Annotated in this window: 47 protein-coding genes and 1 tRNA gene; 39 read left to right on the top strand and 9 right to left on the bottom strand. The window is 35.4% G+C overall.

Translation table 11 applies throughout. The features are described from left to right. The coding region (locus IJL02_RS06860) for a transposase (RefSeq protein ID WP_292813741.1) at positions 1 to 549 on the top strand (549 nt) is incomplete at its 5' end. Position 550: 1 nt separating this feature from the next. Here IJL02_RS06860 and IJL02_RS06855 read toward each other — a convergent pair. Beyond that, positions 551 to 793: a hypothetical protein gene (locus IJL02_RS06855; RefSeq protein ID WP_292813738.1), complete on the bottom strand. Its 243-nt coding sequence runs from the start codon at positions 791 to 793 to the stop codon at positions 551 to 553. Between the two features lie 77 nt (positions 794 to 870). Between IJL02_RS06855 and IJL02_RS06850 the strand changes: the two genes are divergently transcribed. Then, positions 871 to 1,599 carry a class I SAM-dependent methyltransferase gene (locus tag IJL02_RS06850; protein ID WP_292813735.1) on the top strand — a complete coding sequence of 243 codons (729 nt, stop codon included), beginning with the start codon at positions 871 to 873 and terminating at the stop codon, positions 1,597 to 1,599. 1 nt (position 1,600) lies between these two features. Then, positions 1,601 to 2,641: an aldo/keto reductase gene (locus IJL02_RS06845; protein WP_292813732.1), complete on the top strand. Its 1,041-nt coding sequence runs from the start codon at positions 1,601 to 1,603 to the stop codon at positions 2,639 to 2,641. On the opposite strand, the gene IJL02_RS06840 is transcribed toward IJL02_RS06845, so the two are convergent. From IJL02_RS06840 to IJL02_RS06825, 4 genes are all read right to left on the bottom strand, one after another. After that, complete coding sequence (locus tag IJL02_RS06840) at positions 2,638 to 3,204, bottom strand: DUF6434 domain-containing protein (RefSeq protein ID WP_292813729.1); 567 nt, start codon at positions 3,202 to 3,204, stop codon at positions 2,638 to 2,640. The two genes, IJL02_RS06845 and IJL02_RS06840, sit on opposite strands and share 4 nt — an antisense overlap. Position 3,205: 1 nt before the next feature. Beyond that, a complete protein-coding gene (gene cobQ, locus IJL02_RS06835; protein ID WP_292813724.1) occupies positions 3,206 to 4,732 on the bottom strand; it encodes a cobyric acid synthase CobQ in 1,527 nt (508 codons plus the stop codon). A 379-nt stretch (positions 4,733 to 5,111) separates the two neighbouring features. Next, positions 5,112 to 7,064 carry a phage holin family protein gene (locus tag IJL02_RS06830; RefSeq protein WP_292813720.1) on the bottom strand — a complete coding sequence of 651 codons (1,953 nt, stop codon included), beginning with the start codon at positions 7,062 to 7,064 and terminating at the stop codon, positions 5,112 to 5,114. A gap of 29 nt (positions 7,065 to 7,093) precedes the next feature. Continuing rightward, a complete protein-coding gene (locus IJL02_RS06825) occupies positions 7,094 to 7,792 on the bottom strand; it encodes a hypothetical protein (RefSeq protein WP_292813715.1) in 699 nt (232 codons plus the stop codon). 422 nt (positions 7,793 to 8,214) lie between these two features. Here IJL02_RS06825 and lonB point away from each other — a divergent pair, with 422 nt between their 5' ends. Both lonB and IJL02_RS06815 read left to right on the top strand, forming a co-directional pair. Beyond that, the gene (lonB, locus tag IJL02_RS06820; protein ID WP_292813749.1) at positions 8,215 to 10,095 is read left to right on the top strand and encodes an ATP-dependent protease LonB; all 1,881 of its coding nucleotides are present in this window, start codon (positions 8,215 to 8,217) and stop codon (positions 10,093 to 10,095) included. A gap of 320 nt (positions 10,096 to 10,415) precedes the next feature. After that, positions 10,416 to 11,843 (top strand): Mur ligase family protein, encoded by a 1,428-nt coding sequence (locus IJL02_RS06815; RefSeq protein WP_292813712.1) that lies wholly within the window; start codon positions 10,416 to 10,418, stop codon positions 11,841 to 11,843. Here IJL02_RS06815 and IJL02_RS06810 read toward each other — a convergent pair. Both IJL02_RS06810 and IJL02_RS06805 read right to left on the bottom strand, forming a co-directional pair. Next, positions 11,833 to 12,315, bottom strand: a complete 483-nt coding sequence (locus IJL02_RS06810) for a hypothetical protein (RefSeq protein ID WP_292813709.1) — start codon at positions 12,313 to 12,315, stop codon at positions 11,833 to 11,835. The two genes, IJL02_RS06815 and IJL02_RS06810, sit on opposite strands and share 11 nt — an antisense overlap. Continuing rightward, on the bottom strand, positions 12,305 to 13,207 hold the full coding sequence (locus tag IJL02_RS06805; RefSeq protein ID WP_292813706.1) for an ADP-ribosylglycohydrolase family protein: 903 nt from the start codon (positions 13,205 to 13,207) through the stop codon (positions 12,305 to 12,307). The genes IJL02_RS06810 and IJL02_RS06805 overlap by 11 nt, the downstream gene beginning before the upstream one ends. A gap of 78 nt (positions 13,208 to 13,285) precedes the next feature. Between IJL02_RS06805 and IJL02_RS06800 the strand changes: the two genes are divergently transcribed. Both IJL02_RS06800 and IJL02_RS06795 read left to right on the top strand, forming a co-directional pair. Continuing rightward, complete coding sequence (locus IJL02_RS06800; protein ID WP_292813700.1) at positions 13,286 to 13,795, top strand: GNAT family N-acetyltransferase; 510 nt, start codon at positions 13,286 to 13,288, stop codon at positions 13,793 to 13,795. Positions 13,796 to 13,823: 28 nt separating this feature from the next. After that, positions 13,824 to 14,198, top strand: a complete 375-nt coding sequence (locus IJL02_RS06795) for a zinc ribbon domain-containing protein (RefSeq protein ID WP_292813697.1) — start codon at positions 13,824 to 13,826, stop codon at positions 14,196 to 14,198. A 13-nt stretch (positions 14,199 to 14,211) separates the two neighbouring features. On the opposite strand, the gene IJL02_RS06790 is transcribed toward IJL02_RS06795, so the two are convergent. Continuing rightward, the gene (locus IJL02_RS06790; RefSeq protein ID WP_292813694.1) at positions 14,212 to 14,730 is read right to left on the bottom strand and encodes a hypothetical protein; all 519 of its coding nucleotides are present in this window, start codon (positions 14,728 to 14,730) and stop codon (positions 14,212 to 14,214) included. A 93-nt stretch (positions 14,731 to 14,823) separates the two neighbouring features. Here IJL02_RS06790 and IJL02_RS06785 point away from each other — a divergent pair, with 93 nt between their 5' ends. The 12 genes from IJL02_RS06785 to IJL02_RS06730 all read left to right on the top strand — a co-directional run bounded on the left by IJL02_RS06785 (position 14,824) and on the right by IJL02_RS06730 (position 30,318). Beyond that, positions 14,824 to 15,738 carry a ribose-phosphate diphosphokinase gene (locus tag IJL02_RS06785; RefSeq protein WP_292813690.1) on the top strand — a complete coding sequence of 305 codons (915 nt, stop codon included), beginning with the start codon at positions 14,824 to 14,826 and terminating at the stop codon, positions 15,736 to 15,738. Between the two features lies 1 nt (position 15,739). Next, complete coding sequence (locus IJL02_RS06780) at positions 15,740 to 16,030, top strand: hypothetical protein (protein WP_292813685.1); 291 nt, start codon at positions 15,740 to 15,742, stop codon at positions 16,028 to 16,030. A 5-nt stretch (positions 16,031 to 16,035) separates the two neighbouring features. Further along, complete coding sequence (gene uvrB, locus IJL02_RS06775; RefSeq protein WP_292813681.1) at positions 16,036 to 18,000, top strand: excinuclease ABC subunit UvrB; 1,965 nt, start codon at positions 16,036 to 16,038, stop codon at positions 17,998 to 18,000. Positions 18,001 to 18,209: 209 nt separating this feature from the next. Beyond that, entirely contained in the window at positions 18,210 to 21,089 is a 2,880-nt protein-coding gene (gene uvrA / locus IJL02_RS06770; RefSeq protein WP_292813677.1) for an excinuclease ABC subunit UvrA, read from the top strand. A 223-nt stretch (positions 21,090 to 21,312) separates the two neighbouring features. After that, positions 21,313 to 22,812, top strand: coding sequence for a DUF2193 domain-containing protein (locus tag IJL02_RS06765; protein ID WP_292813674.1), 1,500 nt, complete (start codon positions 21,313 to 21,315; stop codon positions 22,810 to 22,812). Between the two features lie 9 nt (positions 22,813 to 22,821). Next, the gene (locus tag IJL02_RS06760) at positions 22,822 to 23,595 is read left to right on the top strand and encodes an MIP/aquaporin family protein (protein WP_292813669.1); all 774 of its coding nucleotides are present in this window, start codon (positions 22,822 to 22,824) and stop codon (positions 23,593 to 23,595) included. Between the two features lie 188 nt (positions 23,596 to 23,783). Then, positions 23,784 to 24,170, top strand: coding sequence for a hypothetical protein (locus IJL02_RS06755; RefSeq protein WP_292813664.1), 387 nt, complete (start codon positions 23,784 to 23,786; stop codon positions 24,168 to 24,170). A gap of 94 nt (positions 24,171 to 24,264) precedes the next feature. Continuing rightward, the gene (locus tag IJL02_RS06750; protein ID WP_292813661.1) at positions 24,265 to 24,654 is read left to right on the top strand and encodes a hypothetical protein; all 390 of its coding nucleotides are present in this window, start codon (positions 24,265 to 24,267) and stop codon (positions 24,652 to 24,654) included. Positions 24,655 to 24,757: 103 nt separating this feature from the next. Then, entirely contained in the window at positions 24,758 to 25,576 is an 819-nt protein-coding gene (locus tag IJL02_RS06745) for a DUF368 domain-containing protein (RefSeq protein ID WP_292813744.1), read from the top strand. A 45-nt stretch (positions 25,577 to 25,621) separates the two neighbouring features. After that, entirely contained in the window at positions 25,622 to 28,213 is a 2,592-nt protein-coding gene (locus IJL02_RS06740) for a DEAD/DEAH box helicase (protein WP_292813658.1), read from the top strand. 6 nt (positions 28,214 to 28,219) lie between these two features. Then, positions 28,220 to 29,818: a helicase HerA-like domain-containing protein gene (locus tag IJL02_RS06735; protein ID WP_292813655.1), complete on the top strand. Its 1,599-nt coding sequence runs from the start codon at positions 28,220 to 28,222 to the stop codon at positions 29,816 to 29,818. 8 nt (positions 29,819 to 29,826) lie between these two features. Then, the gene (locus IJL02_RS06730) at positions 29,827 to 30,318 is read left to right on the top strand and encodes a hypothetical protein (RefSeq protein ID WP_292813650.1); all 492 of its coding nucleotides are present in this window, start codon (positions 29,827 to 29,829) and stop codon (positions 30,316 to 30,318) included. Here IJL02_RS06730 and IJL02_RS06725 read toward each other — a convergent pair. Further along, entirely contained in the window at positions 30,308 to 30,727 is a 420-nt protein-coding gene (locus IJL02_RS06725) for a DUF123 domain-containing protein (protein ID WP_292813647.1), read from the bottom strand. The genes IJL02_RS06730 and IJL02_RS06725 overlap by 11 nt on opposite strands. 85 nt (positions 30,728 to 30,812) lie before the next feature. On the opposite strand from IJL02_RS06725, the gene IJL02_RS06720 reads away from it, so the two are divergent. The 20 genes from IJL02_RS06720 (at position 30,813) to IJL02_RS06625 (ending at position 83,083) form a co-directional block, all read left to right on the top strand. Beyond that, entirely contained in the window at positions 30,813 to 35,435 is a 4,623-nt protein-coding gene (locus tag IJL02_RS06720) for a C1 family peptidase (RefSeq protein ID WP_292813643.1), read from the top strand. Positions 35,436 to 35,806: 371 nt separating this feature from the next. Further along, positions 35,807 to 42,187: an Ig-like domain repeat protein gene (locus IJL02_RS06715; protein ID WP_292813638.1), complete on the top strand. Its 6,381-nt coding sequence runs from the start codon at positions 35,807 to 35,809 to the stop codon at positions 42,185 to 42,187. A gap of 224 nt (positions 42,188 to 42,411) precedes the next feature. Next, positions 42,412 to 50,586 (top strand): Ig-like domain-containing protein, encoded by an 8,175-nt coding sequence (locus IJL02_RS06710; RefSeq protein WP_292813634.1) that lies wholly within the window; start codon positions 42,412 to 42,414, stop codon positions 50,584 to 50,586. 180 nt (positions 50,587 to 50,766) lie between these two features. Further along, on the top strand, positions 50,767 to 52,944 hold the full coding sequence (locus IJL02_RS06705; protein ID WP_292813631.1) for a right-handed parallel beta-helix repeat-containing protein: 2,178 nt from the start codon (positions 50,767 to 50,769) through the stop codon (positions 52,942 to 52,944). Between the two features lie 147 nt (positions 52,945 to 53,091). After that, positions 53,092 to 58,275: an Ig-like domain-containing protein gene (locus IJL02_RS06700; RefSeq protein WP_292813627.1), complete on the top strand. Its 5,184-nt coding sequence runs from the start codon at positions 53,092 to 53,094 to the stop codon at positions 58,273 to 58,275. A gap of 205 nt (positions 58,276 to 58,480) precedes the next feature. Further along, entirely contained in the window at positions 58,481 to 58,894 is a 414-nt protein-coding gene (locus IJL02_RS06695; protein ID WP_292813624.1) for a DUF371 domain-containing protein, read from the top strand. A gap of 58 nt (positions 58,895 to 58,952) precedes the next feature. Beyond that, positions 58,953 to 59,036, top strand: a tRNA-Leu gene (locus IJL02_RS06690). A 956-nt stretch (positions 59,037 to 59,992) separates the two neighbouring features. After that, on the top strand, positions 59,993 to 60,421 hold the full coding sequence (locus IJL02_RS06685; protein WP_292813621.1) for a hypothetical protein: 429 nt from the start codon (positions 59,993 to 59,995) through the stop codon (positions 60,419 to 60,421). A gap of 195 nt (positions 60,422 to 60,616) precedes the next feature. After that, on the top strand, positions 60,617 to 61,471 hold the full coding sequence (gene galU / locus IJL02_RS06680; RefSeq protein WP_292813618.1) for a UTP--glucose-1-phosphate uridylyltransferase GalU: 855 nt from the start codon (positions 60,617 to 60,619) through the stop codon (positions 61,469 to 61,471). 41 nt (positions 61,472 to 61,512) lie between these two features. After that, the gene (locus IJL02_RS06675) at positions 61,513 to 62,736 is read left to right on the top strand and encodes an aldo/keto reductase (protein WP_292813615.1); all 1,224 of its coding nucleotides are present in this window, start codon (positions 61,513 to 61,515) and stop codon (positions 62,734 to 62,736) included. Between the two features lie 48 nt (positions 62,737 to 62,784). After that, positions 62,785 to 63,204, top strand: coding sequence for a hypothetical protein (locus IJL02_RS06670; protein WP_292813610.1), 420 nt, complete (start codon positions 62,785 to 62,787; stop codon positions 63,202 to 63,204). A gap of 9 nt (positions 63,205 to 63,213) precedes the next feature. Further along, complete coding sequence (locus IJL02_RS06665) at positions 63,214 to 65,013, top strand: hypothetical protein (protein ID WP_292813605.1); 1,800 nt, start codon at positions 63,214 to 63,216, stop codon at positions 65,011 to 65,013. 70 nt (positions 65,014 to 65,083) lie between these two features. Next, positions 65,084 to 67,339, top strand: a complete 2,256-nt coding sequence (locus IJL02_RS06660; protein ID WP_292813602.1) for a RyR domain-containing protein — start codon at positions 65,084 to 65,086, stop codon at positions 67,337 to 67,339. Positions 67,340 to 67,456: 117 nt separating this feature from the next. Next, positions 67,457 to 69,793, top strand: a complete 2,337-nt coding sequence (locus IJL02_RS06655) for a RyR domain-containing protein (RefSeq protein WP_292813599.1) — start codon at positions 67,457 to 67,459, stop codon at positions 69,791 to 69,793. 93 nt (positions 69,794 to 69,886) lie between these two features. Further along, entirely contained in the window at positions 69,887 to 71,242 is a 1,356-nt protein-coding gene (locus IJL02_RS06650; protein WP_292813594.1) for an MATE family efflux transporter, read from the top strand. Between the two features lie 86 nt (positions 71,243 to 71,328). Next, positions 71,329 to 75,957, top strand: a complete 4,629-nt coding sequence (locus IJL02_RS06645; RefSeq protein ID WP_292813590.1) for a C1 family peptidase — start codon at positions 71,329 to 71,331, stop codon at positions 75,955 to 75,957. A 304-nt stretch (positions 75,958 to 76,261) separates the two neighbouring features. Continuing rightward, positions 76,262 to 81,328: a cobaltochelatase subunit CobN gene (locus IJL02_RS06640; protein ID WP_292813585.1), complete on the top strand. Its 5,067-nt coding sequence runs from the start codon at positions 76,262 to 76,264 to the stop codon at positions 81,326 to 81,328. Between the two features lie 40 nt (positions 81,329 to 81,368). Continuing rightward, positions 81,369 to 82,076, top strand: a complete 708-nt coding sequence (locus IJL02_RS06635; protein ID WP_292813581.1) for a DUF2162 domain-containing protein — start codon at positions 81,369 to 81,371, stop codon at positions 82,074 to 82,076. A 12-nt stretch (positions 82,077 to 82,088) separates the two neighbouring features. Then, on the top strand, positions 82,089 to 82,733 hold the full coding sequence (locus IJL02_RS06630) for a MotA/TolQ/ExbB proton channel family protein (protein WP_292813578.1): 645 nt from the start codon (positions 82,089 to 82,091) through the stop codon (positions 82,731 to 82,733). Between the two features lie 14 nt (positions 82,734 to 82,747). Continuing rightward, the gene (locus tag IJL02_RS06625; RefSeq protein ID WP_292813575.1) at positions 82,748 to 83,083 is read left to right on the top strand and encodes a DUF2149 domain-containing protein; all 336 of its coding nucleotides are present in this window, start codon (positions 82,748 to 82,750) and stop codon (positions 83,081 to 83,083) included. Positions 83,084 to 83,101: the final 18 nt, after the last annotated feature.

Below are 83,101 nucleotides of genomic sequence, written 5' to 3'. Positions count from 1 at the left end.
TCCCGAAAAAAATACATGAGCAAAAGATACCAAAAGACCCTTCGAACATACTGGAAATGGCAAGATAAAAAAACAAACAAAATCAAAGACACATACCACAAAATAAGCCACGACCTAGTGCAAACTTATGATTTAATATGTATGGAAAATCTAAACATTAAAAGCATGTTCAAAAATAAATACTGGAGCACTAAGCTTCAAAGAATAGCATTATACTCGCTGGTGGAAAAAATCCGCTACAAAGCACAATGGCACAACAAAGAATTCATTCAAATCAGCCGATGGTATCCATCAAGTAAAAATTGCCACCACTGCGGATACTACAACAAGGACTTGGAATATGAAAAAGAATGGACTTGTCCACAATGCGGAAAACATCATAACAGGGATATTAACGCCAGCAAAAACATACTGCATGAAGGAATAAGGATTCTTCAAGAAAAAATAATAAAGAACCTCCGGGACGGAGGGGATAGCACGGTAAATCTAGATGCATTAGCATCTACAGCCCGTGAAGTAAGAATCCTCGAGCTCCACAGTTCGAGGTAGTTCAATCTGCGGTAATTTCAGTTACAAAAGTCATGTTTTCAATGACTTCAGTTTCACCAGCTTTAATGGTGTAAAGTGGAGAACCAAGTAAGATTAAACCGTTATTAACTTCTCTGATTTTGTTATCAGCTACTTCTTGCATGTGGGTTCCTTCGTAGGTAAAACCTGCATCTGCGTTACCTTCTAAGGCAAATGAAATTACTTCACCGGATTTTTTATTAGTTGCTTTTACATTTACAATCATATTTTAATCTCCAAATAAATTGATATTATAATTTATGTTTGTTAACATTTTTAAATGATACGGTTTAAATTTAAATTATGGATATACCATTGTATTTTTTCTTAGCTTACAAAGATTTGGACAGATTATCGCCGGGCAGTGAGGACACTACCCTTGAGGTATTGGACAAAATTGAACGTGACAATATTTCAAATGTTTTGGATATCGGCTGTGGAGTTGGCCAGTCAACAATACTTCTTGCAAATTACTTTGAGGATGCAACAGTTGAAGCTATCGACTTATTTAAGCATTATTTAACTGTTTTAGATGAAAACATTAAAGAAAACAATCTTCATGATAGGGTTTTCACCTATGAGATGGATATGAGAGATTTGGATTTTGCAAATGAGGAATTTGATTTGGTATTTTGTGAATCTTCAATCGAAATAATTGGTTTTAAAGAAGGTTTAAAAGAATGGAGGAGATTATTGAAGCCAAACGGTTACATGGTTGTCTCTGATGTGTCATGGATTTCAAAACCGTCAGCAGAATCAAAAAAATTCTGGAAAAATACATATGATGATGTCGATACAATTGAAAATAAGATTTCACAAATAAACGACGAAGGTTTCAGATTCATTGACTATGTCATTGTTTCCAAAAATGACTGGAAAGACTATTATAACAAACTGGAAATGAATCTAAATGAACTGAAAACTGATAAATCAGCAAAAAATTTTGTTGGGCAGTTAAAAAAAGAAATTAAAGTTTATAGACAAAACAGCGATGATTATTCTTATGTATTTTACATTATGAAGAGGTGTTAATGTGAGGTATACAAAATTGGGAAATTCAGATTTAAATGTTAGTCGAATATGTATGGGATGTATGGGGTTTGGAGATCCTGCAGATGGGATGCATACATGGACATTGCCTGAAAAGGAATCCATAGAAATAATTACAAATGGTTTGGATAATGGAATTAACTTTTTTGATACGGCCATAGGCTATCAGAATGGGACCTCAGAGCAGTATCTTGGCCGTGCAATAAGGGAAAATGCCACAAGAGAAGATGTAGTTGTAGCAACTAAGTTTCTTCCAAGGTCTGAAGATGAAATCAAAAATAATATTTCAGGTCAAAAGCACATTCACGATTTTGTTGAAAAAAGCCTTACCAATCTTGGTTTGGATTATATAGATTTGTATATCTATCACATGTGGGACTATAACACTCCATTATATGATATTTTGGAAGGTTTAAATGAAGTAATTGAAGAGGATAAAGTGAAATATATTGGTATTTCAAATTGTTTTGCTTGGCAGCTTGCAAAAGCTAATGCACTGGCTGAAGCGGAAGGTTTTAAGAAATTCGTATCAATTCAGGGTCATTACAATCTGATTTTCAGAGAAGAGGAACGTGAAATGATTCCTCTTTGTAAAGCGGATAATATTGCAACAACTCCTTACAGTTCACTTGCTTCAGGAAGACTGTCAAGAATGCCGGGTGAGGATTCAAAAAGAATGAACGAAGACTTCTATGCTAAATTGAAATACCAGTCAAGCGAAGCGCAGGATTTTGAGATTATCAAAAGAGTTAATGAACTTGCCCTAAATTATGATGTTTCAATGACTGAAGTTTCATTGGCTTGGCTTTTAGAAAAGGTCACATCTCCAATTGTTGGTGCTACAAAGATGCATCACGTTGAAGGGGCAGTTAACGCAGCTGATTTAAAATTAAGTGATGATGATATTAGCTATTTGGAAGAGCCGTATGTTGCTCATGACCTAGTTGGTGTAATGGCCGATAATCAGGCGTCTGCATCTGATGATGATAAGGTTTGGCAAAAACATACAAAAGATAAGATTTAGTTCAATATTTCTAAATCTTTTTTTTCATATTTGTTGTGTCCTTTAAGGCTTTTTTTGTATTTCCAGCATGCAATGGCATCATCTAAAGATTTATCATCATTATTTTCAAAGAAATCTCTAATATATTGATTATATTCAAACTGTTTTCCGATTGCAGTTTTTTCTTTTGAGTTTTGAATTTCATAATATGCATTAATTGCATCCTGATATGTTTTGGTCGGATTTGCTTTTAGCCATTTCTGGAATTTGACTTTGAATTTGAAACTTTTTCCGATTTCCTTTTCAAAGAATTTTCGTTTATCTTCACTGCATTTGAAGTTTTCACCAATCTCAGATTCAAGTGTAATTTCTTCGCTGCTGTCTTTCACATCAACGATTTCATTTTTTTCTTTTAACTCTTCACCAGTATCCAAATAATATATGATTCGTTTTTCCAGTTCAGATTTGCCGCCGCTGACTTTTAAGCCTTCAGACCTTAAAAAATCTTTCAGTTCTTCTTTTAAAAAATAGTACTCTTTAAACTCTTCACTAGTTAAATTTGTTGTAAGGGATGGTCTTGTCATTTCAATCAAATATTAATTTGTCGATAATGTCCATATCAAGGTTTTCTTCAACGATTTCAGCCAATCTGTTTAATGAATAATCCTTTTGGGTTTCGTATGGATCTTCTTCATACTTTGCTTCAAAACCTTTTTTAATACGTATATAGTTTAAAAATTCACGTCTGAAGTTGTAGTTGTGGAATATTCCATGGAAGTAGGTTCCAAAGATGTTATTCTGTGAAGCTCCATCAATTTTACCGTCTTCATTATTTCCCTGACCTTTTTTAATGTTTAATAATGCATTGCAGGTTTTAAGTTCGGTTGTTCCTTCATGGATTTCGTAACCTGTAACTTCCTCACCAATTATATTTTTAAATATTTCGCCTGCTAGTCCATCAAGATTTTCAGGAATTGTTGCAACTGATTGTGTTACAATCTTTTCGCTTCTCGAAAAGCTTGATTCAATATCCAATAATCCTAAACCGTCAATAGTTCCATGTTTTGATTCGCGTTTTTCTTCATCATGGATTACATTGCCTAAAATCTGCAGACCTCCGCAGATTCCAACGATTGGAATTTCAGAGGATTTTGCTATAATTTTGTCTGCCAGACCACTTTCTTTTAGGGCAAACATATCTTCTGTTGAATTACGTGTTCCGGGAATTAAAATGGCATCAACGTCACCTATATCATCATTAATGCCAATCATCTTAAGAGCAACGTCTTCTTCGTATTCAAATGGATCTATATCTGTGAAATTAGCTATTTTAGGAAGTCTGATAACTCCAATTGTAATGTCCTTATCTTCTGCAAAGACATGTGTAGTTAGTGATGCTGAATCCTCTTCTGGAAGTCTTAAAGTTTCATCATATGGAAGAACTCCCAAAACCGGTTCTCCGGTAATCTCTTCAATTCTGTCAAGACCTGGCTTTAATATATCAAGGTTACCTCTGAACTTGTTGATAACGGTTGCCTTTAGGCGGGAGCGGTCATAATCATCAAGCAGTACGTATGTTCCGGCAATAGCTGCAAAAACACCACCCATTTCAATATCTGCTATTAGTATTACATTGGCATCTGCCATATGGGCTATTTCCATGTTTGCTATATCCTGGTCTCTCATATTTATTTCTGCAGGTGATCCGGCTCCTTCAATGAAAATAATATCATATTTCTCGGATAAGATTTTAAAACTTTCTTTCATTGCATTAAATGCTGTATCATGGTATTTATGCTGGTAATCGTAAAAGTTCATGTCTCCAATGGATTTTCCCTGGATAATTACATTGGATGTAAAATCCCCTTTAGGTTTTAGTAGAACAGGATTCATATGTATGCTTGGTTCAATCATTGCCGCTTCGGCCTGTAACATCTGAGCTATTCCAATTTCACCGTTTTCCTTAGTGGTATATGAGTTTAAGGACATATTCTGGGACTTGAAAGGAGCCACATTATATCCTCGATTTTTATATATTCTACAGAGCGCTGCTACAAGCATGCTTTTTCCGGCATTTGAGGAGGTTCCTTGAACCATGATACATTTTGTCATGTATAGAATATATTTAGTTAATCTTATAAATAATTTAAAAATCAGTCAATCTCATTTGATGAATTTAACATTTTTGTGCAAGAATGCTCCGGTTCTTAAATTGGGAGGTTCAACAGATTATGTCGTTGCAATTCTTATTTGCATAATATTTGATGTTGAGGTTAATTAAAACAAAAGTATTTCTTTAACTATTATTTTAATGAATGTCATTTCACATTAACGTCAAGGATGTTAAAAAGCAATCGTCATTCAAACTTTCAGTATATCAACCAATATTTTCTGTTTGTATATTAATCATTTGTTAAAAGATTATACTATATGAGTTATAAATTATGGTCATGGTAAGATATGTTTAATTCCCATTTTAATTTAATCGATATTATTTTTTCAATTCAGCTAAATTCTCTTTTAGCAGTTTATAAATGTTTTCCGCACCAATAATTTCATCATCACTGACATTCCAACTTGAAGGGTACAATATGAATGGTTTTGACTGGTCTCCTCCAGCTCCGCCATGACTTCCGACCAATTCTTCAAAAGCACACACTTCATCAGCTTGCCTGTCATAAAAACTGTTAACCAGGATGTCAGGGGTATGTTCAAATGAGCTTGTTCTTTTTAAATGTCTGACGATATTGTTTCCAAATCCTTCAAGAGGGTTTTCACCTTCAATTTCACCGCTGTCCAGATAGTAAGTTCCATTTTTACCTATAGCTAAATCACCATGTTCTTTGGATTTAACTAAAATAAAACCAACATATTCATTATTTATAATGCCGTCTATCAGTTCAGGGAAATAGTTATTAAGTTCCTCATAGGTTAATCTCCGACTCCATTGGGTCAGATAAATCATTGCAAGATTGCCTGATGCCAACACGATGACTTCAGAGTCACTTAATTCTTTTTCTTTTTTTATTTTTTTATTCTTTCTTGAAAATGGCGTATAATCTCCGGCAAAATGGTCTTCATTCGAATTCATTTTTGCAAACACTGTCATGTCATCGGGAAGTAATGACTTGACAAATTCCTCAAATGTTTCACCATACCTTTGGGTAAATGTAGCACCGTTTGTTTGGCCGTGATCTGACTGAATGACAAACTGATAATCCCTAGGGCAGTATTTATTTGCATCAGTTAAACGTTTGATTTGTTTGTCCATTTCTCTTAAAGCGAACCATGCATCATTATCCCTAACTCCGGAGTGGTGAGCTATCTCATCATAACCTAAATATGTTGAATATGCAACGTCAACGTCTCCAACCATCATATCTCCAATCAGTGTTGAAGTATTTATTTCTCTCATGAATACATTTGTGGCAGCTCTTGTTGGAATGTATACTATTCCACGTTTTATTCTTGGTCTGATGTTTTTTAGTGAATGAATGATTTGTGAGTATATTTCACGTATAATGTCTGCAAGAAACAAAGCAATTATACGTGCAAAATAACTTGGATTGGAAAATACTGAATACCATGCCTTATTGTATAATTTTTTAAAGTCCATAATCTTACTGAATGTAAATATTACGTTGTCTGTATCGCCTGAAAATAAATTTGATCTGCTTGCTCCATTGTCAACAAGCAATCCGTTTCCATCTGAAATTCTATGTTCTAATTCCGGGACTTTGGTGATTCCTGAACATTGCATCATCTGATTGCCATTGCTCTTTTCAATCCATCTGAATGCAACAATGCCTTCATTATTTCCATGAAGAATTCCTGCCTGGCTTGCGCCGGTTTGGGAAGACAGGTCGGTTTCCCACATTCTAAGAGTGTAATCATCACCCTCAATCATTTCTTTAACGGTAGGCATGTCTCCTCTTTCGACAGCTTCACATAAAACTTCATATGCAAGTCCGTCAATTTCAACAATTATTACTCCTGGATACTCTTTAATTTCAGTTTTTCTTTTCTTTTCAGCATCTCTTAAAACAGCCCTGTAATATGAACTGTCATCTTCAATTGTTATTAATGAAGAAATTACAGTTGTAACGGCGGCCATGGCTAATGGGACAAGTATTATTGCTGCGCCCTGAATTTCTATATTAAATGCCGGTGCAAAAATTTGAAGCAGGAGTCCGTTTAATATTAATGTTCCCAACCCAAAGGTCAAAACTAAAAAGGGCATAGCTATTTTTGTCAAGATGGGCCAGAGAATTGCATTAAATAAACTGATGAATATTACTAAAAGTAATATGTCATCGAATTGACTGACTTTCACTCCAAGTCCTAAAAAACTTATCAGATATATCCCCAGGACGTTTCCGATAAATACAATCAGACTTCTTTTTAAACTTCTTTTTGGGATTTGTTTTTCATTAATAATTTTCATAGTATTCACTGTTTATTTATTGGGGAGAATTAAATAGGTAACTTTCCGGTATATTGCTCTATTGTGTTTTTAGCATTATCTAAATCAAATCCTGTTTCTTCCTCTACTGTGGATTTGATTTTACTTAAATTGGTATTGTTCAAATAATTATTTGATCGCAAATCGTCGGTTATGTTTTTTACAGTGGAAATGGTATTTTCCAAATCAGTATTTTCAGGATAAATATTTTTGTACTCTACTGATTTGGCCATATGGGCTGCCATGTCCTTGTCTTTGCAGCAGATTATGATATTGTCGTGAGAGGTTTCATTAGATAAAGGAATGCAATAAAATTTGCCGTTATAATTTACTTTAATGATATCAAATATGTGAATTTCCAATAAGTCATCAGCATTTATCACATAACATGTAAAATTGTCAATGTTTTGCTTTTCTCCATTTTTTATTATTTCATTCAGTGTGTTGAATCCTAATTCAGTCACTTTGATAAAACTTGGATCCTCGTGACTGTTGTATGTAACTAATATTCCCTTATCCCAATTCCAAATTTTTGCACCTTCAACATTTCCGTCATATTTGGTTTGATTGGCGGGAACTTCAATGGTTGTTCCGTTTGGAGTAATATCAATTCTTTCATAATTTACTGAGGTTAGCATTACTAGAATAACTCCGGCTATTATGATTAAAAGTATTATGCCAATTATAATTATTATTTTTTTGTTATCCATTGTTCATACCTTCATTGTTTTTAATGAGTTATGTTAATTAAAGTTTGTATTTCTTGATATATTAATGAAATGTAAAAAATATTTTGAATCATAGGTGTTTTACACTCATGATTCTGTGTAGAATAGTTATCAATATTTTTTAATGTTTGCTGTTTGAAAAATAATGATTGAAATGTACATATAAGTACATGAGGTTGAAATGTAAATTCTTTTAGTTACTTTTATTTACTAAAATAGAAACCTTTTTATATACCCTAAATTAAATAAATACTTAAATAGTATATGAAACTTAACTTTTTATGAGAATTTATTTGATGAAGTGAGGTTATTTTATGAAGTTTGAAGAAAACGAATCAGTGGATGATTCTTCACAAGATATAGTTATTGAACCGGAAATAAGTTCTGGTGAGGAAACTAAACATATGTTAGATTATGATAACATAAAAAGCTCACAAGATATTGAAGTTCCACCTTTATTAATTGATCAGGTTATAGGACATGAAGAGTCCATCGAAACAATTAAAAAAGCAGCAAAACAAAGAAGGAACGTTTTACTTATTGGAGATCCGGGTGTAGGTAAATCAATGCTTGCAAAAGGTATGGCACAGATTTTACCTCATGAAACTCTGCAGGACGTATTGGTTTATCCGAATATGGAAGACAACAACCACCCATTGGTAAGAACTGTGCCTGCTGGAGAAGGTAAAAAAATAGTAAAGGCCACTAAAGGATCTGTTAAAGGCCATGAAGAGAGAAAAACTATTATTACTATGTTTGCTATTGGTGGAGTTTTAGTAATTGGATTCATGTATGGAAGATTATTGGAATCCATTATTGCGGCTGCTTTAATTTTACTTATCTCAATCCAAATTAAACCTAAAAATAATACTATGTCTCCAAAATTATTGGTGAATAATGAAGAATCAAGATTTGCTCCATTTATGGATGCAACCGGTGCTCATGCAGGAGCATTACTTGGAGATGTTCGCCACGACCCATACCAATCAGGCGGTCTTGGTACTCCTGCACATGAACGTGTAGAAGCAGGAATGATTCACAAAGCAAACCGTGGAGTTTTATACATTGACGAAATCGGTACAATGAGTATGAAAACCCAGCAGGAATTATTGTCTGCAATGCAGGAAAAACAGTATGCAATCACAGGTCAAAGTGAAAACTCAAGTGGTGCAATGGTAAGATCCCAGGCTGTACCATGTGACTTTGTACTTGTAGCTTCAGGAAACCTTCAGGTTTTAGAAGGAATGCATATTGCAATGAGATCAAGAATCAGAGGATACGGTTACGAAGTGTTCATGAAAGATTATATGGATGATACAACTGAAAACAGGGAAAAACTTGTCCAGTTTGTAGCTCAGGAAGTTAAAAACGATGGAAGAATTCCGCACTTCGCACCTGATGCATTGGATGAAATTATCATGGAAGCAAAAAGAAGATCAGGCAAACAGAACGCCTTAACATTAAGATTAAGGGATTTAGGTGGACTTGTCAGATCTGCTGGTGATGTGGCTATTGAAAAAGGTGAAAATCTGGTAACTGCAGCACATGTTGTTGAAGCTAAAAAATTCGCAAGAACTTTAGAGCAGCAAATAGCTGACAGATCAATCATTCAAAGAAAAGACTACAGTATGGTATCTGCCGAAGGTGGAAGAGTCGGTCTTGTAAATGGTCTTGCAGTAATTGGAGACAGAAGCGGAATCGTCTCACCAATTGCAGCTGAAGCCGCTCCGACACAATCCAAAAACGGTGGTCAAATTATCGCAACAGGTAAATTGGGTGAAATCGCTCAGGAATCTGTACAGAACGTCAGTGCATTAATTAAAAAATACACTAACAAGAATATTTCAGACTATGACATTCACGTTCAGTTTATCCAGACTTACGATGGTGTTGAAGGTGATTCAGCTAGTGTAAGTATTGCAACTGCTGTAATATCTGCTGTTGAAGATATTCCGATTGACCAGACCGTAGCATTGACCGGTTCATTAAATGTCCGTGGAGATGTTATGCCTATCGGTGGAGCGACTGCAAAAATCGAAGCTGCAGCTGAAGCAGGAATGAAAAAAGTATTGATTCCAAAATCTAACTTGAAAGATGTTATGATTGAGAAGAAATACGAAGAGATGATTGAAATCATTCCAACTGAAACCTTAAGTGATGTTTTGGAAAATATTTTAATAAGCGGTTCCAAAAAGGATAACCTCATTGAAAAAATGAAAAACATCGGTTCAAAAGTTGTTGAAAAAGTTCCACAAACAACTATTAATAATCCAACTACTAACTAGTTGGGTTAGTTTTTTTTCTTTTTTTTAATAATTACTTTCTGTGTGTAAAAAAGAAAGCTATGAAATACATATTAAAAATATAAATTTTTATTTGATTGTATTTAATTGTTTTAATGGTTAAATATTGTTTTTTAGTTATAATAAGGTTAATAATAACTTTTATATATGAAAAAGCTCATAATATTATATTAACATCTTAATGATGTGGGCTGTCAAAGAACGGCCTGAGATCATGTATTTTGAGTAAGGATTTCAAAGATTAATCCTTATTCAATTTTCAATAACTATTTTTATATATTATTTATTTCCAATATTTAATCATGGTTGGAATTGTTAAATTTAATATGGCAAAATTATCTGGAAAAGCTGCATGTCAGCTTGCTAAGTATGGTCCGGGAAGTGGAGGAACATATCCTGGCCATGTTTTTACAAAGATTGGCGGTCAGGAATCTATTCCTAAACTTGCCGATGATTTAAAATTGGGTTCTGTTCTCATAACCGGAACCAATGGTAAGACTACTACAACTACTCTTTTAATTAAACTGATGTCAAAGGATATTCAGATTAGAAGAAGTTACGAAAACAATATTTTAAACTCAATTGTAACTGCTCTTTTAAGTCAGAAAGGTGATTTGGGAATTTTTGAATATGGTATTCGTGATTTGTCACATGGAATTCCTGATACAGTTCAAAAATTGATTAATCCTATCGGTGTTGTATATACTACAATTTCCCAGGAGCACACTCAGGTTGCAGGTGTTAAAAATCCTTTTGAAGATTATTACAAAGCTAAAAAGTTACTTTCCGAAGGCATGAAAAAAGGAACTGTTGTAACTAACTGCGATGATCCTAGAACTGCTTTGATTGGTTTGAACAAACAAAGTGATGTTAAAGTCAACTATTATGGCATAGAAACTGATGTTATTGAAGATATTGGAGATAACTCAATTGAATGTCCTAAATGCGGTAAAAAGCTGGATTATTCTCATTTTTACTTAAATCACAGAGGAGTCTATACCTGCGGATGCGGGTTTAAAAGACCTGATGCCAATGTAAAGCTGACAGATATTGAATTTGGTTCCAATTCATGGAATTTGACCATTGAAGGAGATTTGTTTAACTATACTGTTTCAAAAAATATTAAATTTAACATAAAACTGACAGTTCCACCTTTCGGATTCCACAACATTTACAATACTTTAGCATCCATTACTGCTTATGCAACATTCACTCCTAAGGTCGAAAACATAGAAACAACTATCAAGGACGTCTTTAACAATCTGGACATGTCATTCATTCCTCCTGGAAGATTTGAAGTTGTTGACATCGGCGGTAAGTTCGTCGGTTTAGGTCAGGGCGATAACGGTGATGCTTTAAAAATCAATGCAATGTTCATGAAACAGTTTGTAAAGGATGAGCCTCTTGAGTTTATTTACACAACTCCTGATGAAAACGAGGAGGAAATCTTTGAAGACCATTATGAAGTTGTCAAAAGCATGAACCCGGCTCATGTAATTGTGGTTCCTGGAAGAAGATCTATAGAAAAGGCAGAAGAATATTATAATATTATAAAAGAGGATTTCCCTGACGCTGAATTTTATCCGCTGAGTTATGATGAGATGAAAGTCAGAATTGAAAAGCTTAATGAACTTGCAAGAAATTCTGAATATAAATATGTCATTATGACCGGTTGTGGTGAAGAACAGGCCATGTGGGAAGAAATTAAAAAGAAAATGATTAGTAGATAACTTTATTATCCACTATTTCTTCTATTTTTTTAAAAAAGTCAAAATTTGATGGTTCAATCTCTTTAAATGAAGCATCGATACTGCATCCGCACAAATCACAGCTTCCGATTAAATAATCTTCTGAGTCCTTTTTAAGTAAAATACCGAATACTCTTTCTTTTTCATTTGCATATTTGTCGAACTCCTCCTGAGTGAGCTTCAAATTGAAATCCTCGGTTGAGTAGATATCGCATTCGTTAATGACAGGAATGAATGCATACATTCCAAGATTCAAAAAGATATTTTCATGTTTTAAGATTTTTAGAATCCTTTCTTCAAAGCTATCGTCCTTTTCGATGTCAAATTGGTCAAATTCATATATGTTGTTTGAGCCCATGAAATAATTGTCATGAATTACTGTTGCCACCAAATCAGGGTCCACATAATTGTCGCAGGAAGCCCTAATATTTTCGATAGTTTCTTTAATTTTCATTAAATAATGCCTCGTATTTTTCACATAATGAGATTACTTTATCAATGTATTCAATTGTGTTAACCCAATATATAGGTATTTCATCAAAACCGTAATAAATTCCAGCAAGTCCGCCGCAGATTGCTGCAGTGGTATCTGTATCTCCACCTAAATTAACTGCTTTTAGGACTGCATCTTTGTAGTTGTCGGTTGTCTTCAAACAGTAGATTGTACTTTCAAGTGAGTCTATTACATATCCTCCGCTTCTTATCTCGCCGGTCCAGTCATCATCAAATATTCTTTGGAAATGTTCAATTTCCTCATTTTCTTTATAATATTCTTTGATTTTATCACAGGAATTTTTAATATGTTCATCAATTGTCAAATCATTTTTAATCATGGATTTTGCAATTTCAATATATAAAACGCATGCTATTTTGGACCTGTAATGGGCGTGTGTGAGTCCTGAAACGTTTTCAACTGTTTCATAATCGATATCCGGAATAAAAGCAAGAGGCAGAATTCTCATTAAAGATCCGTTTCCGTTGTCTCTTGGCTGATTGCCTCCGCATTTTATGGCTTCCTCACCATCCAGATATCTTAATAAACCGTTGCTGGTTGTATTTCCAATATCAAAAGTTTTGTGCTGGCTGTATTTGTCGTTTTCCCACCACTGGATGAACTCTTTCATTATGTCATCATAATCAACAGCCTGTTTATTTATGATACTAGACATTGTAGCTATTGTCATTGAAGAGTCATCTGACCAGGTTCCGGCAGGTTTACTGTAGGTTCCATATTCTCTCATGCCGGTGACAGGGTCTTCTTCAAGTTCTTCTCTTGAGTAAAACTCAACAGGAACGCCTAAAGCATCCCCGACAACTAAACCAATTATTCCATCTTTGACTTTCATAATTAATCATATGTTTTTTTGTGTATTAATAATATGTGTTGAAAAGGTTTTTTAATTATCCAAATCAATATTTAATTGATGATTTTTAAAACTGCAAATCTGAAGTTAAGGCCTTGGGAGGATTCGGATGCGGAATGTCTGTATCATTTTGCAAAAAATCCAAATATCGGTCCAATTGCAGGATGGCCGCCTCACAAAAGTGTAGATGATAGTTTAAATATAATTAAAACAGTTTTCTCTAAACGGGAAACTTATGCTGTTGTCAAAGGTGATATTCCAATCGGCTGTGTGGGGCTTTTGTTTCATCCGGATACAAACCACTGGTGGGGAGATGGTTCGGCTGAGCTTGGATACTGGATTGGTGAGGAGTATTGGGGCAGAGGCTATGCTTTTGAGGCATCTTCTGTGCTGGCGAAAAGGGCTTTTGATGAGTTGGATGTAAAACAGATTTATGCCACATATCGTGTTGAAAACACCCAATCAAAGAGGGTTCTTGAGAAATTGGGCTTCAGGTATTATGCCGAGCTATCAAATACCAACTATGAAAATGAACAGTTTAAAGAAATTGCAATGGTTTTAGAAAAATAATTTATATTAAGAGATATTAATTTTATTCATGGTAAGGTTATGTAAGAATTGCGGATTTGAAAATCAGGATGATTATGATTTCTGTGCAAAATGCGGCACTCCACTGGTTGAAGGACTAAAACCTGCACAGGTTTATGTTTATCAAAGGCAGGAAATGCCTGAACTTAACCGCAAAGCCGTAATATTATCATATATTGTAACTATTTTTCTGTCATGGAGTGGATTTATATTTGGATTGATTTTTAAAAACACAACCTTTGCAACATTCACATTTTTCGGATTTTTCATGCCGTTTTATCTGGTGCAGTCAAAGCATCCGTCAATCAAAAAACACGGAATCATCCAGATGGTTATATCTTTAGTTGGTGTGGCACTCTCATTTTATATAATGTTTAGAAAATAGGAAAAAAGGGAAATTAAACGAAATGGAACTGAATATTTCCCATTAAAACCTGTAACGGAATTTCAAAGAAATTTATATTTGCATTGCTCATCGCTGTACCTAATGCATCTCCTCTTGACATTGTTCCCTGAACATTCGCACTGCCTGCATAACCGTTGTATGCGTCGTTTGCACGGGTATTGTCAATAATGTCTCCACCAAAAATCGCTTCTGCTCCAGCATTATTGACTCCAATTATAATGTGTGGGGAGTAATGATAGGTATATTCCATAATGTCTTTTGCAGCGCCGTAAGGATTATCCGGATCAATCAAGTGAATATTATGCAATGTTTCTCCATTTGCATTATATGAACTTCCGGGATAAACCCACTGAAAACCGCCCAGCATACTAAATGAGGCCGCCATATCAACACCAGGGGTTCCTTCTTCAGCATCTTCAGCAATTATTAAAACAGGACTAACAATTGTAGATGCTAAAGCTGCAACAATTATTAAAACAATCACTAAAAGAACGGCAGTTAATTTATTCATGATTAACTTTTTTTGTCAATTGTAATATTAATACTTAACTTTTTTAATTATCACTGACATATATAATTTTAATATAAATTATTTGGTGATATTGTGATTATTGGCGGTTCAGCTTCTCAAGATTTGGCAGCACACGTGGCACGTGAACTCGGCGAAGAATTATGTTATGTAGAAACTAAAAAGTTTCCAGATGGTGAAAGGTATTTAAGAATCGACGGCGAACTTTCAGATGAGGTTACTGTAATTCAGTCCACAGGTTATCCTCAGGATGAAAACCTGATGGAATTACTGTTCATTATAGCTAATCTTAAAGATTTGGGAGTTAAAAAGGTTCGTGCTGTGGTTCCGTATATGGGATATGCAAGACAGGAAAAACGTTTCAATCCTGGTGAAACCATTTCCGCTAAAATCATCTGCGAATTGATTCAATCAGCAGGTGCTGATGAGTTTTTCACATTCAATATTCATGAGGAATGTGTGCTAAATTTCTTTGACATTCCGGCCCACAACATTTCAGCTATGCCTGCCATTGCAGAGTATCTGGATAAAAAATTCTTCAGAAAAACAGATGAAAAGCCATTAATCATCGCTCCTGATAAAGGTGCTTATGGATTTGCACAGGAAATATCTAAAATTATTGGCTGTGACTGCACTTATTTAACTAAGGTACGTTTAGGACCTGATAAGGTAGAAACTAAAATAGTTGATGTTAGATGTGATAGTGAAAGCGAAAATACTGTAAATGTTGACTCTGTTAAAGGTATGCATGCTGTCATTGTTGATGATATCATAGCTACTGGGGGAACTATTGTAAATGCAATAAATATCTTAAAGCAATATGGTGCTTCTTCAGTTGATGTCTGCTGTGTACATCCAATATTGACCAATAATGGTGCAACAAGAATTTATGCTGCAGGAGCAAATAAGATTATTGGTACAAACAGCTTATCTTCAGACACTTCACGTGTATCTCTTGCAAAATCTATTGCAGATGCACTGAGGGATTAGTATGGATAAAGAACAGCTAAAAAAGGAAATGACAGAAAAGTCGAATAATATTTTGGAAAAATATTGCGAAAAGGATGTTATGGATACTGTGTCTGTAATGAACATGTCTGCAAAAACAGTGTTTTTGGGTTCCCTTAAAGTTTATAATACTGAAGTTGTTCCAAATATCATTAAGGATTTGGAAAAGGAACTGAAAGGATATGGAGTTTTAACAATAAGGGACCAGAGGGTCACTCCGTGCTGCGCTCCAAGTTACATACACATTAGTTTCAATGTTACAATTACAAACTAGATATCATGAAAGAATTCAAGCTTAAATCACCTTACAAACCATTAGGTGATCAACCAAAAGCCATTAACTCGCTAGCTGAGGGCATAAAAAATGGAGTTAAAGAACAGACTCTTTTAGGAGTAACAGGTTCCGGTAAGACTTTTACAATGGCAAATGTCATTGAAAAAGTTCAAAAACCAACTCTTGTAATTTCCCACAACAAAACCCTGGCAGCACAATTGTATGAGGAATTTAAGGAATTTTTCCCGGACAACGCTGTAGAATACTTTGTCAGCTATTATGATTATTATCAGCCTGAAGCCTACGTTCCAAGAACAGACACTTTTATAGATAAGGAGGCTTCAATCAATGAGGACATTGATATGATGAGGCATTCCGCAACACAGTCACTTCTCTCAAGAGATGATGTTATTGTTGTTAGTAGCGTAAGCTGTATCTACGGTATCGGTTCGCCTGAAGACTATGGGGAATTCGCTTTTGGAATAGCTGTCGGCGATATTTATGACAGATCTGAAATACTTAAAAGACTTGTTTTCATGCAGTATGAGCGCAACGACATTGAATTTGACAGAGGTCATTTCAGAGTAAGGGGAGATGTCATTGAAATCAATCCGGTTCATGGAACACCACCAATTCGAATTGAACTTTTCGGCGATGAGATTGATGCAATAAGCATAATCGATAAGGTTACAGGTAAAAAGCAGGAATCACTTCAGCGATACATGATTTTCCCTGCAAAGCACTTTGTGGTCGGTCAGGATAAGATGGACACAGCTATTGCAAACATCACTCAGGAGCTTGATGAGAGATTAAACGAATTGAATTTAACCGGCAAACTTTTAGAAGCCCAAAGACTGGAGCAGAGAACTCGTTTTGATATAGAAATGCTTAGGGAAATGGGATACTGTCCGGGTGTAGAAAACTATTCAATGCATCTGTCAGGCAGGCAATGGGGAGAAAAGCCCTACTCACTTTTAAAATATTTCCCGGAAGACTTCCTGACCATCATTGACGAGTCACACGTTACCGTTCCGCAAATCAGGGGAATGTATAATGGGGACCGTGCACGTAAGGAAACACTGGTTGAATACGGATTCAGATTGCCTTCCGCTAAGGAAAACCGTCCTTTAAGGTTTGATGAGTTTGAATCATCAGTAAATCAGGTGATTTATGTATCTGCAACACCTGCCCAATATGAGCTTGCAAAATCAAGAAATGTAGTCGAACAGATTATCAGACCGACAGGTCTTGTTGATCCTGAAGTTATAATCAGACCGGTAACAGGTCAGGTTGAGGATTTGCTAGAAGAGGTTAGAACAACAGCTGAGAAAGACGAAAGGGTTCTTGTAACCACATTAACTAAAAGAATGGCTGAAGATTTAACAGATTACTATGCAAGAATAGGCGTTAAAGTAAGGTATATGCACTCTGAAATCGATACGTTGGAGAGAATTGATATCGTTGATGATTTAAGGAGAGGTAAGTTCGATGTCCTTGTCGGTGTAAACCTGCTTCGTGAAGGTCTTGATTTGCCTGAAGTATCACTGGTAGCTATTTTGGATGCTGATAAGGAAGGATTTTTGAGAAATGAAACCTCTTTAATACAGACAATCGGCCGTGCTGCAAGAAACGTCAATGGTCGAGTAATAATGTATGTGGATGACATGACTGATTCCGTTCAAAATGCATATGACATTACGCTTAAAAGGCGTAAACTGCAGATGAAATACAATGAGGTTCATGGAATAACTCCAAAATCCACTCAAAGAACATTAAAAGAAAAACTTGCGGAAGAAGATGAAAAATACAAGGGTATTGGAACTGACGTTAGTAAAATGCCAAAAGATGAACTTCGCCTGCTTATAAAAGATTTGGAAAGGGACATGAAGGATGCTGCTTCAAGGCTTGACTTTGAAAGGGCTGCAGATTTAAGAAATAAACTCTATGCACTGAAAGGATTTGAAAAATAATTTCTTTAGGGTGTGCTTTTTCATATTGTCGCACTTCAAAAATTATTAAAAATTATTTTTTACAAAATGAGTATTTGTCTGTGTTAAACTTTACATAAATTTTTTTTATGATGCATAAAAATTATTACAAATTACTTTCCAAATGCTCTCTCAAATAATATATAAACTATTTTGTTCTAATATAATATAACTAAATCAAGGAGAATACTATGGAGTCTAAAAAACAGATTGTCATCAAGGGCGCACGTGAGCACAATTTACAGAATATTGATGTCAGTGTTCCCCGTGATGAATTTATTGTAATTACTGGTCTTAGTGGTTCCGGTAAGTCTTCACTGGCGTTCGATACAATCTATGCTGAAGGACAGCGCAGATATGTTGAATCACTTTCTGCCTATGCAAGACAGTTTTTGGGTCAGATGAAAAAGCCTGAAATGGAATCAATCGAAGGATTGTCTCCGGCTATTTCAATAGACCAGAAAACCACAAGGGAAAACCCAAGATCAACAGTAGGAACAATTACAGAAATTTATGATTACTTAAGATTATTGTATGCAAGAATTGGAATTCCCCACTGTCCTAACTGTGGAAAGGAAGTCTCACAGCAAACAATTGGTCAAATCGGTGATGCAATCATTGAAGAGGGTGAAGGAATTAAAATCCAAATTCTATCTCCAATTGTTCGTGATAAGAAAGGCCAATTCAAGGATGTTCTGGATGATTTGAGAAACAACGGATTTGTCCGTGCACGTATTGACGGTGAGATAAGGGATTTGGATGAGGACATTGAACTTGCAAAGACTTACCGCCACAGTATTGATGTTGTAGTGGACAGGCTTAAAATCAGACATGATGTTGACTTTAAAAGGAGATTGGTGGACTCTCTTGAAACCGCTTCCGAGTTTTCCGAAGGGCTCATCACAGTTTTGTTTGATGACGGTGAGGAATATGAGAAAAAATATTCAGAGCACTTTGCCTGTGTTGACTGCGGAATAAACTTCGAGGAGCTTACTCCAAGGATGTTTTCTTTCAACGCACCTCAGGGAGCCTGTCCTGAATGTAACGGTATCGGTTCCAAAATGGAGATTGACCCTGATTTAATCGTTCCCGATAAGACATTAACATTAAACGAAGGGGCAATTGCTCCATGGTCAAAGTCATCTAAAAGGGAAAATTACTATTATCAGATGCTTGAAGCCGTATCAAAACACTTCAATTTCAGTATGGATGTTCCGTTCAATGAACTGGATAAGGAATATCAAAATACAATTTTATACGGCTGCAATGACAAGATTCCATTTACATTTAAGAGAAGAAACAAATCCTACATGGTAAACCGCAAGTTTGAAGGTGTTATTCCAAGAATGGAAAGGTTATACATTGAAACCAAATCAAACTATTCAAGAAAATACCTCTCAAAATTCATGAGCGACAGAAAATGTCATGTATGTGACGGAAAAAGGTTAAGGCCTGAAGTGCTGGCGGTAACCGTTGGAGGCAAATCAATCATTGACGTGTGTGATTTGGCCATTAAGGATTCATATCAGTTCTTCCAGGACTTGGAACTTACTGAAAGGGAAAATTTCATCGCAAAAGAAGTTCTAAAAGAGATTAAAGAACGTTTAAGCTTTTTGGTTGAAGTCGGACTTGACTATCTGTCAATGTCAAGGTCTTCAGGTACTCTTTCAGGTGGTGAAGCTCAAAGAATCCGTCTGGCAACCCAGATAGGTTCCGGACTGGTTGGCGTATTATACATTCTAGACGAACCGAGTATTGGACTTCACCAAAGAGATAACATTAAACTCATTGAAGCATTAAAAAGACTTAAGGATTTGGGTAATACTTTGGTTGTCGTTGAGCATGACGAAGAAACAATCTTATCAGCGGACCATGTTGTAGACATAGGTCCAGGCGCAGGTGAGCACGGAGGTAAGGTTGTAGCTCAGGGAACTCCACTGGATATCATGTCAAATCCCGACTCAATTACCGGCCAGTACATTTCAAGAGTTAAAAAAATCGATATCCCGGAGGAACGCCGTGAAGGTAATGGACTGTTTATCCAGATAAAAGGCGCTGCTCAAAATAACCTGAAACATATTGATGTTGAAGTTCCCTTAGGTAAATTCACCTGCGTTACTGGTGTCAGCGGATCGGGTAAAAGCAGTCTGATTAATGAAATATTATACAAGGGTGCCAAAGGCCAGCTTTCCAACAAATTCACCTTTGCAGGCAAATACGATAAAATAGAAGGGCTTGAAAATATTGACAAGGTAATTGCAATTGACCAGAAACCTATCGGCAGAACTCCAAGGTCAAATCCAGCAACATATACTGGTGTATTTACCGACATCAGGGATTTGTTTGCTAACACCCCAGAGTCAAAAGCAAGAGGATACAAGCCTGGAAGATTCTCATTCAACGTTAAGGGAGGAAGATGTGAAGCATGTTCCGGTGACGGTATCGTTCAGATTGAAATGCACTTTTTGGCTGACGTTTATGTTCCATGTGAAGTCTGTGGCGGTAAAAGGTACAATGAAGAGACTTTGGATGTAAGATATAAAGGTAAAAATATCTATGAAGTCCTTGAAATGACTGTAGAAGAAGCTTTAGAGTTCTTTGAAAACATTCCAAAAATTACCAAAAAGCTTCAGACATTATATGATGTGGGATTGGGTTATATGAAAATAGGCCAGCCTGCAACAACATTGTCCGGTGGGGAAGCTCAAAGAATTAAACTGGCCAAAGAGCTTTCAAGAACAAGTACTGGTAAAACATTATACATTTTGGATGAACCGACAACAGGTCTTCACTTTGCAGATATCAAAAGACTTCTTGAAGTGCTTGCAAGACTGACTGACGCAGGCAATTCAGTTGTTGTTATTGAGCACAATTTGGATGTTATTAAAACTGCAGACCATATCATTGATTTGGGTCCTGAAGGCGGTGACGGCGGCGGTCAGGTTATAGCTACCGGAACACCTGAGGAAATTGCAAAATCAGGCACCTATACAGGCGACTTTTTGGAGAAGATGCTTGATGAAAACATAACTCCGTATGCAAAAGAATTGGTTCAGGATATAGGAAAATAATTTTTTCTTATATCATTCTACTATTTTTTTAGTTTTAATTTTGCTTGATTATTCTACTTTTTTTAAAATATCTAAACATTTTTCTTTAATATTCTCTTTTTGATGGAAATATTTAACTAAATTTAAATATTATTTTGATGAATCTATAATTATAGGATTTAGATAAGTATAAATACTATAAATTATACTTTTCCTAATACAATTATCATTTCAGGTGATAACAATGAGAGAGTTATATGAAAAAATGATTAACGAGTCAATGGCTGCTCAAAAGGCAGACATTGCGGTTATATCCGAAAACAGATACAATGACTTTAAGATAGCTGATGCAAAACCATACGCTGATGCTGTAGCAAACATGACTGCACTTGACAATCAGGCAGAATCTGTAATTAATTTACATAAGGACTCTGTTAAAAACCATTTTGAGATTTTATCTTCCATTACAGACACTTTAAAATGTGAAGATGATCCGTTTATTGAACACTTCCAGACTCCGCCTGTACTGGAAATATTATGCGAAGAGGATGGTGAATTTGCTGACAGTTTGGATAAATTTATCCAAGCCATTGCAGATAACGAAGCTATTGTCGCTAAAGAATCCATTAGGAGATATGGCGGATTTTACGGACCGACATGTGTAGTGGACTTTGCTTTAATGCCTGGAAGTACAAGTAATGTTGTAAATCAGATACTTCAAAAAACAGATATTCCTGCAGCTCACAAGCAGGCAATACTGTCTGCAAAATCATGGGGTATGAACACTTCTTACGGTATTGGAGATGCATTTGCAAATGCAATCGAAGCCGGTGCAACCGCAAGTGAAGCAACAGAAAAGGAAATTGCAACACTGCAGAACATCTACAAAAACCCTATTGAAGCTCAAGGCGAGCTGATGGATGATGCGGACCACACATCATTTGATGTAAGGGACTACATGAACAAATACAAAAAGGCAATGGCTGCTACAGTTAAAGCCGCAATGGATGATGGAGTGCATTACGGAAACATTGTAACTGTGCCTGCTTACTGTGTTGGAGATATCGGCCACCATATTGGCCAGTCCACATACAACATGTGTAAGGATGATGTAACTTTAGCTATTGTTCAGGCAACTGCTGAGGTAATCGGTTCAACATTAACATCCAACCTGGACAATTACAAATCTGAATTCGATGTTCTAAAATTGGCTACAGGTTCATCTGCATGTGCAACTGAATTCATATTGGAGTTAGACGGATTCAACGCACCTATGGTTGTTGACCTATTCTCAAAAAGATTCCACAATTTCGTACAGCAATATCCAACAAGAGGAGCTGCTGCCGAGTTGCACAACTGTGACTTCATGGACATGATTTACAGAGGATTCAATGCAATCAGCGGAGCAAGAAAGCTCAGAGCAGGAACCGGAGGAGAATTGGTTCCTAAAATCAACGGATTTGACGTTGACTTAAGTCCGATTTTAGCAAACGAAACAGTAATGAATCCGCAAAGATACACTTATCCTGCATGTGCAATAACAGTAAGATTCTCATCTCTGATGAGACTTGCAGACTACCCATGTCTTTTAACTTCAGAACCTATTACAGCAACAATGATGACAAACATCATTGCACTTAACAAAGGCGCACCTGGATCTCCTGTAAGAGGATGTAAAAACTGTGCTGCAGCATCTTTAGTTGACAACAAACACGAATACTGTCAATGGAGAGAATCCGTATAGGTGAGTTAGATGACTTGCAATATAAGAAAAAAATTCTTTGCAGAACTTCTGGGAACATTTTTCCTGGTGTTATTCGGTACAGGATCTGCAGTTGCAACACTTCTGATTTCAGACAGCATCGATCCGGGTAATGCTGGAATAGGAATTCTTGGCGGTTTGGGTGACTGGATTGCCATTGCTCTGGTATTTGGTCTAACTGTAATGGTATGTATTTATGTATTCGGTAAGATATCCGGTGCACATTTAAATCCTGCTGTAACTATTGGACTGCTTGTAACCAAAAACATTGCTTTAATTGACAGTATCTATTATATAGTTGCACAGGTTATTGGAGCATGTCTCGGAAGTTTGGCACTATACCTATTTATGGGTGCTTCAGCAGTTACAATCGGAGGACTTGGTGCAACAGCTCCTGGTGCAGGTGTAGGTTACCTTCAGGCAATGTTTGCAGAGTTTTTAGGAACATTCTTCCTCATGATGGTTGTAATGGGTGTTGCAGTTGACAAAAAGGCAGAACCTGGTTTTGCAGGCATATCAATAGGTATGACTGTAGCTGCTGTGATTGCAGTTTTAGGAGCATTTACCGGTGCATCAATCAATCCTGCACGTACATTCGGACCATACCTGATGGACATGATTCTTGGAGGCCAAAACCTTTGGGGATTCTTCCCGATATATCTGGTCGGACCGATTCTCGGTGCAATATGTGCGGCATTCGCATACGCATATCTTGCAAAAGACAGTGGGGTCTGTGAACTTCCGCAACCTTTTAATGATGAATAATTCTATTTGAATTATTCACTTTCTATTTTTTTATTCTCTTGTAAATTCTTTAAACAAGTATAAATTTTTTAATATACTTTAAAATTTATATATTCAAGTAAATATTTATTTAAATTAAAAACAAAAGATTTATATCCTTTTAATTATAAATTAAATGTTAATTAATAATTTTAAGGAGATTCAATTTCATGAAATTTCATGAGGATGTAATTTTCAAAATTCAGGGTCATGAATATGGACAAAAATTAATAGAAATTATAGATATTCCTGGAAAAATTGTAGAAGTTCATCCAACGGAATATAGTGTAATTAATCCAAAAATGTACAAACCAGATTTAGTTTTTGAACTTGAAGACAAAATAATAATACTTGAATTTCAAAGCTCTTATGTCGATATAAACGATAAACGGAGATTTAGATTTTACAGTGCTTTGATTGATAATGTTTTTGTTAAATCAAAAAAACCAATTGAAGTGCACGTTTTAAGCACAATTGAAATGGGGAAAACTAAATGTTATAAGGTTAATTCTCAGTCTAGATTTCCAATTTACATTCATTCTCTAAAAAAAATATGATGCAAATGAGTTTTTAAATAATATGAATTCCAAAATAGAAAATAAGAAAAAATTTTCCAAAAAGGAATTATTATTGATAAGTTTACTTTGTTTTATGAAATCGGAAATTAAAACAGATCAATTGATACTGGACTCTGCTATAATGATAACTAATATTCCTGATTTGAATTCAGAGATTGGGCAATTTGTAAAAGGAGTAATATTATTATTATGCGATAAATTTGTTAAAAATGAATCATTGAATAAAGTAATTTCAAATTTGGTTGGTGGAAACATGAAAATTGTTGAAGATTATGCTCAAAGAAAAGTGGATGAAGCAAATTTAGAATTTCAAAAGGTATTGCGAGCAAAGGATGATGAATTAATTAAATCAAAACGAAATATTGTAATTAACTTGGATAATGAGGGTTTTACAATTTCGGATATTGCAAAAATTGCTGATGTCAGTCTGGACTTTGTTAATGAAACATTATCCAAACAATAATCTATTTATTAACTATTGACCAATATTATAATAATTACTTTTAGGTGATAATTTGAATTTTAATCTTAAAGAATCTATTTTAATATTTATACGTGGACTGTTAATGGGGTCTGCTGATATTGTTCCTGGAGTTTCCGGAGGAACAATAGCATTAATTACAGGAATTTACGGTCATTTAATTGAAGCTATCAGTAAAATCAAATTTGGATTTGTAAAACCTCTTTTTAAAGGGGACATCCGTGGATTTATAGATGGATTGTTTGATGAAATAGAGTTCAGGTTTTTCATACCTCTTGTTTTAGGTATTGGGGTTGCATTTTTAACACTTGCTAAAGTTGTGACCTTTTGTATGGAAGTATATCCTGCCTGGACGTATTCATTTTTCTTAGGTCTGATTATAGCTTCAGCAGTAATTCTGTTTAAAAAACTGGACAAGATAAGCTTAAAAACTGTTTTATTTGCAGTAATAGGTTTAATTTTAACTTATGTATTTGTAAGTCTAAATCCGATTGCTGCTAATCATTCCCTGCCAATTTTATTTATTTCAGGCATGATAGCTATCTGTGCAATGATTTTGCCTGGAATTTCAGGATCATTTTTATTGTTGCTTTTAGGCCAATATAAATACATGTTAAATGCTCTTCACACATTAAACTTTGTTGAAATCATTGTTTTTGTTGTTGGTGCATTAATCGGAATTTTAGGATTTTCAAAAATCCTGAATTACCTGCTTAAAAACCACGAAGAGATAACAATGGCGTTTCTCATTGGTGTGATGCTTGGGTCACTTAAGGTTCCGGGCGTTGAGATTATCAATTCCGTAAGCGTTAACTTTGCAGGTCTGTTCCCATGCGTTCTTGTTGCAGTGGTTGGTTTTGCTTTAATAATTATTTTGGAAACTAGATTCGACTACATGGAGTAGTCGGATTTAAAAACTTATTAACAACTAATAATATAATTAAAAACAATGCTAGTTTTAAAAAAGGTAAAAAAACAGTGGAGATTATATCCGATAGGTTCGCCGAAAGGTGCGCTAAATCACAAAAGGGTTCCTGAGTTTGTTGGAAACATTAAATTCAGCCATGAGGGAGACTCACTTTCTATTTCCAGATTTATTGCGGATTATAATTTCAATGACAACTCCACTTTAAATGAAAAACTGCTTCCTCCTTCTGAAGTTATCAAACTGCTGCGCTCACAGGCAGTATTTCTGGCAACAAAGGATGAAAAAGTTGAAAGATTTCTAAAATCCCTAAACATTAAGGTCAGACACACTCAGGTTTGTGACTTCTGTGCATTTGAGGGAAATATTACTATTGTAAATTCATCTTATTCATATAAACACAACAATCAGTTAATATGTAAGGATTGCGCTCACGATACGATAAGAGAGGAGCTGAAGCTTCAGGGATTTGACACGGCAATTTTCAGAAACCTTGAAAAGACACTGGAGAAAACCGGAAGCTTGGAGGAGACATTATCAATATTATCTCCTCACTTTGATCCGTTAAAAAACAGAAACCTTACATTATTTGATAAAACCAAAAAATCAAAGCATATCATCCCGCCAATTGATATGAAACGTTTAAAGATAAATAAGGACTTTAAAAAGGTGCTTCTTGATTCGGGAAACACCAAACTTCTGCCGGTTCAGTATCTGGCCATTAAGGAAGGCCTTCTGAAAGGTGAAGACCTGCTGGTTGTAAGTGCAACAGGATCTGGAAAAACTTTAGTTGGTGAGCTTGCAGGTATCACGGAAGCTCTTAAAGGCAAAAAATTTGTCTTTTTAACCCCTCTTGTGGCACTGGCCAACCAGAAATATCGGGATTTTAAAAGGAAATACTCAAAACTTGGTTTGAAAGTCGCAATTAAAGTCGGAAGAAATCGTGTAAAGGCAAAAGGCGAACTCAATCTGCCTGACAGTGATGTTTCAAAATCAGATATTGTCGTTGCAACATATGAGGGAATCGACTATCTTTTAAGAAACGGCAATTCATCATCACTTTCAAACTTGGGTGTTGTTTTAATAGATGAAATTCACATGATTGATGATGAGGACCGTGGAACACGCCTTAACGGTTTGATAAAACGTTTAAAGTTATTATATCCCAAAACTCAAATTATAGGACTGTCAGCAACTGTCAAAAACCCCGAATTTTTAGCATCTGAATTCAACATGAAGCTTGTTAAGTATGATGAGCGTCCGGTTCCTTTGGAAAGGCATCTTGTTTATGTCAGAAACGAGTCACAAAAACGCCACATCATGCAGAAGCTGGTTCAAAGGGAATTCAATACAAAGTCCAAAAAGGGCTTCAGGGGCCAAACCATAATATTTACGAATTCCAGACGTAAAACCCATCAGATTGCCAATTTTTTAACTAATAAAAGGGTCAATGCTCGAGCTTATCATGCAGGTCTTTCATATTATAAAAAGGAAAAGATAGAAAAGGACTTTGATAAGGGTAAGATTTCCTGTGTCGTTACAACCGCAGCTCTTGCAGCAGGTGTTGATTTTCCTGCTTCTCAGGTAATATTTGACTCTCTGGTGATGGGAAACAAATGGATCAATCCCAATGAGTTTTCACAAATGCTCGGCCGTGCTGGAAGGCCTTCATATCATGACAGAGGTATTGTTTATCTTCTTCCTGAAGTTGGAAATGATTTTGTAGGAGAGTCCGAAGAGGCAATGGCACTGGACCTTCTTGAAAGCAACAGCGAAGATGTATATATTGAATATGATGAGGAATCCGCATATGAACAGATTCTTGCAGATATTTCATCAACTGCGGTTAACTCAACAGATGAGCTTAATAGATTTTATAAAAACATTGATGTGCCAGTAAGTATAAAGATAGCTATTGATGAGATGTGCGATTTGGACCTGATTGATAAAAGTCCAAACAACAGACTTGAAGTTACAAGGTATGGCAGGGCAACATCAGTGTCATTTTTATCAATTGAAGATGCCGAGTTCATTAAAAATACTTTAAATGACTATAACTATCTTAAAAGGTATGTTGGACTTTCTCCAATGTATAAGAAAAAGGATAAGTATGACAAGCTCAAAGTATTGATTTTGGCAATGGGGCTTGATTTGGAGATGTTTGAAAATGCATATCTTTCAAGCGTAATTCACAATCAGATTGCAAATGCCTTAAAGATTAAGTTCTCAACAAGGCTTTTTGCAGAATCCACTTTGGATATCATCTCTTCCGGGGAAGCAATAGAAAAGGTTGACAAGAAATTCCAGGATGCACTGATTGCACTTCAAAGCGATTTCATGCAGTGCAGATGCCAGGACAGGCCGTTTTGTGCATGCATGCAGAGAGGAATATCCGAAGTGATTATCCATGAGCGACTGAAGGGACGTGATCCTCAGGACATATCAAATAAACTGTTTAGAAAGTATCAGATTCAAGTCTATCCTGGAGATATATTTTCCTGGCTGGACAATTTCGTAAAAAACTTGGATGCAATCAAAAGAATTGCAAAAGCTTACAGACGACAGAATATTGTCAAAAAAACTAACTGGTTAATTAAAAAAATAGAAAACGGGTGAAAAACAATGTATGCAGAAGATAAAATACTGATTGGATGTAATGAAAATGAGAACGTGTTCCTGCTTCCTAAATTGGCTAACCGTCACGGTTTAATAGCAGGTGCAACAGGAACCGGTAAGACAATAACACTTAAAACATTGGCAGAATCCTTTTCGGATTTGGGAGTTCCTGTATTTTTGGCTGATATGAAAGGAGACATTTCTGGTCTTGCAAAAGTAGGTTCTGAAAATGAAAAAATCAAAACCAATGTTGAAAAATACGGTCTTTTGGAAAAAGGATTCAAATATCAGGCATATCCTGTTGAATTCTGGGATCTGTTCGGTCAGAAAGGATTGCCTATAAGAGTTACATTATCTGAAATGGGTCCGGTTTTACTTTCAAAAATTTTAAACCTGTCCGAAGCACAGCAAGGCGTATTAAATATTGTATTTAGAGTCGCCGATGAAGAATCACTTTTGATTATTGACTTAAAAGACTTAAAATCAATGATTAATCATGTGGTTGAAAATAAGGATAAATATGAAAGTCAATATGGTGCAATTGCCGAGAAATCAGCAAATACAATCCTAAGAAACCTGCTTACATTGGAAGATCAGGGTGGAAACGACTTTTTCGGAGAACCTGCACTTGATTTAAATGACTTCATGAAAGTAGATGATAACGGAAAAGGAATCATTAACATTTTGGATGCTCAAAAATTATCCCTTTCACCTGAATTATACTCCACATTCCTGCTTTGGATGCTTTCCGAGCTATTTGAAAACCTGCCTGAAGTAGGAGACATGGACAAACCTAAATTCGTATTCTTCTTTGACGAGGCACATTTATTGTTTGATGACATGCCTGCAGAATTCGGCAAAAAAATTGAACAGATTGTTCGTCTGATAAGATCAAAAGGAGTAGGACTTTATTTCATCTCACAGTCACCTGCCGATATTCCTGATGAAATTTTAGCCCAGCTTGGAAACAGAATCCAGCATGCGCTTCATGCATACACTCCTAAAGATCAAAAGGCAGTAAAAGTGGCTGCAGAAACGTTCCGTCCAAACCCTAACTTCAACACTTCCGATGTAATATCAGAACTCGGAATAGGACAGGCTTTGGTTTCTGTTTTGGATGAACAGGGTGTTCCGGGAATTGTCGAAAAGGTAGACATCGTTCCGCCACAAAGTTATATTGGAGCTATTGATGATTCAATGAGGTCTGAGCTGATTAATTTATCAGAGCTCAAGTCAAAATACTGGGATGCTGTAGATCCGTTATCTGCTTATGAAATGCTACTTGAAAAAATAGAATCAAATCCTAATATTGAAAGTGAAGTGCCTCATGAGGATATTGAAATCATAGAGGAAGTCAAGGCTCAGGAATCTCAGGCAGAACCTGTCAGTGAAGAGCCTCAGCAGGCTCCAGCACAAGGTGCAGAATCTGTTTTGGGCGATATTTTAGGAACAGTTTTAGGTGGAGGTCAGACTGCAGGCGGTAAAAAGGCTAAAAAATCAGATGCTCAAAAAATGGCTGAAAAGGCAGCTACACAGGCAATGAACACTGCTGCACGTGAAGTTACAAAAGGAATCATGAGAGGAATCTTCGGACAGATGAAATAGGTGGTATAATGGCTCATCCGCATGTAAATGCAATAGAAAATATGAATGCCTCCTCCTTAATCAAGGTCATTGAAGAGTCAAAAATGACTTATGTAAGAGAAAACTTAAGCATTTTCCTTCATGAGTCTCAAATCAAACTCCTGAAACAGGTCAAAAAGCATGAGAAACCTCATCACAAAAGGATTCGCATTAAGCAGTTTGAAAAAGCCGAAAAGAATGACCTGTTTAACCTTCATTTGGATTTATATTTAAAAAAATATCAGAAACTGGCTAGAAAAGGACTAATCGTAATCGATGAGTCTCCCGAAAACGGTCTTGCCTATGACTGCAGCTTAACCGATGAGGGTATTTCTGTTTTAGATGAAATTTCCAAATTGGAGAGCGAATGGGAAAGTGTTGTTGGAATCTGTGATGATGATTTGAATGTCTTGAAAAATCTGGCTTTAAATTCATTTGAAATTTCATATAAGCACAAGAAAAAACAGGGATTCATTTTCTAAAGAATTCATAATCCATAGCTATTGAATCATATGCATTTTCAACGCATTCAATAGCTTCATTTTTTGTTTTAAAATAATAAAGGTGGCTTTCACAATCACAGTCAGAGCACCCGAAGTCCCTGATGCCCTCTGCTTGAGTGGATAAGTATTGTGACAGCTCACATTCTACCTTTTTGTTTTTGTTATAGATTATTTCTGTAATTTTCCCTTTTTTTAATAGGTAATCAATATGCCAATGCAGCTTTTTTTCGTCACTTAAATGTCTGTTTAATCTTGATTCAAGTGAATTCATGGCTGAGCCCACATAAACATAATAACCTTTTTTGAAATTGATTTTGCCTAATCTTTTACCAATCTTTATCTCGTTTGCTTGATTCAAATGGATTATCAGACAGTAACAGCCTTTCATGATATGAACTTCTTTTAGTGTTTACTTAATTTTTTATATAATTTAATACATAAATATACATTATTAAAACTTTTGAGGGATAAAATTGTCAAAAATAGTTAACAAATTCATTTTATTCTTTTCACTGGTTGTCCTATTGATGATTATTCCGGCATCCTTTGCTTCTGGTGGTGATGCAGGACTATCTCTAGACCAATCATCAGATATTGACAATTCTGCAATTTCTGTAAGTGAAAATGATATTTTAAAGCAGTCAGTTGATATTTATTTTGATGCATCAGTTGAAAATGATGGTATTGGGACTTTAGACAGTCCATATAAGTATTTAAAAAAAGAAAGAATATTGAATAATTCAAATATTCACCTTGCAAATGGTGAATACGAACTGAAAGATACATCAATAGTTGATGGCGTAAATATTATAGGTGATATGGATAGTACGATAGTTTCATATCATGATGTAGGATTTGTATTTAATAAAACCGTAACAATTAAGAATGTCACTTTCATTGATTGTTCAATTGTTAATCGTGGATCCCTTACAGCAACCAATTCTGTTTTTTCAGGTGGTACTGCTGTACCTGATGGATATGGTGATTATTGGGGTGGAGCAATTTTCAGTGATATGGATTCTGCTTTAACTATTGACGGGTGTATGTTTATTGACAATAATGCAACATGGGGCGGTGCCATTTATATGGTCTATGGTAATCTGGATGTCTATGATTCAATTTTCATTGCAAACACTGCATACAGTTATGGTGGTGCCATTGCATGTGATTATAATTGTAAGGTAAAAATTTCAAAATCCAAGTTTTATAACTCCACATCCATTGATGATGCGGGTGGTGCAATTTATTTAAAATCCTGCGAGTTTACAGGCAGTGATTTGGAAATAATAAATTCCGCTGCAACTTTTGGAGGAGCAATAACTACCCTAAACTCTACAGTTAGTTTAAGCAATATTGAATGTGTCGATAGTGCTGCAAAATGGGATGGCGGAGCAATCTATCATATGTACGGTGATTTTACCCTTAAAGGTTCTACATTTACTGGTAATCAGGCATTAAATGGCGGATCACTGTTTATTGTCAATTCTCAATCCCTCACAATTGAAAACAATTATTTCAATGATAATAATGCGTCATGTGCAGGAGCGGTTTACAGCCTTTTAAATTCATTAAATGCACCTCTGGAAAACAATAAGTATTTGGGAAATACAGCCAGAATATATGATGATTTTTACATAACTGATGAGTTTAATCTAAACATTGGAAACGGAAATTATACAATGTTTAAAGTTGCTCCAGTTGTTGTTGATAAGTTGCCAAGCAGATACAGTTTGGTTGATGAAGGATATGTCACCAGTGTTAAAGACCAGAAAAAAGGAGGTAACTGTTGGGCATTTGCGGCAATGGCTGCTTTGGAGTCATGTATTTTGAAGGCAGCCAATGTTACATATGACTTTTCTGAAGAAAATCTGAAAAATCTGATGTGTTTATACTCCAATTATGGATGGGCTGAGGATACCAACGATGGGGGATATCCTTATATGTCATGGGGATACCTTTCAAGCTGGTTAGGTCCTGTAAATGATGCTGATGATGAATACAATTCTATGTCCACTTTATCCCCTGTATTTAACAGCATTGTTCATGTCCAAAACATATTGGTTCTGGATTGTGAAAGCTTAACTTTACATGATGAAATAAAGCAAGCTTTAATGAAATATGGTGCAGTTGTATCTTCAATGTTTTGGGATTGGGGTGAGGATTATTATAATAAGGAAACACATGCATTTTATTGTGATTATGATTATAATACGACTAATCATGCCATAACCATTGTCGGATGGGATGACACTTACAGTAAAAATAACTTTAATAGCACTCCTGAAGGTGATGGTGCATGGATTATAAAAAACAGTTGGGGTACAGATGAAGAGGACGACGGTTTTTTCTATATTTCATATTATGATAAATGTTTTGCATTTGACCTTGAAAGGACTTATACCTTCATTTTAAATGATACAGTTAGATTTGATAAGAATTATCAGTATGATATTGCAGGTAAAACAGTTGATATCTGCTATCCGGATTTATCTAATGTGATGTATAAAAATGTATTCACATCAACAGACAATGAATTTTTGGCTGCAGTTTCAACATACTTTTATACATTAACAAACTGGACAGTTGCCATTAATGTCAATAATGAATTTAAAGCTTTTAAATCAGGAACTTCCAATCCAGGTTATTATACTATTAATTTGGATGATTGGGTACCAATTAAAAAAGGAGATGTTTTTGAAGTAATTTTTAACATTACATGTGATGGTGATGCATATTTTCCGATTTCTGAAAGTTATGAATTAAATAATGACATTTATTCTCCTGGAATGTCATATTCAAGTTGGGATGGTGGTGAAACATGGGATGATTTATATGATAGTGATTTATCCGATGAATATGAGATGGTTCTTTCAGTTGCTTGCATTAAAGCTTTCACTATCTTAGATTCTATTGGAACTTCTTTAATCCTGAATATTCAGCATGATTTCAAAAATACTATTAATATCACTGCCACTGTAACTGATGAGGATGGCAATTTAGTGGAACATGGACAGGTTACATTTAATTTGGATGGCATAAATTATGTCCTGGATATTACAGATGGTAATGCAGGCATGCAATATTCGTTTAAAGGTGATTCCAGATATGTTTCCGCTTCTTTCAACGGTCAGGGTTATTCTTCATCATTTGCCGAAACAATAGTTGATTTTTCAAAAACAAAAGTTGATTTTGATTTAGAAATATCTCAGGCATTGTATGATGCCACTTTAGACATAACATGTTCAAACAAGATAAATGAAACAGTGATAATCAGCATAAACGGCAATCCTTCACAATACAGACTGGTAAACGGTAAAGCTAATTATAAATTATCCGGTCTTTCAAACGGCCTTTACAATGTCAGAATTGCACTTCCTGCAAGTTCAATTTATCAAAGCGATGGAGTAACTGACTCTTTTGTTGTTGATGTCAGCAAAACACAAATCATTGCATCTGATTTGACCTTCTTTGATAAGGATGGGGGAATGCTGAATATCACATTGATTGACAGCAATAAAAATCCTTTAGCAGGTTCATTGGTTAATGTTGATGTGGGAGGTTATTCATTCAGCGGTTTCAGTGATGAGAATGGTCAGTATGTCATTCCGATTTTCCTAACTGCAGGAGACTATGTCTGCAGTATCACATATGACGGCGACAATAATCATATAAAATCAGATGCAAAGGTAAATGTCAATGTTAAGAAATTCGAAAAAATGAATTCAACTGTATTGCTTAATATAGGTGATGCCAAACTTGGTGAGGATTTAACAATCGATATCAGCGTTTTAAATGCAACCGGTCAGGTGCTTTTCATGTTTGACGGGTTTAGCGCATATCTGGATTTGGAAGACGGTCAAACAGGCTGCATTATTGAAGAGATTTCTTCAGGCATTCATATTGTTGATGTTGTTTATCTGGGTGATGATTACTATAAACCTTCACACAATAACGCATCATTTGAAGTCCTTAAAAAGGCAAATCATATTGATATAATCGTTAGCGAACCTAAAATTGGTGTAAATACTCGCATTGATGTTGAAATTCCTGATGCAACCGGTGAAGTATCCATTTTTGTTGATAATATCTGTTATAAAAAAGAACTTGATGGCGGTAAGGCTAGTTTAAATGTGGAAAGTCTTGCAGTTGGAGACCATGACGTTATTGTTGTCTATATGGGCGATGAAAATTATTATTCTGCTTATGCAACCAAACATATTCCCGCCACTGCGTTGAATAGTGTATTTACAGACATAACAGTTTCAGGTGTTGGAGTCATTACTGCTACCTTAAAAGACAGCAATAAAAAGCCGATTGCCAATGCGGATATAAAATACAGCGTAAACGGCAAGGTGTCTTACACAAAATCTGATAAAAATGGTGTTGTAACCATTAATGCAGATTCCAATACTGTTGTTGTGATTGATTATGAGGGTAGCGATGTGGCATTGCCAACAGAATCTGTAATTACCTTAAAAGATCTCATCAAGCCTAGAGCTGCAACAGCAATCAACGCTCAGGACTACTATTCCTATTCCATTGACTACCATGCAGGTGAACGTGGAGGATACTTTGAAGTCAAATTGGTTGATGCTTCAGGTAAAGCCATTTCGGCAAAACCGGTTAAAATAGGATTCAACGGTGTTGTATATAATACCACAACTGATAGTGCAGGTTGGGCAAGACTGCAGATTAACCTGGCAAATGAGGGAACATACACTTTTGCAGTCGCATTTTTAGGCGATGACGACTATCAGGGTGCATTTACAGTTAAAAAAATCATCGTAACCAAGAAAACAACCAGTATAAGTGCCCCTGCCAAATCATTCAAGGCATCTGCAAAAACCAAATCTTATACTGTAACTTTAAAAACCATTCCGGGGTCATCCATTGACGGTAAAACCTATCTCAAGAATGGTAAAACAGTTAAAATTACAGTAAATGGTAAAACATACTCCGCTAAAACAAATGCCAACGGACAGGCTACCTTCAATTTAAACATCAATAAAAAAGGTACCTACACAGCAACCGTAAACTTTGCAGGTGACAATTCCTACAAGGCTTCAAAAGCAACAACAAAAATAACAATCAACTAGGGAGATTAATTCTCTCTAACTTTTTTTATTTAATTTTTTTCAAATTAACTTGAAAAGTTTATATAATTTGATTCATATAAATACTTAACATGTTTTTATATTTTATCTAAATGATGCAAGAATGCCATGACCTCTTAAAGGTCGTGGATGAATTGCATGAATGGGATTGAGATTAGTTTGCAAATGCTCTCTCTTTAAATTAAAATATTATTGTAATTTAATTACTATATAACAATCACATAATGATTGTTGAACCGATGGTTCCGCGGGGATTGCCTAGAAAAGACTCAATTAACCTATTGAGTAAAAAACAAAATCTAGGAATCCTCACTTTCTACAAGGTGAGGTTGTTCAACAAATAGGTTGGTATTATGAAGTCAAATGAAAAATTTATAATATTTTTGGCATTTTTAATATTTATAATAAGTATTGGAAGTGCATATGCTAATGATTTGGATAATGCGAATGCTACAGTTAGTGTTGATAAATCATTAGATATTGAATTGGATGATATAAGTGAACAGTCAAATGAAATAACTGTTGAAAATTGGGATGATTTACAGTATTATTGTTCATTAAACGATAAAGATTATGTATTGAAATTAAAAGAGAATACAAGTTTCTATCCTACAGATCCAAAAGATAACTCTTATAAAATTCAAGTTAACAACAATGTAACTATTTTGGGTAGTTCTGGTGCTTATTTTGGAGATGTATCTCCCAATGCCCGACCAATTAGTTATCTTGCCATAAATGTTCCTGAAAATTCAGGCATAGGCATAACCCTTAAGGGAATTACATTTAAATGGATTTCAACAGAGTACCAACCTAATGCATTATTTTTGGTGATGGGTGGAAATGCAAACAATCTAATTGAAAACTGTTACTTTACAAATTCCACTTTAGACGGAGGCCATTCATCTCTTGTTCAAATTATGAGAGGAAAAGCTAGTGTTGTAAACTGTACATTTACAAACATCACATCTGATTTTGGATGTTTAAGTGTATATGATCCAAAAGATGACCCTACCAAAACATGTACGGGTGCTTCAATGGAAGTAGTTGATTCATACTTTGAAGGTAACTATGCAAGAACTGAACCTGGATGTATTAACAACTGCGGCATACTTGTAGTTAGAAATTCAACATTCTATAAAAATTCAGCATTCTGGTGGGCAGGTGCAATACATACTCATGGAGGTGCCAATACCACTATATATGATTCCAATTTCACAGATAATCTTGCCGGTTGGAATGGTGGTGCACTATATACCTATAGTTACCTGCAGATTTATAATACAATATTTAAAGGCAATAACTGTACAACAAATAATGGTGGTGGTGCAATAGGTGCAACCAAATATTTGCATGCTCCATACATATATGTTAAAGATTCTCTGTTTGAGGATAATGAGAACTTATGTTGGGATTTATCTGAACTGTCAACTACTGGTACTGGTAGGGGTGGTGCAATATCTCTTATGGATGAAGGTGGTCTTACTGTATTGAATACTACTTTCATTAAAAACAGCGCTTCTATAGGTACTGCAATTTGTGCTATTGCTCAGGGTTCTTATGGTTCTCCTGATGTGAATATTATAGGTAACAGGTTTATTAACCATACTCGGGCAGGTGATGTTTTAGTAGTCAATTTGGCTTATGGTTCTAAATGTGTAATTGAAGACAATTATTATTTGGGCAATTCAATAGAATTTTCAAAACTCAGACTTTCTGCTGATGAACGTGTAGGTGATGAGGTAACATTACATATTGATGCCAGTTTAAAAAATCCTGACTACTATGATTCTGACATTTTAGAGAAATCTTCCTATGATGTTTACCTTGACGGAGCATATTTCAAGACAGTAAATTCAACTGATTTTGCACTAAATTTAAAAAACATTGAAAAAGCCCAAGTTTATGTAGTTCCATCTATATCAATCAGTAAAAGTAATGAGGTTTCTGTTGGTTTACCTAAAGAGTATATTTATGTCTCACAAAAATATGGTAATGACAGCAATGACGGTCGCTCCAGACAGGCTCCGGTGTCAACTTTAACCAAGGCATGCCAAATTGCAAGGACATCTCAAAATATTTTAATAATGGACGGGAAATTTTCAGATGTGGGCATCAACATTGATTATAACTTGACAATTGTCGGTGAAGACAATGCAGTCATTTCATCAAAAGGCAATATATTTAATGTTACGGGTGCAGATTTTATTTTGAAAAATTTAACTTTTGAAGAAAATGTGATGTCTTCAACTTCCAATGGGCTCATCAAACAGAGCGGTGGAATTTTAGAAATTGAGAAATGTATTTTCAAAAGCAATTCCTTAGATGCCCTCATTGAGTCAGATAATATTGAAGTTAAAGAGTCAGTCTTTGCTGATAATACTGGAGTTTTAATAAATTCCAATAAATATTTAATTGAATCATCAACATTTGACGGCAATACCGCTAATCTGGGTACAAATGTGGGGTCTCTTATCACTTCAAATGAGGCTTTAAGTTCTAAAGTCTATAATTCAACATTTTCAAATAATGTTATAAAAGACGGATGTATTCAGTATAACGTTAAAAAGGGAAATCAGATTATTCTAACAGTTCTTGAGTGCAGTTTTGTAAATAACACTGCAAGCTATTCACAGGTATCTCAGATTTCATCTGCATGTATTTATATGCCTAAAGAAGGATTGCTTGATGTTAAATCAACATTATTTGTAAACAATTCCGGTAGAGGCACATATTCTTCTGTTATTCTGACAGCCGCTGAGACACATGTGTCAGATTCAGTATTTTTAGGAAATTCATTTGGAAATTCAAACAGGGCATTGATTAATGCAAAATCAAGTTCTGCTTTAAAGAGAATTTACTGCAGTGGGAACTGGTGGGGAAATAATCAGGACAACTATAATGTGGCTCCACAAATCCATTCATCTTCAAATTGTGATAACTGGATATTTTTAAACGCCTCTGCAAATACCACTTCTCTTTTACAGGATGAAAAAGCATTGGTAAGCTTTAATTTAAATAATGCTTATACAAAATCAGGAGAGGTAACCTATTGGAATGTGGGTAATTTACCGGATATTGCTCTTGATATTTCTGCTGTTGGAGGAACATCCTCTGATAAAAAGCTGGTTTTAGTTAATGGAATGGCTCAAAGCGTATTTACACTAAAAGACATCGAAGGTCAGATGATTGCATCATGTTATAATGTAGATGACATTATTAATTTCAAGGAAGCTAAAATCAAACCTGATATGAAAGTTTCAGTCAATAATATTTCAGTTGAGGATGATGAGATAATTACTGTCATTTTACCTGACAATGCAACAGGTGATTTAATTTTAAATTTAACTTCCGGTAATATAACAATAAATAAGAAAGTAAACAGTTCAAATACAATCTTTACTTTACCTGATTTGCCTGCTGATAACTATTGTGGATTTGTAGAATATTCTGGTGATGACAACTATTTTGCATCCAAACAGAATATACAATTTGAGGTAAATAAGTACAATTCAACTACCAAAATATCTGTTGGCCAAATTGAACTTGGAGATGATGTTGTATTAACAATCAATGTTTTACCTGCCGTTACAGGAAATATTACATTGATAATCAATAATAAACCTGAAAACATAAATCTCACAGAATCTAAAGCAAATTATACAATTAATGCAATTTCAAAAGGAGATTATGAGATTGAAGCTATTTATAATGGAAATTACAAATACCTTTCAAGCCGTGATACTCTTAAATTTGATGTCGGAAAAATTGATTCAAACATCTCTGCAAGCGTAAAAAACATTGTCTATGGTCAGGATGCTATAATTGAAGTTAGCTTGGATGAGCGTGCAAAAGGTAATGTTACCGCAAGAGTCGATGGAAAAAATAAAACTTCAAGTGTTAATAATGGAAAAGCCATAATTAACATTTCCATGCTGAATGCAGGTGAAAAGGAAGTCTACATTGACTATAGTGGGGATGATAATTTCAATCCGAATAACTGCACAACATCATTTAATGTATCCAAAGCCGGCACAACATTAATCATTAATGTAAATGATATAATGATCGGTCAGGATGAAAACGTTGAAATAAGCGTTTTAAGTGGTGTTGATGGAACTATAACCATTGACTGGGATGGTAAAATTACTTTAAAATCAATTCCCCGTACCGGTAAGGTCACTTTGATATTATCTGACCTGTCTGTTGGCAAACATAATGTTTCAGCTATTCTCAACAGTACTAATTATGAAACCATTGATAATTCTACAAACTTCATTGTTTCAGATTATAAAACTCCAGTCTGGCCAAATGAAGGTTATGATATTCAAAACAGAGGAAAATCACCGTATGATGTAGATTCAAACGGAGTTATTTTATGGAATTATGCAGCAGACGGAAAAATCATTGGAAATCTCGCAATCGATTGTGATGGTAATATTTATCTAATTACTGGTGAGGGAGTATATTCTATAGACAGTAATGGAAAATACAGATGGAACTATAGCAATTCAGGTAACGGCAATATTTCGGGTATTGCAATAAGTCGTGATTTGATTATAGCTCCTGAATCCGGAAATGCCATTTATTTCATTAATCAAAGTTCTGGAATTAAATTCGGAAAATCAAATATTTATCAGGGATCAAGCTTATTTGCGCCAATTGTTGATTTGAATGCAAATATTTATGTTTCAAGTGAATTCCAGTATCAAAGTGAAGATTATAAACTGGTTTTAATTCCGTATAAACTTTGGGAAAATGGTGGAAATCCAACCTTAATCAGTTTAGGCGATTCTGAACCGGTATCTTCACCGGTTATTGTAAATGAAAACATGGCTGTAGTTCCATGCGAAAATGGTTTAAAGATAATTGATTTAAAAAATAAGGTGATGTTATCCAGTATTAACGGAGACACTCATGGCATTAAGCCTATTGTTGGTTCTGGTAATATGATTTATGCAGTTTTGGATGATTCAATTGCCGAGCTCACTCCTAATGGAAATATTATATGGAAAACTAAAATCACAGGTGGTGCCGGCAACTATATGGCTTTGGATGATGAAATGGGAGTATATCTAATCAATTCCCTGGGAAATCTTTATAGATATGATTTAGCCAATGGGGATGAGTCCTTAGTTTCAAATTTAAACTTCACTTCAGGTATTCTAATCGGAAATGACGGCAATGTTTATGTTGGTTTAAAAGATGCGTTTTACGCATTTACCGGTGATGGAAATCTTCTGTGGAAAACTAATATTGGTGGGGAAGTGATTGGAAGTCCGATTGCGGGTAATGATGGAATTATTTATTTAACCACTCAAAATAATGTTTATGCTTTATCTAAAGGTGATTTAAAAGATGTTAATTTAACCATATCAGTTAAAGATATTAATTGTGGTGATATTGAAATAATTAATATTACAATCGATAATGATGCTACAGGCAATATTACTGTTGAGGTTACATCAGGCTCTTATAAAAACATATCAACTTTAAATGGAAGTGATGTTTCTGTTCCTCTTTATAATTTGGGTGCTGGAAATTACACTGTTAAGGTTAGCTATTTCGGGGATTTAAGATATAAATCCGCTAATAAGACTTCATATTTCAATGTCAATAAGAATAGTGTTGTGATTAATTTATCATGTGTGGATATGGGACAAACAGCTAATGTTACTGTTAATCTGCCATCTGATGCCCGTGGAAATGTACTTGTTAGGTATGGGGATAATAATATTACATTGCCTTTGGATGATAACGGCAGTGTGAGTTTTATTGTTGAAAAAACAGGCAGAAGCATGAGGGTAGATGTAATTTATCCTGGTGATGATAAGTATGATTCAGCCAATGAAACAATATTCATTAACTCTACAGCTAAAAAAAGTGAATTTGGAAATTTAATTGTTTCAGGTACTGGTTTGATTACAGCATCTCTCTTTGACAGTGATAAAAAACCTATTTCAAATGCAAATATCACCTATAAAGTAAATGGTGTTGATTTTAAAACAAATACTGATGAATACGGTAAACTTAGTGTCAATGGTAGTTCAAATTCTGTTGTAAGCATATTCTACTTGGGAAATGAAGACATATTGCCGACCAACACAACTTTAACTTTAAAAGACCTTAGAAAACCTAGAGTCACAACAGTTATCAATGCTGAGGATTATAACACTTATGCAATTGACTATAATGGCGGTGAACGTGGAGGATACTTTGAAGTGATTTTGACCGATGGATCTAAACCTATTTCAAATAAACCGGTTAAAATAGGGTTCAACGGTAAAGTATATAATACTACAACTGATGAAAAAGGTTTAGCCAGACTGCAGATTAACCTGGCCAATGCGGGAACATACACTTTTGCCGTTGCATTTTTAGGTGACGATGACTATGTAGGGGCATTTGCGGTTCAAAAAATTACAGTAACCAAAAAAACAACCAGCATTTCTGCACCTGCTAAGACATTCAAGGCATCTGCAAAGACAAAATCATATACTGTGACTTTAAAAACCATTCCAGGTTCATCCATTGATGGCAAAACATACCTCAAGGAAGGCAAAAAGGTTACTATAACTGTTGGCGGTAAAACATATTCAGCAAAAACAAATGCTAAAGGAGAAGCTACTTTCAAGTTAAGCATAACTAAAAAAGGCACTTACACCGCAACAGTGAACTTTGCAGGCGATAACACTTACCAATCCTCAAAAGCAACTGCTAAAATTAAAATTAACTAGAGAAGATCTTTTCTTCTCTTAAAATTCTTTTATTATATCTTTTTTTTCAATTTTCTAATGGTAATTAATTATTAAATATATTTATTAATTTTATATTTTATTAATTTTAATTTATTTTTTATCAATTAAACATTATTTTATATAGTAGTTTTGATATAAATTATTTCGTAAAGTTAAATTTTATTTTAATATTATAACTTTATAACATTGAATCGAGTGATTGAATGAAGAACAATAAAAATATTTTTATTTGCGCGATTTTAGTCGTATTGATGCTTTTCTGTGTCAGTGCGGTTAGCGCAACAGATTCAAACTTAGACGTAGCTACTGGTGTAGCTTTAAATGATGTAACGGAGGGTGATGCTCTTTCTGCTACAGAAGGGGGTAGTAACTCTGGAGATGATTTATTGGCAGTAGATAATCCTACTGTTACCAATGACACATTCTTCAAGTATTTTGATAAGAATGGTGTCATTAACAAAAGTATTTCATCTAGTGAATTAACCTTTAATGGAAACTTTTCAGGATTAGGAATTGATACAATTACTATCGATACTCCTAAAACAATTTTAGGTGACGATGCTTTATTTAAAAACATCGGATTTAAAATTTTATCTGAAAATGTAACCTTAAAAGGAATAGCTATTGACACTGCACGTGACGGTGCTGCTATTGATGTTCATGCAAACGATGTAACTGTCGACGGTGTGACTGTTGATGTGGCTAATGCAGGTGAAATGGATAGTTATGGAGTTTATGCTTTTGAAAGTGATAATTTCAATTTGGTCAACTCTGTAATTAACTTCAATGCAACTGGAACTACTGTAATTCAACATGTTGTTGAAATCCGTAATTCCAATAATGTTAAAGTTAAAAAGAATGAAATCAATGCAAACTTGCCTGCATTAGATGTTGATTATTACAGTGGAGCAAGTGGTATTGATATGGATTTACCTTTAGCAATCGGTATTCAGGATGGGGAAAATATCACCATTGATGAAAACATTGTAACTGTTGATGTTACCAAAGCTGTTGGATATTTCCCAACTCTTGATTCATTAATGGCTAACGGCCCTAAAAACCTTGTAATTTCCAATAACGCATTTACCCAAACTGACTTTTCCGGTGAAGGTAAAGCAGGTTATTCCAATGTTGTAGATTTATACTCTTTCGATGGTGCTAAAGTTTCAGGAAATACTATTTTGGTAAATACCACAACAGGTACTGAAGGTGCAGGTACTGCATATGCTGTTCAGGCAACAGGTCCTTACGCTGCTCTTGTAGTTGACGGCAATAAATTAACTGCTCAAGGTAAAGGTCCTGCTTTAGGAGTATACTCACAAAATTATCTTGGTGGAACCGATATTACTGTTACCAATAATGTAATTGATGTGCAAGGTTTTGCTACTAACGATCCATGGGCATTGGTTTCAGGTATGGAACTTCAGGATGACAAAGCAGTTGTAAGCGGAAACACAATAAATGTAAATGCAATCAACAACTATTCAGATTCCAATAACTTATATGGTATTAGTTATGCTCAACCATTAGGTGCTTCTCACACTTATAACATAACCAATAACACAGTTTATTCTGACAGTTTATATGCAATTTATATTTCTAATGCAGTAAACTCTACTGTAAAAGATAATACATTAATTGCACATAACGTAACAGGTAACAAAGCAGCAAACATTCTCGGTGAAGACAATGTAGTTGAAAAGAACGTACCACCAACAAAAGCTGAAATCATAATTGATGCTCCGGCTGTTTGGACTGGAAGTGACGCTACAATTACAGTAAATGTCACTGATGCTACCGGAAACGTTTCAATTAGAGTCGGTAATAAAATATACCCTGACTTAAAGTTAGTCAACAGCACTGTTTCACAAGCAATTGACGCAAGTGATTTGACTTTAGGTGCTAATGACATTCAGGTAACCTACAATGGTGATGATAATTACGCAAAAACTACTGCTGACGGTAACTTACAAGTTATTGATGGTGTAATTACTGCTGATACATTCAAATACTACTTTGATAAAAACAATGACAATTATTTATCAGTCAATGTTCCTGAAGGTGCAACCTTAGACTTCCAGGGAACATTTGTTCATAATATTACAAAAGGTAATAACTACACTTTAAACATCAACAAACCTGTAAATGTAATTTCTTCAACTAATGATGCTGTATTTGAAAATTATGAAGATTTTGGTAAAGGTGAAACTGGTAACAAAGCAAAATGTTTCAAATTCAATGTTAGACAAGGAGCTAACTACACTAACATAACTGGAATTACCATTATTAATGGTGATTTATTCGTTGAAGCTCCACATGTGACTGTAGATGGTATTACTGCAATTGCAAATATGACTAGTATTGGTGCGTCTACCGGATTTATAGTATTTAGAACTGATGCGGCATATGGTACTATTAAAAATTCCTACTTGGAAAATGGCGGTACCGGTTCAAGTATCATTGTTTACGGTTACGGTGCTCCATATGGAACCATTGACAACAATGTCATTAATGTAACAGGAAGCAGCGGAAACTTGGTTGGTGCTAACGCTTATGTCGGTACTGGTGTAACTCCAGGAAACATGATTGTTACAAACAATCAAATATATAATGAACAAGCAAGTACTTCAACATCCTTTGGTATTACTCTCATGGGTTCATATAACGTTGTTGAAAACAATACTCTCAGACACAAAGGTTCAGGTATTCTATCTGCAAACGTTCAGTGGGCTAGTGGACCAAAAGACCCTAGTGAGAACAACACATACAGAAATAATGTTCTTATAGGATGCGGTATCTCCGCTACAAAAGGATCCCTTGTAGAAAACAATACCATGACTGCTGCTTTATCATTAGGTGGTGCAGATATGGTTGTTATTGGCAATACTGCAGGTTCAATGACTGTAGGTACAACTTCCGCTGGTGGAAATATAACTGTTGATAACAACACAATCAATGGTGCTGTAACTATTAACAAAGCAGCTACCGGCACTATTTTCACTAACAACCTTGTAAAAGATGCTGTAACTGTCAATTCAAATGAAAACACTATTGAATATAACCAAATTTCAACTGAAAAAGCTTATGCTATTGATTTAAAAACCTCAGCAAATAACACTGTAAGATTTAATGTATTGTCCAGTAAAGATAAAATGGGTGATGATGCAGTCAACTCTGCTGATAATAAAGGTAATACAGTTAAAAATAATGGAATGAACGCTATTATTGAAATTGAAGCAGCAAATTCATGGAGTGGTGATAATAACACAATCAACATAACTGTTGTTAACGCTACCGGTACTGTAAACGTTAATATTAACGGCAATGAATACAAAAATATTCCTTTAGTAGATAATAAGGCTAGTTTTGCAATCCCTGCAAACAATATTGAAGTGGGTTTAAACGATTTAACTGTAACCTACAACGGTAACAAAGTTATCAGTTCAGACAGTAAAACCACACAATTCTACGGATTGGATAATGTAGTATTTACTGAAGTATTCTTCGATTTCTTCGATAAAAACGGTTTGTTAAAAGACAGTGTTCCATACAATGATTTGATCTTTAAAGGAGCATTTGCTAAAGCTAAGACTGTTCAATATATTGTTCTCGACAAACCTGTATCCATTTCAAGTGATGGCGCATCATTAAGTTTAATGGGTATTGTAATTGCATGTGACAATGTAACAATTGATGGATTGAAATTAACAGCAACTGTCAACAGTGCATCTTCTGCATTAGGTGATTTAATTACTGTAAATGCAAACAATGTAACTTTATCTAATTTGGATATTAACTACAGGGTTACCAACGGTAATTATGATGCAATAGCTATAAACGCTTTCGATGCTGATAATTTAACCATTATCAACAACAAAATTGTCTTTGCTAGTGTAATTAAAACTGGTGAGTATACTGCTATTGCAATTAATTTAAATGGTGTAACTAATGCTTTAGTTGACAATAACACTATAACTTCTACATTGCCTGCTTTAACTGTAGACTATGATATGTGGTTTATTGATGACTTTGAATATTACATGATGGGACACGATTATATTAATCCACTTAGAGTTAGAGAAAGTGATAATATTACAATCACCAACAACAATCTGGATACTAGCATAAACAATTTAGCTAAAACCACTCCAACTGTTCAATCTGTTTTAATCATTGGTTCAAATAATATTTTATTTGATTCAAATACCATTAAAATGATTGATACTAAATCAAAAGTTGGAGATGTAACTTTCCTTTATGCATTAAACTTCGGATATAATGATAATTTAACAGTTTCAAACAATATATTGGAGTTATCCACAAAATCTGGTGCGGATTCATCTGGTGCCGCTTACGGTATTCAAGGTGTTGAATCCAACATTACTGTAATTGGAAATAGTATTACAACTGTTTCAAACGGCCCTAACTTAGGTTACTATGTATCAAGTATGTGGGGAGGTTCATCTAATTCCTACGTTGCAAATAACTTCTTTAATGTAACTGGTAATGCAACTTCCGGTGATGCATGGGCATTAGTGTCAGGTATCGAAATCACCAATGGTGCTGCTGTAATTAACAATAACACAATTTACACCTACAATAAGGCAGGTTACGTTGAAAAAGCTCCTGTACATGGTGTAAGTTATGCTCAATTCATGTACGGTGTTCGTGATATTGTTGTTGAAAATAACACTATATTCACTCAGGGTAAATACACAGTATCCTTATTGGATGGAACTCCAGCTAATGTAACCTATAACACATTATACGCTGAAGAATTGTTCGGTGACGATTCTGTTGCTCCAGGTATAGTTGGTATTGTTGAAAACAACACTCCTCCATTCGACCCAGAAATAATCATTGAAGGTCAACCTGTATGGATTGGATCCAACTCTACTGTAACTGTAACTGTTCCTAATGCAACAGGTAATGTAACTATTGTAATTGGAAACAAAGTCTACAAAGAAGTCCCATTAGTTAACGGTACTGTAACTGTACCTGTTGATGCTGCCGACTTAGTTGGCGGTGCAAATGATGTAAATGTAACCTACAATGGTGATTTATACCTTAAAGTAGCTGACTCTGTCGGTAACTTACAGGTATTGGATGGTGTAATTACAAATTCAACCTATGAATACTACTTCGATGCAAAAGGTAATATGGTCTCACTTGTTCCAAATGGTACCACATTAGACTTCCAAGGATTATTCTTAGGTAAATACCCTGTATACATTGACAGACCTGTAAATGTTATTTCATCTACTGGTGATGCTTTATTTGATGCTGGTGCCACTTATGCTGGAAATGCTGTAAATTCATTTAATTTCATTGCTGGTGCAGACAATTCTAACATGACCGGATTGAAATTCATTAACAATTGTTTATACATTAAAGGTGCTTCAAACATAACTGTTGACAGTATCAGTATTGTTGCTAACAAACGCGGTGTCGGTTCCGGTACAGGATTCTTATGTATCCACACTGGTGCTTATAACACTCTCGTTAAAAACGGTTACTTTGAAAACGGCGGAACAGGTTCCAGTTTACTTGTTTTAGGTAAAGGTGGAGCTTACGCAACATTTGACCACAATGTATTCAACATTACCGGTTCAAGTGGAAACATCCTTTCTGCTAACCAATTTACAGGTAGCGGTGCTGCTCCTGAACATGTTTCATACACAAACAACGTTCTCTACAACAGCCAACGTGGTAGTGCGTTCTGTTATGCTATGACTGTTATGGGTTCAGGCAACCTTGTTGAAAACAACACCATCTATCACAACGGTAGTGGAATCTTAAACCAATACGGTGCCACATCCACAGGCAACGTTTACAGAAACAACACACTTTACGGTAATACCAACTTCAATCCTAGTGCAAACAGTCTTGTTGAAAACAATAAGATTTACGCAACTACAAATATTGCAGCAAACACTACTGCTGTAGGCAATACTTTCATGAATGTTGCTATTTCAGGAACTGAAACTGTATTTGTGGGCAACGATGTATATGGTACTGTAACCGTAAGCGGCAATGAAAACGCTATTGTAGACAATATCATTATGACTACTGGCGATTATGCTGTTGACTTAAAGACTACTTCAAACAACACTGTAACTGACAACATTTTATACGCTAAAGATTTAGTCGGTGATAGTGCAGTCAAATTTGAAGAAGACAAAGATAATGTTGTTGAAGACAACTTCCCAATTGACCCTGTTTTAGTTGTTGAAGTTGAAAACATTAAAGTAGGTGAAAATGCAACCATTAATGTTTCATTTGCTGAAAACATAACTGATTACGTTGAAGTTATTATTGACGGTAAAAAATACGGCATTCCTGTATCTGAAGGTAAAGGCCAATTAAACGTTTCAGATTTAGTATCTAGCAAATACACCGTAGGTGTCTATTACTTCGGTGATTTATTATACCTCGAAACTTATAATTCAACTACATTTATAGTGGAAAAACTTGCTACTAACATTACTATGAATATCAGTGATGCTGATGTTGGTGATGATGTAAATGTAACAGTCGACATTCCTGGTGTTGACGGAGTTGTATCTATAGTTGTTGATTACGGAAATGAAACTTTTGTTCCTGTAGTTGACGGTAAAGGAAACTTCACTATTGAAAACATTGATGCTGGAGTTCATGTTATAATTGCTGTCTTTGAAGGTAATGATAAATATGCTCCTATGGTATTTTCAGAAGCATTCTTTGTTACTAAAGAAGAAAGTGAAATAAACATAACTATTGGTGATGCTAAAGCTGGTAAAGATACCAATGTTACTGTTTCCATCCCTGGTGCTACCGGTAATGTTTCTGTTATTGTTGACGGTAAAGAGAATATTGTGCCTTTAGATGAAAACGGTGTTGCTAATTATGTTATTCCTGCAGTTGAAGCTGGTGAACATGGTGTTGTTGTACTTTATAATGGTGACGATGCTCACTATGCTGCTTATGAGAATACATCATTCAGTGCTGCTAAAGAAGCTAGCGCTGCTAATGTGACTATTGGTGATGCTAAAGTTGGTAAAGATACCAATGTTGCTGTTTCCATCCCTGGTGCTACTGGTAATGTTTCTGTTATTGTTGATGGTAAAGAGAATATTGTGCCTTTAGATGAAAATGGTGTTGCTAATTATGTTATTCCTGCTGTTGAAGCTGGTGATCATAGTGTTGTTGTAGTTTACAGTGGTGACGATGCTCACGATGCTGCTTATGACGCTAAAGCATTCAGTGTTGCTAAAGAAACCAGTGAAGCTAACGTAACTATAGGCGACATTGAAGTTGGTAAAGATACCAATGTATCTGTTTCCATCCCTGGTGCTACTGGTAATGTTTCTGTTATTGTTGACGGTAAAGAGAATATTGTGCCTTTAGATGAAAACGGATCTGCTACTGTTCCTGTTTCCGGCCTTGCAGTCGGTGACCACAGTGTTGTTGTAATCTACAGCGGTGACGATGCTCACGATGCTGCTTATGTTGCTAAAGAAATTAAATCATCTGTAAGTGAATCCAAATTCACTAACATCTCCGTAACTGGTGAAGGTGTTATTTCAGTTGTTTTAGTTGATGAAGCTGGCAGCCCTATTGCTAATGCTAATGTAACTTACTCTGTAAATGGAAATGCTACTGCTGCTACTACCGGTAGTGACGGTTCTATTGTAATTCCTGCTGCATCCAATAGTGTTGTTTTAATTAACTTTGACGGTAACGATAAAGTTTTACCTGTAAACACTACTATTACATTGAAAGATGTGGCTAAACTCAGAGCTAACACAACAATCATTGGCGATGACTACGAAACCTATGCTATAGACTACTATGCTGGTGAAAGAGGCGGATACTTTAAAGTTAAACTTGTTGATGACGCTGGAAATATCTTAGCTAACAAATCCGTAAAAATCGGATTCAACGGTAAAGTATACAATACCACTACCGACAGTGAAGGTATTGCTAAATTGCAAATCAACTTGGCAAAAGCTGGAACCTACACATTTGCTGTAGCATTCTTAGGAGACAAAGACTATAACGCTTCATTTACAGTTAAATCAATTACTGTAAACCTTAAGAAAACTTCCTTAAACGCTCCTGCCAAATCATACAAAGCATCTGCTAAAACAAAATCCTACACAGTAACCTTAAAAACAGACAAAGGATCATCCATTGACGGAAAAACATACATGGGATCCGGTAAAACTGTTAAACTTACTGTAAACGGAAAAACCTACACAGCAAAAACCGATGCTAAAGGTCAGGCTACCTTCAAACTTGACATCAGCAAGAAAGGTACCTACAACGCTAATGTAAACTTCGCAGGTGACAACACCTACAAGTCTTGCAAAGCAACTACAAAAATAACAATTAACTAGAAGGGATTAAATTCTCTTCTACCTTTTTCTTTTTTTAAATATATCTGGATTAATCTCTAAAGATAACTTTATAAGGTATTCTTTACATAATATCTACTATCTTTTAGCAGTTATCGTTATAATTGCCATTAGAAAAAGTTAATCTAAGGAGGTGGATATATAAGAATTAGTCTAAAACTATTGATTGGAATAGTTCTAGTCTGTTTTATTGTATCAGTTTCTTCTGTTTCAGCAATTGATTTGGATTCATCTGATTTGAGTAAAAATATCACTGATCATTCTAACGTTATCTCAATTAACGAGATTGCATATTCGGATGATGAAATTCCGGATGAACCTGATTTGATTTTGAACGATACAATCTATATTGATTCAGACAATTTTGATGATTATTTCACTGATAATACATTAAAATCAAAGTTTTCGGATAAGACATTAATATTTAACCAGGATTTTAAAAATCTGGGTAAATTATGCATCAATGCCAATAATGTGACAATAAAAGGCATTGGATATAATCTGAAAAATACAGTATTCCAGATTGAAGCAGACCACGTGACGCTCAAAGACATAAAAATGGATTTGGACAGCGAATATGCAGACAATGACGGTGCGGGCATAGAGGTTTTATCTGATTACGTTAGCTTAATCAATGTGAGTATTAATTACATAGTTCCCAAAAATGTTGAAGCTTATGGTATTTATGCAATTGGATATCCTGATAATCCTTTAAGGAATTTAAAGATTTTGAATTCTTACATTAACTTTGAAGGGCATAATGATGATGTAAACGTTTACAATTGTGCACTTAAGGTTGTGGATTGTGACGATGCTTTAATTAAAAACAATACGATTATTTCCGCATTGCCTCTCAAGGATATTGTATTCGGCATTAACGGTGCTGAACTTGCATCTGATTTGGTTTTAACTGTGGGAATAGAAGGATGTAATAATATTTCATTTATGGAAAATAGTCTTTTTTCACAAGTAAATAAAAGGCCTGAAAACTTATATCCTTCTCTTGATTGCATGCTGATAAGTAAATCTGACGGCGCTTTGATATGCAACAATTCAATATTCATGACAGACTTTATGACTTATCCGGGTACAGACAATTATCTTTATGGTTTAGACATTTACAACTTGAATAACTTGACTGCATGCCACAATAACATACGCATTATCACTACCGGTGGTAAAATGGCTGCAGGTACTGCGTATCCTATTCAGATTACAGGTCCGATTTCCAATGTGAATATTACGGAAAACGATTTGTATTCCTTTTCAAACGGCCCTAACATTGGTGTTTATTCTCAAAACTTCTATGGAGAAACATTATTGTCAATTACAAACAATAAAATCAATGTAACAGGACTTGCAGGAACTCATGAATGGGCACTGGTTGCCGGAATTGAATCACAGGACACACATTCAACTATACGCAACAATACAATTGAAGTTCACAGTGTAGGGGATGTATCAATTGACGACAATATCTACGGAGTCAGTTATCGTCAAAAGACAAACGGCGATCATCAGTTTGACATTCAAAACAATACTGTTATCAGTGACGGATTTTATGCAGTAAATGTTTTATCTTCAGTCGATTCAAAAATACTTAATAATCTTCTGATTTCATATAATTCCAAGGCACAAACCGGTAATTCCGGATTGAAATATTGGGATATAAATTCACATGAAAACCTCGAATTCTATAACAATCAGGTTATTAGGGCATATGAATATTTCGCAGCACATAACGATGTTGACAATGGGGATAAAAACGATTATTCAACTCCAAAAAACAATAAGGATATTTCAAATGAAATTGACGGTTCCAAACTTTCAAGCAGTGAAGAAGAAAGCAGATATTCATTTAATCCTTTGATTCCAGGTTCTTCAAAACAGAATGGAGTTCCTGATGATGGAGACCAACAATCCAACAATAATCAAAAGGATGATTCCCAAAATCAGGGAAATTCACCTGCTGGAAGTACTAATGGGGACTCATCAAAAGAGGGTATGTCATTAAAAGATTATTTGATTAATTTCATAAACTCAAATACTGAAGGAGGCTCAGTCAATACAACTTCATACAACGGTAAAAATGTAAATGAAGTTTCAAATAATACTGATGCAACTCCATCTACTGAAGGTGAAAGCAGCGCTGCAAGTCAGTCAAAATCTTCCCAAGGTTTGGATTCAGGTCTTGCCGGCGATTCCGACAGTGTCAGTAAAAAGGTTTTCGAAATTGAGCAGAAAGATAAGGACGGATTCATTCCATCAATATTTTTCATAATCCCTGTGATGATTTTATTCTTCATTGGAGTAAAACGCAGAAAATCAAAATTCGAATAAATTAGTTATTTTTTTAAACTAATTTTCTTTTTTTTAATTTTTACAACATATTCAGATACTTTTATATATTCTTTTTTTCAAAACTAATCATATCATTGACAGATGATTTTTATTAAAGTACAATTAATTTATAATTGGTGTATCAAGTTGAAATCAAATAAAGTATTGTTTATCCTAATCATTATCCTGATGGCATTATCTGTTTCTGCTGTCAGCGCTTCAAATGTTGATGGAAATGCAACTGATATCGGCATTACGGATGATGGTAATCTGGCAGATGGCTTAAATGGAATTTATGTAGACCCTAACGGTAAAAATTCATATGACGGATCTCAGGACAGTCCGGTCATGACAATAAAACATGCCATGTCAATTGCTCGCGATAACGATACAATATACCTTTCAGATGGGGAATTTAGGGGTGATGAAAACACTAAACTGACTGTTGACAAATCCCTGACATTTATCGGTTCAGATAATACTGTAATAAACGGACAAAAATCATCCTATATTTTCAACATTCCTGATGGAGTTACAGTCGCATTTAAAAATATCAAGTTTATAAACGCATATAAATCTCCGGCATCTTATTCCACATCATATAATGATACTGTCTGTGGAGCATGTCTTGACATTAAAAATGCGACAGTTAAAATAGATAACTGTGAATTTAAAGACAGTGTGCTTTTTTATGGGGATATAAACAAGCCTGTTTACGGCGGTGCAATCAGCAATTTCGGTGATTTGACTATCACAAATTCTAATTTCACAAACAATACTGCATTATCAACCTCAGGGCTGTTCTCTTATGGAGGTTCATTATACAATAAAGGTAAAGCAAGTATTATTAACACATCATTTGCCGATTCTACCGGTTCAAACTATGGAAATGGTATTGGAATAGCTAATGATGGTGAAATAATAATGCAGGACAGCACTCTTTCAAACTTAAATGCAGTCCACGAGTCCAAAGGATCAGCAATATATAACACCGGAAAGCTCATGATGATAAATTCAATAATTGAAAACAATTATATTGAAAGAGCAAATTTCAATTATATCTATGGTGCCGTTTACAACTCAGGAAAATTAACAGCTCAGGGATGTATCTTTAGAAATAACACCGGTTATTATGAAGCGCCGAATCGTGAATATAAGGGTTCTCCTAACATCTACAATGTCGGCGATTTGAATATAACATACTCCGCATTCATCGACAATACCAATTTCGAGGGCATTTCATCTGATGTATTCTTCAATGGTGGAGAAATAATAAGTCTGGACAATAACTGGTGGAACACAAACGAAAATCCATACAAATTAAAATCTAAAGTTAATGTGGACAGAATTAACTCATGGCTGATTTTTAACCTGACTCCGGACTATTCAAAGTTAAATATCTCAGATGAGCTAACAGTTACTGCATTATGGACAAACAATATCAATCTAATATCTAAAATAGGTCTGTTTCCTGTATTTAATGTCACATTCAAAACCTCAATTGACGGTAGGGAGATTATCATAACAAAACCGTTGGCTGACGGTAAATGTGATTTCATATTTAATTATACTCAAAACAAAGGATCATATGAACTGATAACTAATATTTATTCTTTTAATCAGAAAGCTATTGTTGATGTCGGAAAAGCCAATTCATACGTTAAATTCAATGTTACTGAGAGCATTTCCTATTTGGATACACTTGTTTTGAATGTTGAAGTAACAGACGCTGACAATTCTCATCTGGATGGTACCGTCAGCGTCAAACTTGCAGACAATACCTATAATTCCACTCTGGCTAACGGAAAAGCCAAATTCGAAATTTCAGACCTTATGCCTAAAAATTATACATTAAATATCATTTATGAAGGAAATGACAATTATTTCAAGGCATTTAACAGTACTTCTGTTAACATTAAAAAAGAGGATGTGGTCTTGAATATCAGCATTGCAGAAATAAAAGTGGGCCAGAAGGGATTGGCTGTTGTAACATTGACTCCGGACAATCTTCAGGGTCAGGCAGTTCTATATGTTGACGGTGAAAGCAAAAAAACCATCTACATATTTGACGGTTCTGCTGAAATAGCTTTAAACAATTTTGCCGAAGGCGAATACAACATCACTTTGGAGTTTGCGGAAACTGAATACTATAACTCAGCAAAAGTCAGCGGCATTTTAAAGGTCACAAGATATGATTCATCAATTAACATTTCATCATCAGACATTAACGTCGGTGAAAACGCAACAATAACAGTTAAGGTCAGCCCTGAAAGCATAAGAGGCGAAGCTACTTTAATAATCAACGGCGTAAACAACACAATATTTATTGATGATGCCATAACCAATGTCACATTAACCAATCTCGAAGCAGGAAAATATGACGTGACATTAATATTTGACGGTGATTTGAGATATTATCCGGTAAACACTTCAACTTCATTTAAAGTCCTAAAAACACCTACTTCCTTGGATGTGAAAATCGCTCAGGATTTGAAAAATCTCAACGGAACAGTGGAAGTTAAAACCAGCAATGTTAACTGTACAGGCGTTGTTGGAGTTTATGTTAACTATAATCTTTACAGGTTAAATTTAACCGATGGAAGAGCAACATTTTCAGTAAAATTCGACAACGGAACAAACTACATTTTTGTATTCTATGAAGGGGACAGATATTTTGAAGGCTCAACATGGAACACAACAATCGGTGAAGTTGATGAATTCGTATTGATTGGCGCAAACTCAACAGGCTTCGAGGGCATTGACTTTAATTATTCAGTAAGGCTTATTGAGGCAAATGGAATTGCAATGCCAAACAGAGTCATTACAGTTGATTTCAACTCCAAAAAGCATAACATAACTACAAATGCGGACGGTTATGCATTCTTCAAGGTTAACCTTGAAGAGGGCACCTACAGGATTTCTGCAACATATAAAAACACTACAATCCGCAACACATTAAACGTTAAACCGATTAGTTTCAATCTTACATCTGCTGACATTACCTACGGCGAAGAGGAATTGATAAAAGCAATTTTTGATAAGGGCGTTGAAGGAAAAGTCAGATTCATCATTGCAAACGAGAGTTATGTTGCAGATATCATAAACGGAACTGCCGAGTACGCATCATACGGATTTGCTGCCGGAGACCATATCATAAATGCTGTTTACACTAACGATATTGTTAATTTAACCAAAACAACCCGGTTCAATGTAGCAAAAGCAGGTTTGGCATTGGACATTGACATTGTCAGCGCAACACCTGAAATTGATGAGATTATCAGCGTAATCGATTTGGCAAACGCAACAGGAGATATAATATTCGTATTTAACAACACTGAATATAAGATTCCGATTATTAACTCTCAGGCAGTTTTAAATCTCTCAAAACTGAATCAGGGAAGCTATGCCTTGACCGTCAGATATCTGGGAGATAACAACTACCTTGCCTCAAACAGAACAGTCAGCTTTTATGTAAAACAGTTCGCTTCAGACATTATTTTAAGCGTTGACAGTCAGGCTTACGGCAAGGATATTGTCGCAACAGCTAAATTGAATAATGATGCAACCGGTGTTGTAAGATTCAATGCCGGAAATATGACAGAAGACGTAAATGTCTCTGGAGGAAAGGCTGTGTGGAGTTTTAAAGGCCTTGATGCTGGAAACTACGCCATGACTGCAACATATCTTGGAAACGATTACTATGTATCCTCAAAAAACAGTACATCATTTGAGATTTTTAAGGCAAATTCAACAATCGAACTGTATGTTAAAGAGGTCTGTTTAGGTGAAAACATCAGGATTTTTGCCGACTTAAGTCCGAATGCAACCGGAAGCGTTACATTTTCAATGATCGGATATTTCTCACCGAGAGACAAGCCGGTTTCAAATTCCGCATCATACTGGTACATCGCTCCAATGGACAATGGCGAATATACAGTCATCGCCAAATATTCGGGAGACAATAATTACTATCCGTCAAATACGACATTCATATTAGAAGTCTCTCAAAGAAAATCCATATTGGACGTTGAAATAAATGATGCAGGAATCAATGACAGGGTAATGTGCAAAGTCAGCTTAAAAGCAAAGGACGGAGAGCCTATAACCTCAAAGGTAACCTTAAAAATAGGACGTTCAACTTATAATATTGCCGTTAGAAATGGCAGCGGATCATTGGTTTTAGGAAAAATGAGTGTAGGTGACTACACATACACTGCTGATTATGCAGGAGATGATGATTTCACATCTGCAAGTGCAAGCGGTAGCTTTAAGGTTGTAAATGATTTGTTGAAAGTGAATTTAACTGCAAATAATGTAACCAAATATTATAAAGGAAGCGAACCTCTAAAGGTCACATTAAAAGATTCCAACAACAAGCCTTTTGCAAACCAAAACGTTGTTGTAAAGATTGTATCAAGAGAGTACACTTTAGTTACCGACGAAAACGGTGAGGCAGCATTACCAATCAATCTCAACCCTGGTGTATATGATGCTGAAATAGTATTTGAACAGACACAAAAGTATTACGGCGCTTCAGTAAATGTAACTGTTGAAGTTTTCTCAACTGCTGAAGGTACTGATGTTCTGAAATTGTACGGAAGCGGAACCCAATACTTTGCTGTATTTACAGACTCTAACGGTAAGGTTTTGGGAAATACAGAAATTACCTTCAAGCTTGCCGGAAAGTCATACAAAATAAAAACCCTTCCGAACGGAGTTGCAAGACTCAACATCAACATTAATGCCGGAACATACACAATTTCCAGCGTCAATCCTGTAACTGGTCAGAAATTATCAAATAAGATAACCATTTACTATAAGATACGTGAAAATAAGGACGTTTCAAATTACTTTGGAGCAAAAACAAACTACAAGGTGCGTATCTACACCGATGGCGGAAAAACAGTCGGCGCCGGAAAAGTTGTGACATTCAAAGTCAACGGCAAAACATACAATGTAAAAACAGACAGTAACGGTTATGCAAAACTTGCCATAAACTTAAACCCTAACAAATACACAGTTACAGCCAGTTATGGTGGATTTAAGGTATCAAATAAGATTACCGTTAAAAATGTCCTCTCAGCAAGTGACATAACAAAGAAAAAATCCAAAACTACCAAGTTTTCAACCAAATTGGTGGACCCTAACGGTAAAGTGCTTTCAGGCAAAAAGATTACATTCAAAATCAATGGTAAAACCTATAGTGCAAAAACAAATTCAAAAGGAATAGCTACTGTTACCATAAAAATCACATTAAATGTGGGTAAACACAAAATACAGTCCATTTATGGCAAATCCAAGATAACAAACACAATAACCATTAAAAGATAGAAGTTTTTATTCAAACTTCATTTATTCTATTCTCTTCATATAGGTTTGGCTATTTTAATATTTTATTTTTCATAATGTCTTTATTTTTATTATAGTTTTCTTTAATATTTTTAATGTTATTCAGTGTAACTATTAAAATTATCAATCGTTATTGTGAGCATTTGCCATGAAAAATTTTATTAGTTTTTTCATCTAAAATAATAATATGATTTTTAAAATCCTAACTAAAGGTCATAAAAATGTAACTTCAAATCACAAATCAACTTTTGAAATTACAAAGGACGGTGAAATAGGTCCTGCTGCTGACTGCATCATAGGTGTTGACATGGACAAAACCATGCTTAACTTTCCCACTGAGTTCAAGGACAAAATTGCAAATCCTGAAACTAAAATAATCGTGGAGCTTAAAACAGAAAAAGGGTATGATGAAATAACCGGCTGGGGCCATGAGGATTTGACTTTAACACATCCAACAGATATTGTAATAAGGAAAAGTGATTATACCTGCTCAAGAACACTGATGATTAGGGCAGATAAGGCAGCCAGAGATCTTGATTTAAACTTGATTGATGATTTAAAAAATGAAAAAATCATGGAAGTTACTATAAAACTATGCTAAAATCGTTAACTATATATAAGTTAAAAAATATATTTTTTTATAACTACTTTTGTTTTATGCGGGGGTGGTCGAGCGGTCAAAGGCGCTAGGTTGAGGGCCTAGTGGGTTAGTCCCTTCGCGGGTTCAAGTCCCGTCCCCCGCACTATCTGATTATATCTTTAGAAAATTAATATTGAGATTATTATTTGATATTTTTTGGCGTTTTTAGAATGGAAATAATGTCTATGTGTAAAAAAAGGAAGCTATAAAACACCTATTAAAACCAATTTTCATTTAAATTGTCAAATCATCAAATTGGAAAATTTTGGATTGCCCAACTAGGCTTCCCATTCGACACATATGTTGTTAGGCTATCAATTCAATAGCCAACAATAGATAGTAGCTTGCCAGAAATAAGTAAGAGATGGCAAGCACTATATTTTTGACTGTCATATTTCAAGGTCTCCTAAGTTAGGAGTGTTTTTAATATAATGTTTTTTTCCATTCATTAAAACACCAAATTTGTATTTTTTTTTATTGGCGTTTTAGAAATAATTATTTTTACTTAAAACTATATAATATTTACTATTTTTTAAAATAAATATTGTTTTCATCATATAATTTTGTTTTAATTATGAATTGATGCTTCAATTAACTAAAGATAGATTTTAGAAAGGTTTATATATTTGAAAATTGATATAATTTAGTAACATCTTATTAGATGTAGACTGCATATTGCAGACCAAATTTGTATGTTGGATAGGGATGTGTCAAAATTTGTTAATGCAAATTTGTCCTTATTCAATTTTAAAGCTATTTTTTTAATATAAACTCATTTTTGTGCTGTTATTTGTAATTGGATCGATTGGTCATGTCATCTTTGCGTTTTATGTTGACTTGGATTAAATGTCTAATAATTCCTAAATTTCAATGTTTATCTTACTAATCTAATATTTTTTCATAATTGGCTTTTAAATTTATTATTTAATAATTTAAAGATGCAAGTAAGCACTTACATTCGAAAAACTTTATATATGGGCTTATTCATATAATTACTTGTGCAAAGAGAGTTGATTTCTCAAATGCGCTCGATTCAATTTGTTATAAAGGGTGATAAATATGGACAGTACAAAAAAATTAACATTGTTTGCAGTATTTTGTGTTATTGCATCTGCATGTGTCGTATGTGTGGTGGATGCCGCAAATCCCGAAGGATTGGATGTGGGCCAATATCCGGATAATGATTATGGACTCACTGATGATTCAATAACCGATCCTGACAGCACTCACTCTCAACTGGCAGCAGGCGAACCTGCAGAAAACCAAACAGATGCCAACATTACAGTTGAAGACGCAATGGCAGAAAGTCCATTATTCCAAAGCGCCCCTAGTAACGTAACTATCAATGAAACTGGAAACGCAACTGGAAACGCTACTAATGCCACTGCTACCGCTCACACAATGTTGGCTACAGGTAATCCGATTTTAGCATTGCTTGCAGTTGGTGCAGGTATCGGTGCAACAGTCGTGATTTCCAGAAAAAAATAGAACTTTGAACTCATATGTTATCTAGTGCTGGTTCGCCAGCACTTCTATTCTCCTTGTTTTTTAATTTCAAAATGCCGATTTGAACAGTCATCTAAAACAGTCGGTTTTTGGTGTTGTGCTAATTAGTTTTTTTCATAACCTATTTAATAGATTAAAATTATAATATTATTTAAATAATTATTATGGTGATAAATTATGAAGGCTGTAATTCCGGCAGCGGGTTTTGGTACTAGATTTTTACCTGCTACTAAGGCACAAGCAAAAGAGATGTTGCCTGTTTATGATAAACCGACAATCCAGTATGTTATAGAAGAGGCTGTGGCTTCAGGAATTGATGATATACTGATTGTAACCGGTAGAAATAAAAGATCTATTGAAGATCACTTTGATAAGTCATTTGAACTTGAACAGACCTTGCAGAGTGCGGGAAAAGATGACCGCTTAAGGCAAGTTCGTGCAATCACTGATTTGGCCGATATCTGTTATGTCAGACAAAAAGAGCAGAAAGGTCTTGGGGATGCAATTTACTGCGCTAAAAAGCATATCGGCGGAGAGCCGTTTGCAGTACTTCTTGGAGATTCAATTACCAAAGGTCCTACTCCTTGTACCAAACAGCTGATTGATGTTTATGAGAAATACAATGCATCTGCAATTTCACTTGAGGAAGTTCCAAAAGAAAAGGTGGAAAGATACGGAATCATTAAAGGAACCGAAGTGGAAAATAATGTTTATAATATTGAAAAGCTTGTTGAAAAGCCACTGGCTCACCAGGCACCGTCAAATCTGGCCATTATGGGACGTTACGTTTTGGCACCTGAAATATTCGATAAAATTGACGAAACCGAACCTGGTGTCGGCGGAGAAATTCAGCTTACAGATGCTCTTCAAAAGCTGGATGCCATTTACGGCGTAACATTCGAAGGAAAAACCTACGATATAGGAAACCGTTTCGAATGGCTTAAAACTTCAATTGAATTTGCAATGGATGACGAAGAGTCCAAGGACGATTTGATTGAATATATGAAATTCATAATTAACGAATACGAATAGTTATTTTTAAATAACTATACTCTTTTTTTATTTAGATTTTTATGCAGAACCGATTAATTAAAAAGACTGGTGATGAAATCTCACCTTTAGGATTTGGGGCAATGCGTTTGCCTTTAAAAAACGGAAAAATTAATCGTGAACTTGCAAAAAAACAGATTTATCATGCAATCGACAACGGAATCAATTTCATTGACACTGCTTATCTTTACGGTGACAGCGAGAAGTTTTTAGGAGAAATCCTTCAGGGTGAATACCGGGATAAGGTGATGATTTCAACCAAGATGCCCGCCATTCACATCAAAAAATATGAGGATATGGAAAATGCATTAAAAGAACAGCTGGACCGCCTCAAAAGAGACTATATTGACTATTATCTAATCCATTCAGTTGATTTAAAGGCTATGAACAGGCTTTTGAAAAAGGGTCTGATTGAATTTTTAAACAAGGCACGAAGTGAAGGTAAGATTAGGCATGTCGGATTTTCATACCACGGTCCGCGTGAGGAATTTGAAATAGTTCTTGACGGCTATGACTGGGATGTCGTAATGGTCCAATATAATTACTTTGACGAGAATGTTCAGGCCAGTTTGGAAGGCATTGAATATGCGGCATCAAAAGGAATAGGCGTTTTTGTAATGGAACCTTTAAAAGGTGGAATTCTTGCAGGAAAAATGCCGTCTGAAGCCGAAAAGATTTTTAAAGATGCAAATCCCGACAGGTCCAATGCTGAATGGGCATTAAGGTGGGTTTTAAATAACAGAAATGTCACCTGCGTATTTTCAGGAATGAATTCCATCGAACAGATTGATGAAAATATAGCCATTGCCAGCAAAACCGCTCCGATGTCAATGTCATTTGAAGAGATGGAAACAGTCGAGCTTGTTAAAAGGGTTTTGAGAAATTCCCTTAAAATCAACTGTTCCACATGCGGCTACTGCATGCCGTGTCCTCGGGGAGTAAACATTCCCGAGTGTTTAAAAATCTACAATGAAAAGTATCTCTTTGAGCATAACGGAATGTTCAATGAATCTTTAATTGACTATTTCCAGTATGTCGGAGGAGTAATGGGCAAAGCCGGAAATGCGGGATTGTGTAACGGTTGCGGCAAGTGTTTGAGGAAATGCCCGCAAAAGCTGGACATCATATCTGAGCTTAAAAAGGTTAAAAAGGAATTTGAATATCCTGGATTTAAATATTTGGTATCATTTATTCGATATGTTGGTTTTCCGGTTTATAAATATCTCTTAAAAATTTTAAACAGATGATAAAGTCTATTAATTTGAAATTACAAATTTTAAAACAAGGTGAAAATAATGGATTTTGATATAAGGCGTGTTGATTCGGTAAAGCTTCTGATAAAAAATATAGAATCACATCAGCAGGTGGAAGCAAAATACATGGATGATAACGTCAACCTTAACAGACCTGAAAACTATGAATACCGTTACGGGGATTCTGTTTTGGATGTAATGACAATGGACAATACCAACTGGCATTTTGAAAAGGATTGGATAAAATCAACAAAAAACAAGGAATATATTAAAGTTACCTCCAAAAAGGATGTTGGACAATTCATTGATCTTGCCAAAAATCATCCGGAAGCATATGTTAGGATTGCAGCTATCGAAAAAATAGCCGATGATGAAGTGTTGCTTGACATCATTAAAAATGATGATGACGAGACTGTTAAAAAAGCAAGTTTCAAGAGATTGGAAGAGCTGTATCTTGAATAGATGATTTAAATGCATTCTTTTGGTAGCGATTGTCTAAATCTCGAAAAAATCACTGATGAATCTGCACTTAAGGATATTTTTTTAAATGATTCCAGCATAACCGTTAAAATTAAAGCGCAGGAGCTTATTGAAGATAAGGATTTCCTATATGATGAATGCTTAAACAATCCTTCAGCTCATTTAAGGTTTGCCTGTCTCAATCATATTATCGATGATGATTTGGGAAGTGAAGATGAGAAAAAATCTCTTTTAAGCCATCTCACATTAAATGATCCAGACGACAATGTTCGTTTGTTGGCCTGTAAAAATTTGGATGATGCCAGTCAGGATGTCTTTTGTCATGTTTTAGAGTCAGGATGTGGTGGAGACCTTCGCCGTCAGGTCATTTCTAAAATTAGGGATGTTAATATCTTAAATGAACTTGCATTAAATAGTGAAGATAAATTCATACGCCTTGAAGCCATTCAAAATCCGAATATGGATAACTTGGATACGCTATCACAGATAATTTTAGGCGATAGTGATGAATTCAACAGATACTGCGCCTGCGGTAAAATCCCTGATGAATATTCGTTTTTAAAGATGATTTTCAAACCGTCAATGCATTCCCGTTTGCCGGAATTGGCTAAAAATACTTATTTTAAATTCAATAGCTACTTTTTAGGCGTTTATGATAACCTTGATGAATACGAAAAGATTGTGGCATTGAATTTCATCACTGATGAGTCTTTTCTCGAAGATATTGTTCTAAACGAAACAGATGATAAACTCAGATGTGAAGCTGTCGCAAATGCCAATTTTAAAAATCAGGCGATACTGATTAATTTGATAAAAAATTGTAATGACTTGGATATTCTTTTTGAAGCTGTCAGTAAGGTAGATGATGAAGATGTCCTTATTGATTATGTAAAAAATAATTTGAAGGCAAATAAGACAGTTCTAAAAGCTATTTCAAAAATCACTAACCATGAATTTTTAAAGGATCTTTCAGCTTGTGATTTTCCTGAAATTCGTCTTCAGGCAGTTAAAAGGATGTCAAATCTAAATGATTCAAATTATCTTTTTGACTCGATTCTGCATGATATTGCTTTATCAGAACCTGCAGGTGATGTTCGCATTAGTGCAATTATGGCAATTTCAAAGACAAATGACCTCATTGACCTTGCAGATAATCTTTCAGATAAAGATTCCAGACTTCAGGCTCTTAAAAACATCAAAAAAGAAAGGCTGATAAATAATTATATTTTAAGCAACCGCAAATTAGCAATTGGAGGTTCTCTGGATGGTATCGCTTTTAAAAGCACATTAAATAGTATTGCACTAACAGACAGTGATGAGGATATAAGAAAAGAGGCAACCTCAAAATTATCACAAAAGAATATTCTCGATGAAATTGCGGTTGATGATGTTAGTGAAGAGGTAAGGCGTGCCGCTTTAAAGAGACTGGAATCTCTCTGGAATGATATTAAAAGGATAAGTGATGAAAATGTCCTTGAGGAAATCTATCGAAACGGTGATAGGGATGTTAAAAATGCGGTTAAAAATCAGATTAATGATTTAAGAACCTGGAAAGACCGCATTCGTGAGATTTCAGATATTGATGATATCGAAACCCTAAAAGACATGGCTTTAAATGATTATAATTATTATGTGAGATGTGAAGCTGAAGGAAAGCTTGAAAGTCTGCTTTTCAATATACGTCTCGATGAGCTAAAAAATCCCGAAAATATAGAAAAGCTAACTAAAATATCTTCGGATGACAGTTTTCCCGAAGACATCAGAAAACAGGCATTTTCATTGCTGGGCTAAAACTTAAGCAAAATGATTTTTAATAAGATTTATTTAAATTTAAAATATAATATAGTTCAAGGTGTTTTAAATGGATGAAAACAATTTTAAAAAGTACATCGATAAGTTTTTCGATGATTTGGTCCTATATGATGATGAACATAATGGCCATCATTATAAAGGTCTTTTAAAGGCAGGCATTGATGTATTTTTAGAAAAGGAAAATGAATATAATGCATATGAGATTTATCAGACATTTTTTATGATTTATCAAATCACTGCTGAAGGCAAGTCGGATAAGGAAACCGATGAAAGCATAGTAAGTGAACCCAACACACTGCTTGATTTGGTTGGGATGATGAAAAAATATGAGGAAAATACAGGCGATCTGATTGAAAAGCAAAGAGATCACTTTATCCATTCAGTAAATGTTTTCCTTTTGGGTCTGGCAGTTTATGCCCAAAACAATAATTATAAAGAGGCATTTAAGTCTTATGTTCTAAACAGTCCTTATGAGAAATACTACAGAACCAATGAACAGGTTTCCGATGAGGAATTCCTGTACCGCTGGGGTGTTGCATCACTTTTCCATGATATAGGATATCCTGTTGAAATCATAGGCAAGCAATTGAACAAATTCATTAATGACAGTGTCAAATCCATTTCAAGTTCATATGGCGCAGACACTGCAATTGATTTCAAGGATTTCGATGAATTCAACGCCATTGTTAAGATGGACCCTAATTTTGCTGATGAATTCACAAAAATCTATCCTCATGCAAAATTCCTCAATCTGTTTAAGCCAACAGACATCATGGCCCACAAGATAGCTAGCGATTTTTCATCCGTTGATATAAATGAGGTGTCTAGACATCTCGATGAATTTATAGATATCATGGGCGAGAACGGATTTATAGACCATGGATTTTTCTCAGCAATTCTGGTTTTAAATTCATACGGATTTCTGATACAGAAATATGCTAAAAACCATGATTTCTTCTTCTATCCGATTGTTGACAGTGCCACCGCAATCCTATTGCATAACTATTACAGAAATGTACTTCAAAAAAATCCATTTAATCTTCCTGCACTTCATCCAAGACAAAGCCCTCTTGCATATCTTCTGATTTTATGCGATGAGCTTCAGGAATGGAACAGAACACCTTTTGGTATTAAAGACAAAAGCAGAGACCATGTAAATGAGCTGAATATAATCATTGATGATACCCGGCTCGATGTTGATTACATTGTCAAAAACGGTGCAATGGGTCTTGGATTTTCACAGGACAAACAGGAACTGCTCAATAATGTGCTTGTGATATCAGGCATATTTAAAAGAGGCCTGTCCATTTATATAGAACCTCAAAATGACAACAGCATAATGCGCGAAATCGTCAAATCTGAAATCCAGGCTCCTGACGTACTGATAAGAAACGTTGAAAAGCTGGCGCTTCAAATTCATGCGCAGTACATTGAAACCACCACCTCTCAGTTTGAGGAAAAACTGGCCAAAGGTGAAGTCGATGAGAAGGTCCAAAAGGATTTTGAAGAAAAGACAAAACCATTTGAGGAGTTGTCCTCACATCTCAAGATTGCCAATATCCGTCAGGCAAGATCAATTCCCAAAAAGCTTAACATGATTGGTTGCGAGCTTGCAAACCTCTCAGATAAGCGTGAGGCCATAACCGAGTTTTCAGATGATGAGGTAATTGATCTGGCTATCAGTGAACATGATGAGTGGTGTGAAGAAAAAATCGGTCAGGGATGGACTTATGGTGCTGAAAGGGACGATTCCAAATTAATCCATGACTGCCTTGTGCCTTGGGAGGATTTGACACCTGAAATCCAGCAGTATGATATTGATCCTGTTAAAAACATTCCTTCTCTTGTAGATTCAATAGGCTTGAAAATAGTAAGAAGCAGAATCAGAATGCTCACTTTCGAGATGCATAAATTCTACCAGTCAAAACAGGAGGATACTCTCGACTTTGATGATTTGCCTGAATACATCAAATATTCAAACTACAGACAGACTGATTTGCTGGTAAAGATATTGTCAGAGCTCGGATATGAAGTCGTTAATCTGGATGATTTAGGAACTCCAATCGATTCGTTGGATGAAGAGTCAATTGAATATTTGGCTGAAAGGGAGCATAATGAATGGTGTAGGCTTAAATTCAATTTGGGTTGGAAATACGGTCCAGTTCGTGATGATGAAAAGAAAACCAATCCTAATCTTGTTGAATGGGATGTGCTTGATATCAACACCAAGGAAGCCAATAAACGAACATTCACAAACCTTCCTCAATTGTGCAAAAACGTTGATTTAAAGATTGTTGAAAGATGATTTTCAACATTTATTCTTATTTTTTAAACCATGTTGTAATATATTTCTAACAATTGTCGTTAATGCTTATTTAGTATTGTCAATATACATTTAAATAATATTATTTTGGGTGAAATAATGAGCGGTGAAAATAGTTCCAATGAACAAACAGTCGAAAAATCAAACTTAAAACAGTATATTGACAATTTCTTTGATTTGATAACCTTGTATGATGATAATTTGGTATTTACCAATGCCGAAGGCATAAAATATAGTCACAAATACAAAGAGATTCTAAAAGCGGCAATTGACGTGTTCCTGCAGCATGAATCCACATATACTGCAAATGCGGTTTATGAAATGTTTCTGATGATTTATCAGATTACTCCCGAAGATAAAAACAAGGTCGATGAAAACAGCCAGGAAAGTCTTATAAGCGAGCCTAACACTCTTCTTGATTTGGTTAACATAATGAAAAAATATGAGGAAAATACCGGAGAGTTAATCGACAGGCAAAGGGACCATTTCATCCATTCAGTAAACGTTTTTATCCTTGGTCTGGCCATTTATGCCCAAAACAAAAACTACAGGGATAAATTTAAAAAATACATTACCGAAAATGAATTCTATAAAAAATACTACAAGATTGACGGAGAATTTTCACATGAGGAATTTTTATACCGTTGGGGAATTGCAGCTCTTTTCCATGACATAGGTTATCCGTTTGAAATTATCGGAAAACAGATTAATAAGGTCATTGACGATGGGGTAAAATCAATTTCAGTCAATTATGATGTAGACGCACACATCGACTTTAGGGATTTCAACGAATTCAATTCAATAGTCAAAATTCACCCTTATAACTATGCTGACAAGTTCAGAGGCAGATATGATGAAACCAGAGTTCTTGATTTGTTCAAGCCTACCGATATAATGGCACATAAGATTTGTCTTGACTTCAAATTAGGCAAAAACAAGTTCAAAAAACTGCTCAAGCATCTAAACAGCTTCGTAAAATACATGAACGACAATAATTTCGTCGACCACGGATACTTCTCAGCTATCTTGGTAATGAATTCATACGGTAAGCTAATCCAGAAATACAGCAAGAAAAATAAGGATTTCTTCTTTTATCCTATAGTTGACAGTGCAACCGCAATCCTATTGCACAACTACTACAATAAGACCCTGCAGAAAAAGCCGTTCAGTCTCGGAAGGCTGAAACCTGACGATTCACCAATATCTTATCTCCTGATTTTATGTGATGAGCTTCAGGAATGGAACAGACGACCATATGGAGTTTTGGATAAAAAGAAAAACCATGTAAATGACTTTGATGTTGAAATTACCGAAGAGGACATGAAAGTCAGATACATATTGAAAAACGGATCCATGGGTCTTGGATTTGAAGAGAAAAAAGATGAATTCATTTATAGTGTATTGGATGTAAACAGCATTTTTCCAGCAAAACTGGCTATTCTGCCGGATATTAAACTTGACAAAATTAAAAGGGACATTACAATATCTGAAATCAAGGCACCGGACGTATTGTTAAGGAATATAGAAAAGCTGGCCATAAAGATTAATGAACAGTACAATATTACAACCAGAAAAAAATTGGAAGAAGCTAGGAAAAATAATGATGTGGAAAAAATCAAGGAATATGAAGAGAAATGCGAATATCTATGTCACTTTGATGATTTGCGTTCAGATTATAAGATGTCAAATATCCGCCAGGCAAAATCCATTCCTAAAAAGCTTGCGATGATCGGTTGTGAAATTGCCCATATCGATGAAACTGAAATGGTTGAAGTCACCCAATTCACTGCAAACGACGTTGAAGATTTAGCAATTTTTGAACATGACGACTGGCGTAAGGAAAGGGAAGGTGTTGGCTGGGTTTACGGTCCTGAGAAAGACCCTGACAGACTTACATCTCCTTATCTTGTTGACTGGGAAGACCTTGATGATGAAGAAATCAAGGATTTCGACAAGGATGCCGTTAGAAACATTCCTAAACTTTTGAATTCCATCGGATTGAAGGTTGTAAGAAGCAGGCTTCGGGCACTGACCTTTAAGATGAATCAGCTTTATGAAACCGGTACACTTGATGATACTACAACCGGTGAAGAACAGTTCTATAAGTTGGAGCCACATATTCAGTTTTCAAATTTAAAGCAGGCCGACCATTTGGTAAAAATATTAAACGAGAGCGGCTATGATTTGGTGGCCAAAAAAGACTTTGGTGAACCAGTTTATGAATTTACCAGTGAAGAAGTTGAATATTTTGCTAAAAGAGAACATGAAGGCTGGTACAAGCTTAAACTCAATTTGAATGAAACCGACAGCAAGAATTTCGTCCCATGGAAGGAGCTGGATGAAGAGGTTAAAAAGAAAAACAGACAGACATTCGACATGCTTGCCATGATGTGTGACGATAAAAACGTCGGTTTGAAAATTGTCAGAAACGAATAAATCAGTTTCTCTCTTTTCATAACTTTTTGACTGATTGGGTTGATATGCTGACTGCTTATTGGTTGTTTTTTAGTTAATTTAAGGAACATTAAAATGAATTCAAATATCGACTCGATTACAGGAAACCCCAGAAAAGCTATTAACAAACTTGCTTTTCCCACAATTCTGTCAATGCTTCTGATGTTTTTGAACAATCTGATTGACAGCTTTTGGGTTGCAGGCATCAATGCCGATGCTCTTGCAGCTTTAGGTTTCATATCTCCATTGTATCTTGTCATCATTGGTCTTGGAAACGGTGTTGGTGCAGGTGCAAATTCTCTCATCTCAAGATATGTCGGAGCGCGTAAATTTGAAGATGCAAATAATGCAGTTATCCACTCATTTATCTTGATGGTAATCGTTTCGATTATAGTTTTACTTGTAGGGATTTTTCTTTTAAAGGATATTATAATATTGCTTGGAGCATCATCAGTAAGCACATATTGCCTAAGCTATGGACAGATTATATTTTTGGCAAATATTGTATTTCTCACACCTAACGTTACCGCAAGCATCTTTCGAGCAGAAGGCGACATAAGAAGAGCAACAAATCCTTTGATACTGTCTGCCATTTTCAATATGGTTTTGGATCCGATTATGATTTTCGGTTTAAATTTAGGAATATTCGGTGCAGGGCTGGCAACAGTTATAGCTTCATTTTTAGGTTTTCTTTTGATGGCATACTGGATTTTTTTTAAAAAAGACACTTTTTTCAAGTTCTCTTTAAGCCATTATAAACGTAAACTTTCCATATATAAGGATATATTGGTCGTTTCGCTGCCTGCAGGAACTGAAGAGATAATATTTTCACTTGTAGCCATCATCCTGAATTATCTTATTGTCATAACTGCAGGTGTCGGTGAAGTGGCATCATTTACTATTGCGTGGCGATTCATATCAATTGCGTTTCTTCCGTGCATGGCTATTGGTATTGCAACCATTACAGTTTCAGGTGTTGCTTATGGAGCGCGTAACTGGTCAAATTTCAATGAGACAATTAAATATTCAACCCTGCTGAGTTTGGCTATCACTTTAATGATTAGTGGACTGTTTTTCATTTTCGCCTATCCTATTTGTGAATTTTTTAATTTCCAGGCAGGCAATCTTGCACTGGTAAGCAGGTCTTCTGAAATTTTAAGGCTGCTTGTATTTTATAACTTCCTGATTCCGTTCGGAGCGACTGCCGCATATGCATATCAGGGTGTCGGATCCGGTTTTAAGTCATTGGCTTTGACAGTCTTAAGGGAACTGGTCTTAAGCATGGCTTTCGCTTATATAATGGGGATTTATATGGGGATGGGAGTCTTTGGTGTGTATCTTGGAGCCATCATCGGGATGAATATCGGTTCTATTTTTGGTTTTGTCTGCATATGGATATTCAATCTTAAGTTCAAAAGGCAATTCGGCTAGAAAATTGAACTGATTTTTGAACTGAGTTATAATTTTATATCTTCGGTTACATAAATAAATACAATTAAAAATTTTGAGGGATTAATTTGTCAAAACGATTAAATAAATTCATTTTGATTTTCTCCCTGATGGTTTTATTGATGATTATTCCGGCATCTTTCGCTTATGAAAATGATACCGGATTATTTATAGACCAATCGGCAGATACTGACATTTACGTTTCAGTTAGTGATGAAAATCTGTTGAAAGAAAAATATAATGATTATTATTTTGATGCATCAGCTCAAAAAGATGGAAACGGTTCTTTTGAAAGCCCATATAAATATCTGAAATCTTCAAGGTTAAAAGATTATTCCAATATTCATCTTGCAAACGGCGAATATACTCTTGATAAGAAAGCATATGTTGATTTTGTAAATTTCATTGGCAGTGATGTGGATAAAACAGTAATCACTTATGGTGGTGTGGGATTAACTACATCTAATGACGTAACGCTTAAAAATATTACTCTGATTGATTGTGCAATTGATAATTCAGGTAATCTTAAGGCAACAAATACTGTTTTTTTAAATGGTACGGGTAAAGTTAATGGATATGGCGATTCTTTTGGAGGTGCCATTTGCAGTTATGGTGGTTCTTTAACATTTGTAAACTGTACTTTCGCCGAAAATTATGCCACTTTTGGAGGTGCTATTTATATTTCAGGTGATATTTTGGATGTTTCAGATTCAAGGTTTATTTCAAATTCAGCATTCGGCATCGGTGGAGCCATTGCATGTGAAAATAATGTTAATGTAACAATATCAAAATCCAAGTTCTACAATTCATCATCCGTTGCAGGTGATGGCGGTGCAATATATGTGATCGATTCCGACTATTTTAATGGAAGTGATTTGCAAATCGTTAATTCAAGCGGAGCTTTCGGAGGGGCTATAACCACATTAAACTCCAATGTGTATTTAACTGATATCAATTGTTCCGATTGTCGAGCTAGGTGGGATGGCGGTGCAATCTATGCCATGTACTGTGACTTTTCACTGACCAAATCCACTTTTGAAAGTAATTCGGCATTAAACGGAGGAGCATTGTTTATAGATTGCTGTGATTATATTGTCAAAGGCAATGGTTTTTATAATAACAGTGCTTCCTGTGCCGGCGCAATCTATTCTCTTCTGAATGAATTGAACAATACTTTGAAAACAGACAACAATTTCAGGAACAATAAGGCCAACCAACATGATGATGTATATGATACTGATGAAATCAATCTCAATATAGGAAGCGGCAACTATACATTATATAAATTCACACCAAAATCTATTGAAAATTTACCGGCAAGATATAGCTTGATTGATGAGGGTCAGGTTACAAGTGTTAAAGACCAAAAGACCAGCGGAAGCTGCTGGGCTTTTACAGCACTTACCATTCTTGAATCCTGCATTTTAAAAGCAGCTAATGTTACTTATGATTTCTCTGAAGAAAACATGAAAAACCTGATGGCTTTATACTCTCACTACGGATGGAATTTTACTCCAAATGAGGGTGGAAATTTTAGGATGAGTCATGGATACCTTTTAAGCTGGTTGGGTCCTGTTTTGGAAGTTGATGATGAATATGAAGACCCTTCAGTTTTATCTCCTGTTTTAAACAGTGTTGTTCATGTTCACAATGTATTGCAATTGCGCCATGACAACTCAACTGATAATGATGCAATCAAGGAGGCTTTGATGAAATATGGGGCTGTCGGAATAGCCATCAATATGAATCAGGGCAGGTTTTATAATGCCCGGACATACGGTTATTACTGTAATGAGAAATCATCTCAAAATCATGCAGTCACCATTGTCGGATGGGATGACAATTACAGTAAAAATAACTTTAAAAGCACTCCTGAAGACGATGGGGCATGGATTATAAAAAACAGTTGGGGTGATTATTGGGGAGATGACGGTTATTTCTATCTTTCATATTATGATGCTAGCTTTTGGGGTGATGAAATCTGGAGGGCTCCTTATACCTTCATTTTAAATGACACTGTCAAGTTCGATAAGAATTACCAGTATGATGTTCCTGGAGTCACTGACTTTTTCTACAATACCACTTCCAGCGTGATGTATAAAAATGTTTTCACATCCGAGGGCGATGAATTTTTAGCAGGCGTTTCAACCTACTTTAATGAATTGACTGACTGGAGCGTTACTGTCAATGTAAATGATGAATTTAAGGCATTCAAATCCGGAACTTCCAATAGGGGTTATTTTACCATTGATTTGGATGAAATGGTTCTTCTTAAAGCAGGCGATGTGTTTGAAGTGATTTTTAACATTACTGTCGATGGTGATGCTGCTTTTCCAATTTCCGAGATTTATGAGTTAAATCATGAATTTTATTATCCGGGAATCTCTTATGCAAGCTGGGACGGTGAAAACTGGCTGGATTTATATGATTTGAAATCCTCATATCCTGACCATTGGTATGCATCACAAGTTGCCTGTATTAAGGCTTTTACCATTTTAAGAACTCTTGATACGGTTTTAACTTTGGATTTTAATCATAATTTTGAAAATCCGGTAACAATTACCGCCACTGTTGTTGATGAGGACGGCAATCCGGTCAATAAAGGGCATGTGACATTCACTATTGAGGGCATTGATTATGCAATAGATGTCAACAACGGAATTGCCAGCATGAAATACAGCTTTGAAGGCGAGTCCAAATACGTTTCAGCAACTTTTGACGGCGAAGGCTATTCATCTTCATTTGATGAGGGTATCGTTGATTTTTCAAAAACAGATGTCATAATGGATTTGAAAATATCTCAGGCAATGAACAATGCCACATTGGATATAACATGCTTAAACAAAATCAGCGAAGACCTGATAGTTTATATTAATGACAAGCAGATTAAGCCGGTCAGACTGGTTGACGGCAAGGCAAAAATCGATTTGACAAATCTCCAAAATGGCGTCTATAACATAAACATTACTCTTCCCGCATCTTCAATTTATGAATGTGATGCGATTATTGATTCCTTTGCCGTTGATGTCAGTAAAACTCAGATATTTGCATCCGATTTGACTTTCGGCGAAAGGGATGTTAAAATATTAAATGTCACTTTGGTTGATGAAGCTAAAAAACCTCTTTCAAACAGATTAATAAATGTTGATGTGGCAGGATATTCATTTGCAGGTTTCAGCGATGAAAACGGAGTGTTGAGACTTCCATTGCTTTTGGATGTCGGCAAGTATGACTGTCAGATAACATTCGATGGAGACAATTCCCATTTCAAGTCAGACGCCAGCATTAAAATCGAAATCGAGAAGTTCACTAAAAATTCAAGCCAGATTATAATCGACGTAGGAGAGGTCAGCATTGGTGAGGACGTTGATGTGGACATTTATGTTCCTGGAGCTACCGGTGAGGTTATAGCAATATATGACGGCGAAAAAATTGAACTCACATTGGATGAGGACGGCTGCACTGGAATTATTATCAGTGAAATCGGTGCAGGAACACATATTTTAGACGTTTTCTATGCCGGTGATGATAATTATGAGATGGCCAATGCAACCGAGATTATTGAAGTATTGAAATTGTCCAGTAAAATTAATTTGGCTATAAGCGAGCCTAGAATCGGCGTAGCCACTACAATAAATGTCGAAGTTCCCGGCGCAAGCGGAGAAATCCTTGTTGTTGTAGATGGTGTTGACTATATCAGACAGCTATTTGACAGCAAGGCCACACTGACAGTGGATAGTCTTGCGGTCGGAAATCATGATGTTGTGGTTGTCTATTATGGTGATGATATATATGATTCAACTTATGCAAATATGATTGTTGAAGGCACTGCAGTTTCAAGTGAATTTAAACAGCTCACAGTTTCAGGTTCAGGAACAGTTTCAGCCGTTCTGGTTGATGAAAACCAAAAGCCAATAGCAAACGCTAATATAAAATATACTATAAACGGCAAAGCATTCAGCACAAAAACCAGTAACAACGGAGCTGTCAGTATCGAAGTGTCATCCAATTCAGACGTTGTGATTACATATGATGGCAGCGACAGAATATTGCCTGCAAATGTCTCTTTAACTATAAAAGATCTGATAAAACCGAGAGTTGCAACGTCCATCAATGCTCAGGACTACAACACATATTCCATTGACTATTATGCAGGTGAGCGTGGAGGATACTTTGAAGTCAAATTGGTTGACGCCTCAGGTAAGGCCATTAGCGCAAAACCGGTCAAAATAGGATTCAACGGTATGGTATATAATACCACAACCGATAGTGCAGGTTGGGCAAGACTGCAGATTAACCTGGCAAATGAGGGAACATACACTTTTGCAGTCGCATTTTTAGGCGATGACGACTATCAGGGTGCATTCACTGTTAAAAAAATCATCGTAACCAAGAAAACAACAAGCATAAGTGCTCCCGCCAAATCATTCAAGACATCTGCAAAAACAAAATCATATACAGTAACTTTAAAAACCATTCCAGGATCATCCATTGACGGTAAAACTTATCTTAAGGAAGGTAAAAAGGTTACAATAACAGTTGCCGGTAAAACATACTCTGCAAAAACAAATGCCAACGGACAGGCTACTTTCAATTTAAACATCAATAAAAAAGGTACCTACACAGCAAATGTTAACTTTGCAGGTGACAATTCCTACAAGGCTTCAAAAGCAACAACAAAAATAACAATCAACTAGGGAGATTCATTCTCTCTAACTTTTTTTCTTTTAAAAATACGTCTAAAGTATTACTTTTTTAATGAATTTTCCACTTTTTGTATTACTTTTTTTGAAAGTATTACTGATTTTTTCTTTATTTAAGTACTTAGTATTACTTTTTAATCTTAATTTAAATTAGTATTACTTTTTTGGCGATTTTAAGCCATTTGGTATTACTTTTTTTAGAAAACTATATATCTAATTTTATTACAAATTTATTGTATGTAGTAATAATTTATTATAAAATTTTACTACATTCCTTTAAAAATAAAGGTGAATTTTAATGAGTTTTTTTAGAAATAAACAGAATATTGTCCTGATTCTTTTAATAATGCTTTTGTTCAGCATTTCTGTTAACTTTGCATTTGCCGAAGAAAATGCAACAGATAGTGTCAATCAGGATTCTGATATGAATAAATTAAAAGTTTCAGACAATGACGGCTCTAAAAAGATTTCAATTAATAATTTTGATGAGAATTTAACTGATTCTCGTGAAACTACTTTATTTATAATCAGTGATAATCCGGGAGTAAACATTCTGGATAAGGCAAGTGTAGAACTTTTGGATGAAAACTCTCTTCGTGATGTAAATTTAATTATCAGAAGCGGTGATCAAATCAAAACAATGGATGAAAATGAGTTGATTAGCTATTTATCTTCATGTGATGCATTTATCGGTGAATGGGTAAGCAGTGATGTTGATTCAGTTTTAACAAGTGTTTTGGCAAAAAATCCAAGTTTATCCAATAAGAAAGTATTTCTTATTTTGGAACCTCCTTCAGGAAATTTGAATTCAGAATCAAGTTTAATAAACCTGATTAGGAATAATACACTGAATTATAACAAGATATTTTCCGGAATTTCAAATGAGAATTTGATTAATTATTTCAAAAATACAAAAAGGGGTATTGCTTATTCTAATGTATACAATTTTATAAATACAAATGGACGAGACTTTAACTCTTTTTTAAATAATCTGGTTCTCTATAAAGACCTTAATGATAAGGATAATCTGAAAAATCAGATTTTATATGTCTTGAATTATTTGGGCTTTTCTGTAGAATATGAAAATCCAACATTTACAGGCTCCAAAAGCTATGGAATTTACAGGGACAGATGGTATTCTCTGGATGAATACGTTAAAGTATTTTTCAACTCCTCCAATACTCGTACTGTTGGAGTTTTGGAAAGTACAATGTATATTGAATCCCAGCAGTTGCATACCTGCTATTCCATAATTGAATCTCTTGAAGCAAGGGGATACAATGTTATTCCTGTTTTTGCAGCAGGAGGTTCTGCCGAGCAATTGGCTGTGATGGTTGAATCATGGACCAGTGCAGGCACAGATATCTCTGGATTTTTGGCCAATTCTTCTGCATATGACGTTTATGTTGATGCAATCGTTTCAATGGTTGCATATGGTGTGGGAGGCCAAAATTTCACAAAGGCAACAGACTTTTTTGAAAAGGCAGGAGTTCCAATCTTTCGTGCTGTTCACTCAGACTATGTTTCTAATGAGCAGTGGGAATTGGGATCAACCGGTCTTACAACTGAAAAAAGCGATAAATGGTGGCACATCACCATTGCCGAGACTCAGGGAATAATTGACGCCACCTTCATTGGAGGTGCTTCAAGTTATCTGTCTAATTTAACCGGAGCTAGAATTACTACTTATATTCCTCATAAAGGCAATATTGAGCTTTTAGCCGATAGAATCGATTCCTGGGTGGATTTGAAATACACATTAAATGAAGACAAGATGATTTCAATAATATATTATAATTATCCTCCGGGAAAGCAGAATATTGGATCCAGTTATTTGGATACTATTAAAAGTATCTACAATATGCTCTATACTCTGAAAAATGCAGGATATAATGTTGGAAGATTGCCTGAAAACGTGTCTGAACTTGAAAATCTAATCATTAAATGCGGTATCAATGTAGCTAACTGGGCACCTGGTGAGCTTGAAAAGCTGGCCAATCAAAGCGGTGTTGTTCTGCTTCCGGTCAGTGAATATACATCCTGGTTTGACTCTCTTGATGATATTGTAAAAATTCAGGTGACAAACGGAACCGTTGCATACATCGGTGAGCTAACCCGAAGGGCAGTCGAGCTTAACTACACTGTTACAATTTCAGATACTATTGATGACTGGTTCAATCAGGTTGCAGCGCTCCTTCCGGATGAAAAGCAGACAGAATCCAGAAAAGTCTTGGAAAATATTGTGGAGGCATTGAAAAATTATGCCAAAACCCAAAATGAGGATTATTATGAATTATATTTAAAGTATTTTGACGAATTTAAGCAATTAAACGTTTCAGGTTTAAACGGATGGGGAAATGCCCCTGGAGATGTCATGGTGGTAAACAGGAACGGAACTGATTACTTTGTTGTTCCGGGCTTGACATTTGGAAATGTATTCATTGCTCCCGAGCCTCAAAGAGGATGGGAAGCTGATATTGAAAATTTATACCATTGTACTGCAGTTGCTCCAACACATCAGTATCTGGCCGCTTATTACTATATGCAAACCAGATATTCAAATTCAATGATTTTTGTAGGAAGACACGCAACACACGAATGGCTGCCTGGAAAAGAGATACTTTTATCAGCAACTGATTACGGATCTGTTGTTGTTGGTGATGTTCCTCAGCTATACTTCTATATCAGTGATGGTTTGGGAGAAGCAATTCAGGCTAAAAGAAGAGGATTTGCTGTTATAATCTCACATTTAACTTCTCCAATGGCATTTACACATTTATATGCTAATCTTACTGCATTAGCTACCTTTGTCAATGATTATGATAATGCAAAAGAAGATTCTCAAAAACAAGTGATAGCTCAAAAGATAAAAGACATGATTATATCCAATGATTATTCGGCTAATTTGGGTCTCAACAAAAGTGATGTTGAAGCTATTTCAGCCGATTTATTAATCAAAAAGGTAAATGAGTTTCTCAAATCAACTCAGGACACTTTATATCCTTTGGGTCTTCATGCTTTGGGAGAGTATTGGAGTGAAGCCGATTTGGCCAATACCGTTAGTGCAATGATGGCACATGATTTGGTATTGGACAACAATCAGGGAACACTCAATCTGTTTGGTGAACTCTCAAGAATTTACTATTCCAAAGATTACAGTGATTTGTCTGCATTTGAAAGAGAATTTATCATGAACAAATCATATGATATCTGCAAAGCGCTGATTTACTGGAATGTGGATGACGTGGCTTCTGTTCTGATTAATTCAAATGATGAGTTTAACAATACCAATGTGATGGCTTGTCTTGATCTTGCAAAAACCTACATTGAACTTATTAATCAAAGCATATCCGGCGAGCTTGATTCAATGCTTGACGGACTTAATGGCAGATACGTTCCTGTAGGTGAAGGAGGAGAAATTGTTGTAAAGCCGTCTGTGCTTCCTACCGGTAAAAACATGTTCCAGGACCAGTCAAGTGAGCTTCCGACTCAGGATGCCTGGAATTATGCAAAGACTCTTGCATTACTGACACTTGCAGATTTAAACGATACAACAGAAAAGGTTATCATGGGTATCTGGTGTGTCGAAACCGCAAGGGACGATGGGGCACTGGTTTCAGCTGTTCTTTATCTGCTTGGAATGAAGCCTGTCTGGACAGATTCTTCAAGTGCAGGTTATGACGATGAAGGAAATCCTACCGGAAAGAAAGTGGGTGCAATGCCTGAAGTAATAAAACTCGATGATTTGACCCGTCCGGACGGATGGAACAAAAAAAGGATTGACGTGACAGTCATTACAAGCGGACTGTTCAGAGATTTATATTCTTCACAGGCAATTCTTTTAGACAACGCATACAGGGTAACTTTGGCCAGATCCTATCTGACTTTAATCAATAATAAGACATTGATGGAAAGCGAATATGGAAATCAGCTGAAAGAAGCTCTTGAAGGTGTTGTTGGTGGAATCAATTATTACGGAGTTTCAAATGAGCCATTAACTGATAATTACGTGGCTCAACATTGGATTGAAGACTGTCTTTACTATTTAAGTATAGGTTATAATGAGACTTATGCAGGTGAATGTGCGATAACAAGAATTTTTGCACCTCCTAACGGTGACTATGGTGCCGGAATATCCAAACTGGTATCAATGTCATGGACATGGAACAATACCGATGAGCTTGCTCAGTTTTATCTTGGAAGAATGGGAAACATGTATTCCAAAAATTACTGGGGAGATACAAACTCTTTGGTATTCCTTAGAGCATTATCAAATTCCGATACTATAATAACCAGCCGTAATACCAATCAGTACGGTGTTATGGACAATGATGACTTCTTTGATTATTGGGGAGGTTTATCAATGGCTGTTGAAAATGTTTCAGGAAAATCTCCTAAAATGAAGGTTTTGATGTATGCAGACAAGAATAATGCATATATTTCATCCCTTGAAGAAGTGATGTATAAGGAAATTGCCGCAAGATATGACAATCCTAATTGGATTAAAGGAATGATGAATGAAGGTTACAGCGGAGCACGTTACATGTCAAATAAATTTGTAAGCAATTTATACGGCTGGCAGGTAACAAGACCAAGTTCCGTTTCAGATGACTTGTGGAACAGGGTTTATAATACTTATTACAATGACAAATATGGTTTGGGAGTTAAAGATTGGCTGATGAGCGGAAACAATGCATATTCACTTATTTCAATGAGTGGAACAATGCTTACTGCAGCCCATGAAGGATATTGGAATGCCGATGATGCTACATTGCGTGATATTGCAAATACATGGGCTCAGGCTACCGTAAAAAACGGCGTTGCATGCTGTGACTGCAGCTGCGGAAATATTGCGATGATGCAGTGGGCTGTTCAGTATGTAAATCCCGATATTTTGGCACAGCTGCTTCCTAAATTGTATGATGCAACCCAAAATCCTGTATTTTTAAACAATACATATAACGTTCCGCCTGACAGCAGTGCAGATCCTTCCAATAGTGCGCCTTCAACTCCAAATCCAACAAAAGGTTCCTCATCAAGTTCCACTATCGCTTCAAATGCGACCACTACAAACAGTCAGTACTCACAAAGCAATGGAAACTCCAATGGGGATGCGGTTTCTGATGCCGGTGAAAGTTCATCCTCTTCAGAAGTTGGTGCTTCAGCACAGGAAGGTGCTGACGTTAAAAAATCCATTGAGATTAATCCGGTTACACAGCAGTCTGCAAGTGAAGTTGGATTGAGTTTAATTGCAGTTTTAGGAATAATATGTTTAATTCTTATAATTGGAGTCGGTTACTTTAGAGATAAAGACGGAGATAAAAAAACTAACAATTTAGATGAATTATTCAATGAGAAATTATGATTAATTCATTTATTTTTAATTTTTTAAAGAGGGAATATGGATGGAAGTAATTAATTTGTTATGGCAGTTGGGAATATTGTCAGCTGTTTTAATATTCGGAATAAAATTGGGTCTGGCTACCGGACTTGCCAACATGTCCAAGAGATATTTGGCTTTGGTTTCTATCGGTTACGGTGGAGGTGTTTTGGTTTTAACTGAAATATCATCATTTTTCACAACTCAGATTACCGATTTGATTTACACTTATAATTTTGAATTTTTCCTGATAATGGCCGTCATAATGATTCTGGCAGGCATTTTTACAATTAGGGAATATAAGGTATTTGAAAAAAACACTACAGCAGCTACATGTATGGCGGTTGTAGCTCCTTGTCCGTGCTGTTTCGGGTCAATCATAGTAAGTATAATGCTGGTTGCACCTACAGTCGGTTTGGGACTTATGAATTTAAGCGTAATTGTTGCTTTAGCATTGGTTTTAACCATTATTATAACATATTTCGCATCAAATTACCTGGTTAAATTTATCAATAAGCCTTATCCGATTGTATTGGGAAATTTCATGTTCTTTTTAGGAATATATTTCTTGCTTTCTGCCTTGTTTTTGCCAAACATTACCGCTTTGCTTATGAATCCTATGGATGCAATTTCAATAGCATCTCCTGAATATATACTGGCAGTTTTGGCTTTGATGTTGATGATAATGTTTTTAGGCGGATTTTACTTTAAAAATAACAGTTATTTGGATTGATGGTGATAATTTATGACAACAGTAATTCCTGGATCTGAAGTATTGACTTCAGGGTTGAATATGATTGCGCAAAGTTTGCAGATTCCTGTAATCATATTTCTGGTAATCTTTGCATTTTTTGCAATACTTACATTAGGCAGTCTTATTTCAGAATATACTTCTCGAAAAAAAGTAACGCCGGATATGCTTGAGAAATTAATATACTCAATTTCTAAAGCCACTTCCAGTGATGAACTGATGAATATAATTAAAAATGCCAAGCTTTATGAAAATCAGAAAGTGATTTTGGTTAAGGTATTGCGTTCTGAGTCATTAACCTCTGATTCAAGACAGACCCTTGCAAGAAAACTTATTGAATTTGAAGAGACAAAACTTGCAAAGACAATCGAAAGGACAGACATCGTTACCCGTATAGGTCCTACATTAGGTCTGATGGGTACTTTAATTCCGATGGGTCCTGGGCTTGCTGCTTTAGGTGCAGGTGATGTAAATACATTGGCAAGCGCAATCATTGTAGCATTCGATACAACAGTTGTAGGTATTGGTGCAGGTGCTGTCGGTTATTTCGTATCAAAAATCAGACGAAGATGGTATGAAGAGGATTTATCCAACCTGGATGCATTGGTTGATGCTCTTTTGGATAAGTTAAAACATTAACTGGGGTTTTGGCTATGGTTAGACGCAAATGTAAAAAGAGATTCAGCGAAGGTGAAGAGGACCCGATGGCCGGAACCACAAATCTTGTTGATGCAATGCTTGTTATTGCAGTAGGTTTTCTGATTTTTGTTGTAATCAGCTGGAATATGCAAAGCGTGATATTTGCTGATACTTCTAATGAGCAGAGTCAGGCTATTCAGGAGTCGAATGCAAATATTACTGAAGTTACTGAAGGCCAGGAACTTAATGATACTCCCGAGTCATCAGACAGTTCAGGTCAGGGTTATATGGAAATGGGAAAAGTATACAAGGATCCTTCAACGGGCAAGCTGATTATGGTTGAAGGATAATATATATTACATATAAAG

The sequence above is a fragment of the Methanobrevibacter sp. genome (assembly GCF_017427765.1).
GTDB lineage: Archaea > Methanobacteriota > Methanobacteria > Methanobacteriales > Methanobacteriaceae > Methanocatella.
The sequence above is the reverse complement of the archived record's forward strand: the minus strand, read 5'-3'. Positions and strand labels throughout refer to the sequence as shown.

Excerpts from the sequence above, each read along its gene's own strand:
- IJL02_RS06855 (WP_292813738.1), bottom strand. The coding sequence starts at position 793 with ATGATTGTAAATGTAAAAGCAACTAATAAAAAATCCGGTGAAGTAATT.
- IJL02_RS06850 (WP_292813735.1), top strand. The coding sequence starts at position 871 with ATGGATATACCATTGTATTTTTTCTTAGCTTACAAAGATTTGGACAGA.
- IJL02_RS06840 (WP_292813729.1), bottom strand. The coding sequence starts at position 3,204 with ATGACAAGACCATCCCTTACAACAAATTTAACTAGTGAAGAGTTTAAA.
- cobQ (WP_292813724.1), bottom strand. The coding sequence starts at position 4,732 with ATGACAAAATGTATCATGGTTCAAGGAACCTCCTCAAATGCCGGAAAA.
- IJL02_RS06830 (WP_292813720.1), bottom strand. The coding sequence starts at position 7,064 with ATGAAAATTATTAATGAAAAACAAATCCCAAAAAGAAGTTTAAAAAGA.
- IJL02_RS06825 (WP_292813715.1), bottom strand. The coding sequence starts at position 7,792 with ATGGATAACAAAAAAATAATAATTATAATTGGCATAATACTTTTAATC.
- lonB (WP_292813749.1), top strand. The coding sequence starts at position 8,215 with ATGTTAGATTATGATAACATAAAAAGCTCACAAGATATTGAAGTTCCA.
- IJL02_RS06815 (WP_292813712.1), top strand. The coding sequence starts at position 10,416 with ATGGTTGGAATTGTTAAATTTAATATGGCAAAATTATCTGGAAAAGCT.
- IJL02_RS06810 (WP_292813709.1), bottom strand. The coding sequence starts at position 12,315 with ATGAAAATTAAAGAAACTATCGAAAATATTAGGGCTTCCTGCGACAAT.
- IJL02_RS06805 (WP_292813706.1), bottom strand. The coding sequence starts at position 13,207 with ATGAAAGTCAAAGATGGAATAATTGGTTTAGTTGTCGGGGATGCTTTA.
- IJL02_RS06800 (WP_292813700.1), top strand. The coding sequence starts at position 13,286 with ATGATTTTTAAAACTGCAAATCTGAAGTTAAGGCCTTGGGAGGATTCG.
- IJL02_RS06795 (WP_292813697.1), top strand. The coding sequence starts at position 13,824 with ATGGTAAGGTTATGTAAGAATTGCGGATTTGAAAATCAGGATGATTAT.
- IJL02_RS06790 (WP_292813694.1), bottom strand. The coding sequence starts at position 14,730 with ATGAATAAATTAACTGCCGTTCTTTTAGTGATTGTTTTAATAATTGTT.
- IJL02_RS06780 (WP_292813685.1), top strand. The coding sequence starts at position 15,740 with ATGGATAAAGAACAGCTAAAAAAGGAAATGACAGAAAAGTCGAATAAT.
- uvrB (WP_292813681.1), top strand. The coding sequence starts at position 16,036 with ATGAAAGAATTCAAGCTTAAATCACCTTACAAACCATTAGGTGATCAA.
- uvrA (WP_292813677.1), top strand. The coding sequence starts at position 18,210 with ATGGAGTCTAAAAAACAGATTGTCATCAAGGGCGCACGTGAGCACAAT.
- IJL02_RS06765 (WP_292813674.1), top strand. The coding sequence starts at position 21,313 with ATGAGAGAGTTATATGAAAAAATGATTAACGAGTCAATGGCTGCTCAA.
- IJL02_RS06760 (WP_292813669.1), top strand. The coding sequence starts at position 22,822 with ATGACTTGCAATATAAGAAAAAAATTCTTTGCAGAACTTCTGGGAACA.
- IJL02_RS06755 (WP_292813664.1), top strand. The coding sequence starts at position 23,784 with ATGAAATTTCATGAGGATGTAATTTTCAAAATTCAGGGTCATGAATAT.
- IJL02_RS06750 (WP_292813661.1), top strand. The coding sequence starts at position 24,265 with ATGAAATCGGAAATTAAAACAGATCAATTGATACTGGACTCTGCTATA.
- IJL02_RS06745 (WP_292813744.1), top strand. The coding sequence starts at position 24,758 with ATGGGGTCTGCTGATATTGTTCCTGGAGTTTCCGGAGGAACAATAGCA.
- IJL02_RS06740 (WP_292813658.1), top strand. The coding sequence starts at position 25,622 with ATGCTAGTTTTAAAAAAGGTAAAAAAACAGTGGAGATTATATCCGATA.
- IJL02_RS06735 (WP_292813655.1), top strand. The coding sequence starts at position 28,220 with ATGTATGCAGAAGATAAAATACTGATTGGATGTAATGAAAATGAGAAC.
- IJL02_RS06730 (WP_292813650.1), top strand. The coding sequence starts at position 29,827 with ATGGCTCATCCGCATGTAAATGCAATAGAAAATATGAATGCCTCCTCC.
- IJL02_RS06725 (WP_292813647.1), bottom strand. The coding sequence starts at position 30,727 with ATGAAAGGCTGTTACTGTCTGATAATCCATTTGAATCAAGCAAACGAG.
- IJL02_RS06715 (WP_292813638.1), top strand. The coding sequence starts at position 35,807 with ATGAAGTCAAATGAAAAATTTATAATATTTTTGGCATTTTTAATATTT.
- IJL02_RS06710 (WP_292813634.1), top strand. The coding sequence starts at position 42,412 with ATGAAGAACAATAAAAATATTTTTATTTGCGCGATTTTAGTCGTATTG.
- IJL02_RS06695 (WP_292813624.1), top strand. The coding sequence starts at position 58,481 with ATGATTTTTAAAATCCTAACTAAAGGTCATAAAAATGTAACTTCAAAT.
- IJL02_RS06685 (WP_292813621.1), top strand. The coding sequence starts at position 59,993 with ATGGACAGTACAAAAAAATTAACATTGTTTGCAGTATTTTGTGTTATT.
- galU (WP_292813618.1), top strand. The coding sequence starts at position 60,617 with ATGAAGGCTGTAATTCCGGCAGCGGGTTTTGGTACTAGATTTTTACCT.
- IJL02_RS06675 (WP_292813615.1), top strand. The coding sequence starts at position 61,513 with ATGCAGAACCGATTAATTAAAAAGACTGGTGATGAAATCTCACCTTTA.
- IJL02_RS06670 (WP_292813610.1), top strand. The coding sequence starts at position 62,785 with ATGGATTTTGATATAAGGCGTGTTGATTCGGTAAAGCTTCTGATAAAA.
- IJL02_RS06665 (WP_292813605.1), top strand. The coding sequence starts at position 63,214 with ATGCATTCTTTTGGTAGCGATTGTCTAAATCTCGAAAAAATCACTGAT.
- IJL02_RS06660 (WP_292813602.1), top strand. The coding sequence starts at position 65,084 with ATGGATGAAAACAATTTTAAAAAGTACATCGATAAGTTTTTCGATGAT.
- IJL02_RS06655 (WP_292813599.1), top strand. The coding sequence starts at position 67,457 with ATGAGCGGTGAAAATAGTTCCAATGAACAAACAGTCGAAAAATCAAAC.
- IJL02_RS06650 (WP_292813594.1), top strand. The coding sequence starts at position 69,887 with ATGAATTCAAATATCGACTCGATTACAGGAAACCCCAGAAAAGCTATT.
- IJL02_RS06640 (WP_292813585.1), top strand. The coding sequence starts at position 76,262 with ATGAGTTTTTTTAGAAATAAACAGAATATTGTCCTGATTCTTTTAATA.
- IJL02_RS06635 (WP_292813581.1), top strand. The coding sequence starts at position 81,369 with ATGGAAGTAATTAATTTGTTATGGCAGTTGGGAATATTGTCAGCTGTT.
- IJL02_RS06630 (WP_292813578.1), top strand. The coding sequence starts at position 82,089 with ATGACAACAGTAATTCCTGGATCTGAAGTATTGACTTCAGGGTTGAAT.
- IJL02_RS06625 (WP_292813575.1), top strand. The coding sequence starts at position 82,748 with ATGGTTAGACGCAAATGTAAAAAGAGATTCAGCGAAGGTGAAGAGGAC.